Source organism: Aminobacter sp. BA135 (assembly GCF_050859125.1).
Classification (GTDB): Bacteria; Pseudomonadota; Alphaproteobacteria; order Rhizobiales; family Rhizobiaceae; genus Aminobacter; species Aminobacter ciceronei.
Genome location: NZ_CP139574.1, coordinates 57672 through 171072, shown reverse-complemented (window position 1 = coordinate 171072; position 113401 = coordinate 57672). Strand labels below are relative to the sequence as shown.

The following is a 113401-nucleotide window of genomic DNA, read 5'->3' as shown; positions in this document are numbered from 1 at the left end:
GACGTCTGAGATGAGCGGCGCCACAAGCGTACCGGCTGCAATGTCGGCCTCGACCAGAAACCGTGGCACGACCACCACCCCCTGGCCATTGATTGCAGCCTCAATGGCGAGCAGGTTGCTGTCGAAGAGCGGTCCTGTCTTTTGCGAGACGCCGGTCAAGCCGACGCTCGCCGCCCATGTTGCTGCGTCTTCCGTGGTTCCGCTGACCGCAAGGAACGAGAAGGAACGCAGGTCCTCCGGCACCTTGATGGCCTGGGCGATGGCAGGGGAACAGACACCGACAAGCCGTTCGCGTCGCAGCAGCGTATATGTCAGGTTCGCTCGGTTTGGTGCGCGCGTGTAGATGAAGCCCATGTCGGCGCGATCGGCGTTGAACTCCCAGTCAAGCAGACCTGCATCGAGGTTCACGGCGATTTCGGGAAACGCCTTCTTGAACGTCTGGAGCCTCGGTATCAGCCAGCGCACGGCCACAGTGACGTAGACCTGGACCGTCAGCGAAGTGGGTGTGTTTTTCTGGCGGATCAGATCCGTTGTCAGCGCGAGCCGGTCCAGTGCATCTTGGACGACAGGATAGTAGACCGCCCCCTGGTCGCTCAACTCCACGCGGCCAGGCAAGCGCACAAACAGCAGCGTTCCGAGATATCGCTCCAGCGAGGCGACCTGGTGGCTGATTGCGGACTGCGTGACCCGGAGTTCTTCTGCCGCCGCCTTGAAGCTCATCAGCCGCGCCGCCGCCTCGAATGCCCGCAACGTCGTCAGGGGAGGCAAGATGCGCCGGACCATGCTTACAAATCCACATGAATTCTACTCATGTAGACTTGATTTCTAATCGTTTGCAAGGCGCCGGACCCATTTTCATACTCGTCCAACAAAACCAAAAAATGGGAACCCGACAATGAAGCATCACCTTCTGAAAAGCACGGCTTTAGCCGTGACAATGGCGGCCTGTTCGCTGTCGGCAACGGTGGCTTTTGCGCAAGAAGGTTGCGTTCGTGTACTCGGCTATGAGTCTGACGGCGAAAAACAGACCATGGATCCGGCCGCCCTCATCGGCACGGACAGCGTCTACCATATCCGCGCCATCTACGAGCCGCTGGTTGACCGCAACAACACCATGCAGCCGATGCCGGCGCTGGCCGAATCTTGGGAATCCAATGCCGACGCGACGGACTGGACATTTCACTTGCGGAAGGGCGTGAAATTCCACGACGGCTCCGATTTCGATGCTAAGGACGTGGTCTATTCCTATCGCCGTCTGCTCGATCCGGCCGTCTCGCCGGGCGGCTTTTCCACGCTCGCTTTCCTGGACCCGAATGGCATCACCTCCATCGACGACCATACGGTGCGCTTCAAGTTGAAGCAGCCCGTGGTCGAACTGCCGATGCTGATCGCAACCAAATATGCGCTGATGGTGCCGGAGGGCGCCAAATCGGAAGACTTGCGCGTCAAGGGTAACGGCACAGGCCCCTTCATGCAGGAAACCTTTACCGTCAACGGCGCGATACGCGTCATGCGCCGCAACCCCGGTTACTGGCGCGCCGGCCTGCCGAAGGCGGAATGCCTGGAGATCACCACGAGCCTGGAGCCGACTTCGCGTCTTTCGGCGCTGCTGTCAGGCACGGTCGACCTGTCGCTGACGGTAGATCCTGCAAGCCTTATCACTCTAAAAAACAATCCTGCCGTTCAACTGGTGGCAACTCCGGGCGCAACGTCTCTGTACCTGGCGGTGTGGACAGACACGCCGCCCTTCGACAACCTCAAGGTCCGCGAGGCGATGAAACTGGTGATGGACCGCCAGAAGATCCTGGATACCGTGCTGCTCGGCTATGGAGAAGTAGGTGCCGATACGCCGATCCCGCTCTCCTCGCCGCTTGGCCTCGGCACACCCGCAAAGACAGCGGATGTCGAAAAGGCAGCAGCCCTGCTCACCGAGGCCGGCCACCCCGACGGCATCGATTTCGATCTCTACACTTCGGATTCCTATCCCGGCATGATGCTGCTTGCACAAGTTTATGCCCAGATGGCCGCACCAGCTGGTATTCGCGTCAACGTCATCACATCACCAGCCGAAGGCTACTGGGATACGATCTGGCTGAAGAAGCCGGCTGTTATCTCCTACACCAGCGCCCGCCCGCCTGCCGAAGCTCTGACGCTGTCGCTGAGCAGCAAGTCCGAGTGGAACGAAACGCATTGGAAACGCGACGATTTCGACGCGCTTGTCGTCAAAGCAGGCCAGACAGCAGATGAAACGGCGCGCAATGAACTCTACCGCGAAGCGCAGCGGGTGGTCGCCGACGAAGGCGGCATGATCCTGCCAGTCTTCACATCCGTTGTCGCAGGTTTGCGCAAGGGCTGCGCCGGCTATCAGCCGAATGTCGACGTAAACCGCATCGACTATGCCGAGCTGACCTGCAGCCGGTAAAGCGTCCTCTCCTCCTCCCAGGACACTCGCATCCACGGGGCAGGTCGCCCCGTGGAAGAGGATAAGTGTATGACGACTTCCGCCCTGATCACGTTCCTCACTTGCTTTGCCGAAGCGCTCGATCGAGATGCGCGAGGCGTGTCGCAATCCCACGCCGCCAGGCTGCGCCAGCTTGCGAAACGATTGCCACCGATGAACGACGCTTCACCGGGTCGCGTACCGATACAGGCAGCCTGCGAGGCAGAATTGGCATCCCATGCGGCACAGTCGCCACTTGCCCAGGCGCTTACGGCCCTGCTGCCGGCAATCCACGTGACTCGCAGCAAGAGCTATCTCGCCAACCCGCCCAGCAACGATTTCGGTGAGAACTACGGCTATGGCGTCATCTGCGGCCCTGATGGCGGACCGCCGGCGCTGATCAAGGACCCTGATATCGCCTTCGGGTTGATGTTTCTGGGACCAAGAACCCACTATCCGCTACATCATCACCCGGCTGATGAACTCTACTACACTGTCACCGGCCCTTCCTACTGGCGGACGGGCGTAGCGGACTGGACCAGGCGGGGCATCCACGAAATCATCCACCACCCGTCATGGCTGCCCCATGCTACGCTTTCGGAGGAGCGGCCTCTCGTGCTTCTTTATGTCTGGGAGGGCGACCTCGAGACCGATGCGGCCTTCATCCCCGATGCCGTGACGGCGGATGCCGCCCCTACTTCCGTGGGATTGGATGCGACATGAGCGTTTTTCGCCTCCTCGCCGGCCGAATAATGTTTTCGGCCCTGACGCTGCTTCTCGTCTCGATCCTGATCTTCCTGATCCTTGAGGCTCTTCCCGGTGACGTCGCCACCCGTATCCTCGGCCGCGATGCCACCGCCAAGGCACTGGAAGTTCTGCGCGGCCAGCTTCATCTGGACCAGTCTGCTCCCATCCGGTATTTCCACTGGCTAGGCGACTTCCTGCGCGGCGATCTCGGCGTGTCGATCGCCACTGGCCGACCGATCGCCGATGTTCTCGCCCCCCGCATCGTCAATACTCTCCTGCTTTCGCTCTTTGCCTTTGCGATCTATCTCGTGCTTGCACTTGTTCCCGCAATCATTCAGGCCACGAACCGCGGCAAGGTCGTCGACCACGTCATCTCGGTCATCACGCTCATCCTGCTGTCGCTGCCGGATTTCCTGCTCGCCACGATCCTGCTCTTCGTCTTTGCAGTCGCGTTGCCGATCCTGCCTGCTTTGGCGACGATCTCGGAGGCCAGCACATGGCAGGAGACGCTACGCGCAATGGTCCTGCCCGCCGTCACGCTCGCCATCATGATGGCGGTCTATGCCATCCGGGTCTTGCGCGACAGCCTCATCGAGGTGCTGCGCTCCGACTATGTGCGCCTCGCAGAACTCAAGGGCCTGCGCCCGCGCACCGTGCTCTTCCGCCATGCCCTGCCGAACGCCATCGTGCCGGCGCTTAATGTCACCGCACTCAATCTCGGCTTCCTGATTGGCGGCGTCGTAATCGTCGAGCGAGTGTTTTCCTATCCCGGCTTCGGCACGCTGCTTATCGATGCGCTCCAACTGCGCGATGTTCCCTTGATCAAGGCGACTGTGATGATCAGTGCTGCCGTCTATGTCATCGCCAATCTTTTGGCCGACGTTCTGGCTGTTCTGCTCCAACCACGTCTCAGGACAAGCCGATGAGCACGATAGCGTCCAATCCATCGAGGCGGTTCGCCCGGTTCAGTACCGAGCGCTGGCATGCCGCACCCGGCCCGTTCAAGGTTGGTGCGGTCATCCTTGCCGCCCATGTGCTCTTTGCCATTGTCGGTTTTTTCTGGACCCCTTACGGCTTTGCCGAAATGGGAGCGGGACTGCCGCTTTCGGGCGCATCCTTTCAGCATCCGATGGGCCTTGACCAAATCGGTCGCGACGTCTTCAGCCGTTTCATGCACGGAGCACATATCGTGCTTTTGCTCGCTTTTGCAGGCACGATCCTGGGCATGGTCGCCGGCACCACTCTGGGCCTGCTTTCGGGCTATATGGGCGGCTGGTTCGACGAGATTGCCCAGCGCATCGTCGAAGCAATGATCAGCATCCCATTCTTGGCACTTGCGCTGGTGATGATCATCGCCGCAGGCCCCGCACTTGCCGGGGAGCCAGTGTTGATCGTGCTCGTCGTCGGCCTGGTCTATGCCCCGCGCATAGCCCGCATCGCGCGCGCGGCCGCCATGGAAATCGCGACGCGTGAGTATGTTGCGGTGGCAGAACTGCGAGGCGAAGGCACATGGTCCATCGTCTTCCGCGAAATCCTTCCCAATGCAGCCAACGTGCTGCTCGTCGAGTTCTCATTGCGTCTCAGCTATGCCCCGATCCTCATTGGAGCCCTCGGCTTCCTCGGCTTCGGCATTCGCCCACCGACGCCGGAATGGGGCCTCATGATCAGCGAAAATCGCAATCTGCTGATCGCCTCTCCGGTGACTGTGTTCGGGCCTGGCTTGGGCCTCGCATCCCTCGTCATCGGCTTCAACCTGTTCACCGATGGCCTTTCGCGGATGCTTGGCCAGCGGTCCGTAGGGGGAGCGTAAACTATGAAAAACCTCATCGAAGTCCGCAATCTCAACATCGCCTATGGTGGCAAGGCCGGCTGGACCAACGTGGTGCAGGACGTTTCCTTCGAGATCGCCCGCGGCGAAGCCTTCGGGCTCGTTGGCGAATCCGGCTGCGGCAAATCCACCGTCGCTTACCGCCTGCTTGGCTACGGCACCATCAACAGCCTGGTGCAGACCGGCGAGGTCGTGTTCGACGGCATGGATCTGCTCAAGCTTGATACCTCCGCACTGACCCGCCTGCGTGGCAACCGTATCGCGCTCGTTCCGCAGAACCCGACAACCTCGCTCAGTCCGGGCATGCGGGTCGGCTCGCAGATCCGCGAAATGATAGCGACACACCGGGCACTGCCTGACGGCATGAGCATGGAGCGCCGCGTCGTCGAACTCTTTGCCCTGGTCGGCCTGTCCGACGTGAGCCATCGCTACCCGCACGAACTCTCCGGCGGCCAGCAGCAACGCGTGGCCATCGCCATGGCTGTCGCCTGCAATCCGGACCTGCTCGTGCTCGACGAGCCGACCACCGGCCTCGACGTCACCACCCAGCGCCAGATAATCCAGCTTCTCTGCGATCTGCGAGCAAGCATCGGCATGGCCATGCTCTACGTGACGCACGATCTGGCGCTGCTCGCCCAGATCGCCGACCGGGTGGGCGTCATGTATGCTGGCCAACTCGTCGAGGTCGCGCCCTGCAACGAGTTGTTGGCTGCGCCTGCCCATCCCTATTCCCGTGGGCTCATCGCCTCGATCCCGACCGTAGACGGAACCGACAGACAGGCGCGGGGCCTGCGCGGTGTGCTGCGTCGTGACCAGATCTCCACCGGCTGCAAGTTCGAACCGCGCTGCGATTTCGCATCGGGGCCGTGTCGCACCACGCCGCAGGTTCTGCAGCCGGTCGGCGATGTGCGATCCGTTGCCTGCATGAAATGGCAAGAGGCCGTGGTGCCGCAAACGCCGGCTGCAAAGCAAAGTCGGGGCGTCGAAACCACGAGGCAAGACAGACTGCTTTCGGTCAGCGACTTGAACCTGTCTTATCGAAAGCCTAGCGTTTTCGACAGGTTCTTCGGAAAGTCGATCCCTCCCGTCGTGCGCGATATCGACCTCGAATTGCGCGCCGGTGAGGTGGTCGCGCTCGTTGGGGAATCCGGCAGCGGCAAATCGACGATTGCGCGCGCAATCAGCGGTCGCCTGCCGCAACAGTCGGGATCGGTCAGCCTAAACGGGGACCAGTTGGCCCCGGCGCTGAAAAGCCGTTCGGTCGAGCAGTTGCGCCAGATCCAGTATATCTTCCAGAACCCGGATGCGTCGCTGAACCCCCGTCGCAGTATCCGGGCGATCCTCGCACGCCCGCTGGATCATTTCGGGATCGAGACAAACGAGAAGGTTCTCGCGGCCGTATTGGACAACGTTGGCTTGCACGCGGGTTATCTCAACCGGTTTCCCGACCAGCTTTCTGGTGGTGAGCGCCAACGCATTGCCATCGCCCGCGCGCTGCTGGTCAATCCCAAACTACTGATCTGCGATGAAATCCTGTCAGCACTCGACGTCTCGGTGCAGGCCAGGATCGTCGAGCTGCTGCGCTCCCTCAAGGAAAAGCACGCGGTTGCGATGCTCTTCATCTCACACGACCTCGCCGTCGTGCAGCAGCTCGCCGATCGGGTTGCAGTGCTCTATCGCGGTGAGATCATGCAATTGGCCGATACCGGCACGCTGCTTGGCGGTTCGCTCCACCCCTATACCGAAATGCTGCTCGACGCCGCCCCCGGCCTCAGCAAGGATCACTACGTCTCCCATCCCCCCGCCTTTCCGACGTCACGGGCGGTGCCGGGCATCGGCTGCCCGCTCGTCGGCCGCTGTCCCCGCCAGGTCGGAAGCGACTGCGCCGAGACGCGGCCGCCGGTTCGCCAAATCGGCAGCGGCTACATCCGCTGCCACGTTCCGGTCGACGAACTGGCATCTCGTACAGTTCGTCCGGGTCTGAAGCCCTTGAGCGTTGAAACTTAACTGGTCTGGATTGCCCTGACCCGGAAGGCACGACCCAGGCGAAAGGTCCAATCAGTATCGAGCTGATCACTGGAACACCTAGCAGGCTGTTGAAGAAGTATCCCGCTTGGCCTTGAGGATTGCCTTATCGCCGTTGTGATAGGCGAAAGTGATCTCGATGGAGCCGTCATCGAGCAATTCGGCATGGCCGTCGCCAATGATCTCGTCCATTTCGTCGAAACCGGCCCACGAGAAGAAGACCATGGACGGGCTGTAGCCGAGATCCAGGGTCGCCTGCATGGCGCCGAAGGCGATTTCGCCATGGTTGGCGGCACCGATGGTGATCATGGCGCCTCGATGATGCGCCATCGGCCGATCGTTTGGCAATTCGCTGGAGCATTCATGTCGCGCCTGCCATCAGTCTGGCATCCGGGTCGACAATCGCAAATAGACCGAGCCGCCATTGGCGTCCCTGAGCCAGTCGGCCGGACCCTTTGTATTGTCGTCGGCGCGCTGGATGTAGTCGAACGCAAACCTCGTCCGAGAAGAAGGCGGCTGTTGTGAAAGGTTCGCTGGAACGGGTGATCGCATCGTTGACCTCGCAGAAACAGGCTATTATCGCCCTCACAGAGGGCGACAAAGCGTACTTTGATGAGATAGCCACACGGCTTAATGATTTGAAAGCCGCCTTGGGCTTTCAAAGAAGGTCTCTGCGTAGGCACTAGGAAGGCAGAGACAGGCTGGCATATGAGCAAGAACCGCGCTGCTCGTATGAAATTACACAGTAATTACAATCGTGTAAGAGTGCCCAGTTTCATCTCGTCGGGCGCGGCGCGCCGAGCAATGATGACAACTACGTCTCTCTATAGCCCTCCAACGCCCTCTAAACCGGGGCGGTTCAGTTGCCTCCTTAGTCAACTCTGCACACTGTCAACTACTACCTGCGCGTTGTTTACGTCTTGACCGAGAACCTCCCCCCCCCAAAAAGCTTTGATTCAGGGGGGAGGATGGATACGTGCCGTCCGTCAGCCGAAGATAGCCTTTGTCAGTTCGGTGTCCATGTATTCGCGGATAGTCTTGATCTTGCCATCCTTCAGCTTGAGCACGATGCCGTACTGGTTGTTGTAGTCGCGCCCGTCCCTGGTCCGGGATTCGCCCAGGGCTTCGACAAACACCTGATCGCCCTCGGCTATGGCGTTGAGCACGGTGATCCTGATCGGGCCGTCCAGCACCTCAAGCAGCGCCGGGACGTAGTTCTCCATGATATCCGCCAGACCGTTGTAGGTGCCGGTGAAGATGTGGTTGCCGTAGTAGGTAATCGTCACGTCGTCGCTCATCGCGCCGAGGTAACCGGACACGTCGCCCGCCTTGAGCGATGCATAGGCATCGAGCACGATCCGCTTGTTGGTTTCGCTGGTGTTGGTCGTCATGGTCTGTCTCCTGGTTTCGAAATCGGGTTGCAGGGTTGGGGGCGCGCGCGGCTACTTTGTCCCGGGCGCGCCGTGCCGGGCGGCTTCGTCGATGACATCGGCGATGACTTTGGGCTGCGTCATGAAGAGCGCGTGGCTGGCGCGCACTTCGGTGATCCTCGCGCCGATGCGCCGGGCCATTGTGTGCAGCATCCCTTCGCCGAACGCCTTGTCCTCGGTTGCGATCACCGCCCAACTCGGCCGCGTGCGCCACGCGGCGTTGGTCAGCCGCTCGCCGAACGCCGACATGGCTATCGGCACTTGCGCATCACGCATGAAGGCGGCGTCGGCATCGCTGGCATCGGCGGCGAAGGCAGTCTTGAAGGCGTTCGCGTCGATGAAGCCGAAGCCGTCAGGCCGTGTGTCGAGCACGAACTCGGTGGCCGCCGGGTGGCCTTCGTATTGCTGCGCGATGGTTTCGCCCGCATCGGGCGCCAGCGCCGAGACATAGACCAGACTGGCCACTTTGGGGTGCACGCCGGCCTCGGTGATCACCGTGCCGCCCCAACTGTGACCTACCAACACGGCGGGGCCATCCTGCCGGTCCAGCACTCGGTTGGTCGCGGCGACATCGTCGGCCAGCGAGGTGAGCGGGTTCTGTACCACGGTGACGCGGTAGCCGCGCCCGGTCAGCTCGTCGTAGACGCCGCGCCATCCCGAACCGTCGGCGAAAGCGCCGTGGACGAGGACGACATTCTTGACGGGTGCCGCTGCGGGCTGGGCCGCTGCGGAACCGGCAATTCCCACGGCGGCGATTGCGCCGAGGGCAGAGGTAACGATGCTGTGTAGGTCGGTCATGGCAAATCTCCTTTCGAGGGCCCGGCGCCTGTCGCCGGGTTGGCTCTTGAACGAGATTTACCGTTCCAAATTACGCTACACTAGATTGCGGAAATGCGTTACAGTGTTGCAATATCAGGAACGAAGCGATGTTCGATCTCGAGGACTTACGGATATTCGTGGAGGTGGCGGACGCTGGCGGGGTCACGCCCGCCGCGCGGCGGCTGGGGCTGTCCAAGTCAATGGTCAGTCGCAGCCTGTCGCGGCTGGAGCAGGAACTCAGCGCCCAACTGCTCTCCCGCTCCACGCGCGGCGCTTCGCTCACTGAAGCCGGCATTGCCTTTCGCGAGCATGCACTGCGGATCGGCGCCGAGCTGGACGCGGCCCGCGAGGCGATTTCGCCCCACGGCGACCTGTGCGGGCGCCTGCGTATTTCCGCGCCGCTCTCGCTGGGGACGTCTTTTCTCGCCCCCACGCTGGCCGAACTGGCGCGACGCAACCCGCGACTGCAGGTGCATACGGATTACTCCGACCGCTTCGTCGATCTGGTGGGCGAGGGGTTCGATGCGGCGATAAGGGTCGGCTACCTGCCGGATTCGAGCCTGATCGCACGCAAGATCGCGCCGGTCACCGGCAGCTTCGTTGCCAGTCCTGCATACATTGCTGCACATGGCGCGCCGGAAACGCCTGAAGACATGGTGCACCACGAGGCTCTGATGCAAGGCAACGAGCCCTGGCGGTTCGTGCGGGACGGCAAGCCCGTGACTGTAGGCGTGAAAGGCCGCTTCAAGGCCAACAGCGGCGAGGCGCTGGTCGCCGCAGCACTCGCCGGGATCGGCATCGGCATGGAGCCCGCCCTTCTGATCGAAACGCACCTCGTCTCGGGCGCGCTGGTCGAAGTGCTGGCGGACTACCGCCCGGCGGAGGCCGGCCTTTACGTCCTGCGCCCGCCCGGCGAATTCGTCCCGCTCAAGGTTCGGGCATTGGTGGAAATTATGGTGGAACTGTTTGGGTGATCGCTCACTAGCTCTTCGGCGGGCTACGTCACTCTTGCCGAGCAGGCACCCGATGGGAGCCTCTATCCCATGCCGGTCCTGTCCTGCTGAAACCGGGCTCCTGCCCGTTCGTGAAACCGTCCCGCCCGACGCGGCTCGGCGATCCTTTCGCTTGGTGGATGCTACGAATCACTCACACCCTGCCCGGCGGGGATATCGCAGATTTCGTGATTTACCCGATATGCGTCATGGCACTGATTGCCTTTGGGAGTGGTGGGCGTCGCCGTCAGGCTGTTTGCCGGATAGCGAACTCACTTTCATCTCATGGTGCAGCCCCCAGGATTGAAGATTGAACAGCTAGCTCCAACGTAGCAATCCCCACTTCGGGATCGTTTTGGCACGGTCGAGCGTTCCTCTATGTCGCCTATAGGAGGTTGCCATGATCAATCATGCTGAGCACCAACTCGACATAGAGGATTTGTTGAAAGAGCCTGAGGGTGACTACAGTGCCCACGCCTTGGCTCACAAATATCGTTTGTCGCTGGGACACGCCGTCGCCCTTATCAAGATTCATGGTCCATCCCGCACCAAGCTCGACGCGATACTGGCACTGCCACGCTATCCTTAATGCGAGGGGCGTCTATTTCGACGCTGGTCGACGAGCGCCAGCACAAGGCGAGCCGCCCGCCACCGAGACAGCCTCGACATTGAGAGGCTGTGATCCCCATGGGGATTTCTAGCACCCCCCTCTATCGGCTGCATCATGCATTGAGCCCTTGGGTCGCATATCTTGTCGTTCCGATATTCGGGTTTGCGAACGCTGATGTGTCATTTCCTGAATTTTCTCTATCCTCTGTATTCAATCCGGTGCCGCTGGGGTCAGCGCTCGGCCTGTTCTTGGGAAAACAGGTTGGGATATTCACTTTCGCCTGGCTTGCCATCAAAGCTGGCGTTGCGGAGCTACCTCGGCATGCTTCATGGTTGCATCTCTATGGGGTGGCCGTACTGTGCGGCATAGGGTTCACCATGAGTCTTTTCATTGGCTTCCTAGCATACCCAGAGTCGGAAACGCTTCAGACGGAGACCAAGGTTGGCGTCCTTCTCGGCTCGCTTTTCTCTGGGGCAGTCGGCTGGGCGGTGGTGCGCTTCACCTCCGCAAAACCGCCCACTTAAAGCATTCCACAGTTAATGGACGCACCAGATTTTGGATCTTCTGGATGACGAATATGTCGGAGAAGACAAGAACACCTATCCGGCGATGGTTTGTCATCGAGTTGTTGTTCATTTGACCCGCCGATGCTACGATCAATTGTCTAAATCGCTGGGCGTGACGTGTGAATAGAGACTCTGGCCGCGCCGCAATCTATGTGTCAGCCGTGTTTGCCATTTACCTGGCGGCGGCAATGTTGCTGCCTGCGGCCGTAGACTTGTATTACAACCACGAGGACTGGCAGGTATTTGTTTGGTCAGCCGTCATCACTGGAGGTGCCGCGTTAGCAGTCGCGTTGGCGACACATGGCAATGTTCCACCAGCCTCCACCCGTTTTGGTTTCCTGCTGGTCAATTTGTTATGGCTTACTATGGCGGTGGCTGGAGCCCTGCCGTTGTTCATTTCGTCGCTTCAGCTGAGCTTCGCCGACGCTTTTTTTGAGTCAGTCTCCGCTATAACCACAACTGGCTCGACTGTCATTACTGGCCTCGACCACAGGCCGCCAGGCGTGCTGCTGTTGCGGTCAATACTGCAATGGATGGGTGGTCTAGGCGTGATAGCACTGGGTCTCTTTCTATTGCCTTTCCTAAAGGTCGGCGGCGTCGCCTATTTCAAGATCGAGTCATCCGACATCGAAGACAGGCCGTTCGAGCGTTTCGCAACGTTCGCTGTCAGCCTGATAGCTATTTACGCAACGTTGACGCTGACTTGTGGACTCTCGTACCTCATGGCAGGGATGACGGGCTTCGATGCGCTGAACCACGCCATGACAACCATGTCGACTGGCGGGATGTCGACCCACGACGCATCGTTTGGCCAGTTCGCAAGCTCTCCGCACATACTGTGGATAGCCACAATCTTCATGTTCATCGGCGGGCTGCCGTTTTCGATTCTGATACTGTTTGCTATTCGTGGGCGTTACGATGCACTTCGCGACCCCCAGATTCGAGTGTTTGCCGGATACTGTCTCGTTTTTGCCGTCGCCGTCGCAGTCTATCTGAGCAGGGGTTCTCAAAGGCCTTTCTTCGAAGCCTTGACGCACTCCGCTTTTAATTTCGTATCCGTGATCACTACAACGGGTTACGCCTCCAGCGATTATTCCGCGTGGGGTCCATTTGCCGTGGCCTGCTTTTTCGTAGCGACCTTTCTTGGTGGCTGCTCCGGATCGACAGCGGGCGGTATCAAGGCCTATCGGTTCCTTGTTCTCTACGAAATGACGGTCAATGGCTTACGGAGGTTGGTTTATCCAAGTGCCGTCATTACCATCCGCTATGCCGACCGTGTCGTCGACGCCGAGATGCAGCGGGCCGTCGTGCTGTTCATCTCGGCCTTTTTTATGATTTGGGGGATCGTCGTCGTTCTGCTCGGCGCTACCGGGCTTGATCTCGTTACCGCGATCACGGGCTCTCTGACTGCCCTGACCAATGTCGGCTCAGGCATGGGCGACATTATCGGTCCGGCGGGCAACTTTGCGTCGTTGCCGGCCGCATCCAAGTGGGTCCTGTCGGCAGCCATGCTCCTCGGAAGGCTGGAAATTCTCGTTGTCTTAGTGGTGTTCACTCCAACCTATTGGCGCAACTAACCAGGGTGGTCACGCGGAGCTTGCAGCTGCTCGCTTGACGTTTTTCCATGAGGGCGCGCGCCCGACATGCCGTTGACGCGCATTTGAATGCGGAGAAGCTGTACAGATTATGTTTGCCTGAAAGCCTGCGTGATAATGAACAGAGCGTAATCGCCGATTGGAGTGGCACACGGAAAAGGCGGTATATGCTTTTCAAGCGAAGAACGCTTGCCGGCCACTTACACCGGTCGTTACGACCAAGTCGCTCATTAAACACCAGTCGATAGGAAGGCCAGTCAAGCGCGGTCCAGCATTCGCAGCTCTCTCGGCAGCACTCCGAAATTATCGCGAAACGTCTTTGAGAAATGCGAGGACGAAACAAAGCCGCAGGCCACGGCCACATCCATGATCGTCATGTCGGTCAGTTCGATCAACTGTCGCGCCTTGGCCAATCGCAGGGCCAAATAGTGCTGGAAGGGTGTGCGTGACAGGTGGCGTTCGAAAAGTCTCTCGATTTGTCGGCGCGAAACAGCAACATGGCGCGAGATTTCCTCTAGTGACAGCGGATCCTCCAGATTTGCTTCCATCAGTTTGATGATCGGTAACAACCGCTTTCCGGCACCGCTGTAGCGCAGGCCCGGCGGTACGGACTGGCAGCTGGCGCCGTCCCGCCATCGATCGGCCGCTACATGTTGGCAGATACTGCCTGCGAGGTTGGCACCACCCTGCTTTTGAACCAGATCCATGGCGAGATCGAAGGCGGCAAACTCTCCGGCGCAGGTGACGATCTGTCCGTGGCGGACAAACAATGCATCATCGACCGCAAGGTCTTCGAATTTTTCTGATAGGGCTGCCATCCGACTCCAGTGGATAGTGCAACGCGCGTTGCGCAAGATAGCTGCGTCAGCAAGCAACCATGCCGCGGTGCCGAGCGCGTAGATCGGCACCCTGGCCCGCAATGCCTGACGGAGGTAGCTGCGCAACACGGCACCCCGGAACCTCTCGACATTCTCGCCGGCGCACAGAACCAGGTTAACGTTCGGATGGAAGCTTTTCGCTACGTCCGCCAAGCTTCCGGCCACGCCCATCGTTAGGCCGCTGGCGCATCGGACCGGGTTTCCGTCCACGCTGTGGATTGTCCAATCGAAAAGTGAGGAGCGCGTGAGCGAGTTGGCAAGTCGAAGGGGTTCTATCAGCGAGGCAAGGCAGAGCTGAGAGAAACCGGGCAGCACCAGCACAAGGAACTCTGTCGCCGACCTCGAATCGCGCTGCAGGTCCGAGACATCAGCGTCCGGCAACGACGCAACTGCGGAAAATGCCGCGTGCTTGTTCGGCGCGTTCATACGTTTCTCCTGATGCTTAAAAATCGGGCGCTTCGCCCTTCCTGGCAGGATCCCGTTCACGGCTCGGGCCAGCTGGTGCGGCGATGCCGCCCGCACCAGCGATGTGGACGAAAGCGGAGCACACGCTTTCGTCCGGGGGAATCGGCTAGAGTGCCAGCCAGTGAGAGATTGCGACGACCGCAACACCGCCGGCGAGCGCCAGATAGGGCAGCATACCAGCCTTAGTGGCCCCCTCCTCATGCCCCAAATGCATGTCTTCCTTCATCGCAGCTGGGAAGTGTCCCTTGTCCTGGATGTAGTGGCGGAACATGAAGACTGGCAGGATGAGCGCGGCGAAGAACAAGCCGGTCACCAATGTCCCCTCGCCCCAGATGTCGGCGCCCATGCCAAGGAAGACGAGGTTGACATAGCCCAGGAAGGTACCTGCCGCGAGCAGCCAGTTCGGCGCCCGGAACGGGCGCTCCCAGTTCTTGCGGTCGATGCGATGGATCCACCCGGAGTTCAGGTTCATGAATATGAAGATGATGTAGCCGACATTAGACGCCGCCAGGATGAAAACGATATCCGACAGCAGAAGCAGGATCAGGTTGAAGCCGAGATCGGTCCACATGGCGCGAGTAGGTGCACCGTGTTCGTTTACATGATCGAGGTAGCGCGGCAGCCAGCCGTCGACCGCACCCTGATACAGCGTGCGTGAGGAGCCGGCCATGGCCGTCATGATCGACAGCAGCAAGGTGCAGACGAGCATCACGATGATGACGTTGGTCATAATGCCGCCGGCATGGACCATTGCCGCCATCGCCTTGGCTACGCCCATGCCGCTATAGATATCAGGCGCCAGCATGCCAGCGAGGCCGAGCGATCCTTGGAAGGCAAGTGGGACGAGGATGAAGATGACGAGGCAGAAAAGGCCCGAATACAGCAGCGCCTTGAATGTGTCGGCAGCCGGGTTCTTGAACTCTCGGGTGTAGCAGACAGCCGTCTCGAAGCCGTAGGTCGACCACGCCGCCATCAGCATGCTGCCGGCGACAACCACCATGCCCTGCCAGTTCCAGGCGCCGTTGACGACATTGCCGGCGGTATCGTGGGTGAGCGGGACGAACGGGGTGAAGTTCGACGACACGATATCGCCGGTGAAGAGCGGAACGACGCCGATCAGCACCAGCGGCAGCAATGACGAAACGGCGAAGATCTTCTGAAGCTTGGCTGTCGACAGGATGCCACGGTGCTGGATCGCAAAGACGATCAGCATCAATACAAAGCCAAGGAGAAAGGTCGCGTTGATTCGAAGTGTGAGCCCGGTGCGTAGCCAACCAAGATCGATGAGTGTGATCTGCCAGGTGTTGACCACTGAATCGGCGGGAAACAGTACGCCAAGGATGTAACCGGCCCCGAGGCTAACTCCGATTGCTAGCACGGGCGACCAGGCAAACCAGTTGCACCATACCGAGATGGGAGCCAGCAGTTTGCTGTAGCGCACCCAAGCGATTGCCCCATAGACGGACGCCCCGCCCGACTTGTGCGGGAAGAGGCTGGCGATCTCGCCGTAAGTGAAAGCCTGGATGAACCCAATCACGATCGAGGCAGTCCAGACCGCCACCGAAATGTTGCCGGCGGTGGCCGCGATCGGTCCGATGGTGAATAGGACCAGGGCAGGCACGCCGCTGGTGACCCAGAAGGCGTCTACCCAGGTCAGCGACCGGATGAGCCGGTGGTCCCGGTTAGCGGGGACCGTCATAGGTATGTCTGTCATTGATTTTCTCCTCCCAGAGCAATGCCGACATTTGTGTTGGGCGCAGGCCGCGCTGCCTCTTCCGACTATCGGCGGCGCTTTATTAGTATCATGGTACGATTAAATCAAGGTGCTCACGCATTTTGATCGCCTACCGCACCTATAGGCACGCCTCGGATGCTGAGAACGAGGTTTGTTTCGCGCTGCGGTCGCGCCGCCGAGCGGCATGGACATACCATTAGTGAACACATTGATTTAGTTGATAATATGGGAGAGACCTCAGGGTCGTCGCATCATTCGCGACGTCGGAAATACTCACGTCTATCGAGCCAGTTGGCTGGGGTCAGGAAACGCTCACGACAAATTCGCTGTTGCTATTATCGTATCACTATACTAAATACGGCGCCACATGACTGACCGAAGGCGAAAAAAGTTCCGCGGTTCGACGTCATGCAGTTAATGGGAGGAAGGGAATGAGATTGTCGGTCACGAGAAGTGATCTCGACGAGGCCATTGGCGCGCTCGTCGGAAACTTCTCCATAGAAGCATTGCCGAAAGACACCCAGAAGTTTGATGATCTTCGCGATCATCTTCCAGCAGGCACGCGTGTCTACGTCGCCTATACGTCGGGTTCAACCGCTGAAATCGTCGACGCCGCCGAAAAGCTCCGACATCAGGGCATGGAGCCGGTGCCGCACATCCCGGCGCGACGCTTCGCAAGCCATGACGAACTCAAGGGGTTCCTCGGCAAGCTCGCCGCGCGCGCTGCGGTCAAGCAGGTCCTGTTGGTTGGCGGCGATGTGGCGCGCCCCGAAGGCCCCTACGCCGCCTCGCTGGATGTGCTGAGGACAGGCATGCTCGAAGGCCATGGCATTGAGGCCATCGGCTTGGCCGGACATCCTGAAGGCCACCCTGGAGTGGCCCGGGAAGCGCTGCGCAACGCCTTGATCGACAAGTGCGAATATGCCGCCAAGGTGGGCCTGGACGTGTCGCTTGTCACACAGTTCCTGTTCGACACCGACAAGCTGTTTGCCTGGCATGCCGACTTCGTCGAAAACGCCGCGCCCGGCATCGCCGTGGATGTCGGCCTGCCCGGCCTCGCCAAAATGACCACCCTCATGCGCTTCGCCAAGGATTGCGGCGTCGGCGCCTCTTTTGGCATGCTGACACGCCACGCCGGCCGCGCCTTCAAGCTGGCCACGTCCTTTTCGCCCGAAGACACGCTGCTCGAACTGGCAGATGGCGTGCGCAAGTCAGGGCGGCCAATTTTCCGGTCTGTCCACTTCTACCCGTTCGGCAGCTTTGAGAAGACGGCCGAATGGCTGCGCGGGCTGCAGTCGCAGAGACCTGCGCGCGGCCAGCCGCACCTGGCCGAGGCGCTCTGAGCGCCTGTCCAATCCCTTCAATTCCTATCCAATCGACAGAAATTCCGTTGTCATAACAGGAGGAACCATCATGACAGCCAACCTCACCCGCCTCGTTGTCTCGGCCCATGAAGAGCCAGGTTGGGACTACGGCACTATCCGCGGACCCTACTCGCAATTCCACGTTGCCAACGGCGCGAAGTACACGGTCTACAACAATCGCCTGATGCCGGTGTCGCAGAAGATCGACCGCCTGGACGGCTATTGGGCGCTGCGCACCAAGGCCGGCCTGTTCGACACCGGCGAACGCCCTGTCCAGATCAAGGGGCCGGATGCCGCAAAGTTCTGCAACCGCGTGTTCACCCGCGATTGCGCAAAGCTGAAGCCCGGTCGCGCCGGTTACGGTTTGCTGTGTTACCCTAACGGTACGATCCTGTGCGACGGCGTGCTGATGCGTCTCGAGGAAGACACCTACTGGTACGTCCAGGCTGACGGTCCTGTTTTCTCCTGGTTCATTGCCCACTCGCAGGATCTCGACGTCGAAATCTCGGACCCGGCATCCTGGGTCACGCAGATCCAGGGCCCGGCCTCGCTCGACATCCTGGCGAAGCTCAGCGACACCGGCGTTCCGGCTGAATTCAAATACTTCTCCGTGGCAAGGACGACCATCGGCGGCCAGCCGGTGATCCTATCGCGCACCGGCTGGACCAACGAGATGGGATTCGAAGTCTACACGCTGCCGAACGGCGGCAAATTTGATGGCGCAGCCATGTGGGAAAGCTTCATCGCAGCCGGCAAGCCGCACGGCATGGAGATCTGCGCACTCGACAGCATGGACATCCGCCGCATCGAAGGCGGCATCCTCAACAACGGCTCTGACATGGATGAAACCATGACTCCGTTCGAGGCTGGCCTCGGTGCATTCGTCGACCTTAGCAAGGACGACTTCGTCGGCAAGGCCGCGCTGGCCAAGGCCACCGGTTCGAACCGTGTCGTCGGCCTCAAGTGCCCAGGCGGCGAACCGCTTCGTCTCGGCGCAGTGTCGATCGCCGGCAAGAAGGTCGGTTTCGTCACTGCGGGCGCCTGGTCGCCCTATCTCAAGCAGGGTGTGGCGATCGTCCGCCTCAGCACCTCCATTGCTTCAGGAACTGCGGTAGAGGTGTTCTGCCGGGACGGCAACACGCATGTCGCGATCCTCGACGACATGCCGCTCTATGACAAGGAAAAGAAGATCCCGCGGGGCCTTGAGCCGAGCATTCCGGTCCAACACGCGGCCGAATGATCAAATATCGGCCCGTTAGCCAATCAGGCTGATGTTATCAAAAATGCTTCGGACCGCGGACGGCCTCGGCCGCCCGCGGTCCTCTCTATTGTTGATCCGGTCTTTCCGATAGGACATCGCAATCAACCTGATCGCCCGCCGCATGCGGAGCGACGGACCAAAGATTGACAACAAGCGTCGGCAAGCCGTGTTCGTCACTGGAGCTATTCTCCGAAGCCGGATACTACCTTGATGTAGATGCTACGAGCACTGTCGCCTTGCCTCTGTGCTTTTTGGCGAGGTGAGATACTATCGGGTCTGATTGCGCATGAGGATTTATTGAAATGCCGAAATTGGGCATGGCGCCCATTCGCCGGAAGCAGTTGATCGACGCCACTTATCTGGTTCTGCATCGCGATGGCATCGATGACCTAACACTGAAGAAGATTGCTACGGAGGCAGGCGTAGCCACTAGCATTATCACCCACTATTTCGGCACCAAGGAAGCGCTGATCGCCGAGACGATGTCGGACCTGGTCGGCAGTTTGCTCCGCGAAGTCCGCGACAGGCGCAAGCAGGCAAAAAGCACGATCGACGAGATCGTGGCGATCGTCGATGGCAATTTCGCGCCCTCGCAGGTGTCCCCCCTGGCGGTGTCGGCTTGGCTCTATTTCTGGAGTCGCGTCCCATATGACCCGGCTTTCGATCGCATGCAGCGCCTCTGCGACTATCAATTGCGCAAATATCTCGCCAGATCGCTGAAGGACCTGGTGTCGAAGGAAGAGGCCGACGACATCGCCGAGACCATTGTCTGCCTGTCCTATGGGTTCTGGCTGCAATTCGCCCATCGCCAGGGCGAATTCGACGTCGCGCGCGCTCATCGCATGGCACTCCAGGTCATCGAAGCCCGAATCCAGACCGCCTGGCAAAAGAACCTCCACCTCACCGAGCGAACCTCTCTGGGGGGATGAAGGGCATGGTGTCAGGCATAGCGTGCATTGCTGCCGAGAGATGATCCACGCGGATGTCACTGTCGCCGCCTGAGCGCCATTTGACGTAAATTGATTTCACCGCGGCGATCGGCAGTATTGGCCCAATTGGGGCCGCAACCGGACTGGCGGCTTCTAGGGGGCTAGTGCGAATAGCTGCCGACGCGAACGGCGGCAATTAAAATCGCGATAACTGCCATTCGGCGCTATGACGCAAACAAGCGATAATGCGACGGACGACCTCTCGAGTTTGAGACACCCAGTTCTTAACTAAGTCTCGGTCGGCCTGTTCTTTTACGTCAGAATTGCTTCGATCCATCTTGAAATCGTCCTCTTGACTCGGTCGAGGCGCACGGTGAAGCTCTTCGGGCTGACGTGACGAGTTCGTTCGGCGTTGCGCTTTGCTTTGGACTGGGCTGCGGGTCCTCGTTGAGGTGTCGCTTTCTCGCGGCGTTCCAACAAGCGGCGACGACCCCGCACCCACTCGAACCTGTGCGCCAATCCGTTGTTTAATCGCGCGATTTTCCTGGCCGCGTTTCAGCTATGATCGCGCCAAGTAACGGGAGGGCATGGGGCGCATCAACTGAACGAAGGCAATTCCGACCTGGGTGTTCGTCTTCGTGTTGTGGCTGCTGCGCGCTCTACCGCTGAGTATTTGGATTTCACGAAATGGCGCTGAGAAATCCAAGGACTGGACATCTAGTATCTGATCTTCGTAGATCCAGGGCGGCCGCCCTTGCCAAAAAGTTTTCCAGCATAACCTTGCACCGGAGGCGGGTAATGGACTTCGAAAGTTGGCGTAGCTATTGGCATTTTAGTCAGGAAATCAGGCGCAATCGGCGTTATGTTCGGACCCCAAAATCCGATGCTTTTTTGCGCACTGTCGCGGAGACCTGCAAGTCACGACTTAGCGACGTTCCATCAGGCCGGATATTCTGGCGTGCGCAGCTCGGCCATGGCTGGGAACATGAGCCACAGATCGATGATGAAATCCCTTGTCCTTTCCCGCCAGGTCGGATGATTCCGCTATCTGACCGAGCACATGAAGGTCGCGCCAATCCAAAGGGCATCCCCTTCCTGTACGTTGCTACCACTCGTGATACGGCGATGTCCGAGGTAAGACCGTGGATCGGTGCTCACGTTTCCGTTGCCCAACTGAGGACGCTGCGGAAGCTGAGCATTGTTGATTGCTCGGTCAATCACAAACGCACCCCACTTTTCCTCGAAGAACCGCCCCCAGAAAAGCGCGAGGAAGCCGTATGGTCTCATATCGACCGGGCATTTGCTGAACCCGCGACACGTAGCGACGATACGGCGGACTATGCCGTAACCCAAGTTCTGGCAGAGCTTTTCAAAGCGGAAGGATACGACGGAATTGCTTACAAAAGCACATTCGGAGAAGATGGGTACAATATTGCTTTTTTCGACATTACAATTGCAGAGCTTCTGAACTGCGCCCTGTTCAAAGTTAAGAACATGGAAATCGAGTTCGATGAGGACGCAAACCCATATTTTGTAACAAGCAAAATGTGAGGGTGGAGTGCTAGGCTGAACATCGTTCCTGCAGATGATCTGCGAGGTGTTGGTCTCTTCACAGCATCACCTTGTTCGCGCGTTGCCAATCCAACCAGTCGATCAGGCCGTGATCTTGGACGATTTCTAGGCCATCAGGCGCCAAGCGGTCACAGAAAACTACCAAATTTGAAGCTGGCCACCTGGCGCTAGGCACCAGCAGTCCATCAAAATCCATAAAATGTGCTACTTCGGCCACCTCTTGGGTCCGTGGATATTCCAGCATTCGCTCGGCGTAGGACAATTGCCCGTAGCGTGTCGTGTCGAGGCCCAGCGCCGCAAGCTCAGGCACCGTTGGCAATCGCAATACCTCCTCCAATGAGACTTTGAGTTCGTAGAGTCGGAACTGGGCCTTGGACGGGAAAACCGGCTGGCCGCGCAGGAGATGAAAATACATCTCTGCGATCGCTCCGTCGCGCGCTAGCGATGTATAGAGAACATCGAACGTGCCGTCATCCCACCTGCCGCCCGATGCGCTGCATTGGCTGACGTCTCGGCCGTCGCGCACCACGCGCCAGGCGGTAGTTGTAAGCGGTGTATGGGGGAGCACCTCGAGAGCATCGATGAGCTTGCTGTCCCGAGGTGCTATCGTCTTTGTCATGGATTACAGATACGCCCCGGCCTCAAGACGATCGAGGATCTGTAACACCTCGATCGATTTGCCTTGATTAATGAGATCGATCGCCCGTTTTCCTTCGAGCTGTGGGTGGCGCGCATAGAGCCAGGTACGAATGTCGTCTGCTGTATAATACTCCTGCAAGCGGCCGACGATGTAGTGCAGATCAGATAGGATCAGTTCGTTGCGTGGATGGGGCTTTATCGAGCCTGCCTTCCATCGCGAGACGGTCGCCTTGGACACGTCGGTTATGTTGGCGATGTCTGTGAATTTGAGACCGCCAAAATCCTGGAGTTCTCCCAGATATCGAACGACCGCCCCTTGTTGCATGGTACTCACTTCAATCCAGCCTTGCCTGCCCTCTGATCCGTCGCCCGCGCTGCTAGCGACCGCACACGCGCCCCGCCATCTGCCCGACTTTCGTGCAGGTCCTCAAGGCTCAGCCGCATCTTTTCGACCTGCTTGCTGTGGTCCACGAGGCGCTTAGTCAGCTGCGCCACATCTATCTTTCGACCGGCTGCTTCGGTGACATCGAACTTCAGTTCCTTAGCCTGCCTAGCTTGGCGATCGACATCGGCCATGCGGCCGCTGAGGAAATGCTGCTCGCGGTTCAAATCCGGCACCGCGGCCAACTCCGCCATCATCGTGAAACTCTGGTATGCGGCATGTTGACGAGGATCGGCGATCGTATCTTTCAAACCATGCGGGCAGCAGGCGCGATCGCAGCACGTGACTATCCTGCGTCCGCCTCTTGCGTCAGCCATCAATTCGAGTTCAGGAATTGTGGCGGAGCGGTCGAGCCCTGCCATGAAAATGCGCGTGGCGCGGCCGAAGTTACTGTTATCGGCTTTCTTGGCCGGCTTGTGCCACGAATGCGCATCGAAGCGCTCTTTCTCGCCGATCCCGTGGCTCAGACCCGAAATCGCGCCGAATGCCAATGCAGCATGTCCGACCAGCCCGCCGAGATAGTCCGCAATGATCGGTTTGCCGAGATTATGCAAACCAGCCATTGCTGTAATGAACCGCTTCGTCGTCAACGGACCTGCGTCGTTGCCAAATCCAGAAGCGCGTACCCACAGATTATCATAAGGCAGATCCTGCAGCCCGCCTAGAAAATCGCTACGCGCAGCGTCATCATTCAACGCGGTGTGCGGCACAATCAGCTGGTAGTCGATCGCAATTTCGCGGCCGCCTTCGCGGTCGAGCGCACGGCGCAGAGCGAGGCACGACGCCCGGTCGATATCGAACCATCCGCCAAACGTCGGATCGGCGAGAAAATGGCCAGGTGCCAACACGGCATGAACCTTGTACTCGATAGCGAACCGGGCGATTTGCCCAAAGATATCTTCCGCTCGCTTTGGATCGAAATGTGCCGGCGTAAGCGGGCCGCCATGCCCCAATCCCGCCCACGGCGCATGACGAGCATAGCCTTCGAATTTCTCCAACGCAGAGAGTTCAGCGACCTTAGTGTCGAGCACGACCTCAGCACCTTTGGCGCGCAACGCTGACACCAACTCCTTTTGATGCTTCAGCCGCGATGCATCGACAACAACCCGCGTTGCCGGGAAACGGCCTGCCGCGTGAAGGTTGGCTAGCTTGTTATAGCCGGATTCGCCCAATCGGATAAAATGGCCCACCGGCTGGACCGGCGCGACTGCATACGGAAATGGGATGACATTTTCCACGTGAAGACCCTAACTCGCCCTGCGACGTTTTTGTTTCACAACGCGAATATATGAAACAGAAACGTAAAAAACAAGCACATTTTGATTCCCATCACGGGACTAGGCCGCACACCTCGATTCTTGCCGGAAAAAATGTTCCGGATATGTACGCCAAACAGCGTGAAAAACAGGCGGCAGGCATCGGTCTAGATCGCCGATGTAATGATGGGCGCAGCGAAAAAGCGGTCATTGGAGCACCAACGTCTGGAACTTCCAATCCGACAGGCCCCCCCGGCAGCGTGACTCGTCTTGGCGCTTCGCTATTGTGACATTCTTATCGGTGGCTTTTTTGTGGTGTTGGCTATCTGGGTGGAGGACGCTGCGCCCCTGGTAGCCAAGCTCTTCTGTATACCCAGCCCAACACATACCTTGGCAAAGGTCGCCACAGCTGATTAGTAGTCGTGGGGGACACGACTATGACCGAAGATATGACATTTCAGGCGAACTTGGTTCGAAGGGTTCACAACTACGTTCTCGGGACTTCGACGCCCTCAAATTCTCTGCTGCCGCTGTGGGAAGCCGTCTACAATTCGCTCCACGCCATTCAAGATCGTTACGAAGAGAAATGGGCGGAGCTGGGCAAAATCGATATCGCTCTCATAGATCCTGAATCAAACAACCCATCTATTGAGATACGAGACAACGGTATTGGCCTGAACAAGGACAACTTTAGCTCATTCATGACCTATGACAGCGATCATAAGGTCAAGCGCGGCGGAAAGGGCCTGGGTCGTCTATCTTGGTTGAAAGTGTTCGCCGAAGCACACGTCACTAGCGTCTTTGAAGAGGGCGATAAGCTATATCAGCGTTCCTTCACTCTGGTTCTCAACAACGAAGCGCCTCTATCAGGTTACGTACTCGCCGAAACAAGAGGCGTTGATCTCGGCACGACAGTGGTTCTCCGGCGGATGAAGTCCGCATATGCCAAGCACTTTCCCACAAAGTTCGACACGACAGTTCGAAAAGTCGTCGCTCATTTCCTCCCGTACTTAATTTCTCCAGTGCGTCCGAAGATCACAATCGAGGGCACCGCTGAGTCAATTGAGCTGGGCGCATATCTGAAGGAGAAGGAATTGGCTCTCAGCGCCATTCCCCTCGCGATCAACGACGATATCTCCTTGAAGCTCGAACACAACCTCCTCGAAAAGTCGGTGGTGGAGGGCAAGGCCGCGCACAAAATTTATCTTGCTGCCCATGGCCGGGTGGTTGCCGAGTTCGACATTGGGCTTGCATTGGGCCTGGTGACCTACATCGACCGCGATAAGCTGTCTTACGCCTATGCAGGCGTTCTCTCCGGGAAAATCCTCGATGACTCGGTCAATTCAGAACGTACCGCATTCGATCTGGACGCGGATTTGCTCGAAGCCATTAAGCGGAAAACCTTTGACGCGATCCGCCAAGTGCTCGCCACATCGATAGAACGGGTGATTCAAAAGCAGGCCGATATCACCAAGTCGGTCATTAAGAAGTACCCGCGATACGCGTATCTCGTAGACGATCCGAAAGAGTTCGTCGTGTCAAGTGTCCCCCGGAACTTCCGCACCGCTGAGCAGATTTATCAGCAGCTTGCAGTACTGGACTACCGCGACAACCGGGATATCGAGCGCAAGGTCGAAGTTCTTTCTAGGACGGAGCCAAAGGAAGAGGACCCTGTTGAAGCCGGGGTTGCAGAGCTGTTGGGCCGGCTGACGGAGCACGAATTCTCCGTGCTTGCGGATTACACAGTCCGCCGAAAAATCGTTCTCGACCTGCTGGAGAAGCGGCTTCAGTACAAGCCAGATGGTACGATGAAGCATCACTCCGAAGAGGCATTGCACAGTTTTATCGTGCCGATGCGAGTCACCAATAAAGATGTCAACGTCGATAAGCATAATCTTTGGATCGTGGACGACAAGCTAACTTACTACGAATATTGGGCTTCCGATAAAGCCCTTAAAAAGATCGTCAGCGAGCACACATCTTCCGACAGACCGGACGTTCTGTTGTTTGCGGGCAGGTCCGCCTACCATCGTCCTGGCACTGACCAGCCTGTCGTCATCGTGGAATTCAAGAAGCCAGTCCGTAGCGAGTATGACGAGGAGGAAAACCCCTTCGTTCAAATCTACAGCTACATCGAGGATCTTCAGAACGGCAAAATCCTTGATAAGGACGGCGGGCAAATCCAGGAAGTCACGGCCGACACTCCCTTCTTCTGCTACATCATCGCTGATTTCACTCCGAACATGCGCAAGTGGCTCAGGCTCGCACAGATCAACGTGCCGCTGCCTGGTGGAGGCGGGTTCTATGGCTACAATTCGGATTACCGGGCCTTCGTCCAGGCGCTCAGCTATAAGTACGTACTAAAGGACGCCAGGTTAAGAAATGAGGCATTCTTCAAGCAGCTGAAGATTTAGTGGTTCCGGCCAGAGCACCGCGTATGGGAGGCCGTGAAATTCAGAAATTCAGGTCACCCTCGTAGGCTCAACCGTTCTGCTGGCAGATGAGCGGCTAGATCGCCTCGATGTTCGAGAGCGACCCGGTATGTCCAGTTGAACCCCGAGATTGAAAGCACAAACATGTCATCGCGTCAGAAAAATGCCATGACTGCTTTCGGGAGGGGGAACAACGGTTTCCATGACCGACTTGCGGGCGCAAAACGGTCGTCCAACGCGGCTGAACTCGTACCTTTTTGGAACCCCCGGGTTTCGTCGCCGGCAAAATTCCGCTACCGGAGATAGGTAACTGAGTACTGTCCCGAGGTATTGTGATGACCGAAGTATTGCTGAAGCCCAATAGTCAGCTGATTGAGCTCACCGCCGACATCGTGGCCGCCTATGTTTCGAACAATCCAGTCCCGGCCGGAGAACTGCCTGGCTTGATTGCCCAAATCCATTCCAGCATCAGCACGCTCGGCACTCCGTCGGCGCCGGTGGAAGAGCGACCAACACCCCGGATGCCTGTTAAGAAGACTGTCACGGATGGTTACATCATCAGCCTGGAAGACGGTAAGAAGTATCAAACCCTGAAGCGGCATCTTGGTATTTTGGGGCTTACCCCTGAAGAATATCGTTCCAAGTGGTCCCTGCCCTCTAACTACCCGATGGTAGCTCCCGGATATTCGGCAAGGCGCTCGGAGCTGGCGAAGCAGCTCGGCCTCGGTCGAAAGCCTGGCGACAAGAAGCCTCTGAAAAAAGCTGGAAGGAAGACCAAGGCATAGTCAGACGGCCAAGATACCGCTCTGGTTCCAGGGGCGGTCAGAAATTTCTGGTTCGAGTACAGGTCTACGAGAAGCGGCAGGCGCAGCGCGCGATCATCAGGGCTAAAAGCCCAGGCATTTGCCAGTTGCGGTAGTCTCCGCCAGACACGCTGGCGTTGCTTGACGTTGCGTTAGCTGTGTCTAATTTGCAGTCAGGCTCCTGCCGCCCCCCAAGGCAACTCATGAGCTTAGCGCCAGCTGCAGCTCAACCCCACTCCCACCCGCCAGCTGCAGTTGGCGCGCCTGCTAGGGATCGTCTTGGGCTACAAGAAGGTGACGCGTGGCGCCCCAACTTGCTGACGGGTCACGTCAGGCTATGGGTTAGCGTTTCTCTCAATCATCAGGACTCCGGGTCGGCTTCTCAAACCGCAATCCCGCTCCGCCACCATTTTCCGGAATGAACTGAATACCGCCAGCCTCCAATGCCCTGCGGATTGCAGTTAGACTATTCCGATGGGGGACTCGCGCCCCGCGTTCAAAATCAACTATCGTTGCGCGCGAGATTGCCGCAAGACGCGCAAGTTCATCCTGACTCCACCCTAGCATTGCGCGCGCGCCTCTACATTGCTCAACTGAAATCATTCTAATTGTCGAAATTTATCATTTTTGGTTGACATTATCCGATGGTCGCGCAGTAATGCGATGAAGGTCGCAAACGGCCGAACAAGGTGCGTCAACACCTTCTTCGGCCTGACCAAACCCAAGCTGGTTGGAGCTCGGATCATGGCTGATTCCGACAATACCACAGCTTTGCCTTTCGTCACCCAAGGGGGACGAAGGAAGAGCTGTGCTGTGGATGACGGGGCGGAAGGTGACAGCTCGGTTGGCGTAAGACCGGCCGAGAAGATCGCCGCGCGTTTGCTTGGGCCCATCGACCCATGCGTGGTCCTTCTGCAGGAATGGGAACAAGCACATCACATGGCCGTGGTTTTGTGCCGGCTGCAGCAGCGTCTGGAGATAAGGATCAGGAATGCCCTGAGGGCTTCTGAACCGAGCGGTGGAGCTGAGAAAGACGGGCACAACGCACCGCAGCCAGCAGGTCAGCAGACACGTTGGGACGAGCTTGACCAGAAGGTCGGATACTCGCGAACCCGTGCCGCCGAGGCACAGGCCGTTGAGGCTGAAGAGGAGATCCTCGACGCTGTTGCCACCACACCCGCTCAGTCACTTGCCGGGGTGATCGCCAAACTGAAGATCATTGCCGGCGGTGGCGAGAACATGGGCGACACATCGGCATTCCCCTGGCCGCAAATTCAGTCGGCTCTGGCGGATCTCCAGGCATTGGGGGACCGCGGCGCGGAAGCGCTGCCGGCGGATAGCCGGCGCCAGCCTGCTGAGCATCGCGGCCTGGACGGCGAGACGAACCGCCTTCGCGCATCCATGCCGGACGGCACCATAGCCCGCGAAAGCCAGCCACGTCGAAGCTGAACGCATAGCCGGATCGCGCGAGGCCAGGCAGCGATGCCACGCGGCTACGCATCAGGCGTGCCCTGGATCGGCGATCGGGCAAGCACCTTTTACAACAATGGGAGAGAGAAATGATTTTCAGAAGTTCTGTACGCCTGCGGTTTGCATTCATGTGGTGCGTTTTGCTCGCATTGATCGTTGCCTTGCCAGGTGGTGCGGCCTTGGCCGAGACGACCAAGGAGCGCATCCTGCGCGAGGGCAAGATCGTCATCGGCATCCACAACCGGACCCCCTGGGGCTTTCGCGATGAAGCCACCGGCGAGGCCAAGGGATGGCATCCCGATCTGTTGCGAGCCGCTTTTGCCGAACTTGGCGTCAAGGAGATCGACATCAGGGTCACCGAATTCGGCGCCCTGATCCCGGGCCTGCTGGCCGGCCGCTTCGATGCGGTGGCGTCCGGTCTGTCCATCACGCCGGAGCGCTGCCGGCAGGTTGCCTTTGGCGCTCCCGATCTGAAGGTCCATGACGCGGCCATCGTGCTTTCTGGAAATCCAAAACAGATCCATGGCTTTGACGATATCGTCAGACAGCAGATCATCATGGGTGCCGGCCGCGGCAGTGTGTCGGTCAGGAATGCGACTGTCGCCGGCGTGCCGGAAAGCAATATGCTGCTGTTTCCCGACATCGAGGCCAACATCTCGGCCCTGCGCTCCGGCCGCATCGATGTGACGGTGCTTTCGTCTCCCACCGTGATCGGCCTGCTTGCCAGCGGCAAGCTCAAGGGACTGGAAAGTGCAACCCCCTTCGTGACGACAGACGAGCAGGCAACTTATGCCGCTGTGGCGTTCCGCAGTGAAGACGGGGATTTGCGGGCACTGTGGGATGACAGGCTTCTGGCGCTGACGAAGGACGGCACGGTGACCAAGGTCATGGCCAGATATGGCTTTGGCGAGACTGAGGTCGTGCCGGATACCGTCACCGTCCAGAAGCTCTGCGGCACCGCTGGTGACGGCAAATGACCATCCTCGAAATCTGGCTCGGCATCCTGCAGGGCTTTCGCGTCACCGTTCTGGTGACGCTCTATGGCCTGGTCTTTGCCATCCCCTTCGGCCTCATCTTCGGCGTCGCCCAATACATGACCACGGGCCCGTCGCGGTTCGTGGTGACGTCGGTGATCGAGTTCTGGCGCAGCTCCGCCGTCATCATCCTGCTCTTCGTGTTCTATTACGCCCTGCCGCTCGCCGGACTGGCGCTGTCGGCAATGACGGTCAGTGCCATGGTGCTGGGGCTCAACATTGGCGGTTATGCCAGCCAGGCGGTGAGAGCCGGCCTGCAGGCACTGGACCGTGGCCAGAAGGAAGCTGGCCTGGCACTGGGGCTGTCGCGTGCCACCATCCTGTTGCGCATCGAACTGCCGCAGGCGCTGGTCGCCATGAGCCCGACCTTCATCAACCAGCTCATCCAGCTGGTGAAGGCGACATCGCTTGTCTCGCTGGTGACGCTGACCGACATGACCTTCCGCGCCAAGGAGATCTCCCAGATCGAGTATGACCCGGTGCCGATCTACAGCTCGCTGCTGCTGGCCTACTTCATCGTCTGCTATCCGGTCGCACTGCTCGGACGCTGGGTGGAACGGCGCATCAGCCCGGCAAGGGAGGCGCGTTGTGCAGTTTGATCTCGCCTTTGCGCTGTCGACTGTGCCGACCATCCTAGGCGCCATCGGCATGACGCTGCTGGTGGCAGCGGTCAGCTGCGTTGGCGCCTCGGCAGTCGGCGTTGGCCTTGAACTCATCCGCCGCTCAGGTGGGCTGGGAGGGCTCTTCATCCGCTTCCTGATCGACTTCATCAGGGCAACCCCGGTGCTGGTCTGGCTCTACTGCCTGTATTTCATCCTGCCGTTCTATGGCATTCGCTTTGGTGCGCTTGCCACGGGCATGATTGGGCTCAGCCTCTATTACAGCGGTTATCTCGCGGAGGTGTTCAAGGCCGGCATCGATGCCATCCCCAACGGTCAGGGCGAAGCTGCAAGGGCGCTTGGCCTTGGCAGGATCGACATGACCATCTTTGTCATCGCCCCGCAGATGCTGCGCAACATCGCAGCACCCATGGGCAATTACTTCGTCTCGATCCTCAAGGCGACGCCCTATCTGGCGGTGCTTGCGGTGCCGGAGATGCTGGGACGTGCCTTCGACATCGCATCCGAGACCTACCGCTATGCCGAGCCGCTGACGGTTGCCGGCCTGATCTTCCTTGGCCTCGCACTCCTCATCTCGCAGGCCATCAAACGCCTTGAGGTCAGGCTGATGGGGCCGACAGCCAGATAGCCGACAGCACAGTCGCCAGTCACGCACGAAATCAGACACTTAGTTCGCTGCCCTCAAGCGGTTACAGAGGTACTTCATGACCCATTCAGACGACAAACCTGCCGTCCAGATCACCTCGCTCAACAAGTGGTATGGCGCCTTCCATGTGTTGAAGGAGGTCAACCTCACCATCCCAAGCGGATCCCGCGTCGTGATCTGCGGACCCTCCGGTTCGGGCAAGTCGACCTTGATCCGCTGCCTCAATGGGCTCGAAGCCTACCAGCAGGGAACCGTTACACTTGGCACGATCCGGCTGGGTGACAATGCCAGGGAGACAGCACTGGCGCGTCGCCAGACCGGAATGGTGTTCCAGAGCTTCAACCTGTTTCCACATCTGACTGTGTTGTCGAACTGCACGCTGGCACTGCGCCGGGTTCTTTCCATGCCCCGCAAGGAGGCTGAGAGCCTGGCGCGGCATTTCCTGGAAAAGGTCCGCATTCCCGAACAGGCCGACAAATACCCTGCGCAACTGTCAGGCGGGCAGCAGCAGCGGGTGGCGATCGCGCGGGCGCTGTGTATGAACCCGCGGCTGATGCTGTTCGATGAGCCAACCTCCGCGCTTGATCCGGAAATGGTCAAGGAGGTCCTCGACGTCATGACCGGACTGGCCCACGAAGGCATGACGATGATCTGCGTCACCCACGAGATGGGCTTTGCCCGCGAGGTTGCCGACCAGGTCGTGTTCATGGATCAGGGCAGCATTGTCGAGCAGGCATCGCCGATGACGTTCTTTTCGACGCCCAGCCATCCGCGCGCCCAGTCTTTCCTCAACACGCTGCTGCATTGAGAGGACGGATCGGTGGCGAACGACACACGCATCTGGACGGACGTTGATTTTGACAAAGACGGCAAGCAGATCTCCTGCCTGCGTTTGCCGTATTCGAGTGACCGTTCCGCCTATGGCACTATCCCCATCCCGGTCGTCTGCATCAGGAATGGTGTCGGGCCAACCGCATTGCTGATCGCCGGCAATCATGGCGACGAGTATGAGGGCCAGGTTGCGCTGAGCAAGCTTGCCCGACAGCTCGATGCCGGCGAGCTCCGCGGCCGCATCATCATCCTGCCGGCTTTGAACTATCCCGCGGTCGACGCAGGCAGGCGCGTGTCGCCGCTCGATCAGGGCAATCTCAACCGGATGTTTCCCGGCGACGCCAATGGCTCGCCGACTGACATGATCGCCCACTACGTCTCAGAGGTGCTTCTGCCTCTCGCCGACATCGTCATCGACCTGCACTCCGGTGGCACCTCGCTGCTCTATCTTCCCTGCTGCCTGATCCGCGTGGGCAAGACCGCTGCCGAGACGGCACGGCTCGTCGAACTCATGCATGTCTTTGGCGCCCCCATCGGCTCGATCAGCGACGGCTCGGGCGGCGGCGGTGCCACGACCCTGTCGGCGACAGCCCAGGCGCTCTGCATTCCTGCCCTGACCACCGAACTCGGCGGCGGGGCGACGATGTCACGGGCGGGTGAAAAGCTCGCGCGCGACGGGGTGCTGCGTGTGCTGAAACATCTGGGCATCCTGCCCGAGGCCATCGTCGAGCCGGCTGGGCCGACACGATCCATGCGGGTCGATGGCAGGCATGCCTTCACCTATGCACCCGTCAGGGGGATCTTCGAGCCCGCAGTGGCGGTGGGAGACGAGGTTGAGGTCGGAGATCTTGCCGGCACAATCCATCCGACTGCTGGGCCGTCGGAGCCTGCCAGGTCAGTTCATTTCGCGCAGTCGGGCCTTGTCGCCTGCCAACGTGCTCCGGCACTGACCGAGCCAGGTGACTGTCTTTTCAAGCTTGTCATCGACACTGCGCCTCTCATGATCTGAGCGCGCATAGCACTTCCTTAGTTGGGTCTTCCGCCGAGCGGATGAAATCGCCAAGAGTTGCATATCCCATGACAGGGGGCGGTCGCGGTCACATGGGCGCACAGCCATGGCGGAACTTCGACGACTGCCTGGCGTTTGGATGATGTCGCCTATCAAATGCACGGGAGGACCGATATGAACAACATCATTTATCTGGTTGGACTGGTTGTCATCGTAGTGGCCATACTGTCGTTTTTTGGACTTCGTTAGCCCTTCGTCGCATTCCAAAGGCAAGTGGCCGGATAGGGGCTCTCCAGCGGACTTTGAGCCTGGAGCTCGTATTTTCACAGAGTCGTTTTTCGGAAGTGGTGGCGAGCAGGTTGTCGTCGATATCTCTTCGGTAGCGCCGCTGGAGAACGGATTTGTCGCGGCTGGCCTGCGAAATATGACCGCAACTTCCCCCTGCAGGCGTGCTTTTCGACAGCTGCACCGCTCTGTCACTCGCCAATCATGGGCTGGGCCAGACCCAGGACTGGAAGAACGACATCTCTCCAATGTGGGTCGCCGCCCATGGCAAGCAGGCCGGTGAGGCCAAATTGGTGGAACTGGCGGGCTGGCCTTATCCCCGCCATCTCGCGGGACGGCTGTTTTCGGTGGTCGTTCATTGCGACGTCGAAGGCGCGAAAAATGTTAGGCGCCTGCTCGTCGACTGGCTCGCCTTCATGCGGCTGGCGCCGGGCACCGCCAGGGCGCAGCTCGACCGCTATATCGGCTACTGGCAGCCTTATGCCACGAGCCACTTGGCCCAGGACGAGGATCGCGACATCCAGGAACTTGCATGGACGGACCCTCGCGATGCTAAATTAGCAAACGTTGGGGCGTTTGATTCGGGAGAGGTCCGTGTTTGGAGCGAAGCCGCTTGTAAGTGCAATTCTGTTCCTGGCACCGGCCAGCAGCCTTCACGCAGGCGATGGCGCCCCTTTTGTTTACATCGCAACCCAGGATCCGTTCGTCAGCTCCGAAGGCCAGGTTCGGCTGAACGACGTCCATGTTTTCGGGGGCGTGTTTGGCGAAGGCTCCTTCGGCGACAATCTGCAATTCTGGAACGTGGACTACACGGACAATTACCTCGTTGGAGCTGCCTTTGGACGCGATTTCCGTGAACTTGGAGCAGGCTTCGTTCTTGGCGGGGTAGCGGGGGCGGCAATCCGGTTTGGCGACGATGATGAGACGACCGGGGAGGTTTGGGCCGGCCTGAGACTCCGCCACCATGGGCTTGTCATAGGCGATCTGGCGATTGCGCCGGCGGTAACCGTCGGTCTTAGTGCCGTGACTGGACCTACCGAGATCGAGCGCCTTCGCGAGATCAGCCGGGACGGCGATGCAACGCTACTTGGGTTCGTCGGTCCCGAACTCTCCTTCCGACTCAGACAAATTCCTGACCTTGAGTTGGTTTACCAGTTGCACCACAGGTCGGGGGCAAACGGCTTTTTCGGCGACATGGCCGAAGGATCGAACGCAAATACAATCGGCTTACGCTATCGTTTCTAAGTGGAAACAGGCCTAACAAACGTCATTCTAGTTGCGGCTGAACTCGATGGTTGCCGTCGCAATCCGAGCGCCAGTGTCGTTCGATCGTGACGATGCGCATTTCACCGTCAATTCTGCTGGCCAGTTGCAAGGTAGGGGTACGGGCAAATAATGTGAGCCGTCGGGCGATGACGCCTGCATGATCGCTCTCGATCATCCGGGCCAAGCCGAGAGCGGCGTCCAAGCTCTGCAGCTAGCCTGGATCGAATTACACCGAACAGCGTTTTAGGGTTCTCTAATAATGATTGGAGGCCTCCAATGCCTGACGATCCAACCAAAACAAAAGAGGACCGCAAACTCGTATCCTCGTCCTCGCAGCAGGAATATGAGATTGATGACTTTGCCAGCAAGTACGACCTGAGCCGAGGCGAAGCCGCGACCATCATCAAGCGCTACGGCTCATCGCGGAGCAAGCTCGACGCTATCATGGCGCAACGTTTCTATGGTTGATCGACAAGGGACGGGGTCCGCGTTGCCATGCGCGAGTGGATCAAGTGCGATGCCGTCATTGAAGGCGAGAGGGTGGCGCAGGACGAAAGTGGGCGCTCCAGCTTCAACAAGCTTGTGAGCGCTGTCCGGCTGGAAAGTTCCGGCCTTGTTCTACGCCTTCGACCTGGGCCAGAGGCGTTGCGACGACCGACGGATGCGGCCGACAGAGAAAGGCTTGCCCCTTCTGGGAGGCCGGCAGGCCAGGTAAACAATCTGTGGCCGAGAAGGGGACGAAAACGACTACGGTATGTATCGTGAAACTCTGAGAAGGACCAATATTCCTAAGCGAAGACCTGCCGGAGGGCGAATTCGCGGCAGGCCTCGCTGCTAGAGCGCCTGACGGTTCGGGTCGTTGCTGGCGCTCCAACTCAAAACGCATCGCTATGATTGTCGTTCCCGTCATCCGGTACGGTAAGACCGTCTCGACAACGAAGCGGGAAATCCCGGAACTGTTTCACAACGCGTCGATCCGGTTCTCGAGATGCGGTCGATTACCCCGGCATGCTGTACCCATGCTGCCCGATCAGCTGCGCAGCTTGCTCAGAACGTGAGCCCACGTGATCGGCCAGCCTCTGTCGACGCGCCAGCTCATCGCCACCACCCTTCGGTAGCGATGGGTGGTCAATACTCAAATCTGGCGATTAGCGAGACGGCACTGGCTTGGACGCGCTAGCAGAGATGGACAATTTCCATGGTTGAAAAGGCGGAGCTTGTCGCCTGAGGCGGGTACTCAAACAACCCCGCATGCGCCCGATGGAAGGCGCGTCGGAACCGTTTGGGCTGCCGGCGGTTGATTCCGGGCGTCTCAGGGAGATGTTTCAATGAATAAGACAACAGGCTTCTATGCCATGATGGTGGCTGTTGCATTCGCAGTGGTTGCCCTCTTCGTCATCGGCCTCATGGACCGTGCACGCGACCCCGGCAGCGTCCAGGAAGTCACACAACACACGCTGAATCAATGAGACAATCAGTGAGTTGTTTGCGACTGTAAAGGGGAGCAATACCATGGTCGCGACGTTGTGGTTTGGTGCAATATTGTCTGTCTGCGGTATTGCTATGCTAGCCTTGGCCGCTATCAACCGTGGCCCCTTCAGCGATAGCTGACCCTATTTCAGGCCGCACACTCGAGCCTTGGCGCCGCGGGTTAGGCCTCCTTGGACGTCGCAGCTGGCCCCGGCCTACTGCTGATGGCGCGCGAGGGTGGTCTTACCTGCCTGCCTGGGTCCGGAAATCAAAACAACGCGCGTGTCGGCCAGTGCTGCTTCGACCAACGGTGCAGCTTTGCGGTCGACAATAACCCTGGCAGCGGGGCGTGTATTCATGCGGCCATTCTCAAATTCGCCGACCGATTTAAAGCAAGATTACGTCCATTCCTAAGCGACAGACCGTCGATCTTCGACCGCACAGTCAACACCCTCCCATATCTGCTGGTGCTAGATTTCAGCTCGCCGCTCAAACTGATGACGGACCGCGTGGTCTGCGCCGATCGCGGCAACCCCGACCCGACATCGACCCATGGCAAGCATGCCGACCACGCCAAGGCGCTGGAACTGGCGGGCTGGCCTTATCCCCGCCATCAGCCAGATGTTGGACTGATCCGGGCCGGTTCTATCCCCTTGCCACGTCATGCGGGGCCGAACTGATTTCGTGATCGCTGCGAGTGGAACCGCCCGGCCCGCCGGCGGTTAGGGAGCAGCAACTAACCAACCCATGCTCAAAAGTCCCGTACGACGGAGTCACTACCGATGCTCATCAATGGAAAAACGGTCGATCTGAATTGCCCGGCGACGTTCTACGAAGACCGTTTCACGCATGGAACATTCTTTGCGCATCTGGCGCAGGCGATCCGGCATGCCGTCGCCACGCCGTCGTCGCGGCAGATGCATTCGGCCAGCATCGTCACGCAGTCGGGCGATCAGTTCGGCTGGGCCGAAATCAGCCTGTTGCACGATCACCTGCACAACGATGCTGCCACCAGTGCAGCCAAAACTGATGCAGCGCGGAACCGTGCCGGCCGGAACGATGCGGGTGAGAACGATGCGGGGCAATCCGGTCGAGGCAGATGATCTGCGGGGCTGCCGGTAGGCGCGGGGAGCCTTGGCCTGCTTCAAGGAGACGACGGGGCAAGCAATCGACGTTTAAGGCGGGCCGAAGCGTGTGGAGGGCCGTCTGAAATGAAGGAGGTCATCATGCAGACCGCACCACAAACCGAACAGCTCAAGATCGGCACCTTCGACGGAACGGTGACCGTCACCTTTTCCGATGCCGTCATCGCGTCGACGACCCGGGCACGGATGGTCTGCGTCGAAGGCGAGCCCGACGTGTTCTATATCCCGTTCGAAGACATCTATTTCGAGATGCTGCGGGCGATGGACAAGACAGTTCATCGTCCGGACTGGGGCGTCGCTTATTTCTGGAGCGTTTCCGCCGTCGGCGAAGCGGCCGACGATTTCATGTGGGCCTATCTGACACCCGAGCCGGCGGCAGTCGCGCTGGCGAACCACGGCGCCTTCAATCCGGAAAGTGCCGTCATCTCGGCCGTGCCAACCGAACACGGCATCCATTCGACCGCCTTGCCCGACGTCTGACACACCCGGCAGCGGACGGCGAACCAAGGGAGAAAAGACATGCCCAGAGGCGACAAGGACAAATACACCGACAAGCAGAAGCGCAAGGCCGAGCATATCGAGGAAGGCTACAAGGACCGCGGGGTCTCTGCCGACGAGGCGGAGCGGCGGGCCTGGGCGACGGTCAACAAGGATTCGGGCGGCGGCAACAAGTCGGGCTCGGGGCGGGGCAAGCCCGACAGCAACGCCTCGGCCAAGAAAGGCGGAAAGGCCGGCGGCGAAGCCGCTGCGCGCCGTTCGGCCTCGGCACGGTCGGCCTCGGCAAAGAAGGCCGCAGCCACGCGCAAACGGCGCGAGGCGCATTAAGCCCGAGGTTTCCCGAGGTTCATTGAAGGCGAGGTTCGTTGAGGCCGAGACTTGTTGGTCGCGAGGCTCTTTTGATCCCCGGGCTCATCGAACCAAGGGCTCATCGCGTCTGCGGCGGAATTCCCCGTGGATGCGACGGACGCGGTCCGCCCTATGGATCGACCGCCCCGCCTGCCTTTGTCGACCCGCTGCCTTCGACCCCGTCGCCGCATCGGACGCATGAGACGAGGCGTGGCAAGAACCCCTGCCACGCCTCGTTATGGACCGGAACGGTCGCTGAAGTCGTTACCCCTCTCCTGCCGCGTTACCAGTAGGGCTGAGCGCCGTAATGGTCGTAAATACGGCGATTGTTCTCCTCCGACCAATCATCTTCGACATAGGTCGGCGCTCCGTCGAGCTGCTCCCGGGTGATGTCGACCTGGAAGCCGCCCAGATCCTCATTGTAGGTCAGCTTGTTCCACGGCAATGGATAACGGTCCTGCCCCATGCCGAGAAAACCGCCAAAGCTCAGCACGGCATGTGCAACACGGCCATCGACCTTCTCGAGGATCAAGCGTTCGATCTCGCCGATGTGGGCGCCATCGGGTCCGTAAACTTCGGTACCGATAACCTTGTCGCTTTCGATGAGATTGTTCATTTAGGGTCTCCTCGGGTTCAGGGCATCTCAAGGCCAACGCATCGCGACGGGGCTGGTTCCGAACTTTCTGCCGGCTCGTCCCCCCGCCCGGCGCAACCCGGCAGCGGCTGATGACGCCGCAAGCCAATCTGGCGTTCGAGGTGTTCTTCGCAGGCTCACGCCCTATGTCAGGCTGCGTGCTTCAACGAGGCGGGGGCGTTCGTAGAGAAAGCCGCCGCAGATGCGATATGTCCGCAGAGGAAATGGTCTACTTGGTGGTGATCTTCGGCGCGCTCGCCTCGATCATCCTGCAATACGGCTTTTGACCGACAACGAACCACTCTGCTGGAGTTGCTGGTTCCACCTTGCCGTGGCCTTCGGCACCGCCAGCGGCTTTTCCTGGCTGGCCGGCTATTGATCCGGTGCGCCTGCCGGTCCGATGGCCCGGCGGCTGATCTGATGCCAATCAACGATCTGAGGAATGAACGGAACCAAGCCGCGCACCGGTCATTGTCTTCAGGTGCCGAGACAATTCAGGTGTCGTCATGAATACGCCTTGCGAAGAACTGGTCCGGAAGATTCTCGATGATCCGCGCGCCTCCCGCGAGATCAAGATACAGCGCCTGCGCCATCTCGAAGACGATGCCGGCGCCTTGCAGCGGGCGGCGTCCGAAAGCGCGATGAATGCCGACGACGGCTGGCAGGCGGAACTGCGCTTCGTTCGCCTGGCGCTCGAGCAGCTGGGCGCCACGCGCATCCGCAAGGGCGCGGCGAGCCTGTGACCATGAACAAGCGGAAAAGGCGTGCCATCCGCTCAGCGATCAAGGGCGATCCCGCCAACCAGGTCGCAGCACTGCCCTATCGCCTGGCTGCGGATGGGTCGATGCGGGTGATGCTCATCACCACACGCGGAACGCGGCGCTTCGTCGTGCCAAAGGGCTGGCCGATGAAAAAGAAGAGCTCGGCGGCTGCGGCGGCCTGCGAAGCGAGGCAGGAAGCCGGCGTGGTCGGGCAGATGGCAAGGGTTCCGATCGGCTCCTTCCGCTACTGGAAGAGGCTGTCGGTCGGCTTTGTCCCCATCATCGTCCGCGTCTTCCCGATGGCGGTCGAGACGGTGCTCGACAGCTGGAAGGAAGAGGCCGAGCGCGGCCGCAAATGGCTGTGCCCCGAGGATGCGGCGACCCTCGTCGACGAGCCGGCGCTGGCGAGCCTGGTCAGGCGAATGCCCGAGCTGATCCGTCGCCGCTAGCCCGGCAACTCGCACCTCAGCTCTACCCAGTCGTCCCAGTATAGCGGCTTCGCACGGCGTCGGCGATCGCGGCACGGCTCTGGCCGGGCGCCAACTGTTCGTTGTCCTCGATCGCGCGCGCCTCCGCGGCCAGTTCCTTGTCCTTGACCTTGCCGCCGAACCATTTGGAATAATCGCCAGCCCTGAGATGATGCTCCCAGGTCGCGTCGTCGACGCCTTCGGCGATATGCAGGAACATCATCAGGTTCTGCGCCTTCAATCTCATGGCGCCGTCGGGCCCGCGGAAATAGAAGCTGCTGTCGCCCAGATCGCCTTCGGCATATTTGCGCTTGTGGCGCTTGCGCGCCTGTTTCGGTAGTCGACCTTGATCGCCTTGGCGGACCGGCCCGATGCCCGGTCCCAGAACAGTATCTGCTGCTCCGACAACGGAACGATGCCCTTCGGACCGTCGACGCCGACCGTCTGGGAAAAGCTGTCGAAGACCGCGCCGGCCTCCGGCCCAAGCGCCATCACCACCTCGACTTTCTGCAGCACGTCCTTCGACACCAGATCGGGATGGACGGTGACAAGGATCGTCGCCGGCAATTCGTTGGGCAGGGCGAAGGAGTTGCCGACCCTGGCCGACGGCAACAAATGATGGGCTTCGTCGATGACGAGCCAGTGCGGCCGGCCCTTGCGCGCCCGCAGCGAGGCGAGCTCGGGCAGAAGCCTGGAAAAATAATCGGGCCGCTCGTCGGTCTTCAGGCCCAGCATGTTGACGGCGACGTTGTTCGTCGGCTTCTCCAGCAGGTCGAGGATCTCGCGCAGGTTCGGGGCCGCATCGGCGTCGCCGACCACCACGACGTTCTCGAGATGGCTGTAGTCGCCTTCGGGGTCGAGAACGCAGAACTGGTAGCCCTTCTTGAAGAAGCGTTCCGTCAGCAGGGTGGCGAGCGTCGACTTGCCGATGCCCGAGGTGCCGGCGATCAGACTGCAGCCGCCATAAGGCGAAATCACCGAAGCCGCGCCCGCAGCGTCGGCGCCGACCTCGACGCGTTGTCTTTCCGTGTCCATCAAGGCGGCATCTTGTCGAGCATCAGACCCACAAGCTCGGCCACGCCGGCGCCGCGCGCCGCCCGCGTCGAGCGGTCGGCCGTCTCCTTGACCGTCGGCAGGGCGTTTGCCACCGCCACGCCATAACCGACGGTGCGCAACAAAGCGTGGTCGTTCTCGGCATCGCCGATGCCGATGACATTGTGCGGCGATAGTTCCAGCTCTTCGAGCGCCGCCAGAAGCCCCGTCGCCTTGTTCAAGCCGCTGGGCAGCACCATCACCGCGCCCTTGTTGAAGATGATCTCGAGTTCGAGCCCGAGGTCCCGTATTTCCTCCAGCACGATGGTTTCGTTGGGAACGAGCGTGGCGACGATGGTCTCGCCGACATACAGCGGCTCGACGCCTCTTTTTCGCAGCCGGTCGACAAATTTCGGCGGCGGCGGCGGCGCCAGCTGGCGCGACTTGCGGGTCGCCGGCGTATAGAGCAGCGCGCCGTTTTCGGCGACGATGCGGTCGAAGATTTCGTGCTCTGCAAAGACCCGCTTGAGATCGGGCAATTCGCGGCCCGTCACCAGAATGAGCTTCCGCCCGGAATCTTTGAGCTTCCTTATCGCCTCAAGCGCTGCCGGCGTGACGGCGCCATGGTCGGCAAGGGTTTCATCGTAATCGGTGGCAAGCGCCAGGGCATACATCGCATCTTCTTCTCGTTTGAGGATGGGGGTTAACCGGCGAGCACTCCATTCGTTCCCCAGAATAGACCAGCGCGCCCAATCCCCACTTTTGCGGGAACCATCTTCGCCGGGGGCGATTTTCCCCACGGACAGCTTGTGCTGGCGGGATGGGTTTTGCCTCGGAAGGACGGCGGAAAAACATGAAGATTGCCCAGGTCGCGCCGCTCTATGAGAGCGTGCCGCCGCGTCTCTACGGCGGCACCGAACGGATCATTTCCTATCTGGCCGACGGGCTTGTCGCGCTCGGCCACGACGTCACGCTGTTTGCCAGCGGCGACTCCACCACGCGTGCGACGCTTGTCGCTTCGCGGGATTGTGCCCTGCGCCTCGATCCGGATCCGCCTGTTTCGGCGATCGCCGCCCACCTCACGCAGCTCCATGAGGTGCGCAACCGGGCCGCCGAGTTCGACGTCATCCATTTCCATCTCAGCCACTTCCTGCATTTCCCCTTCTTTGAGCAGATGGCTGGCAAGACGGTCATGACACCGCATGGCCGCCTGGACCACCGGGACCTTCCCGGCGCCTACAAGCGCTGGCCCGGCTTTCCGCTGATCTCGATCTCCGACCGGCAGCGCTTTCCGCTCGCCGATGCCAACTGGCTGGCGACGATCCAGCATGGCCTGCCGCCGCGCCGGCCAGGCAGCGAAAGGTGGACGGGTCAAGGCGGCTATCTGGTGTTCCTGGGCCGGCTGTCCAGGGACAAGCGGCCGGACAGGGCCATCAGCATCGCGCTCGGGAGCGGCTACAGGCTCAAGATCGCCGCCAAGATCGGCGACGACGACCGCGCCTATTTCCACGATCGGATCGAGCCGCTGATCGACGGTGTCAACGTCGAGTTCATCGGCGAAGTCGGCGATGCCGAGAAGGACGAGCTTCTCGGCAATGCCGCAGCGCTCCTGTTTCCGATCGACTGGCCGGAACCGTTCGGCCTGGTGGTGATCGAGGCCATGGCGCTCGGCACGCCCGTCGTCGCCTGGAACAACGGCGCCATGAACGAGATCATCGACGAGGGGGTGACAGGGGCGCTCGTCGACACGGTCGAGGCGGCGATCTCGGCGGTCCACCAGGTGGTCGGCCTCGACCGCGACAGGATCCGCGCCGTCTTCGACAGGCGTTTTTCGGCCGAACGCATGGTGAGGCAATATGCCGACGCCTACGCGCAGCTGCTGCACGGCCACGGCGGCTGAACGGCCCGACAATTGCAAACCCTGACGGGAGGGAACATGGCACAACTCGACGAACGCCAGCTCGACCCCGCGGTGGCGCTCGCAGCGCTCGACGATGCGCCGCCCAGGACGCCGCACCGGCAATACGCCCTCAAGGACGGCGACTGTTTTGTCGTTGCCAATGATCGCGGCGACATACAGGGCAGAGGCGACGGCCTGTTCCGCGACGACACGCGGGTGCTGTCGCTGCTGCGGTTGCGGGTCGGCGGACGCGAGCCGACGCTGCTCGGCGCCTCGCTCAGCCAGGACAACATCGTCTTTACCGCCAACATGACCAACATGCCGCTGGAGCAGCTGCCGCAGGGGATCATCCATGTCGAACGCTCGCGGCTTTTGTGGCAGGACAGGATGTTCGAGCGCATCCGGCTTGCCAACTACAGCGACAGGGAGCTCGTGGTCCCGGTGTCGCTGGAGTTCGACGCCGACTTTCGCGACATGTTCGAAGTGCGCGGAACCGCGCGCCGGAAGCGCGGCAGGACATTTGCCAGCGAAACCTCCGCCGATCATGTCGTGCTGCGCTACGAAGGCCTCGACACGCTGGTCCGCCAGTCCGTCATCTCCTTTTCCGAGCAGCCGGTGCAACTGAGCGCCGGAAACGCCGAATTTCGCATCAGCCTCGCCCGCCGCGGCGGCGGCTCGTTGTTCGTCGAGGTCAGCGCAAGCCATGTCGCGCCACCCAGCCGCGAGCGCCACCGTTCGGCCACCGCCCACGCCCGCTGGCGCATGCGCGCCAAGCGCCGGCACGGCGCGACGCTGCACAGTTCGGGTCGGGTCTTCAACGACTGGAAGTCGCGCGCACGCGCCGACATCGCGCTTTTGACGACCGAACTTGCGACCGGTCCTTATCCCTATGCCGGCATTCCCTGGTTCTCCACGGCCTTCGGGCGCGACGGCGTGATCTCGGCGCTGCAGATGCTCTGGCTCAATCCCGGTCTTGCCAAGGGCGTGCTGTCGTTCCTGGCCCGGCATCAGGCCACCGAAACGCTTGCCTTCAGCGATTCACAGCCCGGCAAGATCATGCACGAGACGCGCAAGGGCGAGATGACGGCGCTCAGCGAGCTGCCCTTCGGCCGCTACTATGGCGGCGTCGACACCACGCCGCTCTACGTCCATCTCGCCGGCGCCTACGCCCGACGCACCGGCGACATGGCGTTCATCGACGAGCTCTGGCCGTCGCTGTGCGCCGCAGCCGGCTGGATCGATGCGATGCGGGCCAGCCATGAGCACGGCTTCGTCGCCTACCAGCGCGCCGCCGACACCGGCTTGTCGAACCAGGGCTGGAAGGACAGCTCCGACGCGGTCTTCCATGCCGACGGACGCATTCCGCAAGGCCCGATCGCGCTGGTGGAAGTCCAGGGCTATGCCTTTGCCGCCTATCGCGGCCTCGCAGACCTCGCGTCACGAAGGGGCGACGAAGCTGCGGCGAAACGCTGGGCGGAGTGCGCCGAGAGCATGCGGACCGCCGTCGAACGCCATTTCTGGATGGACGGCAAGGGCTTCTACGCGCTGGCGCTGGATGGCGAGAGCAAGCCCTGCGAGGTTCGCGCCTCCAATGCAGGGCACCTGCTTTTCGTCGGCCTGCCGTCGCCGGAACGGGCGCGGCGCCTCGTCGACCAGCTTCTGGCGGCCGGCTTCCAGACCGGATGGGGCATTCGCACCCTCGCCGACGACGAAATCCCGTTCAATCCGATGTCCTATCACAACGGCCCCATCTGGCCGCACGACACCGCCATCTGTGGCGCCGGCATGGCGCGCTACGGCGAACGCGACAGCCTCGTCCGGCTGTTGAGCGGCACGTTCGAATCCGCCGTCCATTTCAACATGCGCCTGCCCGAACTGTTTTGCGGCTTCACCAGGGCGCCGGGCGAAGCACCTGTCGCCTACCCGGTCGCCTGCCTGCCGCAAGCCTGGTCGTCGGGGTCGGCCTTCATGCTGATGCAGGCCTGCCTCGGCCTCGAGATCGACGGGTTCGAGAACGAAATCAGGGTCAACAGGCCCAGGCTGCCGATCGGCATCGACACGCTGGCGGTCAGACGCCTGCGCGTCGGTCGGGCGCAGGTCGACCTCAATTTCCAGCGTGTCGGCGACCGGGTTGCCGCGTTCCTTGATGCCCGTGACGAAGGCCGCGCGCCGCTTGTGGTGCGGAGTTGACCAGCATGGGCTGCAAACTGTCCAGACGGAGGAACCGATCCACGCCGGACGAGTTCAGCTTCTGTAGCCTGTTCCATTCATTTCAAGCGACGGCATGACATACGATCCTGCATTCCTGAACCTGGCGAGCGTGGCCCTAGTCGCGCTGGCCATGTCGGTGATCGCCATTGCGGTATCGATCGCCGCGTGGCGGCGCCGTCCGGCGCCGATATCGGACGATGCCGGCCAGCTGCGGCGAACCGCACAGGAGCCGCCGCGGCAGCTGCTGCCGGAATTCGAACAGAACAATCGGCTTGTCGAAACCCCGACGATCGCCTGGACCGCGGAGACGATGCGTCATGTCATTGAAAGCGAGCTCCCCGACGCCGAGATCATCCTCGTCTCCAACAGGGAGCCCTACATCCACAATCTGAAGAACGGCAAGGTGGAACTGATCGTGCCGGCGAGCGGCCTGGTGTCGGCGCTGGAGCCGGTCATGCGTGCTTGTGCCGGCACATGGATCGCCCATGGCGGCGGCACCGCCGACAGGATGGTCGTCGACCGGCACGACCGGATCGAAGTCCCGCCCGATAGGCCGCGCTACACGCTGAGCCGCGTCTGGTTGAGCGAGGACGAGCAGAAGGGATATTATCTCGGCTTCGCCAATGACGGGCTCTGGCCGCTCTGCCACATCGTCTTCACCCGGCCGATCTTCCGCGAATCCGACTGGGAGGCCTATCGCGCCGTCAACCAGAAGTTCGCCGACCGCATCGTCGCCGAAGCCCGCACGCCCGATCCCGTCGTCCTTGTCCAGGACTACCATTTCGCGCTTTTGCCGCGCATGGTCCGCGACAAGCTGCCGGACGCAACGATCGTCACCTTCTGGCACATTCCCTGGCCGAACCCCGAAGTGTTCAGCATCTGTCCCTGGCGCGAACAGATCCTCGATGGTCTGCTCGGCAGCTCGGTCGTCGGCTTCCACATCCAGTTCCATTGCAACAACTTCACCGACAGCGTCGACCGCTTCCTCGAAAGCCGCATCGAGCGCGAGCATTCCTCGATCTCCTATGGCGGCCAGACGACGCTGGTTCACCCCTATCCGATCTCGATCGAATGGCCGCCTGCAGCGCTTGCGACGCAGCCCACGGTGCAGGAATGTCGCGGCAGGATGCTGAGCCGTCACGGTCTCGATCCGCAAACCAGGCTGCTGGTCGGGGTCGAGCGACTGGATTACACCAAGGGCATCCTCGATCGGTTCCTTGCCTTCCAGCAGCTGTTCGAGCGCTATCCCGAATGGGTGGGCAGGCTTGTCTTCGTGCAGATCGCCGCCCCCAGCCGCGGTACCTTGCCCGCCTATCGCGACCTGCACGCCGAATGCCGGACCTTCGTCGACGACTTCAACAGGCGGTTTGGCGACAAGGACTACCAGCCGATCCTGTTGCTCGACGAACACCACAACCAGGCCGATATTTACACCGCCTACCGCGCGGCCGACGCTTGCGTGGTCAGCAGCCTGCATGACGGGATGAACCTGGTGGCCAAGGAATTTGTCGCCTCCCGCGACGACGAACAGGGCGTTTTGATCCTCAGCACCTTCGCCGGGGCGTCGCGGGAGCTGCTCGACGCACTGATCGTCAATCCGTTCGATCCGTCGGCGATGGCCGAAGCCATGCAGCGTGCGATCACCATGCCCGAGGACGAGCAGCGCGAGCGCATGCACAGGCTGCGCGAGGTCGTCAGCACCAACAACGTCTATCGCTGGGCCGGCGCCCTGCTCCAGGATGCGGCCCGGCTGCGCAAGCGCAACCGCGCGGTGGAGAACGGCGCCGCCCCTGCCCCCTTGCCGCCGCCGCAAGCCTTCCTGAGGCGGTTTCTCGCCGGCACGCGGACGCGCCGCCGTGGCACTGAGGCGCGCGCCAGGATGGACATCAAATAGTTTTGCGCTGCGACGCAACCCTTGCCCTGATCGGACCGGATCGGCAGCTCAGGCTCCCGTCTGGCCGTGTGGTGCGGAGACAGGCTTCGATTCTGGCGAGCCCTTGAAACGCAGGAAGATGGACAGCACGATCAGCATCGCCGTCGAGAGAAACTCCGACTGCCAGTTCTGGAAGGATTCGAACCAGAGCAGCGGGTCGAACAGATAGCTCACGACGGACGTGATCTCGCCGCCGTGGCGTGCCGCCTCCTCATTGGCTGCAGCCGCACTTGCCAGCCAGTGGATAGTGAACGAAAGCACGAACAGGCCGGCAAGGCTCAACCCCAGCCCGTAGGAGTAGAGCCACGTCCTGATGCGGCCGCGCAGCCTGGCGGGCGGCGTGTCGCCTGGCCTGTGCGGATCGTCGGGATCGAGCGATTCCGCCGACCCGCGCTGGAACAGAAACGCGGTTAGCATGACATAGGCGCTCATCTGGAGAAACTCGCTCTCCCAATTCTCGAAGACGGCCGAGACAAACGTTCCCGAGCCGAGATAGGCGAGAAAACGCGGCGGCGCTTCGCCGTGCAGCGCCAGCTCCCGGCTCTCATGGGCGAAGCCCGCGATCGCCATTCCCAGGATCGACAGCAGAAAGACAAGCATCAATGTGAGGGTGAGGCCGTTGTCCCTGAGCCAGCGTTTCATTGCACTCTCCATGTGGCGAACCACCCTTCAACGGCCAGGCGGGAATATGGTTCGAGCAGAGCCGCAGTTTGGGCCGGGCGTCTCGTGCAGCTCTCCGGTGAAGCCGCCCACCGAAAAGCCTGCCGCCATAAAGTCTCCGCTCCGAGGAACCATTTGCGCCCCGGCACGCTTCTCCTTTGGACTGTTCATCCACCGAAACAGCGCGCCGGAATGGCGCCGAACACGTGCAGGAGACGTAAATGGGACGCGGTATTCTTCTCTGGCTGCTTGGGATTCCGATCCCGATCATCATCCTGATCCTTCTTTTCGTGCGCTAGGAGGATGACATGACCTTGGTTCCCGACGAGACGCTGGCCGCGCAAAGCATCGCCACTTCGCCCGCATCCTTCGCACCGGAATCCTCCGCCTCGGCGATCAACTGGGGGCCGATCCTGGCCGGCGCCGCTGCGGCGGCCGGCATTACGCTGGTGCTGATGCTGCTCGGCTCCGGCCTCGGCCTGACGATGGTTTCGCCGTGGCCCAGCGCGGGCGTCACGATCACGACTTTTGCGGCTTCCACCGCCGTCTGGCTGGTGATCGTGCAGTGGCTGTCGGCCGCCGTCGGCGGTTACCTGACCGGCCGCCTGCGCACCAAATGGGTCGGCATCCACACCGACGAGACCTTCTTCAGGGATACGGCGCATGGCTTTCTCGCCTGGGCGCTGGCCACGCTTCTGGTCGCCGGCGTACTGGGGTCGGTGTTGTCGGCCGCCGTCGGCAGCGGCCTCCAGGCCGCGTCGAATGTCGCCTCGGGTGCCGCTGCGGCCGCGACCGCCAACGCAGATTCGCCCGCGGTCGACACGGCGACGTCCTATTTCGTCGACACCCTGTTCCGGCCGTCGGATCCCGCCAGGGTCGCCGCCCCCGGCACGGCGGAGTCCGATCAGGCGGCGCTGCAGGCGTCGCGCATCCTTTTGGCCAGTGCGGCGACGAATGAAGTCTCGGCAGAGGATCGCACCTACCTTGTGCAACTGGTCGCCGCGCGCACCGGATTGTCCGAGGCCGATGCCCAGGCACGCGTCGACGCCGTGTTGACCCGCATCGGCCAAGCCAAGGCCACCGCGCAGCAGGCTGCGGATACGGCGCGCAAGGCAAGCGCCACCTTCGCGCTGGTGGGCGCCCTGTCGCTGGCCATCGGCGCCTTCATCGCCAGTGCGGCAGGCGCCCTGGGCGGCTGGCAGCGCGACGACGACGAGGTCCACTACTTCTCGCGATGAGGCCTGATGCAGCGCGCTATCGGCCTGCTGGACCCCGTTCAGCAGGCCTTCGCCGTCGTCCCCGCGCCTCGATCGGCTTAGCTGAGCCTGTGCGCCATGCGGCGGGAGCCTGAGCGAAATGCCGTCGACCTCGATCCGTGACACCGCCTATGATCCGGAAACCCGGGTGCTGTCGGTCTGGTTCGTTGTCAGCGGCAGACGCTACGACTACGAGGCGGTGCCGCCTGAGACCTACGCCGCATTCCGAAGCGCCTTTTCGAAGGGGCGCTTTTTCAATGCCCACATCCGCGACCGCTTCCGCCATCGCCTCGTGCCCGACAGGCTGGCGGCGAGATAGGATAGCAGCGACGCTACGCCAGCTGTCCCTCCGCCGCGCCCGGGTAATGTCGATCCCCGTTCCGCGAAGCTCCAGTCACTGCCAGTTCAGCAGAATCTCCTCGACCGTCACTGTCTCGACCTGCTCGCTGAAGCGGGAGTGATAGAGTTGCATGAGGGCGTCATGCGTCGCGTCGGAAGAACTGCACAATGCGTCCGTCGCCAGCACGACCCGATATCCCCGATCGATGGCGCCGAGGACGGTGGCAAGGACACAGACGTCGGTTTCGCCGCCGGTGACGACCAGCGTGTCGATCTCCGTTCCCAGCAGCGCGTCGAGACGTCCCTCGGTCCATGGCGAATAGACGTGCTTGTCGAGGACGCGGGCCGGAGGAACAAGCCGCTCCAGGGCAGGCAGCAGCCGCACAAAGGCCGGGTCCATGCGTGTCAGCGTAACCTCCGCCCATCGCCTGTAATAGCGTGCCCACATGCCGGGCCCCTCGCCCGGACGGGCGGCGGGAACGAAGCGGGTGAACACAGTCTGACTGGCATGCGCCCCGGCAAGCTCTTCGATCGCCGGCAGCACCTTCTGCGCCCAGGGAACCGACCACGGGCCGTCAGGCGCAAACAGCCGCTGCATGTCGACGCAGAGATGGAGACAGTTGTCGCCCAGCGGACCATGCACCAGCCCCTCAGCCGCCATCACCGCCCTCCCGGGGTCCGCTTGCCCGAAACAGTACGCCTCGCCGGCCCCAGAAGGATCGCGGCCTCTCCGAACCGGATGTTCTCCGCCGGTGGAGCAGGGTTGTCGCCGACTTCAAAGGAAAGTGCTCGACGTTGCTCCCCTCTGACCTGCCGGATATCTCCGTGGCAAGGGGCGAGATTGGCAGCGGCAGCCTCGCCCTGCGCCGGAGATTGGCGCGGGCAGCAATGAGGGCTGATCTTCGCCCTTGCGGGGCCGGCAGGACAGAGGGGGTGCAAAGAATCGCGACCTCGCGACGATGCCCCTCGCTACGATCCGTCACGACGGTCCGCCTTCTGATCGGCCGCCTGGCGCGCTGCGTCCGCCTGCTCGAGGTCGACGACGGCAAGAAGGGTGTCGTGTTCGTCGTAAATCCGGATGAGCCAGTCGGGGATGGGCCCCGTGTTCAGGTCGAGGTCGGCCAGCAGTTCGACCGCACAGCGAAGCCCTTCCTCACGAGCGGCATCCAGGCTGGGCATCTTCGAGGGCGGAACCCGCCGGGAGCCATCGCCGTCGCGATATTCGAAGACGTAGATCCCGCCAGCCTGATCCGTCACTGCCGTTTCAGTGACCTGATCAAAGTTGCCGTTGCTCTGGGCGTCATAGTCGTTAACGGCGCTGTCGAATGTTGCGGTCTGGACGAGCACGGCCTTTGCCCGTTCGATTGCCGCGGCTTCGTCGCCGGCAAGGCTGTCGACGTCGGCCATGGCAACGATGACACATTCGCCGCCCTCGCCCCTGAACATGACGCGCAGGATGGGATGGGCCTCGGCCGAGAGATCCTGTTCGATTTCCGTTCGGATGATTTGCATGATCGGCTCCCGTGATGGCTGCCCCGCCCCCTTCCCGCGATGGCAGCCCCGCTGTCCAGCTTGTCTATAGTTTGACCGCAGTCTCCCGGCTCCACAGCCGCAGCTTGCGGCAGGTTTCGACGAAGGCCTTTGCGGCCTTGGCATCGCCGAGAGGCACAAGGCCTTCGTCGGCTTGAGGATCGACCCCGGCCTTCTCCAGCAGCGGCACCGCTTCCGCGGTGAAGGCAATGAACTTGCAGTGGGCGAAGGCATCGGCGACGAAGTCGCGTGCAGCCGCCTCGCCTGCCAGGCGTTCGGCTCCCTGTTCCGAAACGACGAGAGCGACCGCATCGAACAGGACCGACGGGCCGCCGTCGACCATGTGCCGGGCCTCGATCCAGCTGCCGTCGGCGGCTTCGACCCCGCCGACCTTAGGCGCCACGACCTCCATCACGGCTCCCTCCTTGTCGATCGCCGCCTGGAGCTTCTTCAACAGCGCCGCATCGGCGCCGGGGCTGACGAGCACGCCCAGCTTGCGCCCGGCAAAGCTGTCGGGACCGTTCTCGATGATGCTGAGCGCCGGCGACGGCTTCAGGTCGTCGCGCGGTGCGACCGCGGCATCCGCCGGCGCGGGAAGCTTTTTGAGGCCGAGCTTGTCGGCGACGGCGGTCGCTAGGCTCTCATCGATGTTGCGCAGATGCGCGACCATACGTTCGCGGATCACCGGGGTCTCCACCTTGCTCAACTCGAAGGTCAGGGCCATGGCGATGTGGCGCTGTTCCGGAGCGGTCTGGCTCTGGAAGAACTGCCTGGCTTGGCTGTAATGATCGGCAAAGCTCTCGGCGCGCAGACGCACCTTCTGGCCCTCTTCGGCATCGGCAAAGGAGCGGAATCCATGCTGCGGCGATTCCCGGGGGCCCTCGCCGAAAGAATTGGGCTGGTAGTTCACCCGGCCGACAGGATTGCGCATCGCCATGTGCCCGTCCTGCTGGAAGTGGTGGAACGGGCATTTGGGCGCGTTGATCTGCAGATGGGTGAAGTTGGTGCTGCCGAGCCGCTTCAGCTGGGTGTCGAGATAGGAGAAGTTGCGCCCCTGGAGCAGCGGGTCGTTGGAGAAATCGATGCCCGGCGGCACGTTCTGGGTCATGAAGGCGACCTGCTCGGTCTCGGCGAAGAAATTGTCGGGCATCCGGTCGAGCACAAGGCGACCGACCGGGATCGGTTCGAGGATTTCTTCGGGAATGATCTTGGTCGGATCGAGCACGTCGAAATCGAAGCTGTCGGCAAAGTCCTGGTCGAAGAGCTGGACGCGCATTTCCCATTCCGGGAAGTTGCCCGACTGGATGGCCTGCCAGAGGTCGCGACGATGGAAGTCGGGATCGGCGCCATTGATCTTCACCGCCTCGTTCCAGGCCACCGACTGCAGCCCCAGTTTCGGCTTCCAATGGAACTTGACGAAGGTCGATTCGTCCTTGGCATTGACGAAGCGGAAGGTATGGACACCGAAGCCTTCCATGAAGCGGAACGAGCGCGGGATCGCGCGATCCGACATGACCCACATGATCATGTGCATCGATTCCGGCGTCAGGCTGATGAAGTCCCAGAAAGTGTCATGCGCCGACTGCGCCTGGGGAAAGCCCCGGTCGGGCTCGGGCTTCACCGAATGAATGATATCGGGGAACTTGATCGCGTCCTGGATGAAGAACACCGGGATATTGTTGCCGACGAGATCCCAATTGCCTTCCTTGGTGTATAGCTTGACGGCGAAGCCGCGGACGTCGCGCGCAAGATCGAACGAGCCCTTGCTGCCGGCGACGGTCGAGAACCTGACGAAGGCCGGCGTCTTTTCGCCCGCCCGTTGAAACAGGTCGGCCCGGGTATAGGCGGCCAGTGACTCATAGGTTTCGAAATAGCCATGCGCGCCGTAGCCGCGGGCATGCACCACCCGTTCGGGAATGCGCTCGTGGTCGAAATGGAAGATCTTCTCGCGGAAATGGAAATCCTCGAGCGCGGTCGGGCCGCTTGCGCCGATCTTGAGCGAATTCTGATCGTCGGAGACGGGGCCGCCCTGTGCGGTGGTGAGCACGTCGATGCCGCCCGTTGCCGTCTGGTGCAGTTCGCCGCCGCTGCCGCGTTCCAGCTTCTGATCGTGAATTGTCGCAGGCTTGCGTACCGAGGCGCTCGGAGTTTTAGCCATTGTCGTTTCCTTCGTGAGAAAATCCGCCGTCGCTTCCTTCCCAAATGCAGGGATGGCGATCGGGTTCCTGATTTTCGCGGCGCGTTTTTGCAGCGCGGGATTCCGGCAGCGCGCGGACGCAGCACTTGGCCTCGCCTGACCCGCCTTCTACCTGCCGCCCCTCCGCGGCAGCGCCATCGGAACGATTTGCCGACGCAGCCGGAACAAACCGCCGCCGCAGCACGTTGCCCCGTCGAACGGAGGCACACATGGCACCGCGAGCCAACTGGAAGGGGACGCTGAAGGTCGGGGAACTGAGTTGTGCGGTCGCGCTTTACACCGCCGCCTCGACGTCGGAGCGCATCGCCTTCCACACCATCAACCGCGCCTCGGGCCATCGCGTCCGGCGCGAATTCGTCGACAGCGAGACCGGCAAGGCCGTCGACAGGGAAGAGCAGGTCAAGGGCTATGACGTCGGCAAGGACGACTATGTCCTGCTGTCGCCAGAGGAAGTGGCAGCTGCCGTGCCGGAAAGCGACAAGACGCTTTCGGTCACCGCCTTCATCGCCTGCGCCGATGTCGACGACGTCTATTTCGACCGTCCCTATTATCTCGCCCCGTCAGGCGACACAGCCGAGGAGGCCTTCGCGCTCATCCGCGAGGGCATGCGGAAAAAGAACGTCGTCGCCATCGCCCAGGCCGTGCTGTTCCGGCGAGTGCGCTCGCTGCTGATCCGGGCCTATGACGACGGGCTGGTCGCCACCACGCTCAATTTCGACTACCAGGTGCGCTCGGCAAAGGACGCCTTCAGCGAAATCCCCGCGATGAAGATCGAAGGCGAGATGCTGGACCTCGCCCAGCACATCATCAAGACCAAGAAGGGCAGTTTCGACGCGGCGACATTCGACGACCGCTACGAGGCGGCACTGGCCGACCTCGTCAAGGCAAAGCTGGAGGGCAAGAAGATCACCGCCCCGAAACAGCCGAAACGCGGGGATGTGATCGATCTGATGGCCGCGCTGCGTGAGAGCGCCGGCGTTGCCGGCAAAGCCACGAAGCAAAACAAGAGCGCCGGGCAAAAGAAGACCTCGCCGCAAAAGAGGGCGCGAAAACCTGCCAAGGCACAGCCGCCGCAGCGCAAGGCCGGATGATCATGGCGCTCGAAACCTATCGCAAAAAGCGGAATTTCGGCGCCACGCCCGAACCGAAGGGGCGGCAGGGGCGCCGCAGAGGCAACAGCTTCGTCGTCCAGAAACATGATGCCACACGCCTGCATTACGATTTCCGGCTGGAGATGGATGGTGTGCTGAAAAGCTGGGCGGTCACCAAGGGACCCAGCCTGTCGCCCGGCGACAAGCGGCTGGCGGTGCATGTCGAGGACCATCCGCTCGCCTATGGCGATTTCGAAGGAACGATCCCGAAAGGCGAATATGGCGGCGGCACCGTGATCGTCTGGGACCGCGGCAGTTGGACCCCGATCGGCGACGGCTCGAAGGGCTACGCCAAAGGGCAGCTCGATTTCGAACTCGACGGCGAGAAGCTGCACGGCCGCTGGCATCTGGTGCGCATGCGCGGAAAACCGCGCGAGAAACGGGAAAACTGGCTGCTGATCAAGGGCGACGATGAATTTGCCCGCGACAATGGCGAGGACGTGCTGGACGAGCTGCCGCTGTCGGTGAAGACGGGGCGGGACTTGGCGGAGGTCTCAGGCGAAGCTCCCGGCTGGTCGTCGAAGACCGGGCGCATCCGTGGCCCCAAGACCCTGCAGCACAAGGCAACAGCACGGAAGACTGGGGCACGGAAGACTGGGGCACAGAAGTCGGGGACGCGGATTTCGGGGGCGCCCGGCAAGGCCGCGCATGAGGCGCCGACCGCAGCACTTGCCGACATGCCGAAAGCCAGAAAGGCAGCCCTTCCTGCCTTCGTCGAGCCGGCTCTTGCAACCCTTGCGGCGTCGCCGCCGACAGGCGAGCGCTGGCTACACGAAATCAAGTTCGACGGTTACCGCCTGCAGGCGCGGCTTGAAGATGGCGATGTCGTCCTGTTGACGCGCAGCGGACTGGACTGGACGGCCAAATTCGGCAAGGCGGTCGTCGAGGCGCTCGCAGCGCTGCCCGTCACCACGGCACTCATCGACGGCGAACTGGTCGTCGAGACGGGCACGGGCGCGTCGGATTTCTCCGCCCTGCAGGCCGACCTGAGCGCGGGCCGGATGGATCGCTTCGTCTTCTATGCCTTCGACCTGCTCCATATCGAGGGATATGACGTCACCCAGGCACCTCTGGTAGAGCGCAAGGCACGGCTCGAGCAGCTTATTCCCGAGGGCGACGGCATTGTTCGCTACAGCGGCCACTTCAAGGAACCTGGCAGCTTGGTGCTGCGGCACGCCTGCCGCCTTAGCCTCGAGGGCGTGGTGTCGAAGCTGCGCGACGGGCCCTATCGCAGCGGGCGCGGCAAGTCCTGGATCAAGTCGAAATGCTCGGCCCGCCAGGAGTTCGTCGTCGCCGGTTTCGTGCCCTCCAGCGTGTCGCGCAGGGCGATCGGCTCGCTGATCCTCGGCGTGTTCGATGCCAAGGAGCTTCATCATGTCGGCCGCGTCGGGACCGGCTTCACCGAAGCCGTGGCAAGGCAGCTCTTTGACAGGCTAGTCGGCATGGAGATTTCGGATAGCCCCTTTGCCGACCGCCTGTCGGCCGCGGAAAGGCGCCAGGCACGCTTCGTTCGCCCCGAACTGGTGGCGGAAGTGGAGTTCAGGGCGTGGACCGCGGATGGCCACCTGCGCCACGCCTCGTTTCGAGGCCTGCGGGAAGACAAGCCGGCCACGGAAATCGTCCGCGAAATCAGAAAGTCCGGCGCAAAGCCTCCGCCGCCGCAACGCCGCACCGTCAAACTCACCCATCCCGACCGCCTCTACTGGCCCGATGAGGGCGTGACCAAGGAGGGGCTGGCGGACTATTACACCGATGTGTGGCGCCACATGGCACCGTTCGTCGTCGGCCGGCCGCTGGCGCTGCTGCGCTGCCCGAACGGCATAACAGGCGAAAAATTCTTCCAGAAGCATGCCTGGAAAGGGTTGAACCCGAACATCGGGCTGATCAAGGACCCCAAGGAAAAAACCGGGGCGCCGCTGATCAGCATCAACGACCTCGATGGCCTGCTCGGCCTGGTCCAATCGGCGACGCTGGAAATTCATCCCTGGGGCTCGACAGCAGCGGATTGGGAACATCCTGACATGATCGTCATGGATCTCGATCCGGGAGACGGCGTCTCTTGGCTGGCCGTCACCGAAGCGGCACAGGAGGTGCGGCAGCGGCTGGTCGACAAGGGGCTTGCCGCCTTCCTGAAAACATCGGGCGGCAAAGGCCTGCACGTCGTGGCGCCGCTCAAGCCGAAAGCCGACTGGCCCGAGGTCAAGGCCTTCACCAAGGCGCTCGCCGACGAGATGGCCTCCGACGATCCGGACCGCTACGTCTCGACGATCACCAAATCGAAGCGCCACGGCAAGATCCTCGTCGACTATCTGCGCAACCAGCGCGGCGCAACCGCCGTCGCCTGCTATTCGACCCGGGCCCGCCCAGGTGCTGCGGTGTCGGCGCCGCTGTCATGGGATGAGCTCGGCGCTGACATCGGACCGGCCCACTTCACCGTCGAGAACATGCCCAAGCGGCTCGAAGCCCTGGCCAGCGACCCCTGGGAGGATTTCCGCGCCGCCGCCGTTCCGCTTACAGCGAAACGCGGAAAGGCCGGCTAGTTCTTGGCGCGGCCTTCGGCCTTGATGCTGCGTTTCAGCGCATCCATGATGCTGACGACATTGCCCGACGAAGCGGCCGGCTCGGTCTTTTCCCTGGCCGGCCGACGGCGCCCCTTCTTCTTGGAGGCGATGATGTCGAGCAGCTTTTCCTGGACGGGGTCACGCACCATGTCGGGGTCCCACGGCTTTGTGCGGCTGTCGATCAGGCGGGTCACCAGGGTCATCAGATCCGGATCAGGCTTCGGCGCATCGATCCCGGTAAAATAGTCGCCGGCGTCCCTGACCTCGTCGCCATAACGCAATGTCCACACGACGATGCCCTTGCCGCGCGGCTCGAGCATCACGGCGCGCTCGCGCCGGTAGAGCACGAGGCGCGAGATGCCCACCATGCCGGCCGCCGCCATGGCGTCGCGGATCACCGAGAACGCTTCCTCGCCGACCTTGTCGTCCGGGATCAGATAATGCGGCTTGTCCAGCCAGATCCAGCCGATGCTGTCTGCGGCAACGAACTTCTCGATATCGATGGTCCGGGTACTTTCAAGGCCGACGGCCTCGAGTTCCTCGTCCTCGAGCAGCACATAGTCGTCCTCGCCCCTGGGATAGCCCTTGACCTCGTCGTCCTCGTCGACCGGCTTGCCGGTGACGGCATCGACATAGTGGCTGACGACGCGATTTCCGGTCTTTTCGTTGAGGGTGTGGAAGCGGACCTTTTCGGACTCGCTGGTTGCCGGCGTCATCGCCACCGGGCAGGTCACCAGCGACAGTTTCATGTAGCCCTTCCAGAATGCGCGCTGTGCCATCGGTGTCTTCCCGCGTGTCGAGTGCCAGATGTCGAGCAGGAGTAACGTCAGATACGGGCTTGCGTTCCTGGGCAGGTGTCAGGATGCAATCCCCCGGGATGAATGAGGAGAGATCATCAGCGATGGCGGTCAGGATTGCGGCGATGCGACCCAGCCGGTTCAACAAGTTCGTCGACCGCGTCTAGCAGGCGCAACTAGCCGCTCGAGTAAAAGCACCATCGCTCCAGGCGGCGAGGCTCGCAAATATGTCGACGGTGAGACTTGTCGATGTCACCGTCCTACTCAGCTTCTTGGTTGCGCTGTCGAGACAGACATCGGCAGTCCCGGTTCCGGTGCTGTCGGTCGGCGGACCCTCGCTCGCGGCCTTCAGATCGGCCTTGAACTTCATGCTCTCCGACAGGGACGGCACCGCCAGTAGCGTTCCATGGGCCACATAGACAGTCTGTGGGATCCGTTGTTCGGTTCCGGAGTCGCTGCCGCGGCCGGCGGCAGCGAAGCTGTCGTCACCTCCTGGCTATCCAAAGGTTTTCCCATCGCGGACGCCGGCCTCGGCGCCTTCGCCTATAGCCTGGACATTCTCGCCGGCGCGATCGCCACCGGCGCCGCTGGCGGACGATGCCTCAGGTGGTGTTCCTGTTCGGCCTGCTCGTCATCCTGCGTCTCTTTTGTCATCGTCCAGCCGCCGCTTATCGGGGCCCTTTGCACGCCGTGCATCATTCCAGGCCGCGATGAGGGTGATCCTCATCCCCTACTCAATCGAGGTGCTGGCGACTGTCCAATATCTGTGGCGGGCCAAGAAAGCGGGCGAGCCGTTCTGGCGGACTTTTTGGAGGGGCGGGCCGGCGCTTTCGGAGGATCCGACGCTGGATGCCGACCTCGATCGCCCGGCTTGGGAAGCCTTTAAGGATTTTGTCTTCGGCGGTGACCTTCCCCTGGTCACTTGGCGCAAGCATAGCGCTCGGCGTCCTGCTGATGGCGACGCCGCTCGTCCTTGGCGCCGAGCCGCGTACTTCAGCGATCATATCGTCGGCTGCCTCGTTATCCTCGTCGCAATCACCGCCATGGCCGAGATTGTGCGGGCCGTGCGCTTTCTCAATATAGCCCTTGGCGCGTGGATTGCGGCGGCACCGTGCGCGCTGGATGGAGGATCGGGCCTTGCAACGGCGGTGAACCTTGTAATCGGGCTCGCACTGATCGACCTGAGCCTGCCGCGAGGGGTCCGCAGCGATCAGCACTACGGCGGCTGGGATAGGGCGATCGTCCGACAGTCTTCGTGCACGGCGCAGGAACGGATCGCCGCCGCGGTCGTTGGTTTTCGATATCGAAAGGAGAAGGAACGATGGCCAGATGCGACCAGTGCGGCAACGATTACGACAAGGCCTTTGAGGTGATCATTGCGGAGGAAAGCTATACGTTCGACAGTTTCGAGTGCGCGATCCAGAAATTGGCTCCGACCTGCCCGCATTGCAATGTGCGCATCATCGGGCACGGTGTCGAACAGGGCGACGTGATCTACTGCTGCGCGCACTGCGCAGAGCAGGAACGGGCGGATGCACTGATCGACCGGGCCCGTTGAGCCACGCCACCAGAGCTTCCGAAAGCGCGGGCAGGCGTTTGACCGGTGGCGTGGCGCTGGCACTGCGGCGATCGTCTAACATCAGCTTGATCTTCGGCAGGGTTCCGTCAGCGCGACCGGCTGCGGTACCTCATGCAGCGTGACCTGTGGCAACACAGGCTTTCTACGCGGACGCGCAGGTGCAGGTGGTCGCCATGACAGCGACCTGTTCCTTGACACTGTCGGTGTTGGTTGGTCGACGGCACAACGGGCTCGGCCTTAGCCGCACCTATTCCTGGGCGAACGCCCAATGCGCGCTCAGTGCGTGGCCGGTGGGAGAAAGGCCCGCCGGGGCTTTCGCGGGTTGGGGCGTCAACTCGGGCCTCGCGTTGCTACGCGCCAGAGTCGCACATCAGGTCGCAATTGTTGCGACGATGTCGCAATCAGGACCATGACGCGAGGGCAACCGAGTCATCTTGCGCACGGCCCGATGGCCGACCGACGCATGACAAAATCTCAGGGAGGGAAGCATGTCGTCTATCAAAACCACCGCGACCGAGGATCATGGTCTGGAAGCCGGCCAGGACAACATTCGCGTTCTGGGCTTGGACATTCACAATCCGGTCTTCTTCGTTTCTGCGGTAATCATCGTCGGCTTCGTCATCTTCACCCTGATCTTCAGGAGTTCCGTCGGCCCGGCGCTCGGCAACTTGCGTGTATGGCTCACGTCCACCTTCGACTGGCTGTTCATCATAGCCGGCAATCTGTTCGTCCTGTTTTGCCTCGCCGTCGTCCTGTCGCCAATGGGTCGCGTGCGCATCGGAGGTGCCGACGCCGTGCCGGAATTCGGCTATGCCGGCTGGTTCTCAATGCTTTTTGCCGCCGGGATGGGCATAGGGCTGATGTTCTTCGGCGTGCTGGAACCGATGTATCACTTCAACAACCCGCCTCTGGGCATCGCCGGCCCGGTTGCCGACGGCGTGTTGAGTGCCGGCGCTGTCGAGGCCGCGCGCGAAGCCGCCATGGCCGCGACCATCTACCATTGGGGCCTGCATCCGTGGGCGATCTATGCGGTCTTGGGGCTGTCGTTGGCTTTGGCCGCCTATAACAAGGGCATGCCCCTGTCGGTGCGCTCCGCCTTCTATCCGATCTTCGGCGAGCGCGTTCGCGGCTGGATTGGCCATGTCATCGACATTATGGCCGTCTTCGCCACCCTGTTTGGATTGGCGACATCACTCGGCTTTGGGGCAGAACAGGCGTTGGCCGGCCTCAACTTCCTTTACGGCGTTCCGGTGACGGACACGATGAAAGTTCTGCTTATCGCCGGCATCACGGCAATTGCGCTGGGTTCGGTTGTCGCCGGCCTGGACGCGGGCGTCAAGCGCCTGTCCGAGATCAACATGGTCCTCGCTGTGCTGCTGGTGGCTTTCGTCTTCGCTCTTGGACCGACCGGGGAAATCGTCGCCGGCTTCTTCAGCAACACTTGGTCCTATGTCACCCATCTGCCTGCGCTGTCCAATCCCTTCGGGCGCACTGACGACGAGTTCCTCCATGGCTGGACCACCTTCTACTGGGCGTGGTGGATTTCCTGGTCGCCATTTGTCGGCATGTTCATCGCCCGTATATCGAGAGGCCGCACAGTGCGCGAATTCATCGTCTGCGTGCTGCTCATTCCGACGGTCGTATCGATCTTCTGGATGACAGCCTTTGGCGGCACGGCGCTTTCGCAATTCCTGAACGATGGTTATCAGGGCGTACAGGAGACCGTCGTGGCCTACACGCCTGAATTGTCGCTATTCCGGCTGCTGCAGCCCCTGCCATTGGCGGGGCTCACATCGCTGATCGGTATCGTGCTGGTGATCGTATTCTTCGTCACTTCCTCTGATTCAGGCTCGTTAGTCATCGACACGATCACAGCTGGCGGCAAGGTCGACGCGCCTGTAGCGCAACGCGTCTTCTGGGCCACTTTCGAAGGCCTGGTTGCCATTGCACTGCTGCTCGGCGGCGGGCTTGCCGCGCTTCAGGCGAGCGCCATCGCGACCGGCTTTCCCTTTGCCCTGCTGCTACTGCTCATGATGGTGGCGACCTGGAAGACGCTTCAGTCGGAAACCGCGCTGATAAATCGCGCCCGGACAAGGTGAGCGATGGTGTTTGTTCGCCGATCGGGCGAAGCGACCGGTCTCTTAGTGCTCTTATGTGGAGAAGGCGAAACCCTAAGCGACTTGGAAGCCGAGAATGCCGCGGCCGCTGAGAGGCTCACCTCGCACTGGAGCTAGAAACCGACCTTCCTTTGCCTTCTGGCCCAGGGCTGTCGTTGCGAGGGCTTGCGGACGCCGGCGTTATGCGCGAACTGCCGTGCAGCGGGCCGCGTCAGCAGGCCTTCACAACACGAGCAGCAGAGCGAAGGTCCGAAATGGAGGAGCGCACCGAAGGGCCGGAATTGGCGCAAGACGCTCGTTCGTGCTGGTCAGAACGGGCGACCGCTTACCCTGGTTATTCAAGCTAAGTCATTCCAGTGCTTCATGTGCCTCCTGGTAGCGAAATTCGGCCCGGCTCCAGACGTGCTGTCACGGCCCTTGCTAAGTGGCAGGAATGTCTTGGCCCTCAGGCGAAGAACGCCCGCATCCGTGGCCACCAACCGATTGCGGCGCGGACGCGTCGGGCAGCGCTGGCACCTCTGGTCGACTCGCCGAGATGACAGTGGCAGACTATGTTATGCAGCTGCCGGTCGGATAGTTCGAAGAAGCGCTTGGCCTCGCCGTAACTGTCGTCACTAAGCCCCGCTGCTCGGAAGACTGGATCCTCGAAAGCCACCGTGATGGGCGAACCCGATGCGCGCATGGTCTGTCGTTCGGCGTGCGGGAGAAACTCGGTGCCAGAAAGGGTGGTCAGACGTCGCTTCGGCTGGTCCTTAAGCAATCTGGCCCAGCGCTCGAGACGCTCGATGCGCGTCATAGGAACGACATCCGCCAAGGCTTGCAGTTGTTCGATGCTGTGATGCTTCATCGCTGCCTCCATTTTTTAGGCGTCGGCTATCTGGGCTAGCCTATAAAGCTGGCGCCTTGTTTGCGCAGAAACTTGGGCCTGCTGGGGACGCCCAGCAGGCCCCGCTCTCCAGAGCGCTATCGCTGAGGGGCATCACGCTCCGAGCATCATCAATTCGGAAACGATCTAATAGTTCCTTCGTGTTGAAAACGGAAAAAGGCTCGCAATCGTCGGCTCAGTATGCCCGTGAGCGTGGGTCCAATGTGCTGACTGTTGGAACGTGGGACGAACGCCAACGGGCCTCGAGATGCAAAGGTGGAACAGATGGAATTTTCTGCTCGAAATGGTGTCTTCGTGCAAGACAACCTGAGCAACGGTTCGTTCAAATCCCTGTTTACATAAAGACACCGTTCGCGCGTGAGAGGGTCAATACCATCGGCCTCGACCGTACCAACCGCCTCCTCCAATTAGCAATACGATCAGGATGATTATTAGAAGCGTCGTGATATCCATTGGAGTTCTCCAGCCACCATTGACTTACACAACGCTTGGCCCGTCCGCTTGTTCCGGCGCAGGCCTGTCGCAACCCGTCGTCGCTCAGCTTGGCGTGCCCGTTGGCCAAGCGATTGACCGTGGTGAACTGTTTGTTGCGCGCGCTCGTCGAACGCGCGCAAATACAGACGTAACCCTCGCTTTCCCAACGTGTGTCCCGCTGGCGCGCGAAGCCTGCTTTGCTGAGATTTCCGGCAGACGATTTGCCGGTGCGGCGATCCTGCTCGGTTTGCGTACTGGATTTTCTGGCCATCCCAGTCGGCATGCGCGTGATCACTTCACAGTGAGTTCCATTTGGGCCAAACCGTTGGAACAGCAAGGCGCGCATCGGGATCGGTCGTGATGGTGACCGCTCTAGCGGTCGGAACACGTCGCAGGTTCGCGGATTAAATAAGCAGAACCTCAGCTGTGATGGGAGCCGAATATGCCTATTCCTGGTCCTGACAGTCGCAGTCCCAATCCCGCGCCGGCGCGTCCGCATCCGCCGCCAATAGCCCCGGCAGTCGTGCCGCCAGGTGTTCCGCCACCCTCCCCCGGCCCCGCAGGCAGCGCAAAAACGCGGGTTGAACCGTGCGCCTTTGTGTGGCTGAAACGGATTGTGGTCATAGTGGCGTGTACAGTAGGAGCTGTTGCCTCGGCAACGGCGCAATCCTCAAATGGTGGCGAAGAATTGGTTCCGGCTGACCCCTGTCAGGCAAAGCCCGGGGATCACAGCGAAGATCCGACGGTCGACACGTCAAGAGAGGCTTTACCTTCTGAAAACACCTTGGAACACTGCAAGGGCGTTCTGACTCCGCCAAAGATCGGCGACCACGAGATCGAAGAGCCTCCACCAAACACCGGGACAACGCGCATCATTCGCCCTGGCGATATACCGGAACAGGCTCCGAATTGACGCGGCTGCCGGTCGCGAAGGCAACGCTATGGGAAGCGCTGGACATGGGAATTGAACCACAGAGACCAGCGCAAGAGTGAGCCGTCCCTTCAAGCAGTCGCATGCCCAGCGCGACCAGCTGATAATAGATCGAAATAGCTAGAGGCAGCGTAGCTCTTATACGCGATTGACCTGCATGATCTGAAGCTTAACTTTCGGTTAAAATTGCCGGAGTTCGCCGGGCGGTTAATTTATTCGTTGATTGTGCGGAGTCGCTTCGTGCTAAGTCGAAACTTCTCTTCAATCGAAAAGCTCAAGATTTCCGAGCGTAGTTTCAATACATTAAATACACTTCAGCCGCATATTGCGAGTCTATCTGGGAGCAGTTCGGCATACCCGCTCCGCGTGTGGCCTTGCTTCCTAAGGCGAGCACGCAATTCAGCAATCTTCGCAAGATTTTCGAAGTCGTCGACAGCGGCGATGCGGATGCCATTGTTCTGACGGACGAGCGACACGTTTTGGCACTCGATGACTTTCGAAGCGCCAGGAACCTTTGCTTGGTGCCGGTGGTCAATATGACCGGCCGATCCAGCCATGTCGCTGACGTCGATTTCGACGTCGCCGATCCGAAATCGATCATAAAAACGGCAGGCCTTATCAGCAAGTTCGCCGAAAGAAGAGCCCGCCTGTCACACAGATTTCTACTGGCAGATTCACCTGCTTCAAGAATGCTGGCGCACTTGTTTGTGTCGGGCGAAGCCCTCACGCCGGTTCGTGATCCAGAGTCCAAGTATTTTTTCGCCATGAAGGGATTTCTCGACACCAATTCGACCGTGCTGATCGCGGAGGCTCTTGCAAATCGAGGCTGGTTGGACAGGCATTTCGTCGACAGGCATCATCAATGTGACCCATGCGGCTCGCACCGACTTGTGGTGAGGGAAGAATGTCCAAACTGCCGGTCAGCCAACCTTGATGAAGCAGAGTTGATCCATCACTACACCTGCGCCCAACTTGGCCCGGAGGTCGACTTTCGCCGTGGCAATGCACTTATCTGCCCGAAATGCAGCAAGCAGTTGCGAAACTACGGAAAGGACTACGACAAGCCGGGAAGCGTGCAAATATGTGGCGAATGCCGCCACACGACGTCAGAGCCGGCAATCGGGTTTGTGTGCCAAGACTGCGGAGTGGGCATCGATGGCCAAAAGGTAACGACAGTCGATCTGTATTCCTATGCTTTGAGCGACTACGCCACCCATCAGCTCACCGACGGTACGCGGCAGGCACTGCATTCGCCACCACAACTCCGAGACTGCCCAGACGGATTGCAAAAGGAGTTGCGCTCCTTCACGAATGACCTGCCGGTGCTACACGATTGCGTCGTTGCAGAGTTGATCTATGAGGCCAAGGACGAAATCGTAAGTCGGCGCGGCGAAGCGACTTTTACCTCCCTCCGCCGATTGTTCGCCGAAAACTTGCAAGGCCATCTGGCGGGAATGGCCACCGTACATTCGTCGACCGAACGCGATTTCGTGCTCTTTTTCCATCTGACGCAATCCGACCGGGACACTGATGCACAGGTCATTCTCAACATGTGCGAGGCAGTTCTGTCAGACCATCTGCAGCCGAGGCTGCGCATCTTGTGGGGTGGTTCGGATGGGGCGATCGCGTGACTGACATCGAATTCGGCCTCTCGTTTCTATATTCATAGACCCTGTCGAGCGTCGTTGCGATCTTTTGGTACACGCTGATGTTCGATCTGCCGCGCTACGCCCTGCCCTTTGCTGCGCTGGCGCTGAGCCAAAGAAGAGAATCAGCGCAGTCCGATCCGATCGGACAACCCCATTGCATGCCCCTCAAGGTCAGTGTTGTTCTGATTGGCCATAACGAGGCGGATTCGATCCGGGCATGCGTCCGATCGCTTAGGGAGCAGTCGTTTTTCGACTTCGAGATCGTGATTGTCAGTGACGGATCCACCGATCGGATGAGCAAAGTTGCGCGTGAGATCGTCGGATCCGGTGACGCGACCTGTGTCCTTTCGACTGATGTCAGGGGCGGCAAGTCAAGCGGCGTGAACTTCGCCTGCGAAATCGCCAAAGGCGACATCATCATCAACGTCGATTGCGACTGCTCGTTCGATCGCTTTGCCATTGAAGCGCTGGTACGTGCTTTTGACGACCCTCTCGTCGGAGCGGCATGCGGTGACATCGCCCCGCGAAATGCCAGCGCAACGCTGATGACGCAGATCCAAGAAATTGAGTATTTGCAGTCCATCTCCGTGGGCAAACGCTTTGGCGGATCGATGGAGCAAATAACATGTTGCTCGGGGGCGTTCGGAGCATTTCGCCGCGAGGCGTTGGCTCAGGTTGGCGGGCTCGACGTTGGTGGCGGCGAAGATCTGGATGTTACCATTCGAATGCGCCAAGCCGGCTGGCGCATTGCCTTTGTTCCGGATGCGTTGTGCTACACCGATGTGCCGGAGTCGGTTTACGCCTACATTCGACAGCGTCTGCGGTGGGAGCGTGACGCTTTCTGGCTCAGGTTCAGAAAGCATCGTCGGCTGCTCAATCCCTTCGGGAGCAATTTCCGCTCTACCTTCTGTGGCTTGTCACCCATTTTGGGCCCGAAGCCATCCCGATCCTGATCGCCCTCCAATCGGCCTTGTTACTGTTCGACGCCGCAATGCTCGCCTTGGCAAACCGGATAACCCACCGCGCTGCCTTTGGACGAAACGTGCCGTTCCTGCCGGCCTATTCGCTGTTCATGTCGTATGTGATGCGATTTGTGCGATTGACCGCTTACGTCGACGAGTGCTTTGTTTCAGGCTCTCATCGCGACAACTATGTGCCGGCAAAAGTGCGTCTGCTTAGGCCGTGGTGACCACGCATCTATGCAACACATCCGCAAAAGAACGCTTATAGACAATATCGACAAGCAACAGAGATCGCACACCGGTCGTTTGGGTAGGGCGATTTACCTTATATTGCTGGCGAGTTTTTTCCTACTGATTGCGTACTACCTCGTCGGCTCACTGTTTATACTGTCGGCTGACGGAATCGTGCTCAATGACAAGCGCGTCGTTGCGGCCAGCTATCCCGCCACCATTGTCAAGGTTCTGGTCAGCGAAGGCGACGTCGTAGACAATGGCGCACTACTCGTCCAGCTCGAGTCCTTCGAGATGGTCAAGGAAATCGCCGACCTTTCTGTGCGCTCAAGTGAAATGGTAGTGAAAGAGACCGAGTTGCGAGGACAGTCGACAACAATATCCATTCTCCTGCCACTGGCGGAGCGCGCCTCGCGCGAAAGCGGCGAGACGGTAGCCAGGCTCGACCAGGTAGCCAGGCAGGGGCTAATCCCAATGCGGACACGCGATGACGCTGTGAGCACAAGCTTCCAGGCGACACAAAGGCTGGCTGAACTGACTGCCCAAGGCCTGGACAACCAAGCGCAACTTCGGATGGTTCAAGAGTCACGACAAGTCGCCGAGAACGCTGTCGCCAAGCTTAAGGAAATATATGATGACGGAAAAATCCAGGCCTTGACCGCTGGAGTGGTTGGTTCTCGCGTGCCTGTTCCCGGCCAGTTCGTCCGTCCTGGCGACGAACTTCTTCAGATTAATGGCGGGCGGTCTTACATTCTGGCGTACCTTCCAGATGAGTATCTATTCCCCGTCACCGAGGGATTGAAAGTCGACGTCAGCGCTGGAAGCGATCGCAGCGAAGGCACCGTCGAAAAAGTGCTCCAGATTGCTGACGCACTGCCTGCGGAGTTTCAAAACATGCTGCGACCAAGAGATCGCTCCCGGCTCATCCGCATTGCGCTGCCCAACGGGAGTCCATTTGCCGTTTCTCAGAAAGTCGTGGTGCGCGGCTGTGTTTTCGGATGGTGCTGGGTGAAATGAAAGTTGCCCTAGATGTCGTTTCCAAGAATGTTGTTCAGTCTACGGAATGGGCTGATGCCGCCGAGGGCTGAGTGTGGCCGTGCGAGATTGTAGTTGTCTGCCCACTGGTGAATGGCTTTGGTGCGTTCGTTCGATGAGGCGTATAGCCTGACATAGGCCCATTCGCGCAGCGAAGTCTGGATGAAGCGCTCCGCCTTGCCGTTGTGCGCCGTGCCGTCAGCTGCACGAGCCATTCGCCTAGTCCCGTGTCGCTCGGCGTAGCGGATGACCGCCATAGCGCCGACCACTAGAATCTGGTTTGGAGATGCTGCCGAGCTTCTCCGTACCGCTGCTCTCCAGGATCTGCGCCCTCACGACCATGAGCTGAGCTTCGAGCATCCCATGGCAGAGCCGTGCGTCGGGCGGCACCCTCGGATCGTTTTCGTCCTTGATAACGACGAGCAACTGCTCGATTCCACCCCGCCCGATCGGCGCCAGGTCATCATGGGGCATTATCCTAAACATCGTCGCCTTCATGATGGGCGGAGGCTTTAAACTGCCGTAAGGGCAGCAGAATCATGATAGCCTGACACCGTGTGACACACTCCCATCCCTAGCCCCGCTGGCTCCGGCAGGCGGGGTTTTTTCGCGTTCAAACGGTCACGATGCCAGAAACACCCGTTCGAATTCCGCGTCGGCCCGCTCGATCGTCAGAAACTTACGTTTCCCTTGACGATCGCGGTCCGTTCGAAACAAGTCCAGCCGTTCAAATGACACCGCTGCGACCATGTCCCATTTCACCCAGCCCACGTGCGCATCAAAGCGCGGGCAACGATTCGGCAAAATCGGGAGGGGAAATCGGCACTACGCTACCAATGCCATCCCTATGGCGCCTTGGAGACACGTGCTGCCGTCCGTCTCGCCGTCTTCTTCAAGCATCCGCACCGCTGCCGCGCCACCATGGCTGAAGCGGCCATTTATATGGTACCGCTGACCAAGCTACCCAACTCCCTGCAACCGCAAGCTTGCGGGGCTTTTCATAGTAAAGCTTAGCTATAAGGCGAATAGCACTGCCGACGCGGACCGTTGTAGGGCTGGAAGGTATTGTCGGAGGCCCTGTAAGACCGGTAGCGGTCATAGCACCACTGGACATGGGCGTCGTTTCTAGTGCGTTGGACATATGGCGGCTGAGCATAACGAGGTTGGTTCAGCGCTCCGCCAATGATAGCCCCCGCGATGAAGGCGCCAGCCGGGAACCAGAAGTCGTTGTATCGACGATAGCCTGGCCGGTAGTCCCGATAACCGCGGTGCCCATTGAGGTAAACCACGTTGCCACGCCGGATTATCCGATAGCGACGATCATCGCGATTCATGCGTCGTTGCCAGTAGCCATCATACTGAACCTGTTGGAACGCAGCCTCTGCCGACGGTGCTTTCAGTGAATAAGCAGGTACGGCAACGGCCGGAATAACGGACGCTACCGCAAAGCATGTGGCGATTGCCGTTGCCATCAGCCGGGAAAGGATCGTGCTCATGATCAACTCCTCATGACGTTACCCAATTTTTGCAACGTCCGCGCCGGTGCAATGGTTCCGGTGAAGCCGTACGAGGCCCTACGGCGTGGTAAACCACGCCCATGTGACAGGCCATTTGCAGGCACCTGTCAGCGCTGACTGTCTCTGCGCCATTGCCGCCAAGTCACTTTGCGTGGTACTGCGCGGGGAGCCCCATCAGCCCCAGATGCCGTTTCAGCGTCCGATACTGCTTTGCGTCTTCCACGCCGATAATGTAATCGCGAGTAACCGCTATTTTGATGGGCACCGGTGGGGTCAACGTTCGGCGGCAGCGGCGACAGGTGCCCCAGTTTGGTAAAGCTGGCATAGATGTCTGCAATCAAGCCCGGCACATCGGCTGCAGGAACCGGGTTGTGGAACATAAGCTGCGACAAGATCGGAAGTCAGCTCGACAATCTGGCCGCCCGGCTTTGGCAATATTTCGGTCGACATATTTCTCCAATAGTCACGCAAGCGGTATCTAGTTTATCCAACGGCTATCATTGCAATAGCCATGGCGAGTACGCCATCGCGAGATTGGCGATCGACCTCCGAAACGTCAGACGATCCGGGAGGTTTGTCCGAAAGAATTTATGCGAGTATCGCCGATCTAAGGTTCAACCGTTGATGACTCGACTGAGATGCGCGGGTTTGTCAAAAATTCTCCATTCAGCGTTCGACAGTCATACCGGAGGTAAGCATGCCTTTAGGTGGTACCTGTTTTGGGCCCGGCGACCTGGATTTCATGGCACGTATCCTTAGGGAGACCCTGCCGCCTTCAGCCACTGACATAGATAAGGAATTGCAGACAGCATCATTGATCTGTCTATATGGATCGGGCATCACAGATAGAGATCGATTGATCCACATTCTGAAGGAAGGCAGCCACAAACGACCCCGCCAAGGTTGGCGGAAGGCGACCGATCGCGCATACCCTCTATCTAGGGCATCCTCGGCCTGAACGAAGAAGAGAGCGCCCGCGCCAGAAGGGGTGCTGTTAGCGCAGGCGCAAGGCTCTCTCGGTTGCCTGGTGGGACGATGGCAAGGGGGCGAGCTTAAGGGCGATTCTACTCCCCGCTGACGCTGCGTCAAGCTTGGGCCGGCAGGCTTCGCAGTCTGGCGGAACCATTCCCACATTGCCGAATTTATGATGCCGGAGCGACCCGACAACCCCGCCGTCACTCGCTCCTGAGCAGCGGACCTGCCGCTTCTTTTCCAACCGGAAGCGGTGGGCCATCCCTAGTATGACGGAAAGGTGATGGAACCATGTTGCTCGCTGGCGCTTGGCTGCCCAGGAGAACGGGCAATGCCAGACGACCATCATATTGAAGAGATCATTGAAGAGATCGAAGCCATCCGCGGGGAACTACGGGCTGTGAGAAAACGCATCGCCGCTTCAGCCTCCAAGGTCCTTCTGGAGGAGGCTGACTCGCTGCTGTCGGTATCAGAAGACCTTATGAACAAGGTCTTCCAATCACTCCGACGCAAAACACTGTAGCCGTCATGGCTTGCCTTGTTCCGGCATCCTTGTGGCGGCGGGTTTATCCCTTACCAAGAGCTCGCTCAGCGTCGTGGCTGCTCTTTTTAGCAAGTTGCGAGTTTCCAGGTCAGGCAAGGAATCGGGATGGTCGGCCACATCCAGCAATTCGAGAACGAGATCCACACCCTTCTGATGTAATTCGGGCACTTCAAACTCCTCCTCCAACGCCAAGACGCGCGTAACCTTAACTGGGCGTGGAACGACATTCAACGGCGCGCGTTCATGTGGCGAGGCGCGTTCCGACCGCGGCGCCGCGGGGGTCTGTCGCATCGCATCTCCGGCAACGCTATGGATGGGGTGGAATAGGGGGTTTTTAGCGTTGGACGCAACCTTGAGAGAGCACGCACTTCAATTTTGATAATGACCGGAAGGGTCGTAAGGGTCGCCGGTGGCTGGCAAGCCGGTCGCGCGGTGCGGCTCGCTGGAGTTGCCGCGATTGTTTCGCGAATACGGGCGGTAGAGGTGGCTCCCAGAGATTAGATTCAGGACTACATCAACAGCGGAACGGTGGTGGCAGTGTACTGCACAATCCGGCGTGCGACCACCATGGGACGCTCGATCCGATCGCGCTTCGACAAGCTCGGCCCCGAGGGGTCGTACCCGCCGTGCTGCGCCACTATCGCGATCATTGCGTCGGTGGCGATGCCGACGGCGCAAGATGCCGATCGTTCCGGATAGAGGTGTAGTCTTTTCACATATGGGCATACTGCGGGAAACTATCGTTGAGCCCACCGATGCAACACGATCCATGCGGGTCGATGGCAGGCAAGCCTTAACCTGTGCGCCGGTCAGGATCTTCGAGCCCGCGGTTGAGCTGGGGGACGGGGGCCACGGGGGCCAACTGAGCCTCGGCGAACGGTTCAGTTCGCGCGGTCGGGCCTAGTCGCCTGCCGAGGGGCTCCGGCGCCTACCGAGCCAGGGGATTGCCTGTTCAAGCTTGTAGTCGATGACATGGCGGTCGGCGGAAATTCTCTCGCGTTGGGACTTGGCTTGACGAGGTGAGCCATGAGGAAAAGGCCGCCGGCGAGATAGACGACCGCGCCGATCATAAGCATGACGACGCCGCCGATCTGCTGATCCTGGCCGGCATCCAGCACGATGCCGAAGCAGGTGACCTCGCCGCTGCCATAGAGCGGTCGTGGACTGAGCCCCAAAAGTGCGCCGAGCAGGGTCATGTGGATGGAAGTGAGCAGGAGGGCTGATGTGCCCACCGCCACGTGGCGTGGTTCCGTTGGTGCTGCGAAACTTGTCGACCACAGCAGCAAGCCGACGGCGAGAAAGATGAGTTGTTCCGTTGCAGTAACGACGGGCGAGGTTTCCGCTGCGCCGCGCAGAACAGGGGCGTGCCATCCCCAGACGGCGACGAGCTCCAGGAGCGAGGCGACGATCGGCAAGGCGAGAGGCATCGAATGTCTTGGGCGCCAGTTTTGAGGCAAGCCCAGTGCGATCAAAGGCGCGGCAATGGCGATCACACCCATATGAGCTAGCATGTGCGCGGCGAAGGAGCCGCGCCAGGGCCCGAGTAAGGGCCCGAGCCAGATCAGCGCTAGCATTGCCACGCCGCTTGTGAGCGCCAGCCCTCTCATCGCAGACACTCCGTCAGGAACACGGCCGGAAGCGCGGTAAAGATTACGGCCACGAAGCTCAGGCCGGACAGCAGCAGGGTTGCGTAACCTTGGAAGAGAAGACGGTCGCGACGGGTGGGGTCGTCGTGCGGCGGATCGCCGGTGCCGAACCCCCATTGGCGCCAGGCGAGCAGCGCCGCGACGACGATTATCGCGAGAGACAACAGGGTGATGCCGGCGATAAGGGTGCGAAGATCGAAAAAATCGTTGCCCAAAAGACGGGGCTTTGCGCAGAAGATCGCCGTCGAGACGTAGCAAGCCAGAAAGTGCAGCGCCCACACGACGGGGGCAGTGAAAAGCGTCCACAGCGACTCGATTTCCGGAGGCAAGAGGTGGCGCATCACCGCGCCTCCGGAAACAGGCCGACGACGGCGAAGGTCACCAGCGCGGTCACCAGCATGAAGTGCCAGTAGAGGGCTACGTTGTGCAATTCCATGTCATGCCGGTCGGTGAGCCGCCCGGCCAGGCTGCGTGCCAGGCAATAGAGCTGCATGATGCCGCCCGCCGCACCGTGTAACGCCGCCCAGATGACGAGTGTCCAGACGATTGCCGGGTATACGTGGGCGGTGGGGTTCATGCCGGTGGTGAATGGTCCGGCGAGAGCTGCGGTGCAGCCGGCGATGGACGTCAGCGCACCGCAGCCGAGAAGGATCCGCGCCATTGCCAGTTTGCGGCGCCGGTTCACCTCGCGTGCGCCGAGCGCTGCTGCCCAGGAAAGCGCAAACAGCGCCAAGGCCACCATCGGCCAGAACATGCCGGGGCCGGCGATGCCGCTGGTGAAGTCCTCATGGACGGTCCAGAAGAAAAAGTATCCGAAGGTGAGGCTGGCGAAAGCCGTTCCGTCACCGGTCATGGTGATGAACATCGCCCACCAACCCACGGATTTCACGCCGGATGCATAGAGCGGCAGGGAAATGCCGTGCCCGATGTCTTTTTCATCTTTTTCCGGGATGTCCCCCGTTCCGATCCACAACCACCACAAGATGGCCGCCATAAAGGCGAGGCCTGAGATCAGGGAGACGATCCACCATTTGAACGTCAGGGCAACGAACACGGTGCCGAGCGCCAAAGCGCTGATGATCGTGACATAGGATGTCCCGCCGACCCGCAGAACCTGTTCGGGCTCGGCGTCTAGGACGGATGTGACCAGCGTTTCGCGCCGGCCTTCTTTGGCGTCGGGCAAATACCAATCTCCGGCATTTACCTGCCTGGCCAGAGACTCCTGGTCCCAGAGCGGATAGCGGCTCTCGATGCGGGGAATGGAGCGGACGCCCCAATTCTCTTCCGGCTCGCTGACCCATTCCAGCGTGCCGGCGTTCCACGGGTTTACCTCGCCGCGCGGCTTCCCACGGCGATGCAGGGTAACGTCCATCACCACGGCGAACATGCCGATGCCAAGCACCACGGCGCCCATCGTAGAGATCAGGTTCAGCCAGTCCCAGCCAATATCGGCGGGATAGGTGTAGACGCGACGCGGCATGCCGCGCAAGCCGGTGAGATGCATCGGGAAGAAGGTGATGTTGAAACCGGCGAACATCAGCCAGAATGCAAACCGGCCGACACGATCTGACATGTGTCTCCCGCCGATTAGCGGGTAATAGTAATAGAGCCCGGCGAAAACAGGGAACAGCATCCCCCCTATCAGGACATAGTGGAGATGCGCGACGACAAAATAGGTGTCGTGCGCCTGCCAGTCGAAGGGCACAAGTGCGACCATGACACCGGTAAGCCCACCCATGACGAAGATGGCGATGCCGCCCATGGCAAACAGCATCGGCGTCGAGAAGATGACCCGGCCGGCCAGCATGGTGGCGATGAATACGAATATCTGGACCGCCGTCGGAATCGCCACGGCCTCCGAGGCTGCCGAAAAGAAAGCCAGCGAGATCTGCGGCAAGCCCGTCGCAAACATATGGTGGACCCAAAGGCCGAAGGACAGGAAGCCGGTGCCGACCGCCGCCAGCACGATCCAGGAATAGCCGACGATCGGTCGCCTTGCGAAGGTGGGCACGATCATCGCGAGCAAGGCGATTGCCGGCAGGAAGATGATGTAGACTTCGGGGTGACCGAATATCCAGAACAGGTGTTGCCACAGAAGCGGGTCGCCACCGCGCGCCGGGTCGAAGAACGGCCAGTCGAACATGCGCTGCAGTTCAAACAGAAGATCCCCGGCGATGAGCGGCGGGAAAGCGAACAGGATCATTCCTGCGACGATGAGCAGATACCAGGCAAAGAGCGGCATCAGGTTTACCCGCATTCCCGGTGCCCGGCATTTCATGATGCCGACGATCAGTTCCACCGCCGCGGCAAGCGACGCCACCTCGATGAAGGACAGACCGAGCAGCCAGATGTCGGCGCCGATGCCGGCCTGTTCGCTGGTCGCCAGCGGCGGATACATGAACCAGCCGGAATTGGGCGCCGCACCGAAGAAAATCGACCCACATACGAAGACGCCGCCGATCAGGAAGCTCCAGAAGCCGAAGGCGCCAAGACGAGGAAACGGCAGTTCGCGGGCACCCAGCATGGGCGGCAGCAGGAATATCGCCACAGCTTCGAAGATCGGCACGGCGAATAGAAACATCATCACCGTGCCGTGGAGCGTGTAGACCTGGTTGTAGGTCTCTGCGGACAACAGGTCGTTTTGCGGCACGGCGAGTTGGGCGCGGATGAGCAGGCCGAGCAGGCCCGCAAACAGCATGAATGCGAACGCCGTGGCACCATACCAGAGGCCGACCTGCGCATTGTTGACCGAGGTCCAGTAGCGCCACCCCTTTGGCTTTGCCCAAACGGCACGCAGTTGCGCTTCCTCGGTGGCCCTGTCGCGTCTGGGCTCCAGCTGCGCGCTCATTGCAGCCCCTTGAGCCAGGTTGCGATCTCGGTCAGTTCAGCGGCGGAGAGATGCGAGTTGGCGGGCATATGAGCGCCCGATTTGACTGCACTCGCATCAGCAATAAAGCTCGCAAGGGCTTCTGAACCGCTGGCGAGCTGGCCTGCGCCGACGGTCAGGCGGGAACCGACATGGGAGAGGTCCGGCCCTGCTGTCGCCTGCCACGGCGTCCCTGCGATACGATGGCAGGAGCCACAACGTTCGCGTTCGAACAGTGCGCGTCCCATGCCTGGCGCCTCCACGCCGCTCGAGGGCCGACTGCGCGCATTCAGCCAAGCGTCGAACGCTGCGCCTTCCATCACAATCGCCGGAAAGGCCATCAAAGCGTGTGAGGTGCCGCAGAATTCGGCGCATTGGCCACGATAGGTCCCGACTTTGGTAGGCTTCAGGGACAGGCGGTTTTGTCGGCCCGGGATCAGGTCCATCTTGCCGCCAAGGGCCGGGATCCAGAAGGAATGGATCATGTCGGTGCTGGTCAGGGCGAATTCGACCCGCTCGCCTACAGGCAATCGTATCTCGTTTGCCGAGACCACACTGACGCCATTTGGGCGCTGGTAGACGACGTGCCACCAGAACTGCCTGCCGGTTACCTCGATACGCAAGGTGGCGTCGTCGCTTCCCGCAATAGGACGCAGCGACGGCATGAGCCAGAGTGCGTATGCCAAAAGGGCTGCCAACACGGTTACCGGTAGCATCGCGCCGCCCCAGAAGATCACCCGTGCCGCCCTGTCTTCCGGCAACGGTTCGCGCTTCCATCGAGACGCGTAGAGAGAAAGCGCGACCACGAAGGTCCAGATCTGCAGGCCGCCCGCGATCATGACCCAGAAAAGGCGCGCGACCTGTCCTGATTCTTCGCCCGCCGGATCGAGTGCCGACTGCACACCGCTGCAGGCTGAAAGAACGGGCGTCAGCGCCGCAATCAGCAGCAGTCCAGCGGATCTTTGCCGAGCCGATCCCGTTTTTGCAGGTATTCGGAACGCCCTCTCCGTTTCCATTGTGACGAAACATCGCGATGATGAGAAAGTTCCGAAGCGCTGGGCCAGCGTCATCGGAGGCGCAAAGCGCAACGCAGGGAGAAATGCGAATGACACGGCAGCAGGTATCAGGATATTCAACTGCGCAAGTGGCGTTGCATTGGAGCGTCGTCGTCCTGGTGGCGTTCCAGTATCTGGCGCATGACGGCATGGAAGCCGCCTGGCGTGCATTCCTGCGGAACGAACCAACTGCCACCGATACCAGCCTGCTGGCCTATATGCATGTGGTGGCCGGCGTGACCATATTGCTGCTTGCTCTCGCCCGCGTTCATTTGCGCCTCACTCGCGGTGCGCCGCCCCCTCCACCCGATGAGCCGCGTTTGCTGCAAATCCTTTCCGAAGCGGTGCACGGTTTGATCTATCTGTCGCTGTTTCTGCTGCCTCTGTCGGGAGGCGTTGCCTGGTTTGCCGGTGTGGAAGCAGCCGCTGCCGCACACAATGTGCTCAAAACCGCACTACTCGGCGCCATCGTGCTGCACATCGCCGGCGCCCTGTTTCAGCATTTTGTTCGCCGTTCCGACGTCATGATGCGGATGTTCAGGCCGCAGCGCTCCTGAGGCTGTGTACGGTGCTTCGATAAGATTGCAACTGGAGCTAGCCCGACGCGTTGAACGCAAAAGGGAGCTCCTGCCATGAAAAAACTGATCCTCGCTCTCCTCGCCGTCCTGGTCATAGGCATAGTTGCCGTCGGGGCTGTTTTCCTTTCCTCGCGAGAAGAGGCGAAGGTGGCGATCGAAGACCAATATGGGCCCGAGCCAAAGCTGCCCGAACCCGATCCCAGGATACTGCCGACCGTGCATCAGGCCGAGGCAGAGCCGTGGAGACAAGGCGAGATGCCGAAGCCTGCAGAAGGCTATGCCGTCAACCAGTTCGCCGACGGTCTCGATCATCCTCGCTGGCTGCATGTCCTGCCCAATGGAGACGTGCTGGTCGCCGAAAGCAACAAGCCGCCGCAGGAAGAAAGCAGTGTCTCCATCCGTCGCTGGGTGGCTCAGAAGATCATGGGCAGCGCCGGCGCCAACGCGCCGAGCGCAAACCGCATCTCAATTCTGCGCGATGCTGACGGCGACGGTGAGGCGGAGCTGAAACAGCCATTCATCACCGGGTTGTTCTCGCCCTTTGGCATGACCTTGCTCGACGGCAAACTTTATGTGGCGAATGCCGACGGCGTCGTTGCATTTCCCTATCAAGAGGGCGCGACCGAAATCACCGCCCAGCCCGAAAAGATTGCCGACCTGCCGGCTGGCCTGAACCATCACTGGACCAAGGATGTCATTGCTTCGCGAGACGGCACGAAGCTCTATGCAACTGTCGGTTCGAACAGCAATGTCGGCGAGAACGGCATGGACATCGAGGAAGGCCGCGCCGCGGTGCATGAGATTGATCTGGCGACAAAACAAAGCCGTCTGTTCGCCAGCGGCCTGCGCAATCCCAATGGCCTGTCATGGCAACCTGACAGCGGCGAGCTCTGGGTTGTGGTCAACGAGCGTGATGAGATCGGCAGCGACTTGGTTCCCGATTATATGACATCCGTCAAGGACGGCGCCTTCTATGGCTGGCCCTATAGTTATTACGGTCAGATCGTTGACGACCGTATCGCGCCGCAAATGCCGGACCTGGTCGCAAAGGCGCTCAAGCCGGACTATGCGCTAGGCTCGCATACGGCCTCGCTAGGCCTGACATTCAACACCGGCGATCTGTTCGGACCGGAAATGAAAAACGGTGCATTCGTCGGTCAGCATGGGTCCTGGAACCGCATCCCTCGAAGCGGCTACAAGGTGATCTTCGTTCCATTTAGCGATGGCAAGCCGGCGGGCCCGCCAAAGGATATTCTGACGGGCTTTCTGCGCCCCGACGATACTGCGGCCGGACGCCCGGTCGGCGTAGCGATCGCGCGCGATGGTTCGCTGCTGGTCGCCGATGACGTCGGCAACAGGATATGGCGTGTACGCCCCGGCCAAGACAGTGCGGCGCTCAACTAGGGCATCCACTGTCTGTCGCCTATAGGGTTGGCCATATGGCCCATCTTGATCTAGGGTGCCTTCGCCAGATACAGGACCACGCGCATCATTCGCCTTGGCAACGTACCATCTAAACTGCAAGATTGAGCCGGTGCTGATCAAGATCGATTTGGCGAGCTCGTGCGTTGTTTCAGACCTATTGCGGCTGCCCCCTCGTTGGGCAGCTAATTGCGAGTCACCTATGTTGGACCCTCCAGGCTCCTCGACTGAAAATACAACCGTCCTCATCCATTATTACCGCGGCGAGATGGCGAGGATGTCGAGTTGGCGGTCACGGCTGGATCAGACCAGCAATTGGGCAATCACCGTTACCGCGGCTATGCTTTCGGTGTCGCTGTCGACCCCGACCGCCCATCACGGCGTGCTCTTGTTTGCTATGCTGCTGATTGCACTTCTGCTTTTGATCGAGGCACGCCGCTACAGGTTTTTCGATGTCTACAGGGCGCGCGTCAGGCTTCTGGAACGGCATTATTTTGCGCCGTTTTTTTCTGATACCAGTCAGGCCGATCATCAGGTGGCCGGGCGTCATCAGGCCGAGCTTCATCAGAAATGGCAGCTTGCCTTGGCAGACAGTCTGAGAAAACCCACATTCAAGATCACGCAGTTACAAGCCGCAGCCCGCCGCCTCAGGCGTAACTATGGTTGGATGTTCCTGATCCTTTTGTCCGCATGGCTCCTGAAAATATCTTCGGCCATGCTGCAACCCGCTGGCGCCGTGGTCGATGTGCAGGCCCCTTATCTTGACCTGATTGCGAGTGCTCAGTTGGGGCCCGTGCCTGGTGCGGTGGTGATGGCGGCAGTTGGATGCTTCCACCTTCTGCTGCTGTGGATTGGCTGGCAAGATCCACGTTATGACGAAGCAATCGAGGGCACCGTCCATGTCTGACATCGGTGATATCAGCCAAACATGGTCATGTGCGATCGGTTGCGCCGGAACCGCGGCTTGTCAGCGATTGCAGAGAGACGTTCGATGAACTTCATTTCGGTCATGGCGCCTACCGAGGAGGTTGCCCGGGAGCAGGCGTCCACCAAGACTGGCTATGACCCGGACACCATCGGCCGAATGTCCCACATTTTCGAACAGGGCAATAACAGCCGCCAAAACACTTTCATCTTCGAAACAGACAACGACGTCACCAAACACCCCCTCTATGCCAAAGCCACGCTTGCCCAGGTCTACGACCTGACTGGAACAGCGATGAACGATGGTCCGGTGCTCAGGTTCGGTCCTGAAGTGACTGTTGGCGGATAGCATTAGGCGTTTGGTTTCAGCAGTGGCGTTTGTCCCTGCTGCAATGGGGTGTTTATCGCATGCCGCAATGGCAAATCGAAAAGCCGCGCGACATACTGATTGGCTTCCTGAGCGAAACAGGCGAAGCCATGGCCAGTCGGTGTGGCGTTGGACAGAAGCGGCGTCCTGCCGGTCGCGGCTAACGTTGGCAACACGAAATGGCGCGTGGTTCCAGAACGCCGCCAGCGGAGTCGTCGGTTTGATCAGCACTGGGCGAGTATGGCGGCAATCTCGCCTGCCATGATCCTCTCGCGGCCGATGCGTCCCTCGAAAGAGGCGCCTGTAAACGAAAAGCCGCAGCTCTGGTAGAGCGCATCGGCCTGTTTGTTTTGTGTATTAACCGACAACATGAGACGCGAAATTCCAGGCCGGTTGTCGCCCACCCATTGCGCAGCCTTTCGGACTGCCGCCGAACCAAGCCCCTGGCGTTGGAAGTGAGCGCCGATGCGAAAATTGTGAAGCGTCATGACATCGGGCATTGCCCAGACGGGAAGTGCGGGCGCTTCCCTCAGGACGAAGAATCCGATCGTGCTTGCATGGTTGATCACGATGAACGGATGAACGGCAGACGGATGGGGGCTGCTTCGCAGGCGGTCGAACAGCTCCGTTGTGGGCCCGCCTGAAAACTCCTTTTGCCCTTGGTCAAGACCGAGTGCTGACACAAGGTGTTCGTCGGACAAGAGAAGCTCCCGGATCTGAAGGTCCATATGCATGGCTCGATTGTTATGGGGCCAGACCCGGGCTCGTATCATATCGCGGTGGCACGCCAGATCGATTGAGCACCGATCCCTCCAGGCCATAAAAGTGCCTGGTGCCTGCAAGAGCTGCCTCTGTCACTTCGATGAGAACGCCGACAATCTCGCAGTCGTCCTGGTGCAACGGGTCGCCCAGTAGCTCCACCGTCCAGCCCATAGCGCGTAGCCGGTCTGGCCAGAATGCTTCGCATACGACGCTGATCTTTCGAATTCCAAGCTGTTGGCTGGCCTCGAGCAAGCCGCAAAGCATCTCGCCCGCCAGATGCGCTGGTTTACCCGAGCTGCGGTAGGGCAATGCGACGAAGAATCGTGTCCACTCAAAGATATCGGAGGCGCGAGGCGGACGGCCATTGGCAAGTTCGGGAAAGACATCGCAAAGCAGATGCGGCTTGGTGGTGGGGACGAGTCTGGTCCCCCCTACAACGTCGCCGCGGCCATCGATCGCGATCAGGTAGACTGCATGTTCGTTGTCGAAAGCGTCCATCTCGATTGCGATCGGGCGCGCTAGCGCCCGCCATTTTCGTTCAACCACGTAGATTTCATGGCGCAGTTGAAAATATCTCTTGAGTTGTTCCTGATAGAGTGCCTTGTTCGACCAATCGACAACCAGGATATGAGCCATGGAGACCTCCAATCCTTAGGGTAATCAGTCGCCAGGCTCGTCGCTATAGCCAAATTTGGTGAGGGCGATCACCTGGATTTCTCCAAGGACCAAAGCTTTCACGATTGCCTGCGAGATATTGTTTGCGCCCAGCTTTTCGCGAATGTGGCGCTGATGCGCTTGAACCGTGAATTTTGACAAGCTCAGGATTATCGCAATGTCTTCCGCTGCCTTTCCCTCGGCGCACCACTGCAGCACCTCGGCCTCGCGTGGTCCGAGGATTCGCTGGCGTTGGCGGTCAAGGCGGCCTTCAAGCCGACAAATTGCCTGAAATGCATTCAGGCATAAGGCTTCAACCAGTGGCCGGTCAGACGGAGGCACTTCTACCCTGTCTCCCGCGGCTGTCACCACGGCAGGACCATGAAGCGGGATATGGACCGGCACGCAAAGCCCTTCTTTCATAGAGAAGTCACGTGCCTCATCCATCACCAGCTTGGCACGCGGCGACATGAGTTCTGGTTGCAGATCGCCCCACAGGAAAGGAAACGCGCTGCGCCGGCATTGAGCGACACATGGGTCATGCTCAAAATGTCCCTGCTCGACGTAGCGACAATGCCATTCCTGCCGCCAGCCATCGCAAAGGATCTGGCGGCACCAGTCTTGATCCTCGAAAACCGGCAGGCCAGTGATCAAGAGGTCACTGAAGCCATAACGTTCGAGGTGACGTTGAAGCGTGGTCAGCACTTCGGCCGTCGTCTTGAGGTGCAAGATTTCCCAGCTGGCCTGCGCGAGCCTGAGGAACTGCCTTTCTTCTTCGATCTGTATCGTCGGCCTCCACAGACTTTTAGGACTGTCGGAAGCAAGGTTATCTGAAAGATCGGCAAGTCTCAATTTACAAAAATTCGCACTTTCGTAGAATCTAGAAAATGTAAAATAATTAAGAACAGAGAAGTCAATAGCGATTTTCTGCTATCCATCAGGTGATTCTGAAAAAGCTTGAGGTGAATTACGCATTTTCCTTTTTCTTGGGAAGAGGTCAGGGTTCTTTGCCTTCGGTGCTTGCGCGGTCAAGTGCCGAAGGCTCTGCGATCAATTCCCATTCCTCGACGCCGAGCGTCCGCGCCAGCACTTCCAGCGTGTCCAGCGTCGCATTGCGGCGGCCGGTCTCAACGCTGCTCACATAGGCGCGCGAAAAGCCTGACAAGACAGAGAGTCGTTCCTGGGACAACTCCCTTTCCTTGCGAAGCCGACGGACGTTCAGACCAAGTCGAAGGCGGATGTTCATGATGGCGCAGCACCTGCTCTGATCACTATAAGATGGCACACTTTAGGAGTCATTTTGATTGACATCAACCACCATGCCTGTTTGAACCAATCATGTGGAGTGATGGACGTCCATCCCTGAGAGGAACGATGAAGCAGGCTTTTCGATTGTGGAAGGTTCACTACCTCTTGTCGCAAGTCCAGTGCGGACAAGCGCATGGTAGACTTGGCCGATTTGTTTGGCACCCGCTGTTTTTCGCGCGTTCTGTTAGTGCCGGCTCTTTCATGGAGTTTCACCCATGAGCTTCATCGGCTATAGCTGCATCCGGTGTGGCGCACATTACCCCAAGGATTTGAAGATCGATTCCAGGGGCTGTCCAATCTGCGCGCCGGTCGCGCCCGCGAATCTGGCGCCGGTTTACGGTGAAATATCGCATGCAGACAGCGCGTCCCCCGCAGTAGGGTCTGGGCATCAATCGCTGTGGAAATACAGCCGGATGCTGCCTTGCTCGGAGGAGCATATCGTCACTTTGGGTGAGGGCCAGACACCGCTGATACAATGTTCGCGGATCGGTTCATCGCTCGGCGTGGCTGACCTTTTTGTCAAGGACGAGAGCCGCAATCCGACTTGGTCATACAAGGACAGGTTCTCGACGCTTGCAGTCTCAATCGCGCGCTCGCAGGGCGCCAGGGTTGTTGCGACGGCCTCCTCCGGCAATGCGGGTGCTTCGCTTGCGGCATATGCGGCACGCGCCGGAATGGAATGTGTTGTGGCAACATTTGCGGGCACAGCCAGCCCCATGTTGTCTCAAATCAGAAAGCATGGCGCCACCGTCGTATCTCTGGCCAATAAGGTGGATCGGTGGACATTGCTCGCCGAGGCGCAGCAGCGGTTCGGCTGGTTTGTTACATCGCCTTTCAGCGCGCCTGTGGTCGGAGGCCATCCACTCGCCATTGAGGGCTACAAGACGATCGCATATGAAATCATCGAGCAGACATCAGGCAACGTTCCGGACTGGTGCGTGATGCCCGTATGCTATGGCGACGCCCTGTCTGGCGTATGGGCGGGTTTCAAGGAGCTGTTTGACGCTGGCAGCATTGACCGTCTCCCCAAAATGGTCGCGGCAGAGGTCCATGGTTCGCTGGCGGCCGCGCTCGGCGAAGGAACCGACAGCATTGATGAACAGGAGCTCTCGTTTGCTTCCCTTGCCGTGTCGATAGGCACGGCACGCAGCACCTACCAGGCCCTCAGGGTTCTTCGGGAATCGTCGGGTCATGCAATCACGGTTACCAATGACGGGCTGGTCGATATGCAGTCCAGCCTCGCCCGGACCGAAGGGATTTTCGCCGAGCTTGCTTCGGTCACACCTCTCATGGCGATCAAGATCCTTTCTGAGCGGGGTCTGCTATCCGCCAGCGATACAGTGGTTGCAGTCGTCACTGCTGGTGGCCTGAAGGATCTGGATCGATCGACCGACCCCGAAACACGTTATGAGACTTATGGGACGACCGAGGATGCCTGGCAGTGGCTGTTGAGCCGGCGGTGACTGATAACTCTCGCAAGCGTGCGGGAGATGCTGCCCCTTCAGCGTTCCGTCGGCTGCAGGCGCATCACCTCATCAAGACTGCGTTGTCTCCAGTCAAAGCGTGTCCAGGCGGCCTCTGATCGGGGTTCGATCCTGGAGAGCCGCGTGGGAGCGTTTGATGCCGGGGTCCTCCAGCCGGGCAGGCTGGCAAGCCAGGTGTCACTGTAGAGCGTATCGGCGTGTCGATGCCCTTCGTCGGGCATGATGACAGCCACCCGTGCATCGGGCTTGGTTTTGGCAACCCACTGCCCGACAAGTGCGGCAGCACCACTGGTCGGGCCCATGAAAATGCCGTGCTGCCGGAACAGACGATGCGCGGCGTGGAATGCCGGGAATGCGCCTACCCAGTGAATTTCGTCTATCAGCTCGTGGCGGACATTTGCAGGCAGAACGCTGTTTCCAAGACCCCGAAGCGTTCGTTTTCCAAGCGGTTGTCCAAACAGGATGCTGCGATGTGTGTCGACCGCGACAATCCGGAGATGAGGGAAGACCGATCGCAAAAACGTGCCGGTACCGCAAAGTGATCCGCCTGTCCCGACGCATCCGACCAGGCAGTCTATCTGCCCCATTGTTCTCACGAACAGATCGGCCAGACGCGCATAAGCGAGCCAGTTTCCATCGCTGTCGTACTGACGCGTCCAGAAGGCTTCCGGCTCCAGGCGCAGGATGGCGTTGAGGCTATCGAGGCGGCCTGTCTGGTTGCCGTCGCCGCGGTCATCGTCGAGCGCAATGACGTTGGCGCCCAGACGCTGAAGACGCGCCTGGTACTTTGGATCCATCAGACTGGATGCGGTCACAAGCGTGAGGCGATAGTCACGCGCTGCAGCGAGAAGTGCTACCGCCATGCCAAACGTTCCGGATGTCGTTTCGACGATGCGCGCCCCCGTCTTGAGTTCGCCTTTCGCTTGAGCCCGGTCGAGAATGAAGCGGGCGGGCATCAGCTTCATCAGCGGAAAGGCCGCGGCGACGAGGTTATCTGCCAGCCGCGCCATGCGGGGCGTCTCGAGCGCTTCGAAATAGTCTGCATCAAATCTCAACTGTGCCTCCTCGCTGAATGGATCGGCTGCACAACCACGTCTTTGAAACCGGCTGCAGCCACCGCTACGGCAATGGCGCGCGCCGCATCTGCGATGCCGCTCGCCGTTGCGTCCAGGAGGATGCCAATGAGGGACCCGCTATGAGCGACCTGAACTCCGCAGGCGCCAAACTCGTTGGCGATGCCAAGGGCAGTCGAGAATTGGGCTTTGGCGAGATGCCGCTGGCTGATCTTGGCGCTGAGTGTCGCAGCCTGCCCCAACAGCTGTGGGTCCTGATATCGTATTGCGCGGGCAGCCAATCCTCTCAGCATCGCAAAAGTCTGGATTTCTTCCCCGGAATAGCGGGCGGGCGGCAAGGCGAGCGTATCGACCAACTGTCCGTCATTTGCCTTGAAGCCTACGACCCAGATAGGCGGCAGTGCATCGCCGAAATGCTCGATCACCATTCCTTCACGCTGGGCGAACAAAACGGCCTGATCCTCGAAAGCTATGGCGTCACTGGCTAGCTCGGCTTCGACCGCCAGGCGAGAGATGACTGACGGCCGAAGCCCCATCTCGAATGCATCGGCAACGGCTCGTATGGTAGCAACGACATCGGCTGTTGAAGAGCCGTAGCCATGGCCGACTGGAATCGTGCTTTCAACGGTAAGGACACCGCCCCGGGATCGCTCCTCGATGTGTCCCAATGTTAGGAGAGCTGCTTTTGCAGCCTTTGTCTTTTCCGGAGGAATTACGCTTATCCCGTCGCTATCGACTATCCGAAACGTCGCAACGGAACTCAAATGGTTGAGGGGCAGTGTAAGCAGCCCACGATGGAGCCGCTTCTTTCCATCTTGGAAGACGCCCTGGATCAGTTCGCCATGATGGGCGCCGGCGCGCCCCGTTCCCCGGCGTTCAACCAGGCGCGCTTTGTATGGTGGAACGGATCCATGTAGAGAAACCTCAGGCTCTGTCACCGATCTTCTCCGTCCAGGTACATGCTGGACGAGGAAAGTGATAGATCAACGTGTGTCTGTCATTCGCCACATTTGGCTATTGACGATTACCTGTAAGTCGATTGTTCTGCCATTTGTAATAGCTGAGAACAGCAGCCGCTCACTCACTGACATTGCCTGCGGGGACCGCCGTCGTAGGGTTGATAAGTGTTGTCTTCGGGTCGATATGAACGATATCTGCTGAAGCAATATTGCGTGTGATCCGTGCCGACGTAGCGTTCGGTGGCCGCATAGATCAGATCGACTCGACCCTCAAAGGGTCGATATTCAGTTTCGTCGGGATCGTACGCCTGCGCGGTATCGCTCGCACCGAAATGTGGCGAGACGCATTCGCGTCGTCCTCCGCTGTACGGCGTGTAGCTGTTGTCAGAGGAGCGATAGGAACGGTATCGGTCTGAACACCACGCTACATGAGCTGCAATCGTTTCGGCCTGCATATCAGGCTGAATCTGGCCATCGGCCTCACCTTCGGGAGCTTTTTGTGAAATGGTGACTTCAGCTGGAGAACCGGATGCGACGGTTCGTGACGCTTGTTTTGGGGTCGGTCGCGCCGCCAGACGGTCAAACTCTTGTGCTGTCGGATTTACCTTTACGGGATGATCGGTCCAGACGCCGGTTGTATCAGTGGCCAAAGAGAGTTGCCGTTCGGGCTCGGCCTTGAAGAACGCTGTAGCCGCAATCAGGCCACTGACGAACATTATCACCGCGAAGCCAAGGCTACTCATGGCAATCAGCAGAGGTCTCATGTCGCGCTCCTAATGCTGTCTCCTGGCACAAATGCGCGACGTCGATGGTGGTTCCGAAGGAACAATGGGCGTCTGAGACGGAAAGGCTTCGCTCAATGTCGCTTGATGCACAATTTGCTGTGGCAAGACCGGGAGCAGAAAAAGAGACTTTGTCTTCGCGCAAACAGGGTCTCCGGCGGACGCCAGGGAGCGATGAAGCTGGCTCGGTATCTGGCGGCGGCAACGGCCGTCGATGCTGTCGTTCGGCAAATGTTATCGTTCTGTGTCTGCGATGTGTATCGTCGTTGAGACAGCCTCTCGGAAAAGCCAAGCTCCACCTTCAAAGCGTCGCCAGACGGGCATTGGAAATTGTCATTCCATAGGCTTGGCGGAGCGCCAGCTTTTCTTCCAGCGCATCGATGACAGTTGCGGCAAAATCGGCCTTGTACATGGCGGCGAGCCTTGTCAGTCCGCCTGGTGTGAAAACGTTGATCTCAAGGAGCTTGTCGCCAACAATGTCGAGCCCGACAAGGAACATGCCGTCATTCGCCAGTTTCGGACGGACAATCTCGGCAAGCGCCAGCATCTTGTCCGTTACCTTGACCTTCCGGGCGGTCCCGGCCGCATGGATGTTTGATCGAACATCGCCTTTGGCTGGCACCCTGCGGAATGCCGCGTAGCTGCCATCCCGCTTCAGCGGCCGGCCGTTCAGCAAGAACAGGCGCACGTCACCTGCTTTGGCCTCGGGAATGTAGGCCTGCGCGATTAGATAGCCGTCGCCGCTTGCCGCCTCGAAAATCTGGTTCAGATTGAAATCGTCCGGCGTCGCAATATGGAAGACGTTCTTGCCGCCTGATCCCTGGAGCGGCTTGACGATGCAGCCCTTGGGCTGGTTGTCGATGAAGGCGCGGATCTCGGTGATGCTGCGCGAAATGAGTGTTTCGGGCCTGATTGTCTCGGGGAAGGCCTGGAGATAGAGCTTGTTCTGTGCCTGGGCGAGCCCGTCCGGATCATTGACCACCATCATTCCGCGCTCCGCGGCAAGCCGCCCAAACATGATGCCGGCATTGGCGGCCCATGGTCGGTCGGTAGCGTCCAGGGAGGGGTCGTTGCGCAGAAACAATAGGTCGATATCGCTTGCGGCGAAGGTTTTCTTCTGGGAATTGGCCTCCTGTAAGGCGTTGTGCAGCTTTTCAGTGGTCTTGTAGGGGCCAGCCGGCAGAACCACACCGCTGACGGCAAGGCTATCATCCGGCCGGAGGATAAAGTCGCCTGGTTCGACATAGACAACCGCATGGCCGCGCTGTGCCGCTGTCAGGGCAAGCGTGGTCGTGGTGTAGCCTGCAGTTTCTTTCTCAACGGAATTGACAAAGAGGGCAATGCGCATCGGGGCTCCGTTCATGTTTCAATCATGTCGACCGGATCCATGCCGGCCATCGCCTTCTTGAGACGCGGTCGCGCCACTTCGGACGACAGGAACGCAGGTTCGAGTTGCGGGGCGCGTAGCAGGCCGCGCGCGCTCAGTTCCTGGATGATGCCGAAATGGTGCGCGGAGATCTTGCCGATCCAGAACGGTGTCAGGCTGCCGCCATTCTTCAGATGCTCCAGCACTTGCATCACGCCGCGCAAATAGATGGCGTCCTTGGCAAATCCGCCGCCTCGGAAGACACGCAACACCACGTTGAAGGCGCTACGGCGGTCGAGACCGAAATCGATGTGCACGAAGCGGAAAGTGTCCTCGAACGTCGCGCCATCAAGCATTGCCTGGCATGCAAGGACCCTTGCCGCAATCAGCCGCAACCGTGCCTCAGTCATGCCGCCGACGAGATACTCCGCCAATACCGCCAGACCTTCTTGCATTCCCTCATAGCCGGCAAGGCCACTGCGCAGGATTGTGAGCCCCTGCATGTCACCGTTGAAGTAGGTCAGCAGGTGAACACCGATCTCGTGACTGAGCAGCGCCAGAAGACGCTCCGGTGCGAGTTTGGTATCACGCGAGATGAGCAGCCGGTTTCTCGATACCAGCAGGCCGGCCGGCAAATCCGAGCGGATTTCCACAGAGGCCTCGAAGTCGGGATATGCAGCGCGATATCGAGCGATCATTTCTCTCGCCGCGGCAGCAACGACATCCGCGCCGAGGCACTTCTGCCTGGCCTCGGGTTCAAGGTCTGTTGCCTTGTCGAGAATGCCGCGTGCCCTTGAGGCGAGCTCCGGCTCGACGCCTCCATAAAGGGCACGCCCGAGTTCGGCGAAGCGAGGCGTTTCGCGCGCCGCCAGCATCGACAGCTGGAGGTCAAGTTCCTGCTGTTTTTCGGAGAGCAAGCCCGCAAGGAGCGGATCTTCAAGATGATCGAGCGCGACCGAATAGAGTTTCCGCTTCTGATCAGTGACCTCGAATTCGTGCGGCCGATAGAGCAGCAGCGGCGCGCGCTCGAAGCCACCTGCCTCGAACTCCAGCCAGGCTTGCTCTGCGTTGATAGGCGTAACCGCCAGCAGGAAGTCGAAAGTCGATGCAATCTTGTCCATGTCCCGATCGGCGCGTGCGACTGCGTCAATGAAGACACGGCGCCCCAGTGAACGATGGGTTGCCGGCGGTTCGAGTTGCGATGCCTTGAGGAAAGCGCTGACTGCCTGCAATGCAGAGTCGACCATGTTGGCCACGACAAGGTCGCGTAACGCGGGGTATGTGCCCTTGCCGCCAGGCATCCGATAGATCGGCGCAAAACGTACGGTCAGGCATCGGATGTCGCCCAGAATATCCGAAAGCTGTGGCTCTTCGCATGCAGCAGGATTGAGGTCGCCGACGCGTGGGGTGCGATACTTTGCATCTCGCATGGAGGCAGCCGTCGCAAATCGCTTGAGGGCAGCCTTTTCTTCTGTCGTGTCGCCGCTCGCCAACGCGATCTCGAAAGGTGGCAGGAAAGGCGCATCGTCGGTCAGGAAGCGGTCTTCGGCCAGTTCGCCGATGTCGATGACCAAAAACGCGCCGCAGCGATCATGCATCGTTGTTGCCACGAGCCGGGCTACTTCGCCGGCGAGTTCGAAACCGCTTGCGATCAGGTAAGAGGCATTGGCAGAGACGGCATCGAATGCCGCGCCATGGGCGGACCCACGTAAATGCAGAGAAAGGGCAGCGGCCGGTCTATGTGCAATCGGCTGCCATCGGCGAAATCGTGGCGTATGGGCTTGCCCTCTTTTAGCAGCGCATCCAGTCCTGCTTTGATTGGGGCTAGCAGAGACAACGCTTCAACGAGCTTAGGCTTCATCCCATGCCTCGCAGCGCAGCCTCCAGTACGGGCACTGTGGACGCCAGCATGCTACGCAACCTGTCGATCGTGGCTCGATCGGGTTCACCGCTCCATTCGTCCATGAAAACCTTCTTGAATTCGACAGCAATAGCACACCCACTGCCGGGAAAGTTGGCATGGACGAAGCGTGTTTGTTCACCCTTTCCCTGGAAAGACACATTCTCGCGTATGTCGATCGGCTCGCCGTTGAGAGTGTGGCCGCGCAGCGTCTCAATGAAGCTGTCGACGATGGGTGCCCAGCGCTTCCGGTCCATCGAGAATGTCCCGATGTTGATGTCGGGCGCTTCCTCCTGCGCTGCTGGTACTGCCTCGGGCCCGGCGCGCCGATGATTGTAGCTGTGGACATCAATCAGTACGAACCTGCCATATCGGTTCTCGATTGGCGAAAGCACACGCTTCAGCTCGGCGTAGTAGGCATCATGGAAAGCGAGAGCCTCCGTCACAACGTCTTCGGAGGGGGGCTGGCCCCAGACCTTGAGGCCCCAGGACTGTTCTGGCGACAGATAGATCGCGGCTTCACGCGCGCGGTTCAGGTCAACTTGAAAACGCGAGCGATGAACGATGATCTGGGTCGGGAAATCCGCAATGAAGTGCTCGGTAAAAGGGTCTTCTTCGCGCAGGCGTTCCGGGTCGGGGAGACACATCAGCGATCGGCAGGTAGCGCCCACGTCCGTACCGTTGTGGATCGCAGTGCCAACAACTGGTGAATCTCCCAGCTTGATGGTCCAGCCTGCCGGTGATCCATCCGGATCTTTCGTTGAAACTGGCTTGTTCACGTCATCGAAATGCACGGAGGGGTAAGACGGTTCCCAGTCGTCGCGAAGCAAAGGGTGTTGTAGCGCTGGTCCTGCCTCCAAAGAGGCGATTTCGGAAACCGGCTGTCCAATCGGTCCTCGGCATCGCGGTGAGGTTGAGCCCTCTCCTCATGTTCGCATGCGACCGGTACTGCCTGGTCACCGTTTGCGAGAACTTCTCGGCACCAGCAGTCGAGCTGCCAGCATTCCTGCGCCAACTGCCATCGCCATCAGTGACATGGTTAGTAGATCTATCGATTGGGCGCGGGCAGGAATGCCGTGTCCGCGTATGGACGACGATGAAGCCAAGTCTGCATCGATCACCGGCTCAAGGTCGGACCTTGAGCCATGCCTTACCGAGTAAGCCCGGGTCAGCTCCGCTCCGAAGAGAAATATCTGCGAGGAGTAGAAAACCCATAGCAGGATGACCAGAAGACCGCCTGCCGCTCCATATGAGGATGCTGTAGCGCTGGTACCAATGTACCAGCCTATGAGCGATTTTCCCGCGGTGAAGAGCGCTGCCGTCACGAGAGCGCCCGTCATCACGTCGCGCCAACCGAGCCTGCGATCCGGCAGCACCTTGTAGATGGCGGCGAACATGGCGGTGATAAGCGCGAGCGAGACAAGGGTATTGATCACTCCAAGGATCAAGGTTCCAAAGGGAAGATTTGCGTTGATGATGTCGCTCATTGCTGTGATCGCCGTGCTGGCGACAAGGGAAACGAGAAGCAGGAACCCCAGTGCTGCGACAAGGCCCAGGCTCGCGGCACGTGCCCGCACCAGTCGGGAGACCGAGCTGCCGGTGGGTTTGACTTTCCAGATCTTGTTCAGCGCCGTTTGCATTTCGCCAAACACGCCCGCGGCACCTACGACCAGGGTTACCAGTCCGATCCACGTGGCCCATGCCCCAGCTGTTCTTGCCGAGGCACTTTCGAGCGCCACCTGCAGCAGATCGGCACTTTGCGGCCCCATCAATCCGGATATCTGGGCCGACAGCGCCAGTTGTGCGGCCTCGTGGCCAAATGCAATTCCGGCAATGGCCACAACGATGAGAAGGATTGGCGCCAGCGAGGTCGCTGCATAAAATGCCATCGCCGCGCCGTGGCTGAAGGCATTGTCATTGATGAAAGCAAACGCGCTTTCCTTGATCAAAGCCCACGCATCCACAATTCGCATCAGGCACCTCCCTTGCTCATGACATAGGTCCGTGTCTACAAGGGTCGAGAAAAAGAAGCGCAGCGTGGATGGAATTGTGAAGTGATCGCCGTGTAAGGTTGGTGACGCAAGAGGCCTGCTTCAACGTACCCCTAGTCGATGATCTTCCAGTAGAAATCTTTACGGATCACCTTGCCCGCGCGGGACGTGTAAAAGTCGCACCCTTGCGCCTCCACGCTTTTCCCCTCGCGCGTGGTGCCCGTCAGTGTCAATTTTGAGATCCCGGTGTCGGCAGCCAAGTCCTCAAAATGCTCCACATTGCCATAGTGGACGTCAGTCAGCCCCTCGAAGCGTGTGCTCAGCGCTTTTTTCGCACATTCGGTTTGCCCTCGCACCGCGAGCCCCACTGCTCTTTTCCCCTTGGCATTTCCAAGACGCAGTCATCGAAAAAGAACTCCATGATGCGATCAAGATCGTGCGCGTTGAAGGCATCGCACAGGCCGGTCAATGTCGATCGGATGTCCATCGTTCGCCTCCATTCACTCGGAAAAGCGTCGTTTGCCGTCAGCCCCCATCGCAACCGTGCAGGTCGAAACGATGATGCTCCGTCTCTGACGCCTAGCTGAGAGCAAATCGCTCAAGCATTTGCTCGAGCCGTAAGTTCTGATCACGGAGGTGTTCGACCAATAGTAGCTTGAGCCGCTTGTTTTCTGCGTCGAGCGCGGCGATCTCGTCGAGGCCAGGTTCAGCGGAAGTCGCGGCAGGAGCGGTTTCCGCAACGGTCTCGGACAACGTCGAGCGCTGCCTGCGTCTGCTGTGTTTGGTAGGAGCGAGCTTCGATATCGTGCGAGGCTGTGGTGTGTCGGCAGGCTCTTGCACGTCGAGAGCCTTTGCTGCGGCTACTTCAGGTTCTACGTCGATATCTTCAGCGCTTATGACAGGCAGAGCCTCGGTTTTCACGTCGTCGCCTGAAAGCTGCGCAATCTGAACGGCATCAACATTGCCGGTTGTTTCGGCCACAGAGCGCATGTCGACCGGCGGCAATACGACAGTACTTCTGCCGGGCACAACTTCTGCCTTGCTCGAATAGGTCAAATCGGAGGACTGCTCTTCGACTTCCCGGGCCAACGCCTTGAGATCGGTGTCCCCCCAGATTGATTTCGTGCTCGCCTTCTGCTGGCGGCGCGGAGATTTAAACTCAACGACGAATGTCCGCTTTGGCGTCTTCATGGTCAATTCCAGGTAATTCTTAAACGTGGCAAGTGCGCGTGTCAGCGTCATGTCGCCTGAGATGCGCATACAGCACGCAGCTGTCCGCGACAACGGACAGCCCAATGGTATTGCTGGCTATCATTTTGCTCAGCGCAGTTAGGAGCGTCGCATTCCAACTGACTAGTTCGTGGGTAGCCCAAGCCTTTTGCGCAGCTCGAGGTTTTCTGCCCGCAGTTTTTCCGCCAGCAGGCTGCGAAGCCGATTGTTTTCCGCTTCGAGCTGAACCAGCTCGGCCAACTCATTGCCGCCAGTGGCGACCCTCTCGACCTTCCGGGCGGCCGGCGCATCATTCTTCTTGGCGGCCGGCTTTTCGTTACGCTTCCACTGATAGTAGGTCTGCACCGATATCCCAGTGCTCTTGACCACCTCCTGCAGTGAGGTCTTGCCCTCGGCAACTTTCTTGGCGATCAGCTTGAGCTTTTCGGCCTTCTCATTTTCGCTATATGTCTTGCGTTTGACACCAGCAATTTCTACAGGCGCAGGTTCTGACGCATTGTTAACGATTATCGCTGCTGCCTTCTTACGCCTCGGCGATTTCTGCTTCTTGGCGGTAATTCCTTCACCCGTTTCGCCGGTTGCAACCGATGCGTTGTTTTCGTCATCCATATGTGTCGCCCTCGTTTGATAAGCGCCATTACTCGAACGAGTAGCAAACAGAGTCAACACGTCAGGGAAATCGCCCTTAAAAGCAGTGGACGCTAATGTAACGCTGCGCCCTTGTTGCAGTGGCCAGCACCATCAATCCCGTATCTGCTTTTCAACCCATGCGGTTCAGCGCGTTGGTATGCAGCGTAGATAGCATAGGTGAATAAATTCAGACGCATGCTACATTTCGCTAGATAATTCCCTTGTCTTTTGCGATCGAAACGGCCTCCACCAAATTGGTCGCGTCAAGTTTCTTGCGGGCGTTGTCGAGATAGAACTGGACGGTTCGGTACTGAAGATTTGTAATGAGCGAGATCTCTCGCATGTACTTGCCTTTGGCTGCCCATTTCAAGCATACGGCCTCTTGAGACGACAGTGTAAGAGAGCAATTCATGAGTTCGGAGTCTGCGATAGCCCGCAGTCGATGATGTATGTAGAGGACGGCCTGTTCTGCGCGTGCCACACTGCCAAGCGTCGGATTTGTCGCCTGGGCAGAAGTCAGTGACAGCATCAATAAGCTGCCATAGCTGCCATGCACCGGAATAGAGACCCCGGAGCAGAGGCCGTATTGCTTGGCCATGGAGCGAAACCGCTTTTCTTCACTCGAGAGATGGCGGCTTGGCCAATCCTTGGCAGTCCAGGTGAACATCTGCATGAGACGCTTTGCCATCGTAATGACCGGGTCGATACGCGCAAACTGGCTTCGCAGATAGTCATGCTGCCACTCGAGCGGAAAGCTGGTGATCGTTGAAATCTCTTTCGACGTCATCTCGAAATAGGCGAAGCGTTCGAAGCCGCAGGCAAGCGAGAATGATTTCAACGCATTGCGGATCGATCGTTGGTCGTTTGATGTGTCCAGAGCATCAATGAGTGACGTGATCTGTCCGTCCAAGGTCTGCCTCCGGTCTTAGAAATTGTTGTAAAGACATTCACAATGTCTGAGGTATCGAACGGGTAATGACACGCAATCGCATAATTTGGCGATTGACAGCTCCAATCATGCATGAAGGCGCCTGACGCGGCAGGAGATGTGCATGAGCCTGCCCAGTCGCCGGCCTAAATCGCTTTAGGGCGTTTTGGAGGCGTGCTTTTTCGTGATCGAGACGCGCTGAACGCACCTGCGACGCAAGTTATACGATTTGCGCAATTTTCTTATAACCAACGGGCCTGTGGCTAAGATGACCTGCCACTGAACTTTCATCCGGTTACGATTAGAGCCTCGGCAGTTTTGATCCGATACCATTCCTTGGACCGCCGGAAGGTGGAGTTTCCCGGCTGTTTCACGATGGTGGGCTAGTGGCGCCATCGGGATTGGTCAACGAGATCGGGACCTTGTGTCCGATTGCGCCATGTGGGCGCACCTCGTTGTAGTATCTGCGCCAATCCTCCAACTTTTCGGCTGCGTCGGCAAGCGTCAGGAGCCAGTGGGCATTCAGGCGCTCCGCCCTGAAGCGGCCGTTGAAGGCTTCGATGTAGGCGTTGTCCGTGGGCTTTCCCGGTCGCGAGAAGTCGAGCGTCACGCCCTTGGTGTAGGCCCACAGATCGAGGTCGCGGGAGACGAACTCCGTGCCCTGATCGTCTCTGATCGTCTTCGGATAGCCGATCCGAGGGCTGACTTGCTCCAGTCTCCTGACCACGTTCTCTGCTCGGTAACTGAAGCGCGGGTCGAGCACCGGCACGCAGGGCGAGAACGCATCGACAACCGTCAGGACACGGATTTTCTTGCCCGTCGCGAGTTGGTCGTGAACGAAGTCCATAGGCCCTCGTTCCAAAGATGCAGGCCAGGCCAACGCCTGGCTCGGCTACAGGGCACTGTCTTTGGGACAGACACCCTGTCTTCCAGGCAAACAGTGCGGCTTCCTGCCGGCCCAGAAGGACTGCGCCGCCGTCGGGTCGGGATCAAACGTCGACAGGCATGAACTTGCGGGGGTCGAAGACGTGAGCTGGCTCGTCAAATCGGCATCGGTTGCGCCGCAGGCGCTGCAGCATCGGCTCGATCACAGCTCCAAATGTAGTGACAAGTTCTTCGAGCTGGGAAGCAGACAGATCCAGGCCTGCATGTTTTGCAAGAGCCGCAATCTCTTCAGGTTTCATAAGATGGCCTCGTTGTGATTGGTTGGCGATGGTAGTGACCAGTCAAATGCTGGCTTCTTCAGGTGCCAGGCGGTGCTCCGCTGATAGGCGTCGCCGATACGCAGAACCGTCGCTTCGTCGAATGGCTTTCCTGCAATTTGGAGAGAAATGGGCAGCCCGCTCGATGAAAACCCGCACGGAACCGCCAGCGCGGGGTTGCCTGCCAGATTGAACGGCAAAGGCACAAGACGGAGTTTCTGGAAAAAGTCCTCGGCCTCGGGGTCGTTGGGTTCGGCAGTGCTCAGCCAACCGGCAGTGACGAATGCATCGAAGCGCCTGAAGTGAGCAAACATCGATCGCGTCAGTTCCGCGCGCCACCGCAATGCCTGCACATAGTCCTCGCCCCTGACCATCCCACCAGCCAGCACCCGGCTGCGAAGCGCCGCACCATAATCCGCAGGCCGCGTCTTGAGATCATTTTCGTGGATGGCAAACAGTTCGGCCATGGAGATTGTGGTCTTGCAATCCACGTAGTCACTCAAAGGGGCGAGTTCCATCTCCTCCACAACAGCACCGAGTGCAGACAATTGCCCGACTGCTGCATCCACTGCCGCAGTTACCTCGGGCATCGCCGCTTCAGCATACCAGTGTCGTATCAATCCGATCCGAAGGCCTCGCACAGATCCGGTCAAGGCGGCTTCGCAGTCAGCTACCGCTTCATTGATGCTGCCGGGGTCGAGCGCGTCATAACCAGCGATCGCACCAAGCAAGATGGCGCAATCTTCAACCGTGCGAGCCATTGGCCCGCAATGATCCAGTGAAAAGCTGTTGGGCAGAACACCACGTCGGCTGACACGCCCGTAGGTCGGCTTCAATCCGACGATTCCACAAACAGCTGCCGGCCAGCGAACCGAACCACCGGTGTCAGTGCCGATCGCTGCGGGAACGAGGCGGCCAGCGACTGCTGCGCCGTTCCCCGATGAAGACCCACCCGGCAGATGCCTGCTACTCCATGGGTTGAGCGCGGGTGGCCAGGGAAGATCCCATGAAGGTCCCCCAAAGGCGAACTCGAATGTTGCAGTCTTACCTATCAGGATGCCACCCTTGCGGGCCAGCGACGCCACAAGCTGCGCATCCTCTGTTGGCACGTTGTCAGCCAGAATTTTGGAGTGAGCGGTCGTGCGAATACCTGCGGTATCGATATTGTCCTTCACGGCAAAAGGGATGCCATCCATCCCGCCAAGGTACCCACCATTGGCAATTCGCCTTTCCGCCGCATGGGCATGTTTGAGCGCCAGCTCGCTCGCGACCGTAATGAAAGCATGCAAGTGTGGATCGCGAGCGTCGATAGCCTGCAGATGGGCGCGAACCAGTTCGACCGGGGAAATCTCTCCCAGCGCCAGCAGCCTGCCGCTTTCGGCAACAGTGAGATCTGTCAAATCATCGCTTGCGTCTGCCAAGCATTGCGATCCCGCTTCAGCCATCTGGTTTGCTCCTAGTTCTTGCTGCGGCAGCGACAACAGCCGCCCTGCATCATGCGACGCAAAGGATGTGCCAATCGCTTGCGCGGCATCCATGGAGGCAAATGCGTTCGGCACAGATCCATTGGCAAAGGCTCCGGCACAACAGTTGACGCTGGGCAACACTTTCCATCCATCTGCTTAGGGCTACCTAACAAAATGGGGATACGGGCCAGATGTCAGAGCCGCCGCCCGGCTCGGCCCGACTGTGCACGTGAAAACAAAAATGGCGCACGCCCGAAAGCGTGCGCCAGGTATTATCCGGATAACCGGGCGTTCAATGACCGCAGGTGGAGGATCCGGATGGGGTCACCCCTTCCATATCGACTGCAGTGCCATCGCCCAACAGCTACCGGTGCTTGACCGTATTGATGTAGTGTTCTGCGATTTCATCACTTGTCGTCAGCCACACCCCGTCGTGGCCAGTAATATATTCCAATGCCTTTTCCAGGTACTTCTGGCGGAAGGGCTGATTGATGATGAACGGATGCAGGCACAGTGCCATGACGCGGGCAGACTCCTTGCCTTCCTTATAGAGCTGATCAAACTGATCCACGACCATCTGATAGAATTGTTCACCCGGCAGCGCTTTGCCCACGAACATGATGCCGTCGTTGATCTCCACCGAATAGGGCACTGATACGACGCCATCGACATTGAGGGGGAAGGGCTGGTCGTCAGCGCACCAGTCAAGAACGTATGAAAGCCCGAGGTCACGAATGATGGATGCCGTCTCGAACGTCTCGGACAGCGCTGGCCCCATCCAGCCCTTGACTGTTTTGCCGGTTGCCTTTGTGATTGTCGAGACAACGTCTTCCAGGTAGCTTCGCTCCTCGTCAGCTGTCATTCCGGTCTGTAGGATGGAATTGTTCTTGCCGTGGGCGATCCAGGTCCAATCGCGCTCAAGACCTGCTTTGATGATCTGTGGGTAGCGCTCGCATGCGTCGGAGTTGAGCAGAACCGAGGCACGCATCTTCACCTTGTCGAGCGCCTCGATCATGCGCCAGACGCCCACACGCGGGCCATAGTCGCGCCAACCATAGTTCAATGCGTCGGGCACCAGATGTGCTGTTGCCGGAGTGATGCTCATAGAAGGTTTGTCGATCTCGTAATGTTCGATGTTCACGCCGACATAAAAGGCTACTCTTGCATTGTTGGGGAGTTTGAACGGCGGGCGGTCCAAGATCGGGGAGTAGTTGTAAACGGGGTTGTCCATTTCATCTCCTGCAGGCGTTTTGGCGGTCCGCTACCCGTGGTGCGTGGCACGAGGTACGGCTGTGGGAGTTGACTTAACGCCCGTCACGATTTTAGAGAATTACGTCATTGTTCCGAACACTGCGGACCTTTTTGTCCGAAATGAGCAAGCCATTATGGATAGTCTGGGTGCCCTCAGCGCATTCGTCCATGCCTCGGACGCTCGCAGTTTTACTGTGGCAGGCCAGCAGCTAGGCGTATCTTCATCAGCCATTGGCAAGGCAATAAGCCGCCTTGAGCAACGACTGGGCGTGCGACTTCTGCACCGCTCGACAAGGACGATCACTCTAACGCCCGAAGGCGCGCTTTTTCTCGAAAGGTGCCGCCGCATCTTTTCGGAAATCGAGACCGCCGAGCTTGAACTCGCTCACTCCCAAGAACAGCCGCGCGGCCGACTTCGTGTCAGCATGCCGCTTGTGGGAATGCTCATGATGCCCGCCGTAACGGCCTTCATGCAAAGCTATCCAGCGATAGAGCTCGACCTCGATTTCAGTGACAGGCTGGTCGACATCATCGACGAGGGCTTCGATGCCGTGGTGAGAGCGGGCGAGTTGAAGGATTCCCGCCTGATGTCGAAGGCATTGGGCGATTTTCGTCTTATCCTGGTCGGTTCGCCTTCTTATTTCGCCTTGCGTGGCACCCCTCTTGTACCGAATGATCTTCATCATCACAGCTGCCTACAACACCGTTATGCAACAAGTGGAAAGCTTGAGCCCTGGCCGCTTGTGGTGAACAATACTCCGTATGGTAACGACTTGCCGCTGACGGCAACCGTAAACACGATCGAGCCTCTGATCCATCTCGCCGAGGCAGGGCTGGGCATAGCTTGCTTGCCAGATTTTGCAATCAGAAGGCAGCTTGCAACCGGAGCGCTGATAACTGTCCTGGCGGAGTTTACGCGTCATTCGGGCCCCTTCAGGCTCCTGTGGCCCTCTAGTCCATATCTGTCGCCGAAACTGCGCGCCTTCGCCGATTTTATGGCCACGCATCTGTTTGCAGAAAATGCCCCAGCGACGCGCCCGAGAGCTCAACTTTCAGCAGATGCAGCTACGGATCCCTCATGACATACCCAGGTGCCTTAGGGACGCACCCGACCTCATCTTTATTGAATTGGCTTGTCGGCTAGCCCGTGTGCATAGCTGACCACGTTGCCCCGAATGCCCTTTTGAACTCTCCTGGCCAGATCGTATCTGAAGACCTGCCAAATGACCGCTACGCGACCTCGCGGCAAGCACCACGACATTAGTGCCGGCCGGAATGCGGAACTTTTTGAGTCCGCATCGGTCACAGCCTGCCAGACCGCTTGGGGGCCTTGGGCCAGATCGCCTGCAGTGGTGACTGCGGCAGGCTAGGGTGCTGCCAAGAACAGTTGTTTGGCCCAGACGGTGTAAGCTTCGGCTATGCCGTCTTGCGTGCGGCTCGGGCAGCCGCGCTGAAAGACGTTTCTGGGGCAAGCCCAGGGATTACCAATCGTACACGTACTCCGAATGGCTCAATCTCCGGGGCGAGGTCTTCGCTGAATGCTTCAACGGCTGCTTTTGCTGGCCGTGTAGGTCGAGGACATTGGCAATGGTTTGGGGGGCACAGCCGATGACACGCTGACGATCTCTCCTGCCGCTCCGGCACGGAAGCCGAGGAGCGCAGCTTGCGTTACTGCCATGGTGCCTAATGCGTTCAGCTCTAAGAGATGGCGTATGGCATCCCAGGCCAGCAGGCCCATGAGACCGGCACCGGCGTTGTTGACCGACGCGCATCTGATTGAGGAATGCCTGCCTCACAGCAGGCATTCCGGTCAACTGGTTTAAATTCCTCTGGTCGCACCACCATCAATATCGAGCGTTGCGCCATGGATGTAGGCTGCCTGGCTCGACGCCAAGAACACGGCCAGGTGAGCAACACCTTCCGGATCTCCAAACCGCTTGATGCCATATCCCTGCAAAAGCTCTTTTTCCGCCAGCTCACGATCAGAGCCTCGCTCTTTCGCCAGCGTATCGAGGCGATGGGTCAGCCTGTCAGTCCGGATATAGCCGGGATTGATGGCATTCACTCTTACACCATCCTCTATGCCGCGGTCAGCGAGCGCCTTGGTGAATGCAAGAAGGGCCGAGTTCACAGAGCTGCCGATCGTGAAATCCGCAGTCGGGGTACGCGAACTTACACCGACGATATTGATGACGCTACCGGCGCGGGCGCAAAGATGTGGCCACGCCGCACGTGCAAGCCGGACCGAACCGTGAAACTTGAGCGCGAAACCGTCCTCCCAGTCATGATTGCTCAGCTCCAGGAAATCGCCACGCTTTGTTGCACCGGCGCAATTGACCAGAATGTCCAGATGCCCGAACTGGCTGATCGCTGCTGCCACACTACTGGCAGCCGCCTCGATCTCGGTGAGGTCAGCTTCGAGCTTGGCCACGCGCGCGTTTTCGTCGTGGCGCACCAGTCGAACCGTCTCGTCGAGCGCATTTGAATCTCTGCCGACAATGAGCACTGCCGCGCCTGCCCGGCTAAGTTCGATCGCGATCGAACGCCCAAGACCGCGGCTGCCGCCAGTTACCAGTGCAACGCGACCATCAAGCTTCATTTTGTCCATGTCATCTCTTTCTCAGGTTGGGACCCAAGAACTCTGTGCAAGTCGCATGCCACATGAGGCCAGTGCGCTCCCTTTCACTGGACACTGTCACTCAGGCTCGCCCAAAAGCTTGTAGAGGTAGGAGCGTGAAATCCCGAGCTCTTCGGCAACCCGCTTCTTGTTGCCCCCATATCTTTGCATCGCCTCGCGCACGACCTCAATCTCGGTCCGCTCGACGATATCTTTGAGACGACCGCCCTCCAAAGACAGCGGCTTTTTTAGCGCGACGGAAGGCCCAGCGAACCGCAAGTCGCCATGTCGGATGAAGGTTTCGGGGGTAATGATGCCGTCGTCGGCAAAAACAAAGGCTCTCTCCACCTCATGGCGCAGCTGGCGGACGTTGCCTGGCCAGGGCAGTTCCATCAGATAGGCAAGAGCACCAGCAGAAATCCGGGGCGCGGGCCTGCCATGCAGCTGGGAGACTTCGTCCAGGAAGTGGTCCACCAGATGTTCGATGTCTTCGATGCGGTTGCGCAGTGGCGGCACCTCGATAACCAGAGGTGAAATGCGATAATAGAGGTCCAGCCTGAATTTCTCTTCCGAAATAAGGGCCTGCAGATCTCGATTGGTCGCAGTGACCAAGCGGAAGTCTACATGCCGGGGCCTGTCACCTCCGATGCGCTCAACCACGCGATCCTGGAGGACCCGGAGGAGTTTGACCTGGACATCGATCGGCATGTCGCCGATTTCGTCGAGAAAAATCGTGCCGTTTGCGGCCTGTTCAAATCGGCCTTTCCGCCCCTTTCGATCGGCCCCTGTAAACGCCCCGGCCTCGTAGCCGAACAGTTCCGACTCGACCAACGTGGCAGGCAAGGCGGCTGCGTTGACCATGACCATCGCATTGTCGCGCCTTGGACTGAGCAAATGAAGCGCGTGCGCGACAAGCTCCTTGCCTGTGCCGCTTTCGCCGCGAATGAGCACTGGAATTTCGAGGGGAGCGATCTTGACGATCTCGTTTTTCAGCCGCTTCATCGGCTCACTTTCGCCGATCAGATCGTCAAGGCCGTAAGTCCGCCGCCGGAGCGCGGCCACTTCCCTGCGCCGGAACTCAACCTCGCTCTCCAGGGCGGCGATGCGTTCGCTGAGGGCCATGAGTTGCTCCGGCCCCTTAAACATCACCCGGCCAACAGCGCCAAGTATCTTGTCGTCTCGAACAATGGGCACCCGGGAGACGACGCGCTCCACCCCTTTCATCCGCTGTATATGGCCTACTTCGGACCTGCCTGTACTGACGACGGTGTCCAGCCGTGTATTTTCGATGACCTGCCTGACAGGTCGGCCATTGCCTTCGCCATGCTTGAGCCCGAAAAAAGCTTCGTGGACTGGAGAGATGTAGACTAGGCGCGCATTTGCATCGACGACCGTCATGGCGTCGAAAGGGTCCGTCAGCAGTTTCTCGACGATGTCATAGGCGAAATCGACCGAACTGAGGAATTCGAGTACTGGTTCGCGTATATCTGTAAGGAGCAGAATGTCCCCCTTGGCAAATGGCAGGACCAGCACCGAGTAGCTCTTGTGGTCGAGGGTGAGCGGCTGAAGCCGGCGCGTCCTTGCCTCCTCCATCCACGAGGTATCCGTTGCCAACGCTTGCACTCGGCCATCACTGCCCAAGCCGTCGGCGTGCAGCACCTTCCTGTCATGGCCGACGATAAGGATGCCTTTCAGGCTTGACATTGCCGACACCCCGCTTGCTGCACCTCCAATTGTGTCCACATCAACGACACCCCTCCCCGGGTTTGTAGCAGACGAATACACGGCTGCTTGTCGACAGTCTCTCTATTGCGGTCATACCTCAAGAACCACGTGGGAACGCAAGACGAAATTCGCGGCTCAACGACTTTGGCATGGCCCTTGCAGGGCACCGCTCATCACGCAGGAGCATTCAGTGCCATGACGGAAATGAGCAGGCAGCCCATCGCATCGCGGATAGAAGGTCTGCAAGTTGTCGAACCCGCCGGCGGTTTTGACTTTCTTCGGGGCATGAGAGTCGTCGACCTGTCATCGTCCGTGGCGGGCCCTTACGCGTCGATGCTGCTCGCAGACATGGGCGCAGATGTCATCAAGGTCGAACGGCCTGGCGGGGATGATGCGCGTGGTTGGGGGCCCCCGTTTCTCGCAGGTGAATCCTTGTGGTTCATCAGCGTCAATCGCAACAAGCGCAGTATAGGTCTCGACTACTCGACACCGGCCGGCCTGCAAGCCCTGTATGACTTGGTCCGCAGCAGCGACGCCCTCATTGTCAACACACCTCCCCGCGCGGCGCGCAAGCTTGGCATAGATGCCGACGCAATCCGCCAGCAGAACCCCAAGCTGGTCTACACCTCGATCACTGGCTTCGGCATCGATAGCGATAGGGCGGACTGGCCGTGCTACGATCTCATCGCGGAAGGCTATTCGGGTGTGATGGATCTGACTGGTGATGCATACGGTGAGCCTCAAAAGGTAGGTGCCCCCGCAGCCGACATGTTAGCTGGTCAAGATGCTGCATTTGCAACGGTCGCAGCTCTCTTGCGGCGCCAGACCGGGGGTAGTGGCGCCACGGTCGATGTTTCATTGGTTGACTCGATGGTCCGTTTTCTTGCGTGCAGGATCGTTCCACATATGGGTTCAGGGGACACACCGCGCAGATCGGGCGGCAAGGACAGCGTGATTGCCATCTACCAGGCTTTCAACACCGCCGACGAACCGATTACTCTCGGATTGGGCAACGACAACATCTGGGGGCGCTTCTGGGACGCTATCGGCCAATCTGTCTGGAAGACGGATCCGCGTTACGCCACCAACGCTCTGCGCAGGCAACGTCGAGAAGAGATTGTCGCAGCCATCCAAGACATTCTGGTCACGGCCCCACGCGCCCACTGGCTGAGCCTATTCAGTGACGCCAGAATACCGGCTGGCCCGATCAATCGGGTTGATGAAGTGGTGCTTGACGCTGAACTTCGCAAGCGTGGCCTATTTTATCAGTTGCAGTCTGGAGAAAAACTCATCCCGCAAGTTGGCACGGCCATCCGCGTGGACGGGCAGACCAATTTTGCGCGATCCGCGCCACCGGAATATGCACAGCATACTCATGAAATCCTGCGCGAGTGCCTGGGATACGATGATGCCCAGTTGATTGCACTTCGTGACAACGGAGCCATTTAAAGGAGCCTCTCTGTGACTTACAGTACGATACTTTTTGAAGAAGACGGCCCCATCGCCAAGGTAACGCTTAATCGGCCTGATGATGGCAACATGTTCAATCTCCAGATGTGTCACGAACTTCGTGACTGCCTCAACGAGATTAGGCGAGAAACGAGAACCAGGGTTGTCATCCTCACCGGTGCCGGAGATCATTTTTTCTGCATCGGCGGCCGCAAGGACGGCATGGAAGATACAATGCTCTATGCGGGCACCCTTCCGACGCTCGAAATGTACGAGGCGATCGACAAGTTGCAGAAGCCGGTCATTGCATCCGTCAACGGATTTGCCGTGGGCGGAGGCAACGTGTTGCAGATGGTCTGCGACTGCACAATCGCCAAGGAGAGCGCGGTATTCCGACAGGTCGGCCCGATGGTGGGTTCCTTCGATGCGGGTTATGGCACCTGGTACCTGGAGGATCTCGTTGGCAAGAAGAAGGCTAAGGAGATCTGGTATCGGAACCCCAAGATCAGCGCCCGAGAAGCACTTGAACTGGGACTGATCAACAAGGTAGTGCCCGACGATGCGCTGGAGGCGGAAACAAAGGCCTTTGCGCTTGAAATCGCAGATCGCGGCGCCTTTGCCCTGGCCTCAGTCAAGGCCGCTTTCAACGCAAGACACGGCGGCGTGTCGGGTCTGTCCCGGATGGCGCACGACCTGCTCTTGCGTTCGTATCTCGAAAGCGACGAGGCGCATGAACTGGCGGACGCCTTCGCTGAGCGACGCAAGCCCGATCCGTCCAAGTTTGGAGCCTGAGATGCGGCCATTTCTGACGCTTCATCAGCCAGCGAAGGCAAAAGGCTACTATGAGCAAGGCCTGTGGCAATCGGATACGTTCTATTCGCTGCTCAGGAAAAACGCATTGGAACGCCGGGATGCCGTGGCGCTGCAGGACGGCCGTTCCTCGCTGACATGGGAACAGGTCCTGCAGCGTGTCGACGGTGTCTCTGCCGATCTGAAGATCTACGGGCTCGACCAGGGCGACCGCATTTCGATCTGGATGTCGAACAAGGTGGAAGCCGTCATCATGTTTCTGGCATGCTCACGTGACGGGTACGCCTGCAATCCCTCCCTTCATCGCACATACACCTGCGCCGAAATCGGCACTTTGCTCGAACGCCTGTCGTCGCGCGTGCTGCTCACGGAAGATGGTTGGGGGGCGGATCGCGCAACTGCACGGTTCGACACGATCCTGGCTGGGGTGCCGTCACTCAAGATAGTCTACACGCCGACGTCTTTCCCCGCGCCCATTGCCAATCTCAGCGAGCCGAACACCGACCCCGACAAGGTCGTCTATCTGGCCTTCACATCGGGTACGACAGGCGCGCCCAAATGTGTGATGCACTCTGACAACACGCTCCTGGCAAATGCACGTGAGTTGGCTCGTGACTGGCAACACGGACCAAACTCGGTGATTTTGACCCTCGCCCCTCTTTCCCATCACATCGCCTGGGTTGCTCTTGGCCAGTGGCTTGTTGCTGGGTGCAGATATGTCACCGATGACGCGCCTGCGGGCATGGGCAGGCTGGATTGGATCCTTCACACCAAAGCGACATATGTCATGGGCGTGCCTACCCATGCCATGGACATCCTGGCCGAGCAGAAGGCGCGAGGTCAGGAGCGGCTGGGCGAGGTCAAGGTCTTTTACATGGCCGGCTCACCCATTCCCCCTTCTGTTGCCTCGGCATTCGCCTTGCAAGGCATCAAGCCGCAGAATGTCTACGGGATGACTGAAAATTCCTCCCACCAATACACGCATCCAGGCGACGACGACGAGACGATCCTGGCCACATGCGGCCGTGGCGGCAAGGCATACGAAGTCGCCATCTTCGATGCTGTCAATGAGGACGAGTTTGCAAGCCCCGGAGAGGTCGGACAGATCGGCGGCCGGGGTGCAGCACTGATGCTTGGCTATTTCGACAATCAGAGTGCTACCGAGCGCAGCTTCAACAGGCACGGATGGTTCATGTCGGGAGACCTCGGAAAACTCGATGATCGCGGCAATCTGAGCATCGAAGGGCGCATCAAGGATCTTATCATCCGCGGGGGCCACAACATCTATCCTGCACATATCGAGGCCCTTGCGCTCCGGCACAAACGCGTCGAACGGGCGGCTTGCTTTCCCGTTGCCGACCCGCGCCTGGGGGAACGCGTGTGCATTGCCGTCATCGGGTCGGTTGAACCCGAGGCCCTGCTGGAACATCTGGCAGAACAGGGCCTGTCCAAGTTCGACATGCCCGAGTATTTCATCCGCGTTGACGAGTTGCCGCTCACACCCAGCGGCAAGGTCATCAAGCGCGAGCTCGTGGAAAGTGCCCGCAACGGCATCATTTTGCCGATACCCGTCCGGTACGCCTCCAAAACCGTGGAGGCCACCGCATGAGTATCGATCTTAGCCTGAACGGCGACTTCGCCATCGTCACCCTCAATCGACCCGAGCGGCTGAACGCCCTGTCATTCGATGGACTAGCCGAGCTGGAAGGTGTCCTTGGCCGTGTCGCCACCATTGGCGCAAGAGCCGTTCTCTTTACCGGTTCCGGCGACAAGGCATTCTGCGCCGGCGCAGACATCGAGAGCCTGCAGGGGCGAAGTCTGGTCGAGCAGAAGCGCGGTGCGGAATTCGGCCAGGCCGTATTTGAGAAGCTATCGGGGCTGCCGCTCGTGTCCATCTCCTGCATCAACGGCTATGCCTTTGGAGGCGGGCTGGAGCTTGCGCTGGCATGCACGTTCCGCGTCGCGGCCCGCAAGGCCAAAATGGGCCTGCCCGAGATCAAGCTCGGCCTAATTCCTGGCTACGGGGGGACGCAGAGACTGCCTCGCCTGATCGGCGAGGCCCGTGCCCTCGACATGATCCTGACGGGCAGAACTGTCGGTGCAGACGAGGCCGAGCGCATGGGCCTCGTCGATCGCGTGGCCGATGGCGACTGCCTGGAGGCAGGCATCGCGTTCGCTCAGGAAGTGGCAGCGCATAGCCTTGTCACCATAGATCTCGCACGGGCCGCGGTTGCGCGGGCCATCGACACCCCGATCCACGAAGGGCTCAAGATCGAAGCCGATCTGTCGACCCTCGCCTTTCAGACACAAGACGCTGTCGAAGGCATGAGCGCCTTCCTGGAAAAGCGGAAGCCGGAGTTCAAGGATGCCTGAAGGTCAAATCATCGTCACGGGCGCTAGCCGGGGAATAGGCGCAGCCATTGCAGTCGACCTGGCAAGGCGTGGGTACGAGGTTGCGTCCCTGTCACGGTCGGGCGATGCCCCCGCAGGATACGGGATCAAATGCGACGTTTCGGATCCCGCATCCATATCAAGTGCCTTCAAGGCGGCTGCAGGGAAAGGTCCGATCATCGGGCTCGTTAATGCCGCTGGGGCCCACACAGAAAAACCGACCGTCGACCTTGCGGTCGAGGAGTTTGAACAGACCATCCGCCTCAACACCACAGGTGTACTGGTTGCCTGCCAGATGGCGCATCCGCACCTTGCGGCCAGCGGCGGCCTGATTGTCAACATAGGCTCGTTCGTGGACAAACTCGCCGTCGTCCAAAACGTCGCCTATGCCTCGTCCAAGGCAGCGGTCGGCGCCATCACAAGGTGCCTTGCAGCCGAATGGGCAGATGACGGCATCGCGGTCGTCAACATTGCTCCTGGCTATATCGAAACCGACCTCAATCGCGAATTCCTGGCGAAAGAAAAGATCCAGCAGTGGCTGCGCCGTCGCACACTTGTTGGGCGTCCTGGCAAACCCGACGAGGTCGCCCGGCTGGTGGGCGCTCTATTTGCCGAACGGATCGGGTTCCTCACAGGCGAGACCATCTACATAGACGGCGGACATGGAGTGAACATCCGGTGAAGATCTTCGAGCAGCAAAACCGCCGCCGCCAATGGTCGGACGACGAGCGAATGATCCTTGAACAGGTCACGCGCCTGGCCGAAGACATTATTGCCCCAAAGGCTGAACATATCGACAGGACCGGCGAGTTTCCGCATGACACGCTCAAGGCGCTGAACGATCTTGGACTGAATGGCATCTTTGTCCCCGAAGCCTATGGCGGGACGCCTATGTCTTACAGGCTTTATCTGGAGATCGTGAAAACCATCTCCGAGGCCTGCGCCTCCACCGGCATCATCTACGCCACGAACTACCACGCCATGAAACCGCTGGTGGATTTCGGCAATGAAGAACAAAAGGCTCGCTTGCTTCCGCGCATTGCCGAGGGGGGGCTTGCGGCACTCGCCATCACGGAAGCTTCAGCCGGTTCCGATGCAACGGGCATGAAGACCTCTTTCAAGCCAGATGGCGATGACATTGTCATCAACGGCGGAAAGCTCTTCATCACCAACGGTGATGTGGCGGATCTGGTTCTGCTGTTTGGCAATGGGCGGGCATCGATGATCCCAGAAAGGCGATCTCGGTGCTCATCCTGGAAAAAGGCACGCCCGGCTTTGAGGTTGTCCGTCTCGAAGACAAAATGGGACATCGGGGGTCTTCGACCGCGGCCATCTCGTTCACGGATTGTCGTGTGCCCCGCCAAAACCTGATCGGCCAGCCTGGCGAGGGTCTTTCCATTCTGCTTGCATCTCTCAACAAGTCGCGCCCAAGCATTGCAGCACATGCGCTTGGCATCGCCCGGGCAGCCTTTGCTGACATGGTCGGGTACGCCAACGAGCGGCGGCAGTCGGGCAAGCGGATCATCGAGTTCCAGTCGAGCCAGTTCACCATTGCCGACCTGGCAACGGACCTCGCCTTTGCGGAACTCTGGCTCGATTACGTCGCAGAACTGGTTGATGGGGCAGTCGCTGATTTCGGCATCGAGGCCTCCATGGCCAAGATGCGGGCATCGGACCTTGCCATGCGCCTGACCACCGAGGCCGTTCAGATGTATGGCGGCTATGGCTACACCAAGGATTACCGCGTCGAACGCCTGATGCGCGACGCCAAGATCACGCAGATCTGGGAAGGGACCAATCAGGTGCACCGCCAGCTGATTGGCAGGAGCTTTGTAACGAAATGACGACCGCTATCAAGACTGTCGCAGTTTGTGGTGCTGGTGGCACCATGGGCGCAGGAATTGCCATCGTCGCGGCTCGCGCGGGCTATCGCACCATTTCATTTGATCGCACGGACGATGCCCTATCAAGGTCGCGCAAGCAGACTGAGGGTTTTGTTGCCAAATCGGTCGAACGCGGCAAGATGAGCCCTGAAGCTCGCGATGCGATGCTTGGGCTGATGAGCTCCACGACAGAGATAGGCGAGCTTTCCGAATGTGATCTCGTCATCGAAGCCGTCTTTGAAGACCTTACGGTAAAGCGTCAGCTGATGCGGGATCTGGAGGAGGCCTGCAAGGAAGACGCGATCATCGCCTCCAACACCTCTACCTTGTCCATTACCGAGATTGCTTCGGGCAGCAAGCGACCGGAACAGATCGTCGGCATGCACTTTTGCCTGCCAGCACAGCTGATGAAGCTGGTCGAGATGTCACCGGGGCTGCTGACTTCGGACGCGACCCTGAAGAGCGCCTGGGAGTGGGTTGTTGCCAGCGGCCAAACACCAGTCAAGACACAAGACAAGCCCGGCTTCATTCTCAATGCGCTCCTGGTTCCATTCAATAACGACGCAATTCGCGCCGTGGAAGCAGGTGTTGCAGAAGCAGTCGACATCGACCGTGCGATCAAAGCGGGCCTTGGATACAAGATGGGACCGCTCGAACTCATTGACCTGATCGGCCTCGATACTCAGGTCCGGCTTTGCGAAGCGTTTTATCCAGTCACCCTTGATGCCCGCGCATCGGCTCCCCCGCTCCTGCGCCGCATGGTGGCGGCCGGCCTTCTCGGGCGCAAATCCGGACGTGGCTTCTACAGCTATGACGGCAACGCGATGTTTGGAGCTTAGAAATGGCCTACATGGTGATCAAAAAGAGCGAGAGCCGTTCCTTCCCAGCCGGCGATCCTTTTCTTGCGGCAATTTCGCAACCCTCCGAGGCGACGGCGGTTGTTTATCTCACAGGCACAAGGCTTGAACCTCATCCTGACAAGGAGGTCGTCCTTGTCGAACTGGGCCACGAATGCCTTGGACAGCACACGGGTGAGGATCTCGGCGAAGAAGGCTCAAATGTTGTCGGCTTCGCACGTTACCGCAATGGTTCCGATGCCCCGACCCGGCTGGTCGAACTCGTCGTGCAGAAGAACACGCACGCCGCCGCGATCGATGCAGCCAGGACGCTGATGCAGGCCGCAGGTTTCACTGTGGCTGTGTGCGGCGACCAGTCAGGACGGATCATAGACCGCCTCGTCCGCCCGAAATACAACGCAGCCCTGCGGCTGCTCGACGAGAGCCTGGCTTCACAAAAGGACATCGATCTGACCTGCCGGCTTGGCCTTGGCTACCAGGACGGACCGATCGAACGTGTCGTCCGTGGCGGGCTCGAGCATCACTATGCGGTCTGCAAAGAGCTCTTTGAAACCTATGGCACCTCGGGTTTTGCGCCTGCACGGCGCGCCGTTGTGGCAGCGCGGCGGCAGGAGATGAAGTCTTGAGGCCGCTTGAGGGAATTACCGTACTCGATTTCTCGACGCTTCTCCCAGGGCCGCTCGTCTCGCTCATACTGTCGGAAGCGGGCGCGAACGTCATCAAGATCGAGCGGCCGGGTTCCGGGGAGGAGATGCGTGGTTACGAACCCCGATGGGGCGACGAGAGCGTCAACTTCGCCTTGCTCAACCGGGGCAAGAAGAGCCTCGCCCTCGATCTCAAGAAGGAAGACGACCGGCGTCTCCTGGAGCCGCTGCTGAGCAAGGCCGACATCCTCATAGAGCAGTTTCGCCCCGGCGTAATGAAACGGCTGGGCCTCGACTATGACACGGTCAGCGCGATCAACCCGGGCATCATCTACTGTTCGATTACGGGTTATGGCAATTCCGGCCCGAAACGGGATGCTGCCGGACACGACCTCAACTATGTTGGCGATACAGGCCTGCTCAATCTGTCGATGGGATCGGCGCAAGGCCTTGTGCTTCCTCCCGCCCTGATCGCAGACATTGCCGGCGGCACTTATCCCGCCGTCATGAACATCATGTTTGCGCTGTTTGCACGACAGCGCAGCGGCCAGGGCCGATGGCTCGACATCGCCATGACCGACAATCTCTTCACCTTCATGTATTGGGCAATCGGCAACGGCCTGGCTGCAGGTCAATGGCCGGGCAACGGGACGGACCTGGTGACGGGAGGAACACCCCGCTATCGCCTCTGGGCGACAAAAGACAGCCGCGTGGTCGCCGCCGCACCGATTGAGCAGAAGTTCTGGGATGTCTTCTGCGACCTGATCGACCTTCCTTCCGAGCTTCGCGACGACACTCGCGATCCCGCTGCAACGGCGGCACGCATCGGCCAGATCATCGCATCTCAGCCGGCGGCCCATTGGCGGGACCTGTTTGCTGGGAAAGACTGCTGCTGCACTGTCGTGGCCGATCTCAAAGAGGCCCTCAACGATCCGCATTTTGCCGAACGCGGTCTTTTCACACGCACCGTCGTCAACGAAAGCGGCGACAAATTGCCCGCATTGCCAGTGCCTGTGGACAATGCGTTCCGCAGGCAACCGGAAGAGCTGGTTGCGGCTCCCGGCCTCGGTGCACACAATAAGGAGCTACTCGGTGCAAGCAGCCCTGTTGCATGAATTTGGTCAGCTTGACACGCTCTCTTGGGAGCAGAGCAAAGACCCTGTCGCTAGGCGCGATGAAATCGTCGTCGAAGTGATCACCGCGGAGGTCAACTTTCCCGACCTGCTTGTGATCGAAGGCAAATATCAGTTCAAACCCCCGCTGCCCTTTTCTCCGGGGAAGGGAGCCGTCGGCAGGGTCTGCGGCATCGGCTCCGACGTCGTGGAATTTGCCATGGGCGACATCGTCATTGCCAATGTTGAATATGGGGCGTTCGCAGAAAAGCTGGCGGCACCTGCGGCCCATTGCGTCAAGGTTCCCGACGGCATCCCCCACGACAAGGCCGCGGCGATGGGGCTTGTCTATCAAACGGCCTGGCTTGCGCTGAAAGAACGGGCGCAGCTAGCAAAAGATGAGTCCGTTCTTGTGCTTGGAGCAAGCGGCGGTGTCGGCCTGGCTACCATCGAGCTGGCAAAGGCACTGGGTGCGGGCAAGGTCATCGCGGCCATCCGCGGCGACAGGGGGGCCGATATCGTCAAGGCCGCAGGCGCTGACGAAATTGTCGATCTCGCAGCTGCCAATCTGAAGGATCGCCTGCGCGAACAGATAGCCAGCCTTACTGAGGGAAAAGGCGTCGACATAGTCGTTGACCCTTTGGGCGGTGAAGCGACCGCAGCTGCATTGAGGGCGCTTGGCTGGTGTGGCCGCCTCATTGTTGTCGGCTTCGCGAGTGGCGATCTGTCCAGCTTCAATGGCGGCTATCTTCTGGTGAAGAACATTTCGGTTTTGGGGCTTCAATCGTCGGATTATCGCAACCGTCAACCTGAAAAGGCGCGTGCGGCCCAATGCGCGATCTTCGATTTCTACCAGCAAGGCATCATCGACCCACCTATCGGTGCAACGCTACCGCTCGCGAAGTTCGCCCGAGCGCTGTCGATGGTCGCAAATGGCGATATCCGCGGCCGGATCATACTTGAGGCATCAAATAATGACCGCTCTTGATACAGAGGCAATAATCGGCGTGGTCGGTGCCGGGGCCATGGGGGCCGGCATCGCACAAGTCGCAGCTTTGGCCGGACACAGAGTAAAAATCCACGATACTGTCGCCGGCGCGGGGGAAAGGGCCCTGGCCAGGATTGCCGGCAACCTTGACAAGGAGCTCGCGAAAGGACGGTTGGAAAAGCAAAAGCGAGACGCAACCGGCGCGCGGATCGAAGCTGTGTCGTCTCTGTCTGGATTGGCGGATTGCGCGATCGTCATTGAGGCGATCGTGGAAGACCTGCATGTAAAACAGCGGCTGTTTGCCGAACTCGAGGCAATCGTTTCCGACACCGCGATTCTGGCTACCAACACCTCGTCAATCTCGATTTCGGCGATTGCATCTGTCCTGAAACGTCCGGACCGGGCGGTCGGCATGCATTTTTTCAACCCTGCGCCCGTGATGAGGCTGGTGGAGGTCGTCTCAGGGGCTGCGACGTCGGGAAAGCATGCAGCGGTAGTTTTCGACACCGCAACGGCCTGGGGCAAGACTGCAGTTCATTGCCGCTCCACACCAGGCTTTATCGTAAACCGCATCGCACGCCCCTACTACGCCGAGGCGTTACGCTTGCTTGAGGAGGGTTGCGCCGGCGTCGCTACAATCGATGCACTGATGACTGACGGCGGCGGGTTCAGAATGGGACCGTTCCGCTTGATGGATTTGATCGGCCATGACGTGAACTATGCGGTCACCCGGTCCATTTTCGAGGCTTATTACTTCGATCCCCGATATCGGCCGTCGAACATGCAGAAAGAACTGGTCAACGCCGGCTGGCTGGGCATCAAGGCAGGAAAAGGTTTCTACGACCACGGCGAGGGCAGCACCCAGCCTCCCGTTTCCGAAGAAACGGCATCCGCAAGCGCCGATACCTTGGATCAGCTGAACCCCGGCGCCGAGATATGGACCGACAATTTTGTTGTTCGGCAGACCGATGGACGCACTGCAGCCGAACACGCGCTTGAGGTCGGACACCCGGTCGCGCTGTATGACCTGTGCATGGAATGGCGGGAGGGCTCGCGCATTGCACTCGCCAGATCACCCAACGTATCAGCCCCTGCCCTTTCTCATCTGGTTGCTGCCTTCTCGGCAAAGGGCCTGAAGGTGTCACTTGTGGGGGACAGGCCTGGCCTGGTCGTGCAACGAACGGTCGCAATGATCGTCAATGAAGGCTACGAGGCCTGGCTCCACCAAATCGCATCTCCCGAAGCCATCGACGTCGCCATGAAAAATGGCGTCAACTATCCCGCCGGCCCATTTGAACTGGGGCG

Annotated in this window: 105 protein-coding genes and 10 pseudogenes (2 of these 115 only partly in view); 64 read left to right on the top strand and 51 right to left on the bottom strand. The window is 59.9% G+C overall.

Going from position 1 to position 113401, the window contains the following annotated elements:
• Window positions 1-783, bottom strand: partial view of a LysR substrate-binding domain-containing protein gene (locus SLT36_RS31415; RefSeq protein ID WP_432289660.1) — the 5' portion only. 96 nt of this gene lie to the left of the window's left edge; the window shows 783 of its 879 coding nt (coding positions 1-783); the start codon lies at window positions 781-783; its stop codon lies beyond the left edge, outside the window.
• Between the two features lie 112 nt (window positions 784-895).
• On the opposite strand from SLT36_RS31415, the gene SLT36_RS31410 reads away from it, so the two are divergent.
• The 5 genes from SLT36_RS31410 (at window position 896) to SLT36_RS31390 (ending at window position 7022) form a co-directional block, all read left to right on the top strand.
• On the top strand, window positions 896-2422 hold the full coding sequence (locus SLT36_RS31410; protein WP_432289658.1) for an ABC transporter substrate-binding protein: 1527 nt from the start codon (window positions 896-898) through the stop codon (window positions 2420-2422).
• Window positions 2423-2491: 69 nt separating this feature from the next.
• Window positions 2492-3163, top strand: a complete 672-nt coding sequence (locus SLT36_RS31405) for a dimethylsulfonioproprionate lyase family protein (protein WP_432289656.1) — start codon at window positions 2492-2494, stop codon at window positions 3161-3163.
• On the top strand, window positions 3160-4113 hold the full coding sequence (locus tag SLT36_RS31400; RefSeq protein ID WP_432289654.1) for an ABC transporter permease: 954 nt from the start codon (window positions 3160-3162) through the stop codon (window positions 4111-4113). The genes SLT36_RS31405 and SLT36_RS31400 overlap by 4 nt, the downstream gene beginning before the upstream one ends.
• On the top strand, window positions 4110-4997 hold the full coding sequence (locus SLT36_RS31395) for an ABC transporter permease (protein WP_432289652.1): 888 nt from the start codon (window positions 4110-4112) through the stop codon (window positions 4995-4997). Before SLT36_RS31400 ends, SLT36_RS31395 begins: the two co-directional genes overlap by 4 nt.
• A gap of 72 nt (window positions 4998-5069) precedes the next feature.
• Complete coding sequence (locus SLT36_RS31390; RefSeq protein ID WP_432289650.1) at window positions 5070-7022, top strand: dipeptide ABC transporter ATP-binding protein; 1953 nt, start codon at window positions 5070-5072, stop codon at window positions 7020-7022.
• Between the two features lie 78 nt (window positions 7023-7100).
• On the opposite strand, the gene SLT36_RS31385 is transcribed toward SLT36_RS31390, so the two are convergent.
• From SLT36_RS31385 to SLT36_RS31375, 3 genes are all read right to left on the bottom strand, one after another.
• The gene (locus SLT36_RS31385) at window positions 7101-7370 is read right to left on the bottom strand and encodes a hypothetical protein (RefSeq protein WP_432289649.1); all 270 of its coding nucleotides are present in this window, start codon (window positions 7368-7370) and stop codon (window positions 7101-7103) included.
• Window positions 7371-8026: 656 nt separating this feature from the next.
• Window positions 8027-8431, bottom strand: coding sequence for a nuclear transport factor 2 family protein (locus tag SLT36_RS31380; RefSeq protein WP_432289647.1), 405 nt, complete (start codon window positions 8429-8431; stop codon window positions 8027-8029).
• Window positions 8432-8482: 51 nt separating this feature from the next.
• Entirely contained in the window at window positions 8483-9268 is a 786-nt protein-coding gene (locus SLT36_RS31375) for an alpha/beta fold hydrolase (RefSeq protein WP_432289646.1), read from the bottom strand.
• A 128-nt stretch (window positions 9269-9396) separates the two neighbouring features.
• On the opposite strand from SLT36_RS31375, the gene SLT36_RS31370 reads away from it, so the two are divergent.
• The 4 genes and pseudogenes from SLT36_RS31370 to SLT36_RS31355 all read left to right on the top strand — a co-directional run bounded on the left by SLT36_RS31370 (window position 9397) and on the right by SLT36_RS31355 (window position 13034).
• On the top strand, window positions 9397-10263 hold the full coding sequence (locus SLT36_RS31370) for a LysR family transcriptional regulator (protein WP_432289644.1): 867 nt from the start codon (window positions 9397-9399) through the stop codon (window positions 10261-10263).
• Window positions 10264-10681: 418 nt separating this feature from the next.
• Complete coding sequence (locus SLT36_RS31365; RefSeq protein WP_432289642.1) at window positions 10682-10870, top strand: hypothetical protein; 189 nt, start codon at window positions 10682-10684, stop codon at window positions 10868-10870.
• Between the two features lie 107 nt (window positions 10871-10977).
• Window positions 10978-11415 (top strand): annotated as a pseudogene (locus SLT36_RS31360) (Na+/H+ antiporter NhaA); the annotation flags it as partial.
• 230 nt (window positions 11416-11645) lie between these two features.
• Complete coding sequence (locus tag SLT36_RS31355; RefSeq protein ID WP_432289678.1) at window positions 11646-13034, top strand: TrkH family potassium uptake protein; 1389 nt, start codon at window positions 11646-11648, stop codon at window positions 13032-13034.
• Between the two features lie 275 nt (window positions 13035-13309).
• Here the strand turns inward: SLT36_RS31355 and SLT36_RS31350 are convergent, their stop codons facing one another.
• Both SLT36_RS31350 and SLT36_RS31345 read right to left on the bottom strand, forming a co-directional pair.
• Entirely contained in the window at window positions 13310-14356 is a 1047-nt protein-coding gene (locus tag SLT36_RS31350; protein WP_432289640.1) for a GlxA family transcriptional regulator, read from the bottom strand.
• A gap of 145 nt (window positions 14357-14501) precedes the next feature.
• Window positions 14502-16109, bottom strand: coding sequence for an APC family permease (locus SLT36_RS31345; protein ID WP_432289638.1), 1608 nt, complete (start codon window positions 16107-16109; stop codon window positions 14502-14504).
• A 452-nt stretch (window positions 16110-16561) separates the two neighbouring features.
• Between SLT36_RS31345 and SLT36_RS31340 the strand changes: the two genes are divergently transcribed.
• From SLT36_RS31340 to SLT36_RS31325, 4 genes are all read left to right on the top strand, one after another.
• Entirely contained in the window at window positions 16562-17473 is a 912-nt protein-coding gene (locus SLT36_RS31340) for a methylenetetrahydrofolate reductase (RefSeq protein WP_184770325.1), read from the top strand.
• A gap of 70 nt (window positions 17474-17543) precedes the next feature.
• On the top strand, window positions 17544-18734 hold the full coding sequence (locus SLT36_RS31335) for an aminomethyltransferase family protein (protein ID WP_432289636.1): 1191 nt from the start codon (window positions 17544-17546) through the stop codon (window positions 18732-18734).
• 323 nt (window positions 18735-19057) lie between these two features.
• Window positions 19058-19684 carry a transcriptional regulator BetI gene (betI, locus tag SLT36_RS31330; protein WP_281397517.1) on the top strand — a complete coding sequence of 209 codons (627 nt, stop codon included), beginning with the start codon at window positions 19058-19060 and terminating at the stop codon, window positions 19682-19684.
• A gap of 798 nt (window positions 19685-20482) precedes the next feature.
• On the top strand, window positions 20483-21235 hold the full coding sequence (locus tag SLT36_RS31325; RefSeq protein WP_432289634.1) for an RES family NAD+ phosphorylase: 753 nt from the start codon (window positions 20483-20485) through the stop codon (window positions 21233-21235).
• Window positions 21236-21293: 58 nt separating this feature from the next.
• Here the strand turns inward: SLT36_RS31325 and SLT36_RS31320 are convergent, their stop codons facing one another.
• Genes SLT36_RS31320 through SLT36_RS31310 form a run of 3 tightly spaced genes read right to left on the bottom strand, consistent with a single transcriptional unit; the run spans window position 21294 to window position 23575 of the window.
• Window positions 21294-21875, bottom strand: a complete 582-nt coding sequence (locus SLT36_RS31320) for an RES family NAD+ phosphorylase (RefSeq protein ID WP_432289632.1) — start codon at window positions 21873-21875, stop codon at window positions 21294-21296.
• 3 nt (window positions 21876-21878) lie between these two features.
• Entirely contained in the window at window positions 21879-22220 is a 342-nt protein-coding gene (locus SLT36_RS31315) for an antitoxin Xre/MbcA/ParS toxin-binding domain-containing protein (protein ID WP_432289677.1), read from the bottom strand.
• A gap of 5 nt (window positions 22221-22225) precedes the next feature.
• Complete coding sequence (locus SLT36_RS31310) at window positions 22226-23575, bottom strand: hypothetical protein (RefSeq protein WP_432289630.1); 1350 nt, start codon at window positions 23573-23575, stop codon at window positions 22226-22228.
• A 50-nt stretch (window positions 23576-23625) separates the two neighbouring features.
• Here SLT36_RS31310 and SLT36_RS31305 point away from each other — a divergent pair, with 50 nt between their 5' ends.
• From SLT36_RS31305 to SLT36_RS31295, 3 genes are all read left to right on the top strand, one after another.
• On the top strand, window positions 23626-23883 hold the full coding sequence (locus SLT36_RS31305; protein ID WP_432289628.1) for a hypothetical protein: 258 nt from the start codon (window positions 23626-23628) through the stop codon (window positions 23881-23883).
• Window positions 23884-24030: 147 nt separating this feature from the next.
• Window positions 24031-26007 (top strand): ATP-binding protein, encoded by a 1977-nt coding sequence (locus tag SLT36_RS31300; protein ID WP_432289626.1) that lies wholly within the window; start codon window positions 24031-24033, stop codon window positions 26005-26007.
• 353 nt (window positions 26008-26360) lie between these two features.
• The gene (locus SLT36_RS31295) at window positions 26361-26810 is read left to right on the top strand and encodes a MucR family transcriptional regulator (protein ID WP_432289624.1); all 450 of its coding nucleotides are present in this window, start codon (window positions 26361-26363) and stop codon (window positions 26808-26810) included.
• Window positions 26811-27182: 372 nt separating this feature from the next.
• On the opposite strand, the gene SLT36_RS31290 is transcribed toward SLT36_RS31295, so the two are convergent.
• Window positions 27183-27395, bottom strand: coding sequence for a helix-turn-helix domain-containing protein (locus SLT36_RS31290; protein ID WP_432289675.1), 213 nt, complete (start codon window positions 27393-27395; stop codon window positions 27183-27185).
• Between the two features lie 96 nt (window positions 27396-27491).
• Between SLT36_RS31290 and SLT36_RS31285 the strand changes: the two genes are divergently transcribed.
• The 8 genes and pseudogenes from SLT36_RS31285 to SLT36_RS31250 all read left to right on the top strand — a co-directional run bounded on the left by SLT36_RS31285 (window position 27492) and on the right by SLT36_RS31250 (window position 33968).
• Window positions 27492-28277, top strand: a complete 786-nt coding sequence (locus SLT36_RS31285) for a hypothetical protein (RefSeq protein ID WP_432289622.1) — start codon at window positions 27492-27494, stop codon at window positions 28275-28277.
• Between the two features lie 200 nt (window positions 28278-28477).
• A complete protein-coding gene (locus SLT36_RS31280; protein WP_432289620.1) occupies window positions 28478-29275 on the top strand; it encodes a transporter substrate-binding domain-containing protein in 798 nt (265 codons plus the stop codon).
• Window positions 29272-29931 (top strand): amino acid ABC transporter permease, encoded by a 660-nt coding sequence (locus SLT36_RS31275; protein WP_432289619.1) that lies wholly within the window; start codon window positions 29272-29274, stop codon window positions 29929-29931. Before SLT36_RS31280 ends, SLT36_RS31275 begins: the two co-directional genes overlap by 4 nt.
• Window positions 29921-30580, top strand: coding sequence for an amino acid ABC transporter permease (locus SLT36_RS31270; protein ID WP_432289617.1), 660 nt, complete (start codon window positions 29921-29923; stop codon window positions 30578-30580). Before SLT36_RS31275 ends, SLT36_RS31270 begins: the two co-directional genes overlap by 11 nt.
• 76 nt (window positions 30581-30656) lie before the next feature.
• A complete protein-coding gene (locus SLT36_RS31265) occupies window positions 30657-31406 on the top strand; it encodes an amino acid ABC transporter ATP-binding protein (RefSeq protein WP_432289615.1) in 750 nt (249 codons plus the stop codon).
• A 12-nt stretch (window positions 31407-31418) separates the two neighbouring features.
• Window positions 31419-32438, top strand: a complete 1020-nt coding sequence (locus SLT36_RS31260; RefSeq protein WP_432289613.1) for a succinylglutamate desuccinylase/aspartoacylase family protein — start codon at window positions 31419-31421, stop codon at window positions 32436-32438.
• Between the two features lie 398 nt (window positions 32439-32836).
• Window positions 32837-33250 (top strand): annotated as a pseudogene (locus tag SLT36_RS31255) (NADPH-dependent FMN reductase); the annotation flags it as partial.
• A 67-nt stretch (window positions 33251-33317) separates the two neighbouring features.
• Window positions 33318-33968, top strand: coding sequence for a hypothetical protein (locus SLT36_RS31250; RefSeq protein WP_432289611.1), 651 nt, complete (start codon window positions 33318-33320; stop codon window positions 33966-33968).
• A gap of 22 nt (window positions 33969-33990) precedes the next feature.
• Here SLT36_RS31250 and SLT36_RS31245 read toward each other — a convergent pair whose 3' ends face one another.
• On the bottom strand, window positions 33991-34191 hold the full coding sequence (locus tag SLT36_RS31245; RefSeq protein ID WP_432289609.1) for a hypothetical protein: 201 nt from the start codon (window positions 34189-34191) through the stop codon (window positions 33991-33993).
• Between the two features lie 74 nt (window positions 34192-34265).
• Between SLT36_RS31245 and SLT36_RS31240 the strand changes: the two genes are divergently transcribed.
• Window positions 34266-34457: a DUF3606 domain-containing protein gene (locus SLT36_RS31240; RefSeq protein ID WP_067969365.1), complete on the top strand. Its 192-nt coding sequence runs from the start codon at window positions 34266-34268 to the stop codon at window positions 34455-34457.
• 860 nt (window positions 34458-35317) lie between these two features.
• Entirely contained in the window at window positions 35318-35458 is a 141-nt protein-coding gene (locus SLT36_RS31235) for a hypothetical protein (protein ID WP_432289607.1), read from the top strand.
• A gap of 228 nt (window positions 35459-35686) precedes the next feature.
• Here SLT36_RS31235 and SLT36_RS31230 read toward each other — a convergent pair.
• A pseudogene (locus tag SLT36_RS31230) lies at window positions 35687-35818 on the bottom strand (ATP-binding protein); the annotation flags it as partial.
• Between the two features lie 123 nt (window positions 35819-35941).
• Here SLT36_RS31230 and SLT36_RS31225 point away from each other — a divergent pair.
• The 4 genes and pseudogenes from SLT36_RS31225 to SLT36_RS31210 form a co-directional block, all read left to right on the top strand.
• Window positions 35942-36073, top strand: a pseudogene (locus tag SLT36_RS31225) (NADPH-dependent FMN reductase); the annotation flags it as partial.
• Window positions 36074-36241: 168 nt separating this feature from the next.
• Window positions 36242-36562 carry a hypothetical protein gene (locus SLT36_RS31220; RefSeq protein WP_432289605.1) on the top strand — a complete coding sequence of 107 codons (321 nt, stop codon included), beginning with the start codon at window positions 36242-36244 and terminating at the stop codon, window positions 36560-36562.
• 108 nt (window positions 36563-36670) lie between these two features.
• Window positions 36671-37084 carry a DUF427 domain-containing protein gene (locus SLT36_RS31215; RefSeq protein WP_432289603.1) on the top strand — a complete coding sequence of 138 codons (414 nt, stop codon included), beginning with the start codon at window positions 36671-36673 and terminating at the stop codon, window positions 37082-37084.
• A 39-nt stretch (window positions 37085-37123) separates the two neighbouring features.
• A complete protein-coding gene (locus SLT36_RS31210; protein WP_067969381.1) occupies window positions 37124-37429 on the top strand; it encodes a plasmid stabilization protein in 306 nt (101 codons plus the stop codon).
• Between the two features lie 304 nt (window positions 37430-37733).
• Here the strand turns inward: SLT36_RS31210 and SLT36_RS31205 are convergent, their stop codons facing one another.
• Complete coding sequence (locus tag SLT36_RS31205; RefSeq protein ID WP_432289601.1) at window positions 37734-38066, bottom strand: PRC-barrel domain-containing protein; 333 nt, start codon at window positions 38064-38066, stop codon at window positions 37734-37736.
• A 110-nt stretch (window positions 38067-38176) separates the two neighbouring features.
• Here SLT36_RS31205 and SLT36_RS31200 point away from each other — a divergent pair, with 110 nt between their 5' ends.
• From SLT36_RS31200 to SLT36_RS31190, 3 genes are all read left to right on the top strand, one after another.
• On the top strand, window positions 38177-38371 hold the full coding sequence (locus SLT36_RS31200) for a hypothetical protein (RefSeq protein WP_432289599.1): 195 nt from the start codon (window positions 38177-38179) through the stop codon (window positions 38369-38371).
• A gap of 219 nt (window positions 38372-38590) precedes the next feature.
• Window positions 38591-38827: a hypothetical protein gene (locus SLT36_RS31195; RefSeq protein WP_432289597.1), complete on the top strand. Its 237-nt coding sequence runs from the start codon at window positions 38591-38593 to the stop codon at window positions 38825-38827.
• A 2-nt stretch (window positions 38828-38829) separates the two neighbouring features.
• On the top strand, window positions 38830-39294 hold the full coding sequence (locus SLT36_RS31190; protein WP_432289595.1) for an NUDIX hydrolase: 465 nt from the start codon (window positions 38830-38832) through the stop codon (window positions 39292-39294).
• 22 nt (window positions 39295-39316) lie between these two features.
• Here SLT36_RS31190 and SLT36_RS31185 read toward each other — a convergent pair.
• Window positions 39317-41018, bottom strand: a pseudogene (locus SLT36_RS31185) (HAD hydrolase family protein).
• Between the two features lie 179 nt (window positions 41019-41197).
• On the opposite strand from SLT36_RS31185, the gene SLT36_RS31180 reads away from it, so the two are divergent.
• From SLT36_RS31180 to SLT36_RS31170, 3 genes are all read left to right on the top strand, one after another.
• Window positions 41198-42244, top strand: coding sequence for a glycosyltransferase family 4 protein (locus SLT36_RS31180; protein WP_432289593.1), 1047 nt, complete (start codon window positions 41198-41200; stop codon window positions 42242-42244).
• Between the two features lie 36 nt (window positions 42245-42280).
• Complete coding sequence (locus SLT36_RS31175) at window positions 42281-44434, top strand: amylo-alpha-1,6-glucosidase (RefSeq protein ID WP_432289591.1); 2154 nt, start codon at window positions 42281-42283, stop codon at window positions 44432-44434.
• A gap of 94 nt (window positions 44435-44528) precedes the next feature.
• Complete coding sequence (locus tag SLT36_RS31170; RefSeq protein ID WP_432289589.1) at window positions 44529-46349, top strand: alpha,alpha-trehalose-phosphate synthase (UDP-forming); 1821 nt, start codon at window positions 44529-44531, stop codon at window positions 46347-46349.
• A 48-nt stretch (window positions 46350-46397) separates the two neighbouring features.
• Here the strand turns inward: SLT36_RS31170 and SLT36_RS31165 are convergent, their stop codons facing one another.
• Window positions 46398-47030: a DUF6766 family protein gene (locus SLT36_RS31165; protein ID WP_432289587.1), complete on the bottom strand. Its 633-nt coding sequence runs from the start codon at window positions 47028-47030 to the stop codon at window positions 46398-46400.
• Window positions 47031-47356: 326 nt separating this feature from the next.
• Between SLT36_RS31165 and SLT36_RS31160 the strand changes: the two genes are divergently transcribed.
• Both SLT36_RS31160 and SLT36_RS31155 read left to right on the top strand, forming a co-directional pair.
• Window positions 47357-48286 (top strand): hypothetical protein, encoded by a 930-nt coding sequence (locus SLT36_RS31160; protein ID WP_432289585.1) that lies wholly within the window; start codon window positions 47357-47359, stop codon window positions 48284-48286.
• A gap of 118 nt (window positions 48287-48404) precedes the next feature.
• A complete protein-coding gene (locus SLT36_RS31155; RefSeq protein ID WP_067969412.1) occupies window positions 48405-48623 on the top strand; it encodes a KTSC domain-containing protein in 219 nt (72 codons plus the stop codon).
• 75 nt (window positions 48624-48698) lie between these two features.
• On the opposite strand, the gene SLT36_RS31150 is transcribed toward SLT36_RS31155, so the two are convergent.
• The 3 genes from SLT36_RS31150 to SLT36_RS31140 all read right to left on the bottom strand — a co-directional run bounded on the left by SLT36_RS31150 (window position 48699) and on the right by SLT36_RS31140 (window position 52331).
• Complete coding sequence (locus SLT36_RS31150; RefSeq protein WP_432289583.1) at window positions 48699-49304, bottom strand: cysteine hydrolase family protein; 606 nt, start codon at window positions 49302-49304, stop codon at window positions 48699-48701.
• A gap of 308 nt (window positions 49305-49612) precedes the next feature.
• Window positions 49613-50155, bottom strand: coding sequence for a DUF6894 family protein (locus SLT36_RS31145; RefSeq protein ID WP_432289581.1), 543 nt, complete (start codon window positions 50153-50155; stop codon window positions 49613-49615).
• A 64-nt stretch (window positions 50156-50219) separates the two neighbouring features.
• Entirely contained in the window at window positions 50220-52331 is a 2112-nt protein-coding gene (locus SLT36_RS31140) for a catalase (RefSeq protein ID WP_432289579.1), read from the bottom strand.
• A 248-nt stretch (window positions 52332-52579) separates the two neighbouring features.
• Between SLT36_RS31140 and SLT36_RS31135 the strand changes: the two genes are divergently transcribed.
• Together SLT36_RS31135 and ligD are read left to right on the top strand one after the other, a co-directional pair.
• A complete protein-coding gene (locus SLT36_RS31135) occupies window positions 52580-53461 on the top strand; it encodes a Ku protein (RefSeq protein ID WP_432289577.1) in 882 nt (293 codons plus the stop codon).
• A gap of 2 nt (window positions 53462-53463) precedes the next feature.
• Window positions 53464-56061, top strand: a complete 2598-nt coding sequence (gene ligD, locus SLT36_RS31130; protein ID WP_432289576.1) for a DNA ligase D — start codon at window positions 53464-53466, stop codon at window positions 56059-56061.
• Here ligD and SLT36_RS31125 read toward each other — a convergent pair.
• Window positions 56058-56861: a Ku protein gene (locus SLT36_RS31125; protein WP_432289574.1), complete on the bottom strand. Its 804-nt coding sequence runs from the start codon at window positions 56859-56861 to the stop codon at window positions 56058-56060. The genes ligD and SLT36_RS31125 overlap by 4 nt on opposite strands.
• A gap of 424 nt (window positions 56862-57285) precedes the next feature.
• On the opposite strand from SLT36_RS31125, the pseudogene SLT36_RS31120 reads away from it, so the two are divergent.
• The 3 genes and pseudogenes from SLT36_RS31120 to SLT36_RS31110 all read left to right on the top strand — a co-directional run.
• Window positions 57286-58123, top strand: a pseudogene (locus tag SLT36_RS31120) (vitamin K epoxide reductase family protein); the annotation flags it as partial.
• 77 nt (window positions 58124-58200) lie between these two features.
• Window positions 58201-58437: a hypothetical protein gene (locus SLT36_RS31115; RefSeq protein ID WP_432289573.1), complete on the top strand. Its 237-nt coding sequence runs from the start codon at window positions 58201-58203 to the stop codon at window positions 58435-58437.
• A gap of 509 nt (window positions 58438-58946) precedes the next feature.
• Window positions 58947-60557 (top strand): BCCT family transporter, encoded by a 1611-nt coding sequence (locus SLT36_RS31110; RefSeq protein WP_067969429.1) that lies wholly within the window; start codon window positions 58947-58949, stop codon window positions 60555-60557.
• 463 nt (window positions 60558-61020) lie between these two features.
• Here the strand turns inward: SLT36_RS31110 and SLT36_RS31105 are convergent, their stop codons facing one another.
• Both SLT36_RS31105 and SLT36_RS31100 read right to left on the bottom strand, forming a co-directional pair.
• Entirely contained in the window at window positions 61021-61422 is a 402-nt protein-coding gene (locus SLT36_RS31105; protein ID WP_286299201.1) for a hypothetical protein, read from the bottom strand.
• Window positions 61423-61795: 373 nt separating this feature from the next.
• Window positions 61796-62281: a hypothetical protein gene (locus SLT36_RS31100; RefSeq protein ID WP_432289572.1), complete on the bottom strand. Its 486-nt coding sequence runs from the start codon at window positions 62279-62281 to the stop codon at window positions 61796-61798.
• A 953-nt stretch (window positions 62282-63234) separates the two neighbouring features.
• On the opposite strand from SLT36_RS31100, the gene SLT36_RS31095 reads away from it, so the two are divergent.
• The 3 genes from SLT36_RS31095 (at window position 63235) to SLT36_RS31085 (ending at window position 66725) form a co-directional block, all read left to right on the top strand.
• A complete protein-coding gene (locus SLT36_RS31095) occupies window positions 63235-64497 on the top strand; it encodes a hypothetical protein (RefSeq protein ID WP_432289571.1) in 1263 nt (420 codons plus the stop codon).
• A gap of 77 nt (window positions 64498-64574) precedes the next feature.
• The gene (locus SLT36_RS31090) at window positions 64575-65468 is read left to right on the top strand and encodes a glycosyltransferase (RefSeq protein ID WP_432289570.1); all 894 of its coding nucleotides are present in this window, start codon (window positions 64575-64577) and stop codon (window positions 65466-65468) included.
• 246 nt (window positions 65469-65714) lie between these two features.
• On the top strand, window positions 65715-66725 hold the full coding sequence (locus SLT36_RS31085; protein WP_432289568.1) for an HlyD family secretion protein: 1011 nt from the start codon (window positions 65715-65717) through the stop codon (window positions 66723-66725).
• Between the two features lie 8 nt (window positions 66726-66733).
• Here SLT36_RS31085 and SLT36_RS31080 read toward each other — a convergent pair.
• The 3 genes and pseudogenes from SLT36_RS31080 to SLT36_RS31070 all read right to left on the bottom strand — a co-directional run.
• Window positions 66734-66928: pseudogene (locus SLT36_RS31080) on the bottom strand (integrase core domain-containing protein); the annotation flags it as partial.
• Between the two features lie 825 nt (window positions 66929-67753).
• Window positions 67754-68239: a BA14K family protein gene (locus SLT36_RS31075; RefSeq protein ID WP_432289567.1), complete on the bottom strand. Its 486-nt coding sequence runs from the start codon at window positions 68237-68239 to the stop codon at window positions 67754-67756.
• A gap of 163 nt (window positions 68240-68402) precedes the next feature.
• Window positions 68403-68585 (bottom strand): MucR family transcriptional regulator, encoded by a 183-nt coding sequence (locus SLT36_RS31070; protein ID WP_432289674.1) that lies wholly within the window; start codon window positions 68583-68585, stop codon window positions 68403-68405.
• Between the two features lie 978 nt (window positions 68586-69563).
• Between SLT36_RS31070 and SLT36_RS31065 the strand changes: the two genes are divergently transcribed.
• On the top strand, window positions 69564-69755 hold the full coding sequence (locus tag SLT36_RS31065) for a hypothetical protein (protein ID WP_432289565.1): 192 nt from the start codon (window positions 69564-69566) through the stop codon (window positions 69753-69755).
• A gap of 3 nt (window positions 69756-69758) precedes the next feature.
• Here SLT36_RS31065 and SLT36_RS31060 read toward each other — a convergent pair whose 3' ends face one another.
• The 5 genes from SLT36_RS31060 to coxB form a co-directional block, all read right to left on the bottom strand.
• Window positions 69759-70067 (bottom strand): hypothetical protein, encoded by a 309-nt coding sequence (locus tag SLT36_RS31060; protein WP_432289563.1) that lies wholly within the window; start codon window positions 70065-70067, stop codon window positions 69759-69761.
• A gap of 590 nt (window positions 70068-70657) precedes the next feature.
• The gene (locus tag SLT36_RS31055) at window positions 70658-71383 is read right to left on the bottom strand and encodes a cytochrome c oxidase assembly protein (protein ID WP_432289561.1); all 726 of its coding nucleotides are present in this window, start codon (window positions 71381-71383) and stop codon (window positions 70658-70660) included.
• Entirely contained in the window at window positions 71380-71763 is a 384-nt protein-coding gene (locus SLT36_RS31050) for a hypothetical protein (protein WP_432289559.1), read from the bottom strand. Before SLT36_RS31050 ends, SLT36_RS31055 begins: the two co-directional genes overlap by 4 nt.
• On the bottom strand, window positions 71763-74270 hold the full coding sequence (gene ctaD, locus SLT36_RS31045) for a cytochrome c oxidase subunit I (protein ID WP_432289557.1): 2508 nt from the start codon (window positions 74268-74270) through the stop codon (window positions 71763-71765). Before ctaD ends, SLT36_RS31050 begins: the two co-directional genes overlap by 1 nt.
• Window positions 74267-75358 carry a cytochrome c oxidase subunit II gene (gene coxB, locus SLT36_RS31040; protein ID WP_432289556.1) on the bottom strand — a complete coding sequence of 364 codons (1092 nt, stop codon included), beginning with the start codon at window positions 75356-75358 and terminating at the stop codon, window positions 74267-74269. The genes ctaD and coxB overlap by 4 nt, the downstream gene beginning before the upstream one ends.
• 35 nt (window positions 75359-75393) lie before the next feature.
• Here coxB and SLT36_RS31035 point away from each other — a divergent pair, with 35 nt between their 5' ends.
• The 4 genes from SLT36_RS31035 to SLT36_RS31020 all read left to right on the top strand — a co-directional run bounded on the left by SLT36_RS31035 (window position 75394) and on the right by SLT36_RS31020 (window position 78616).
• On the top strand, window positions 75394-75900 hold the full coding sequence (locus SLT36_RS31035; protein ID WP_432289554.1) for a cytochrome b: 507 nt from the start codon (window positions 75394-75396) through the stop codon (window positions 75898-75900).
• A gap of 75 nt (window positions 75901-75975) precedes the next feature.
• Window positions 75976-77325, top strand: coding sequence for a PQQ-dependent sugar dehydrogenase (locus SLT36_RS31030; RefSeq protein WP_432289553.1), 1350 nt, complete (start codon window positions 75976-75978; stop codon window positions 77323-77325).
• A 130-nt stretch (window positions 77326-77455) separates the two neighbouring features.
• Entirely contained in the window at window positions 77456-78250 is a 795-nt protein-coding gene (locus SLT36_RS31025; protein WP_432289551.1) for a DUF2270 domain-containing protein, read from the top strand.
• Window positions 78251-78334: 84 nt separating this feature from the next.
• Entirely contained in the window at window positions 78335-78616 is a 282-nt protein-coding gene (locus SLT36_RS31020; RefSeq protein WP_192321389.1) for a hypothetical protein, read from the top strand.
• Between the two features lie 242 nt (window positions 78617-78858).
• Here the strand turns inward: SLT36_RS31020 and SLT36_RS31015 are convergent, their stop codons facing one another.
• The 4 genes from SLT36_RS31015 to SLT36_RS31000 all read right to left on the bottom strand — a co-directional run bounded on the left by SLT36_RS31015 (window position 78859) and on the right by SLT36_RS31000 (window position 81296).
• Window positions 78859-79362 carry a GNAT family N-acetyltransferase gene (locus SLT36_RS31015; protein WP_432289549.1) on the bottom strand — a complete coding sequence of 168 codons (504 nt, stop codon included), beginning with the start codon at window positions 79360-79362 and terminating at the stop codon, window positions 78859-78861.
• Between the two features lie 16 nt (window positions 79363-79378).
• On the bottom strand, window positions 79379-80032 hold the full coding sequence (locus SLT36_RS31010) for an acyl-homoserine-lactone synthase (RefSeq protein WP_432289547.1): 654 nt from the start codon (window positions 80030-80032) through the stop codon (window positions 79379-79381).
• 24 nt (window positions 80033-80056) lie between these two features.
• Window positions 80057-80902, bottom strand: a complete 846-nt coding sequence (locus tag SLT36_RS31005) for a helix-turn-helix transcriptional regulator (RefSeq protein WP_432289546.1) — start codon at window positions 80900-80902, stop codon at window positions 80057-80059.
• 145 nt (window positions 80903-81047) lie between these two features.
• Complete coding sequence (locus tag SLT36_RS31000; RefSeq protein WP_432289544.1) at window positions 81048-81296, bottom strand: helix-turn-helix domain-containing protein; 249 nt, start codon at window positions 81294-81296, stop codon at window positions 81048-81050.
• A gap of 277 nt (window positions 81297-81573) precedes the next feature.
• On the opposite strand from SLT36_RS31000, the gene SLT36_RS30995 reads away from it, so the two are divergent.
• Window positions 81574-82821: a threonine synthase gene (locus SLT36_RS30995; RefSeq protein WP_432289543.1), complete on the top strand. Its 1248-nt coding sequence runs from the start codon at window positions 81574-81576 to the stop codon at window positions 82819-82821.
• A 38-nt stretch (window positions 82822-82859) separates the two neighbouring features.
• Here SLT36_RS30995 and SLT36_RS30990 read toward each other — a convergent pair whose 3' ends face one another.
• From SLT36_RS30990 to SLT36_RS30920, 15 genes and pseudogenes are all read right to left on the bottom strand, one after another.
• Window positions 82860-83897, bottom strand: a complete 1038-nt coding sequence (locus tag SLT36_RS30990) for a PLP-dependent cysteine synthase family protein (RefSeq protein WP_432289542.1) — start codon at window positions 83895-83897, stop codon at window positions 82860-82862.
• Complete coding sequence (locus SLT36_RS30985; RefSeq protein ID WP_432289540.1) at window positions 83894-84853, bottom strand: kinase; 960 nt, start codon at window positions 84851-84853, stop codon at window positions 83894-83896. The genes SLT36_RS30990 and SLT36_RS30985 overlap by 4 nt, the downstream gene beginning before the upstream one ends.
• 143 nt (window positions 84854-84996) lie before the next feature.
• Window positions 84997-85638, bottom strand: coding sequence for a BA14K family protein (locus SLT36_RS30980; RefSeq protein ID WP_432289539.1), 642 nt, complete (start codon window positions 85636-85638; stop codon window positions 84997-84999).
• A 319-nt stretch (window positions 85639-85957) separates the two neighbouring features.
• Window positions 85958-87004 (bottom strand): glutathione synthetase, encoded by a 1047-nt coding sequence (locus SLT36_RS30975; RefSeq protein WP_432289538.1) that lies wholly within the window; start codon window positions 87002-87004, stop codon window positions 85958-85960.
• 11 nt (window positions 87005-87015) lie between these two features.
• Window positions 87016-88883, bottom strand: a pseudogene (locus tag SLT36_RS30970) (flavohemoglobin expression-modulating QEGLA motif protein).
• Window positions 88880-89716, bottom strand: a complete 837-nt coding sequence (locus SLT36_RS30965; RefSeq protein WP_432289537.1) for an N-formylglutamate amidohydrolase — start codon at window positions 89714-89716, stop codon at window positions 88880-88882. Before SLT36_RS30965 ends, SLT36_RS30970 begins: the two are co-directional and overlap by 4 nt.
• Before the next feature lie 162 nt (window positions 89717-89878).
• Window positions 89879-90895: a YihY/virulence factor BrkB family protein gene (locus SLT36_RS30960; protein ID WP_432289535.1), complete on the bottom strand. Its 1017-nt coding sequence runs from the start codon at window positions 90893-90895 to the stop codon at window positions 89879-89881.
• A 131-nt stretch (window positions 90896-91026) separates the two neighbouring features.
• On the bottom strand, window positions 91027-91281 hold the full coding sequence (locus tag SLT36_RS30955) for a hypothetical protein (RefSeq protein ID WP_432289533.1): 255 nt from the start codon (window positions 91279-91281) through the stop codon (window positions 91027-91029).
• 211 nt (window positions 91282-91492) lie between these two features.
• Window positions 91493-92104, bottom strand: coding sequence for a hypothetical protein (locus tag SLT36_RS30950; RefSeq protein ID WP_432289531.1), 612 nt, complete (start codon window positions 92102-92104; stop codon window positions 91493-91495).
• A 162-nt stretch (window positions 92105-92266) separates the two neighbouring features.
• Window positions 92267-92752 carry a transposase gene (locus SLT36_RS30945; RefSeq protein ID WP_432289529.1) on the bottom strand — a complete coding sequence of 162 codons (486 nt, stop codon included), beginning with the start codon at window positions 92750-92752 and terminating at the stop codon, window positions 92267-92269.
• A 229-nt stretch (window positions 92753-92981) separates the two neighbouring features.
• Window positions 92982-93683 (bottom strand): autoinducer binding domain-containing protein, encoded by a 702-nt coding sequence (locus tag SLT36_RS30940; protein ID WP_432289528.1) that lies wholly within the window; start codon window positions 93681-93683, stop codon window positions 92982-92984.
• A gap of 388 nt (window positions 93684-94071) precedes the next feature.
• Window positions 94072-94548, bottom strand: a pseudogene (locus SLT36_RS30935) (integrase core domain-containing protein); the annotation flags it as partial.
• 142 nt (window positions 94549-94690) lie between these two features.
• Complete coding sequence (locus SLT36_RS30930) at window positions 94691-94885, bottom strand: hypothetical protein (RefSeq protein ID WP_432289526.1); 195 nt, start codon at window positions 94883-94885, stop codon at window positions 94691-94693.
• On the bottom strand, window positions 94882-96507 hold the full coding sequence (locus SLT36_RS30925; protein WP_432289524.1) for an amidase: 1626 nt from the start codon (window positions 96505-96507) through the stop codon (window positions 94882-94884). Before SLT36_RS30925 ends, SLT36_RS30930 begins: the two co-directional genes overlap by 4 nt.
• Before the next feature lie 226 nt (window positions 96508-96733).
• Window positions 96734-97600, bottom strand: a complete 867-nt coding sequence (locus SLT36_RS30920; RefSeq protein WP_432289523.1) for a polysaccharide deacetylase family protein — start codon at window positions 97598-97600, stop codon at window positions 96734-96736.
• A 154-nt stretch (window positions 97601-97754) separates the two neighbouring features.
• On the opposite strand from SLT36_RS30920, the gene SLT36_RS30915 reads away from it, so the two are divergent.
• Window positions 97755-98702, top strand: coding sequence for a LysR family transcriptional regulator (locus SLT36_RS30915; RefSeq protein WP_432289672.1), 948 nt, complete (start codon window positions 97755-97757; stop codon window positions 98700-98702).
• A gap of 461 nt (window positions 98703-99163) precedes the next feature.
• Here SLT36_RS30915 and SLT36_RS30910 read toward each other — a convergent pair whose 3' ends face one another.
• From SLT36_RS30910 to SLT36_RS30900, 3 genes are all read right to left on the bottom strand, one after another.
• Window positions 99164-99358: an SDR family NAD(P)-dependent oxidoreductase gene (locus SLT36_RS30910; RefSeq protein ID WP_432289521.1), complete on the bottom strand. Its 195-nt coding sequence runs from the start codon at window positions 99356-99358 to the stop codon at window positions 99164-99166.
• A gap of 81 nt (window positions 99359-99439) precedes the next feature.
• A complete protein-coding gene (locus tag SLT36_RS30905; protein WP_432289520.1) occupies window positions 99440-100228 on the bottom strand; it encodes an SDR family oxidoreductase in 789 nt (262 codons plus the stop codon).
• 87 nt (window positions 100229-100315) lie between these two features.
• Complete coding sequence (locus SLT36_RS30900; protein WP_432289518.1) at window positions 100316-101941, bottom strand: sigma-54 interaction domain-containing protein; 1626 nt, start codon at window positions 101939-101941, stop codon at window positions 100316-100318.
• A gap of 216 nt (window positions 101942-102157) precedes the next feature.
• Between SLT36_RS30900 and SLT36_RS30895 the strand changes: the two genes are divergently transcribed.
• The 11 genes and pseudogenes from SLT36_RS30895 to SLT36_RS30845 form a co-directional block, all read left to right on the top strand.
• Entirely contained in the window at window positions 102158-103411 is a 1254-nt protein-coding gene (locus tag SLT36_RS30895; RefSeq protein ID WP_246790295.1) for a CaiB/BaiF CoA transferase family protein, read from the top strand.
• A 12-nt stretch (window positions 103412-103423) separates the two neighbouring features.
• Window positions 103424-104203 (top strand): enoyl-CoA hydratase-related protein, encoded by a 780-nt coding sequence (locus tag SLT36_RS30890; protein ID WP_067969514.1) that lies wholly within the window; start codon window positions 103424-103426, stop codon window positions 104201-104203.
• A 1-nt stretch (window position 104204) separates the two neighbouring features.
• Window positions 104205-105830 (top strand): class I adenylate-forming enzyme family protein, encoded by a 1626-nt coding sequence (locus SLT36_RS30885; protein ID WP_432289516.1) that lies wholly within the window; start codon window positions 104205-104207, stop codon window positions 105828-105830.
• Complete coding sequence (locus tag SLT36_RS30880) at window positions 105827-106594, top strand: enoyl-CoA hydratase/isomerase family protein (protein ID WP_432289514.1); 768 nt, start codon at window positions 105827-105829, stop codon at window positions 106592-106594. The genes SLT36_RS30885 and SLT36_RS30880 overlap by 4 nt, the downstream gene beginning before the upstream one ends.
• On the top strand, window positions 106587-107294 hold the full coding sequence (locus tag SLT36_RS30875) for an SDR family NAD(P)-dependent oxidoreductase (protein WP_432289513.1): 708 nt from the start codon (window positions 106587-106589) through the stop codon (window positions 107292-107294). The genes SLT36_RS30880 and SLT36_RS30875 overlap by 8 nt, the downstream gene beginning before the upstream one ends.
• Window positions 107291-108456: pseudogene (locus SLT36_RS30870) on the top strand (acyl-CoA dehydrogenase family protein). The gene SLT36_RS30875 and the pseudogene SLT36_RS30870 overlap by 4 nt, the downstream one beginning before the upstream one ends.
• Window positions 108453-109334 carry a 3-hydroxyacyl-CoA dehydrogenase family protein gene (locus tag SLT36_RS30865; RefSeq protein ID WP_067969528.1) on the top strand — a complete coding sequence of 294 codons (882 nt, stop codon included), beginning with the start codon at window positions 108453-108455 and terminating at the stop codon, window positions 109332-109334. Before SLT36_RS30870 ends, SLT36_RS30865 begins: the two are co-directional and overlap by 4 nt.
• Window positions 109335-109336: 2 nt before the next feature.
• The gene (locus SLT36_RS30860) at window positions 109337-109978 is read left to right on the top strand and encodes a 3-hydroxyacyl-CoA dehydrogenase family protein (protein ID WP_067969529.1); all 642 of its coding nucleotides are present in this window, start codon (window positions 109337-109339) and stop codon (window positions 109976-109978) included.
• A complete protein-coding gene (locus SLT36_RS30855) occupies window positions 109975-111111 on the top strand; it encodes a CaiB/BaiF CoA transferase family protein (protein ID WP_432289511.1) in 1137 nt (378 codons plus the stop codon). The genes SLT36_RS30860 and SLT36_RS30855 overlap by 4 nt, the downstream gene beginning before the upstream one ends.
• On the top strand, window positions 111089-112096 hold the full coding sequence (locus SLT36_RS30850; RefSeq protein WP_432289509.1) for an NADPH:quinone oxidoreductase family protein: 1008 nt from the start codon (window positions 111089-111091) through the stop codon (window positions 112094-112096). The genes SLT36_RS30855 and SLT36_RS30850 overlap by 23 nt, the downstream gene beginning before the upstream one ends.
• Window positions 112083-113401: the 5' portion of a 3-hydroxyacyl-CoA dehydrogenase NAD-binding domain-containing protein gene (locus SLT36_RS30845; protein ID WP_432289507.1), read on the top strand. The gene runs 178 nt beyond the window's last position; 1319 of the gene's 1497 nt are visible here — the first part of the coding sequence; it begins with the start codon at window positions 112083-112085; the stop codon falls past the right edge of the window. The genes SLT36_RS30850 and SLT36_RS30845 overlap by 14 nt, the downstream gene beginning before the upstream one ends.

What these genes read in the sequence shown, in the direction of transcription:
- SLT36_RS31410 (WP_432289658.1), top strand. Translation starts at nt 896, where the DNA reads ATGAAGCATCACCTTCTGAAAAGCACGGCTTTAGCCGTGACAATGGCG.
- SLT36_RS31405 (WP_432289656.1), top strand. Translation starts at nt 2,492, where the DNA reads ATGACGACTTCCGCCCTGATCACGTTCCTCACTTGCTTTGCCGAAGCG.
- SLT36_RS31400 (WP_432289654.1), top strand. Translation starts at nt 3,160, where the DNA reads ATGAGCGTTTTTCGCCTCCTCGCCGGCCGAATAATGTTTTCGGCCCTG.
- SLT36_RS31395 (WP_432289652.1), top strand. Translation starts at nt 4,110, where the DNA reads ATGAGCACGATAGCGTCCAATCCATCGAGGCGGTTCGCCCGGTTCAGT.
- SLT36_RS31385 (WP_432289649.1), bottom strand. Translation starts at nt 7,370, where the DNA reads ATGGCGCATCATCGAGGCGCCATGATCACCATCGGTGCCGCCAACCAT.
- SLT36_RS31380 (WP_432289647.1), bottom strand. Translation starts at nt 8,431, where the DNA reads ATGACGACCAACACCAGCGAAACCAACAAGCGGATCGTGCTCGATGCC.
- SLT36_RS31375 (WP_432289646.1), bottom strand. Translation starts at nt 9,268, where the DNA reads ATGACCGACCTACACAGCATCGTTACCTCTGCCCTCGGCGCAATCGCC.
- SLT36_RS31370 (WP_432289644.1), top strand. Translation starts at nt 9,397, where the DNA reads ATGTTCGATCTCGAGGACTTACGGATATTCGTGGAGGTGGCGGACGCT.
- SLT36_RS31365 (WP_432289642.1), top strand. Translation starts at nt 10,682, where the DNA reads ATGATCAATCATGCTGAGCACCAACTCGACATAGAGGATTTGTTGAAA.
- SLT36_RS31355 (WP_432289678.1), top strand. Translation starts at nt 11,646, where the DNA reads ATGTTGCTGCCTGCGGCCGTAGACTTGTATTACAACCACGAGGACTGG.
- SLT36_RS31350 (WP_432289640.1), bottom strand. Translation starts at nt 14,356, where the DNA reads ATGAACGCGCCGAACAAGCACGCGGCATTTTCCGCAGTTGCGTCGTTG.
- SLT36_RS31345 (WP_432289638.1), bottom strand. Translation starts at nt 16,109, where the DNA reads ATGACAGACATACCTATGACGGTCCCCGCTAACCGGGACCACCGGCTC.
- SLT36_RS31340 (WP_184770325.1), top strand. Translation starts at nt 16,562, where the DNA reads ATGAGATTGTCGGTCACGAGAAGTGATCTCGACGAGGCCATTGGCGCG.
- SLT36_RS31335 (WP_432289636.1), top strand. Translation starts at nt 17,544, where the DNA reads ATGACAGCCAACCTCACCCGCCTCGTTGTCTCGGCCCATGAAGAGCCA.
- betI (WP_281397517.1), top strand. Translation starts at nt 19,058, where the DNA reads ATGCCGAAATTGGGCATGGCGCCCATTCGCCGGAAGCAGTTGATCGAC.
- SLT36_RS31325 (WP_432289634.1), top strand. Translation starts at nt 20,483, where the DNA reads ATGGACTTCGAAAGTTGGCGTAGCTATTGGCATTTTAGTCAGGAAATC.
- SLT36_RS31320 (WP_432289632.1), bottom strand. Translation starts at nt 21,875, where the DNA reads ATGACAAAGACGATAGCACCTCGGGACAGCAAGCTCATCGATGCTCTC.
- SLT36_RS31315 (WP_432289677.1), bottom strand. Translation starts at nt 22,220, where the DNA reads ATGCAACAAGGGGCGGTCGTTCGATATCTGGGAGAACTCCAGGATTTT.
- SLT36_RS31305 (WP_432289628.1), top strand. Translation starts at nt 23,626, where the DNA reads ATGAAACAGAAACGTAAAAAACAAGCACATTTTGATTCCCATCACGGG.
- SLT36_RS31300 (WP_432289626.1), top strand. Translation starts at nt 24,031, where the DNA reads ATGACCGAAGATATGACATTTCAGGCGAACTTGGTTCGAAGGGTTCAC.
- SLT36_RS31295 (WP_432289624.1), top strand. Translation starts at nt 26,361, where the DNA reads ATGACCGAAGTATTGCTGAAGCCCAATAGTCAGCTGATTGAGCTCACC.
- SLT36_RS31290 (WP_432289675.1), bottom strand. Translation starts at nt 27,395, where the DNA reads ATGCTAGGGTGGAGTCAGGATGAACTTGCGCGTCTTGCGGCAATCTCG.
- SLT36_RS31285 (WP_432289622.1), top strand. Translation starts at nt 27,492, where the DNA reads ATGAAGGTCGCAAACGGCCGAACAAGGTGCGTCAACACCTTCTTCGGC.
- SLT36_RS31275 (WP_432289619.1), top strand. Translation starts at nt 29,272, where the DNA reads ATGACCATCCTCGAAATCTGGCTCGGCATCCTGCAGGGCTTTCGCGTC.
- SLT36_RS31265 (WP_432289615.1), top strand. Translation starts at nt 30,657, where the DNA reads ATGACCCATTCAGACGACAAACCTGCCGTCCAGATCACCTCGCTCAAC.
- SLT36_RS31240 (WP_067969365.1), top strand. Translation starts at nt 34,266, where the DNA reads ATGCCTGACGATCCAACCAAAACAAAAGAGGACCGCAAACTCGTATCC.
- SLT36_RS31235 (WP_432289607.1), top strand. Translation starts at nt 35,318, where the DNA reads ATGAATAAGACAACAGGCTTCTATGCCATGATGGTGGCTGTTGCATTC.
- SLT36_RS31220 (WP_432289605.1), top strand. Translation starts at nt 36,242, where the DNA reads ATGCTCATCAATGGAAAAACGGTCGATCTGAATTGCCCGGCGACGTTC.
- SLT36_RS31215 (WP_432289603.1), top strand. Translation starts at nt 36,671, where the DNA reads ATGAAGGAGGTCATCATGCAGACCGCACCACAAACCGAACAGCTCAAG.
- SLT36_RS31210 (WP_067969381.1), top strand. Translation starts at nt 37,124, where the DNA reads ATGCCCAGAGGCGACAAGGACAAATACACCGACAAGCAGAAGCGCAAG.
- SLT36_RS31205 (WP_432289601.1), bottom strand. Translation starts at nt 38,066, where the DNA reads ATGAACAATCTCATCGAAAGCGACAAGGTTATCGGTACCGAAGTTTAC.
- SLT36_RS31200 (WP_432289599.1), top strand. Translation starts at nt 38,177, where the DNA reads ATGACGCCGCAAGCCAATCTGGCGTTCGAGGTGTTCTTCGCAGGCTCA.
- SLT36_RS31195 (WP_432289597.1), top strand. Translation starts at nt 38,591, where the DNA reads ATGAATACGCCTTGCGAAGAACTGGTCCGGAAGATTCTCGATGATCCG.
- SLT36_RS31190 (WP_432289595.1), top strand. Translation starts at nt 38,830, where the DNA reads ATGAACAAGCGGAAAAGGCGTGCCATCCGCTCAGCGATCAAGGGCGAT.
- SLT36_RS31180 (WP_432289593.1), top strand. Translation starts at nt 41,198, where the DNA reads ATGAAGATTGCCCAGGTCGCGCCGCTCTATGAGAGCGTGCCGCCGCGT.
- SLT36_RS31175 (WP_432289591.1), top strand. Translation starts at nt 42,281, where the DNA reads ATGGCACAACTCGACGAACGCCAGCTCGACCCCGCGGTGGCGCTCGCA.
- SLT36_RS31170 (WP_432289589.1), top strand. Translation starts at nt 44,529, where the DNA reads ATGACATACGATCCTGCATTCCTGAACCTGGCGAGCGTGGCCCTAGTC.
- SLT36_RS31165 (WP_432289587.1), bottom strand. Translation starts at nt 47,030, where the DNA reads ATGAAACGCTGGCTCAGGGACAACGGCCTCACCCTCACATTGATGCTT.
- SLT36_RS31160 (WP_432289585.1), top strand. Translation starts at nt 47,357, where the DNA reads ATGACCTTGGTTCCCGACGAGACGCTGGCCGCGCAAAGCATCGCCACT.
- SLT36_RS31155 (WP_067969412.1), top strand. Translation starts at nt 48,405, where the DNA reads ATGCCGTCGACCTCGATCCGTGACACCGCCTATGATCCGGAAACCCGG.
- SLT36_RS31150 (WP_432289583.1), bottom strand. Translation starts at nt 49,304, where the DNA reads ATGGCGGCTGAGGGGCTGGTGCATGGTCCGCTGGGCGACAACTGTCTC.
- SLT36_RS31145 (WP_432289581.1), bottom strand. Translation starts at nt 50,155, where the DNA reads ATGCAAATCATCCGAACGGAAATCGAACAGGATCTCTCGGCCGAGGCC.
- SLT36_RS31140 (WP_432289579.1), bottom strand. Translation starts at nt 52,331, where the DNA reads ATGGCTAAAACTCCGAGCGCCTCGGTACGCAAGCCTGCGACAATTCAC.
- SLT36_RS31135 (WP_432289577.1), top strand. Translation starts at nt 52,580, where the DNA reads ATGGCACCGCGAGCCAACTGGAAGGGGACGCTGAAGGTCGGGGAACTG.
- ligD (WP_432289576.1), top strand. Translation starts at nt 53,464, where the DNA reads ATGGCGCTCGAAACCTATCGCAAAAAGCGGAATTTCGGCGCCACGCCC.
- SLT36_RS31125 (WP_432289574.1), bottom strand. Translation starts at nt 56,861, where the DNA reads ATGGCACAGCGCGCATTCTGGAAGGGCTACATGAAACTGTCGCTGGTG.
- SLT36_RS31115 (WP_432289573.1), top strand. Translation starts at nt 58,201, where the DNA reads ATGGCCAGATGCGACCAGTGCGGCAACGATTACGACAAGGCCTTTGAG.
- SLT36_RS31110 (WP_067969429.1), top strand. Translation starts at nt 58,947, where the DNA reads ATGTCGTCTATCAAAACCACCGCGACCGAGGATCATGGTCTGGAAGCC.
- SLT36_RS31105 (WP_286299201.1), bottom strand. Translation starts at nt 61,422, where the DNA reads ATGAAGCATCACAGCATCGAACAACTGCAAGCCTTGGCGGATGTCGTT.
- SLT36_RS31100 (WP_432289572.1), bottom strand. Translation starts at nt 62,281, where the DNA reads ATGCGCGCCTTGCTGTTCCAACGGTTTGGCCCAAATGGAACTCACTGT.
- SLT36_RS31090 (WP_432289570.1), top strand. Translation starts at nt 64,575, where the DNA reads ATGTTCGATCTGCCGCGCTACGCCCTGCCCTTTGCTGCGCTGGCGCTG.
- SLT36_RS31085 (WP_432289568.1), top strand. Translation starts at nt 65,715, where the DNA reads ATGCAACACATCCGCAAAAGAACGCTTATAGACAATATCGACAAGCAA.
- SLT36_RS31075 (WP_432289567.1), bottom strand. Translation starts at nt 68,239, where the DNA reads ATGAGCACGATCCTTTCCCGGCTGATGGCAACGGCAATCGCCACATGC.
- SLT36_RS31070 (WP_432289674.1), bottom strand. Translation starts at nt 68,585, where the DNA reads ATGCCAGCTTTACCAAACTGGGGCACCTGTCGCCGCTGCCGCCGAACG.
- SLT36_RS31065 (WP_432289565.1), top strand. Translation starts at nt 69,564, where the DNA reads ATGCCAGACGACCATCATATTGAAGAGATCATTGAAGAGATCGAAGCC.
- SLT36_RS31060 (WP_432289563.1), bottom strand. Translation starts at nt 70,067, where the DNA reads ATGCGACAGACCCCCGCGGCGCCGCGGTCGGAACGCGCCTCGCCACAT.
- SLT36_RS31055 (WP_432289561.1), bottom strand. Translation starts at nt 71,383, where the DNA reads ATGAGAGGGCTGGCGCTCACAAGCGGCGTGGCAATGCTAGCGCTGATC.
- SLT36_RS31050 (WP_432289559.1), bottom strand. Translation starts at nt 71,763, where the DNA reads ATGCGCCACCTCTTGCCTCCGGAAATCGAGTCGCTGTGGACGCTTTTC.
- ctaD (WP_432289557.1), bottom strand. Translation starts at nt 74,270, where the DNA reads ATGAGCGCGCAGCTGGAGCCCAGACGCGACAGGGCCACCGAGGAAGCG.
- coxB (WP_432289556.1), bottom strand. Translation starts at nt 75,358, where the DNA reads ATGACGCTGGCCCAGCGCTTCGGAACTTTCTCATCATCGCGATGTTTC.
- SLT36_RS31035 (WP_432289554.1), top strand. Translation starts at nt 75,394, where the DNA reads ATGACACGGCAGCAGGTATCAGGATATTCAACTGCGCAAGTGGCGTTG.
- SLT36_RS31030 (WP_432289553.1), top strand. Translation starts at nt 75,976, where the DNA reads ATGAAAAAACTGATCCTCGCTCTCCTCGCCGTCCTGGTCATAGGCATA.
- SLT36_RS31020 (WP_192321389.1), top strand. Translation starts at nt 78,335, where the DNA reads ATGAACTTCATTTCGGTCATGGCGCCTACCGAGGAGGTTGCCCGGGAG.
- SLT36_RS31015 (WP_432289549.1), bottom strand. Translation starts at nt 79,362, where the DNA reads ATGGACCTTCAGATCCGGGAGCTTCTCTTGTCCGACGAACACCTTGTG.
- SLT36_RS31010 (WP_432289547.1), bottom strand. Translation starts at nt 80,032, where the DNA reads ATGGCTCATATCCTGGTTGTCGATTGGTCGAACAAGGCACTCTATCAG.
- SLT36_RS31000 (WP_432289544.1), bottom strand. Translation starts at nt 81,296, where the DNA reads ATGAACATCCGCCTTCGACTTGGTCTGAACGTCCGTCGGCTTCGCAAG.
- SLT36_RS30995 (WP_432289543.1), top strand. Translation starts at nt 81,574, where the DNA reads ATGAGCTTCATCGGCTATAGCTGCATCCGGTGTGGCGCACATTACCCC.
- SLT36_RS30980 (WP_432289539.1), bottom strand. Translation starts at nt 85,638, where the DNA reads ATGAGACCTCTGCTGATTGCCATGAGTAGCCTTGGCTTCGCGGTGATA.
- SLT36_RS30975 (WP_432289538.1), bottom strand. Translation starts at nt 87,004, where the DNA reads ATGCGCATTGCCCTCTTTGTCAATTCCGTTGAGAAAGAAACTGCAGGC.
- SLT36_RS30960 (WP_432289535.1), bottom strand. Translation starts at nt 90,895, where the DNA reads ATGCGAATTGTGGATGCGTGGGCTTTGATCAAGGAAAGCGCGTTTGCT.
- SLT36_RS30950 (WP_432289531.1), bottom strand. Translation starts at nt 92,104, where the DNA reads ATGAAGACGCCAAAGCGGACATTCGTCGTTGAGTTTAAATCTCCGCGC.
- SLT36_RS30945 (WP_432289529.1), bottom strand. Translation starts at nt 92,752, where the DNA reads ATGGATGACGAAAACAACGCATCGGTTGCAACCGGCGAAACGGGTGAA.
- SLT36_RS30930 (WP_432289526.1), bottom strand. Translation starts at nt 94,885, where the DNA reads ATGAAACCTGAAGAGATTGCGGCTCTTGCAAAACATGCAGGCCTGGAT.
- SLT36_RS30920 (WP_432289523.1), bottom strand. Translation starts at nt 97,600, where the DNA reads ATGGACAACCCCGTTTACAACTACTCCCCGATCTTGGACCGCCCGCCG.
- SLT36_RS30915 (WP_432289672.1), top strand. Translation starts at nt 97,755, where the DNA reads ATGGATAGTCTGGGTGCCCTCAGCGCATTCGTCCATGCCTCGGACGCT.
- SLT36_RS30910 (WP_432289521.1), bottom strand. Translation starts at nt 99,358, where the DNA reads ATGGGCCTGCTGGCCTGGGATGCCATACGCCATCTCTTAGAGCTGAAC.
- SLT36_RS30905 (WP_432289520.1), bottom strand. Translation starts at nt 100,228, where the DNA reads ATGGACAAAATGAAGCTTGATGGTCGCGTTGCACTGGTAACTGGCGGC.
- SLT36_RS30900 (WP_432289518.1), bottom strand. Translation starts at nt 101,941, where the DNA reads ATGTCAAGCCTGAAAGGCATCCTTATCGTCGGCCATGACAGGAAGGTG.
- SLT36_RS30895 (WP_246790295.1), top strand. Translation starts at nt 102,158, where the DNA reads ATGACGGAAATGAGCAGGCAGCCCATCGCATCGCGGATAGAAGGTCTG.
- SLT36_RS30885 (WP_432289516.1), top strand. Translation starts at nt 104,205, where the DNA reads ATGCGGCCATTTCTGACGCTTCATCAGCCAGCGAAGGCAAAAGGCTAC.
- SLT36_RS30880 (WP_432289514.1), top strand. Translation starts at nt 105,827, where the DNA reads ATGAGTATCGATCTTAGCCTGAACGGCGACTTCGCCATCGTCACCCTC.
- SLT36_RS30875 (WP_432289513.1), top strand. Translation starts at nt 106,587, where the DNA reads ATGCCTGAAGGTCAAATCATCGTCACGGGCGCTAGCCGGGGAATAGGC.
- SLT36_RS30865 (WP_067969528.1), top strand. Translation starts at nt 108,453, where the DNA reads ATGACGACCGCTATCAAGACTGTCGCAGTTTGTGGTGCTGGTGGCACC.
- SLT36_RS30860 (WP_067969529.1), top strand. Translation starts at nt 109,337, where the DNA reads ATGGCCTACATGGTGATCAAAAAGAGCGAGAGCCGTTCCTTCCCAGCC.